Here is an 80,928-nt window from a genome sequence, read left to right as displayed (position 1 = left end):
TCCATCGTTACCATTTCCAGTTCGTATTGTTGCGGAGTCGGTTCTTGAAGCATATCGGAGTATCCATATTTCGATACCCCTATTAGATCAAAGGTCTAGCTCGAAAGCTAGACCTTTGTCAGCAGTCTGAGGCACCAGCATATGGTGCCTTTTTGTTTGCCTAGCATCGCGTTCGCCCTTATAGGGACAGACGTGATTACCCAGTAGTGAATTAGTCCTTTTATTCACCATCGCGAGCCCCCTCGCGATTCCGAAAGCTTGCGCTTTGGCGCGAGCGTTCCCGCATCTGGAGCATCGCGTTCGCCCTTATAGGGACAGACATGATTACCCGTTAGTGAATCAGTTCGTTTGATCGCTATCGCGAGTTTCCTCGCGATTCCGTAAGCTTGCGCTTTAGCGCTAGCGTTCCCGCATCTGGAGCATCGCGTTCGCCCTTATAGGGACAGGCACGATTGGCCGCTAGTGAATCAGTTCATTTGAGCGCTATTGCGAGCCCCCTCTCGATTCCACCTTCTTGTCTCTCGAAGTCCTCCATGACAGGGCGTTCTAAATTCTCAAGACTTACTTATGTTGTATGTCCCGCTTAAGACTTTGGCGTATTTCTCTACATTTGTACAAGCGGTCCAATTACTCTTTGCCTTGCCAAAGAGTAATCAGAAAGGCGTTTGATTTGCTGTTGTTGTCCGCACGGTTTTTACCCGTCCTACTTGAAGATGCTACGTCGTTGACTGGCACTCACAAACCTCATCACATAGTTATCTATGCTCAGAGGATTTGTTCGCTTGTCGCCTAGTAGAATCATCAAGTAGTTAGTCTAGCGGTGTTCCCGACACCGAAAACCTAAAAATCGTCCTGATTTTTTCCTAGGGAGTCGGTTCGTTCTAGTTGAAGCTCTAAGTTTTGGATTTGTTGATTAGTTTTGTTGATCGCCATTGCGATTCCGTGAGCTTACGCTTTGTTGCGAGTGTTCTCGGATCCGGATCATCGTGTTCGTGTATTCTGATTTGCCTTGTGTAATCCATTGGCTTACTATTGAAGTATGCATACAATCGTCGAGTTGCCTGAATACAAGAAACGAGTCGAGAAACTCCTTTCAGATGGCGAGAACAAACAAATCATCAGTTATCTTGCTGAGCATCCGAAAGCAGGTGTGTTAATGCAAGGAACTGGTGGTGTTCGTAAGCTTCGATGGGCGCGAGAGAGTAGTGGGAAAAGTAGTGGTGTGCGAGTTATTTACTACTATCACAATGAAGATATACCACTGTTTCTGCTGTCACTCTTTGGCAAAAATGAAAAAGCCAACTTATCAAAAGCAGAATGTAATGTGCTGAGCAAGCTAACCAAAATACTTGCAGACAGTTATAGGAGGTAATTATGACTGACGCATTTAAAAGCATCCAACAGGGGTTAATGGAAGCGATTGAGTTTGCAGAAGGGCAAACTCAATCAGCTATCGTTCATAAGTTCGATTCTGTTGATGTTAAAGCTCTTCGGAATAATGTGGGAATGACTCAAGCAGAATTTGCCGCAACATTTGGTATTAGCCTCGGTACATTACGCCATTGGGAACGTGGTGACAGAACCCCGAGAGGACCAGCACTCGTGTTGCTCAATGTTCTTGCTAAAGATCCGCAAGCAGTTATCCGAGCTCTGACATAATAAGCCTTAGTATTTCTAGGCTTGCTCGTATCCCGATTCCATCTTTTCATTTCTCGAAGCCCTGCTTGGTAGGGCGTTCTAAATTCTCAATACTTACTCATGTTGTATGTCCCGCTTAAGACTTTGGAGTATTTCTCTACATTTGTACAAGCGGTCCAATTACTCTTTGCCTTGCCAAAGAGTAATCAGAAAGGCGTTTGATTTGCTGTTGTTGTCCGCACGGTTTTTACCCGTCCTACTTGAAGAAGCTACGTCGTTGACTGGCACTAACAAACCTCATCACATAGTTATCTATGCTCAGAGGATTTGTTCGCTTGTCGCCTAGTAGAATCATCATGTAGTTAGGCTAGCGGTGTTCCCGACACCGAAAACCTAAAAAATCGTCCTGATTTTTTCCTAGGGAGTCGGTTCATTTAATTTCCCCCTTAAAGGGACAGACGCGATTACCCAGTAGTGAATCAGTTCGTTTGAGCACCATCGCGAGCACCCTCGCGATTTCGTGAGCTTGCGCTTTGGCGCGAGCGTTCCCGCATCCAGAAGCACCGCATTCTCCTTTAAAGGGACAGACACGATTACCCGTTAGTGAATCAGTTCATTTGATCGTTATCGCGAGCCCCCTCGCGATTCCGTAAGCTTGCGCTTTAGCGGGAGCGTTCCCGCATCCGTAGCGCAGCGTTCTATCCCTCCAATTCTCTTTAACACCTCTCAATCTTTGTTTACGAATGTAAAAAACGTAAATCCAAGATGACTTCGGTTTAAATCTAAATGATAATGCATTGCATTAGTAATTATGGAGTTAGGTATGAAAGCATCAGTTTTAGCGTTGATGACAGGCTTAGTTGCACTTTCTGCAAACGCAGAGATGATTGAAATTGAGCATCAAAAGGGAACGACAAAGGTAGAAACGAATCCTGAGCGAGTGGTTGTAATTGGTGTTGGTGCACTGGATGCAGCAGTCACTTTAGGTGTTGAGCCTGTGGCGATTTCAACGGTAAGCATGTTTCCTGATTACCTAGCGCAATACCGTGATTACAAGTTTGTTTCGGCAGGTAGCCTGTCTGAGCCAAACTTTGAAACGATTTATATGCAAAAACCTGATTTGATCATTGTCGGTTCGCGTGCGGCGAAGCAGTTTGATGAACTATCAAAAATTGCACCGACGATTGTTTTTGCCGCTGATGCACAAGAAGGTTACTGGAAGAGTACCCAACAGCAATGGCGCAATCTTGGTCAGGTATTTGAGAAGCAAGAATTTGTTGAGCAGAAGATCGCTCAGCTTGATAAAGAATTTAAAGCAATTAGTGACTACAACCAAACGAATAAAGTAGATGCACTAACGGTAATGAGTTCTGGCGGCAATATCACTGCATTTGGTGCTGACTCGCGTTTTTCAGCGATTTACCAAGATTTTGGATTCCAACAAACCGCGCGAAACGTTAAAGCGAAAACTCACGGTGACTTGGTGTCTTACGAGTTCATCCGCGAAACTAACCCTTCAACATTGTTAATTGTTGATAAAGATCAGTTGACCAACAAGGGCAGCAGCACAGTTAAACGCGATTTTGAAAATGATCTAGTAAAAGCGACTAAAGCGTACCAAAACAAGCAAATGGCTTATCTAGACATTAGCGCTTGGTACTTGGCTATCTCGGGCATTCAAGCGACCGAACAGATGATTAACGATGTTAAATCATCAATGGCGCAATAAAACTAAAATTTGAAGTGTTTGCCCAAGCAACGAAAGTTGTTTGGGCTTTTTGACGTTAGAGGCATGTTTTGAAAAAGTTACTTCCAATACTGTTTTTACTCAGTATCGGTTCTTTGTTTGTTGGTGTGAGCGATTTAGGCCCTATGGCGCTGCTCGCAGGGGATGCGAATAGTTGGCATCTATTGTTTACCAGTCGTATTCCACGTCTTGTTGCGGTGATTCTTGCCGGCGCAGGTTTGAGTATTGCTGGTCTTATCATGCAGCAAATCAGCCAAAACCGTTTTGCTGCGCCTTCTACGTCAGGCACTATAGAGTGTGCCATGCTTGGTTATATTTTGAGCTTGGTGCTGTTTGGTTCTCAGCAAATCTGGCTAATCTTTTTAATTTCTATTCTTGGTACTTTGCTGTTTGTCCAGTTTATCAATCGTATTCAATTCAAGAATGCTATTTTTGTCCCGCTGATCGGCATCATTTTTGGTAACGTGGTTGACTCACTGGCAACCTTCATTGCTTATAAATACGATGCACTACAGAACCTTTCTGGTTGGACAGTGGCGAACTTTGCGAACCTGCTGCAAGGTGATTATGAGCTACTTTATATTGCGATTCCGATTGCGATTTTCAGTTATCTATATGCTACGCGTATCTCGGCGGTGGGCTTAGGTAAGGACTTTGCGACTAACTTGGGTTTGAACTATCAGCAAGTGATTGTGATCGGCGTTATGTTGGTGTCGATTATGGCGGCGAGCGTAGTGATGATTGTGGGTCAGCTGCCTTTCCTTGGTCTAATCGTGCCAAACCTAGTGAGCAAGTTCTATGGGGATAACTTACGTCGCAATATTCCTTTGACCGCCGTTCTGGGCGCCTTGATTGTGCTCTGCTGTGACTTGGCTGGACGCTTAATTATTTTCCCTTATGAGATCCCAATTTCCATGATCATCAGTATTTTAGGTGGCAGTGTGTTCGTGTTCTTTATTCTGCGAGGTCAAAAAAATGCAGGATAGAACCAAACTCCTGATCCTAGGTGCGATTGCTGTCGTGTTTGCAGCGCTGTTTATCGGTCTAGGGTTAAATGCTGACAACTACCAATACTTTTTATCGCGCCGCGTGCCTAAGGTGCTAGCGATGATTTTAGCGGGTGTTGCGATTGGTCAGTCTGCGTTAGCATTCCAAACCATCACTAACAACCGCATTTTAACGCCGAGCATCATGGGCTTTGATGCTCTGTACATGTTTACCCAAGTTTTGGTTGTGGCGGTGTTTGGCGGCTTAAGTAGTTATGTGATGAATGACTATTTGAACTTCTCATTGTCAGTTACGGTGATGCTTGGCTTCTCTATGTTGCTGTTTACATTCTACTTTAAGAGCAATAAGCAGAACTTGATGGTATTGCTGCTACTTGGTGTGATCTTAGGTCAACTGTTTGGCAGTATTTCCTCATTTTTGACCATGCTGATGGACCCAAATGATTTTGCTGCGTTGCAAGAGAGCATGTTTGCAAGTTTCAACAACATTAAAGTTGAACTGGTATATATGTGTGCGCCGCTGCTTCTCATCATCAGCGTATTGCTATTTAGGTTGAACCGCGTACTGGATGTTTTCTGGTTAGACAAAGATAACGCGACTAGCTTAGGCATCGACGTAAAGCGTGTCACCATGCAAGTGCTCGTGCTTTCTGCGTGCTTGATTGCTATTTCGACCGCATTGATTGGTCCAATTATGTTCTTTGGTTTGCTGGTAACTAACTTGGCGCGTGAAATGCTGCGTAGCTACCAACATCGCGTGTTACTACTTGGTGTATCATTGCTTTCAGTCGCTTCGTTACTGGCAGGGCAGTGGATTGTTGAGAATCTGTTTGGTTTCTCCACCACGCTTAGTGTTGTAATTAACTTTATCGGCGGCATCTACTTCTTATCAATGCTGCTAAGAAACAAAATCGTTTAGGTTCACTATGATTAAATTAGAAAAACTAACCAAACTTTTCGGTCAAAATGCAGTAGTAAAACAAGCTAGTGCAGAGTTTGAGAAAGGCAAAGTTACCTCGATCATTGGACCTAATGGTGCCGGTAAAAGTACGTTGCTTTCCATGGCGAGTCGCTTAGTGAGTAAAGATGAAGGCCAAGTCTTTATTGATTGCAAAGAGATTGCTGAGTGGGATACCAAAGAGTTAGCGAAGCGCCTTGCTGTGCTGCGTCAAGCGAACTCGATTACGATGCGCTTTACTGTGCGTGAGATGATCGCTTTTGGTCGTTTTCCTTATAGCCAAGGTAAACTTACCGTAGAAGATCAGACGATCATCAACCAAGCGATTGAGTACCTAGATTTGGTTGCCATTCAACATAAGTATCTGGATGAATTAAGTGGCGGTCAGCGTCAACTTGCCTTCATTGCCATGGTAATTGCGCAAGACACAGACTACGTGTTCTTAGATGAACCACTTAACAACCTTGATATTAAACACTCATTGCAAATTATGCGTAATGTGGGTCGACTGGCTCGTGAGATGAACAAAGCGGTGGTGGTGGTGATTCATGATATCAACTTTGCTGCTTGTTACTCAGATAAGATTATCGCGCTTAAGAAAGGGCAGGTAGTCGCTCAGGGTGATGTCGAAGCCGTTATCCAAGCCGATGTTCTTGAGAGCATCTACGAGACGCCATTCAACATCATTGAGATGGATGGCAAACGTATGTGTACCTACTACTAGCGGCTGGTTATTCGCCTACAGAAAGCCTTTCCTGTGGAGAGGCTTTTGTACGAAAGGGGGTTACTTTGTTAGATCTTCAATGATCGGACAGCAACTACTTGAATCCCCTGGGCAGGCAGCAATCCACTGCTGCAATTGATGTTCTATCTCTTTGAGTTGACGGATTTTGAGTTCAACTTCTTGCAGTTTTTCTTGTGCTTTGGCTTTTACTTCACTGCTCTTACGTTCAGGGTTTCTCGCGAGTTGGACAAATTCTTTGCACTCTATCAAAGAGAATCCCGCATTTTTTGCACGCGAAACGAGGTTGAGTTCTTGCAGATGTTGTGCGGAATATTCTCGGTAGCCCGATTCACTGCGGTGGGGTGGGGTGATGATTCCTTTGTCTTCATACAGACGAATAGACTTACTTGACAGCCCCGTTAGCGTGGCAACTTCACCAATGTTCATTAGCTCAATCTCGATGTAAAACTTGCCTATATTCTAACTTCTAGAGCCCAATTTGCCTATGAAGAAGAGGTTGTGACAGACAAGCCAGTTCGTATGGACTAAAATTTTTTTAGAATCTAGCACGAAAAAGCCGGATTTTTGCAACAAATTAGGATATATAACGCCACAGATTTTGAAGTTTCAGTTAGCAAAATTGCTACAAGCTAGGTTTCATAAGGGATTTGGCGATAGCAACTATAGAATGTAAAACTAGCAAACTAATCTTCATTATCTTGATAGAGCTACCATTTTGATTAAATTCCGTCCGCGAAAAAAATCGAATATTGCTTTAGATCAACAAACAAACGTTTCTATTGGTCTAAAAATTAAAACAAAGTTGAAAGATTCAAAAAAAATTTGAATAATTAAACTCAATACACAATGGAGCGAAAGCTTCGATAATAAGTATGAAACAGGATACGTACCACATGTCTAATTCGTTTGTATTGGTGATTAACTCAGGCAGTTCTTCACTAAAATTTGCAGTAATCGATTCGCAAACTGGCGACGCGATTGTTAGCGGTTTAGGTGAGTGCTTTGGATTACCGGAAGCCGTCATTAGTTGGAAATACAATGGTGAGAAAACCGAAGAGGCGATCACTGCTGCCGACAATCATCACCAACATGCGATTAACCGCATTGTGGACCTAATTGAATCTCTTGGATTCACAAAAGATTTGGTTGCTGTGGGTCACCGTATCGTTCACGGCGGCGAGAAGTTTACTTCTACTGTTCGTATCGACGAGAAAGTACTGGCGGAAATCGAAAACCTTTCAGACCTGGCTCCGCTCCACAACCCTGCAGGCGCGAAAGGTATTCAAGCAGCTATGGTAGCTTTCCCAAGCTTGCCACAGTTTGCTGTTTTCGACACAGCATTCCACCAAACTATGCCTAAGAAAGCGTTCACTGGCGCTATCTCTAACGAGCTTTACACTGATTACGGCATTCGCCGTTACGGTTTCCACGGAACTAGCCACTACTATGTTAGCCGTGAAGCTGCGAAGATGGTTGGTAAACCAGTGGAAGAAGCAAGCTTCATCTCTGTTCACCTAGGTAACGGTGCATCTGTATGTGCAATCGAAAACGGTGAGTCAGTAGACACTTCAATGGGCTTTACTCCGCTATCTGGTCTAATGATGGGCACACGTTGTGGTGACCTTGACCCAGGTATCATCGAGTTCCTATTGAAGAAAGGCTGGAGCCAAGAGCAAGTATTTGAAGCACTGAACAAGAAATCAGGCTTCCTAGGTGTGTCTGGTCTAACTTCAGATGCACGTGGTGTACTAGATGCGATGGAAAGTGGTCACGAAGGTGCGAAACTAGCATTTGAAGTGTTCACTTACCGTGTAGCGAAATACATCGGTTCTTACTTGATTCCACTAAGCAAGCTTGACGCTGTGATCTTTACTGGTGGTATCGGTGAGAACTCTCTACCAATTCGTCGCGAAATCTTGAACAACCTTAAGCTGCTAGGTTTCGTTGAAGATGAAAAGGGCAACGAAGACGCTCGCTTTGGTAACGCAGGTGTAATTGCAAAATCTGACATGTTAAATGCCATTGCTGTAGTTATTCCGACTAACGAAGAGTTCGTTATCGCTCAGCAGTCAGTAGAACTGCTATAAAAATCTACTCATTTTTGGGAAATAAGTCGAAGCCCTTTCCGTATGGAAAGGGCTTTTCTTTTTGCTGGTGTAATTTTAGAGAGTAAAACTGGCATAAAAAGAAAATGTAACTTTTCTGTCTGTAAGTGGTTTACTTTGTAAGTTATTGGCTCTATATTGGTCCCGTAGACGTAATATATCACTAGGACATATCCATGCCTTCACTATTAGCACATCACACTGCCGCTTTTCGCCGAGCAACGCGTTGTGCATTGTCACGTCTAACATCAACTGTTTCAGTCGTCATTCTAGTCATTATTAACTAGGCTGGCGGCAATTTCCCGTCAGCCAGGCTGACGGAGAGATTCCACATCGTTAATACCCTTATTTTCCCCCCAGCCAGCTGACGGTCCATTACAAAAAAGATTAGAGTAATGTCTAATCGTACGAGGACTGTACATTGAAAAATCAAAGTTCGTTAGCGATAGGTTTGATGACATTTGCCATGTTTCTTGGCGCGGGGAACATCATTTTTCCACCTTTCTTAGGACTAGAAGCTGGTACGCAATATTTACCGGCGATGGCTGGTTTTCTGATCACTGCGGTGGGATTACCCGCGCTTACCTTAATTGTATTTGGCCGCTTGAGTGATAGCGCGCAGCTAACTCAAGCACTACCTAAGCCGATTGCGACCGGTTTCTGGGTGCTGCTGTTTACAGCTGTGGGCCCTGCCTTTGCGATGCCAAGAGCGGTAACCGTTGCCTACGAAATGGGTATCAAACCATTTGTTTCTGGTGACCATCTTGCGCTGTTTTCATTTATCTTTGTTGGTTTGACACTGGTATTGGCTTTGCAGCGAGGTAAACTGGTTGATTACATCGGCAAATTTATGACACCAATGTTGGTATTAATGCTGGCGGCGCTGGCTCTAGCGGCCTTAGTGATGCCTTTAGGGGAGCTGAGTACGCCGACAATGGATTATCAGCAACAAGCATTAACCAGTGGCTTAATTCAAGGCTATATGACCATGGATGCGATCGCTGCGGTTGGTTTTGGTTGGGTGATCATCAAAGCGATCACTGACAAAGGTCATGTGACTTCAAAATCGATTTTTAAAGTGACGTTAAAAGTAAGCTTGGTTTACGCACTATTGATGTCAGGTTGCTACCTTGCAATGGCTTACGTTGGTGCTACGTCGGCAAGCATTGCAGAGGGTGTGAATAATGGTGGTGAGCTTCTAACTCGTTACGCGGCAGAAGTATTTGGTACGTTTGGCTTAATATTACTTGCGGGCATCATCATCATGGCGTGTCTAACCACGACAGTGGGTCTGACCAACGCATGTGCTGAATATTATCAGCAAACCTTCAATTCACCGTTTTCTCTGACGGCGGTTATCGTCGTGGTGCTTACTGGCGTGATTGCAAATTTTGGTTTGAACCAGATCCTTACAGTGAGTTTGCCAGCGATCCTGATTTTGTGCCCAGTCGCTATCGCGCTGGTTTTAACGGCACTGGTCATCCCGACGGATCGAGCGAATTGGTTTGCGTATGTTGCGGTAGTGGCAATCAGTTTGCTGTTGGGTTCTATTGATGCGTTAAGTATTCTAGAGATGCTACCTGAATCGATGGCATCACTATTAAACCAATATTTGCCACTATTTAATGCTCATGCTAGTTGGTTTATGCCGGTAGCTGCCGTTATCGCAGCGTCGAAGTGGATATTGTCGCGTAAAAATGATGAGCCAGCTACTGAGTTAGACTTAGTCGTTAAGACAAACAGTTAAGTCGTTGGCATTGTAAGCACTTGGGACTTCCCCGACAGTCTTAGACTAGTAGGGGAAGTCATTTAAACCAAGAATTAATAGTTAGGAATTGGTTGGGCAAAAATCAGTTGGTCTTTTCCACTGCTTTTAGCCTCATAAAGTGCAGTATCGGCAGCTTGGATCAGCTCTATGTAGCTAATGTCTTGTAGTATTGGCGCGTGCACTGCGCCAATACTCAAGGTTAGAGAGTGAATATTCTGACTGTTTGGATTAGAGATCTTTAGTTCTCGCACTGCTGAAAGGATCTCTTTTGCGATCATTTTTAACTGCGCTTCATTTAATCCTACAAAAGCGAAAATAAACTCTTCACCACCATAACGAGCGAGAATGAAGTCCTGAGTTTGCACAATCGTTGTCAGTCGTTTGGCGATAGCGATTAAACATTGGTCACCTTCTAAGTGGCCATACTTATCGTTAATTGATTTGAAATTATCGATATCCAACATGAGAATTGACAAAGATGAGTAGTTGTTTCTCGGGTTAGTAAAAGTATCATCTAAATATCGTTGTAACGCTCGTCTGTTAGCGATCATCGTTAACGGGTCAATAAAGACAAGCTGCTCAAGTTTAGATGTTAAATATTCTAGCTCTTTGTTTTTTGATTCTAGTTCTTTATTTGCGATAATTAACTGATCTTGATACTTTCTTCGTACAATGTTTTGAGAAATGATAAAGCCAAGCATCTTCAGAATATTCACTTGAGAAGGTTTTAATGGACTTGCGGTAATTAAATTATCACATGCTATCCAGCCAATCGCTTCATTTCCGTCCCATAGGGTGACGTACCCGTTCCAACCAATACCAACATTCTTGAAATTATGTAATAAAGAGGTGTGTTGCTGAAAGCCGATAAAGGTACGATTACGAATCATTTCCGAAGCGAAAGTATGCTCATCAATGGATGATGTAAACCAACGTTCATCGACAACATTACCCTCAATATCAGTGCCATAGGTGCCTTGAACTTGGTTATCTCCAGTAATTAAAAAGATGGCTAATCGATCGATTGTCAGGTTTAAAATTGCATGTTCCACTGCGATTTTATACATCTCATCATTAGATTCTGCGCGGCCCAATAGATATGAAATGTCATGCAATATGTCTATTTCTTTATTGTATCGAGTTTGACGTGTACTCATAAAAGCTGACCTGGTTTTTATTATATATTTTATAAATTTTTTAAGCGTAACTATGACGTTTTTTATTCCCGTTACTAGCCATTAAAATAATATCAAATTTATTTAAAATCGTGATCTATTACGCAAAAGTGTGGGGTGCTTCAACTTTATTTGATTAATTAAACAAGCGCTCAGATCAAATTCGGAATTATATTTTTTGAAAAGCGCTATGATAACGATTGCAAAAATTTTATAAAAATTAAAGTGCCAATTGTTATTAATATTGCACCATTGCTAGACTCTTCACTCCCAGTGTTTCTATACGAAAACCCTCCTCTTGTTTTTGCAATCTCCACACCAACTGAATGAAGGTGCACTTAGCTTCAGTTGTTGCTTAGTTACCTTATTTTTGCCGCATTCTGGCGCATTTAGATTAGAGTTCAAACTAAAATTCATCATTTTTATGCGGCAGATGTCACATTAATGCCCCTTATTTGAGCAATAATTTGATTTTTAACCCTCTTTGGTGCGCATAATAAAAAGGAATTTTGATTAGAGCTCTAAGGAAAGTTTCTAACATGATTACAATGGAACCTTGGTTAGACTCGCAGGAGGCGAAAACTAAACCAAGTAAACAACTGATTTTTCGTGAACCTAACGTCACTGATGGAGATAGAATATTTAGTTTGATTGCGGCTTGCCCGCCGTTAGACACTAATTCTTCATACTGCAATTTTTTACAAGCTACGCACTTCAGTAACACCTGCATATTGGTCGAGCAAGACAACCGTGTTGGCGGTTTCATCTCTGCTTACCGCAAGCCAGATCAGCAAGATGTTCTTTTTGTCTGGCAAGTAGCTGTCTCTCCAGAATGTCGAGGCAAAGGTCTCGCATCCCGCATGTTAAACGCTCTGCTAGCCAGAGACGGTTTAGAGAATATTAAAGCGATAGAAACCACCATTACTAAGTCAAACAAGGCTTCTTGGGCGTTATTTGAAAAGTTTGATGCCAGCCAAGGCGGACGAGGAGATGTGTCGATCTTCTTAGATGAACAAGCCCACTTTAAAGGTAAGCACGACACGGAATACCTCTATCGCATTCCCACCAAATAACTTCAATTTTAACTAGGAAAGATACGGTCTTATTATGGACATTTTTAACAAGCAAGAATCTAAGGTTCGTTCGTACTCGAACAGTTTTCCCGTGGTTTTCACCAAAGCACAAGGTAGTTGGTTAGAGACGGAAAACGGCGAGCGTTACTTGGACTTTCTTGCCGGAGCAGGTTCTTTAAATTATGGTCACAACAATCCAGAGCTAAAACAAGCGCTAGTTGATTACATTTTGGCGGATGGCATCACTCATGGCTTGGATATGCACTCAGAAGCGAAAGCCAATTTCTTACAAGTGCTAAAAAACGTCATTCTTGAGCCAAGAAACCTAGATTACAAAGTGCAGTTTACTGGACCTACGGGTACTAACGCAGTCGAGGCAGCATTAAAGCTGGCTAAAAAAGCCAAAGGCCGCAGTAGCGTAGTTGCATTTACTAACGGCTTCCACGGCTGTACGGCAGGTGCGCTTGCCGCGACGGGTAACCAACACCACCGACAAGGCGCGCCGCAAGGTAGTTTGTCAGGTATTACGCGTATTCCTTATGAAGGTTATGCGGGGGTGGATGGGCTAGCGTTGTTTGAAACCATGCTTAACGATAATTCGGCGGGAATGGATAAGCCAGCGGCAGTACTTTTGGAAACAGTGCAAGGTGAGGGGGGGCTTAATGTCGCTTCTAACGCATGGCTTCAACGTTTAAGCAAGATCTGTAAAGCTAACGATATCTTGCTGATTGTCGATGATATTCAAGCGGGCTGTGGGCGTACTGGTACTTTCTTTAGTTTTGAACCGGCTGGCATTCAACCTGATATTGTCACCTTGTCAAAATCAATCGGGGGTTATGGTTTGCCAATGGCAGTTGTGCTGCTTAAACCTGAGTTAGATATTTGGAAACCAGGTGAACACAACGGTACTTTCCGTGGTAACAACCACGCCTTCGTAACAGCCGCAAAAGCATTAGAGCTATATTGGTCGGATGACGCGCTAGAAAAGCACATTGCTCGCAGCTCACAACAGGTTACTGAGGTTATTGAAAAGCAACTTAAGCGATTTCCTGAACTGTTTGTACAACAGAAAGGGCGCGGAATGATGATTGGCATTGAATGTCAAAATGGCGCTCTTGCTGGCGAGATTGCCAAAGCCTGTTTTGCTAACGGTATGATTATTGAAACCGCAGGTCCCAACGACGAAGTGGTGAAATTCTTCTGTCCTCTTACCATCAGCGAGTCTGAACTTGGTCAAGGTTTGGGTATTTTCGAGCAAGCCGTAGAATCAATCGCGCAGAAACATTTTAAAAAAGCATCGTAAGAAACAGGGAATTATCATGATTGTTAGAACGCTAGAGGAATGTCGTAATAGCGAACGTCGCGTAGCATCAGAAACGTGGGAAAGTGTTCGTATGTTACTTAAAGATGACAAGATGGGTTTCTCTTTCCATATCACGACTATTTTTGAGAATACCGAAACCCATATTCATTATCAAAACCATTTAGAGTCAGTTTACTGCATGAGTGGGGAAGGCGAGATTGAAGTGGTCGGTGGCGAAACGTATCCAATTAAGCCCGGCACATTGTATATCTTGGATAAGCATGATGAACACTATCTTCGTGCTTACAAAGATACGCCGATGGTGATGGCATGTGTATTTAATCCGCCAATCACAGGCGCAGAGACTCACGACGAAAATGGCGTATACCCATTGATTGATTAATCGTCGACTATGTTTTTCTGAAACGGTGAGGCGATGTAGCCTCACTGCTTTTATCCCCACTTTTGTTTTTAACTCAAGCGTTGAATCACTTAATCAATTTGCTTAAGCAGTTTAATTAAGTGATTCAATTTAATAATTCGACTAAGGACAGTCCATGACTTTTACCGTAGAAAAAATCGGCGGTACATCTATGTCTGCGTTTGACGCAGTGTTAGACAATATCATTCTTCGCCCCCAAGAACCGTATAACCGAGTGTTCGTGGTATCTGCTTATGGAGGTATGACCGATGTGCTTCTTGAGAACAAGAAAAACGGTAAGCCTGGTGTGTATCAACTGATTGCTAAGCGCGATGACTCTTGGGGTGAGTCTTTAGCACAAGTTGAAAGACAGATGTTGCTAGTGAACGAGAATATATTTGCTGACCCAATGAGTCGTATGCGCGCCGATAAATACATTCGCTCTCGCATTGCTGAAGCCAAAAACTGTATCAGTAATATTCTTGATACTTGTCGCTATGGTCAGTTTTCTCTTCGACATTACTTGCCACAGATTCGAGAATTTTTGTCGTCAATCGGCGAGGTGCATAGTGCGTACAACACTGCACTAAAGTTAAAGACCTTAGGCATCAATGCAACATTTGTTGATCTGTCTGGTTGGGATTGCCAAAAGCCGCTTACATTGGATGAAACCATCGCTGAAGCATTTGAGAAGATTGATATTACATCTGAGCTACCAATTGTGACCGGCTATGCCTACACCAAAGATGGTTTGATGAAAACCTATGATAGAGGCTATAGCGAAATGACCTTTAGCCGTATTGCATCGATCACTAACGCGGACCTTGCTGTCATCCACAAGGAGTACCATTTAAGCTCCGCTGATCCGCGCATTGTTGGAACCGACCAAGTGCTGCCGATTGGTAAAACCAATTTTGATGTGGCCGACCAACTAGCTAGTTTGGGGATGGAAGCGATTCACCCCAATGCGGCCGCTGGTCTACGTCAAAGTGGAATCCAACTGCAAATCAAAAACACTTTTGAGCCTGAGCATCCCGGCACGTTAATTTCCTCTGACTACAGCCCAGAAACCGACAAGATTGAAATCATTGCCGGTAAAGAGAAGGTTTTCGCGTTACATCTATTTGACCAAACCATGGTGGGGCAGGTGGATAACGTTAGCTATGATTTAATGCAGATCATCGCTGAGGCCCGTGTAAACCTGATTGGGAAAGAGATGAACGCAAACTCAATCACTTATTATTTAGGTGGTAATGAAGATGCGTTGAATAAGGTGCTCTATCGTGCTGAGAAGCGTTACCCTAACGCATCGATTAAAGGTCGTATGGTGGCGTTGATTTCTGTGATTGGTTCACAGATTGATACCAACAAAACCTTAACTAAGGGTGTGCTTTCTCTTATGGAGAACGATGTAACACCAATTGCGGTTCACTCATCAATGCGCAATGTTAACGTGCAATTTGTTGTAGCAGATAGTGAATACCAACAGACTATTTGCGCGTTGCATAAGGTATTTTGTCTACCGAAAAAAGAGCAGCAAGCGTTGATGGCATAAAGCCAGACAAGTCGACGATCAAAGAAAGTAAATCAAAGAGCTGGCTGGTCCGGCTCTTTGTCGTTCTTGCTTTATAGCGAGGAGAACGAAGAGGGAGACTGACACCATTTTTTGCCTTACATATTGCGATAGAGAGTGAAGTAATGGATTTGTTATTTGCGTTAATTATCCATAAAAATTATTAACTAATCCAAAACGATTAATGCTTAATATATCACCGTTTTATGCGTGCTTAATGAATTTATAGTCTGATATGTACTATTTTGTTGACTTTTTATTCTGTAGTTTGCGATATTTCACGCATCTGAAAACTAAGCGTGAAAAAGGTTATGTCTCACACTCATGCACAGCCAGCGGACTCGGCTGTAACGAAGAAATCTTGGCAGATGCCAGATACCCTAATTTTAATCTTCTTTGTTGGTATCTTTGCTGCGATTCTTACTTACTTAATCCCTGCGGGCTCTTTTGATAGCCAACAGGTGACATACATGGTCGATGGTGCTGAAAAGACACGTACAGTTATTGACCCTAACTCTTTTGCTTATGCGACTGATGAAGCTGGTGAACTGGTTTACAACACGGTAAGCCTATTTGCTTCAGGCGGTGGCATTGGTCTAATGAACTTCCCATTTGAAGGTCTAACTTCAGGCTCGAAATGGGGCAGTGCAATCGGCGTAATCATGTTTATGCTGGTGATCGGTGGTGCATTTGGTGTGGTAATGCGCACCGGTACTATCGACAACGGTATCCTACGTCTGATTGATAAAACCAAAGGTAATGAATCACTATTTATCCCTGTACTTTTCCTACTGTTCTCACTTGGTGGTGCAGTATTTGGTATGGGTGAAGAAGCGGTTGCCTTCGCTATTATCATCGCTCCACTAATGGTTCGTCTTGGTTATGACGGTATTACAACCGTAATGGTAACTTACATCGCAACACAAATTGGTTTTGCGACGTCTTGGATGAACCCGTTCTCAGTGGCGATTGCGCAAGGTATCGCGGGTATTCCAGTTCTTTCTGGTATGACCGTACGTATGGGTCTATGGGCTGGCTTTACGCTTATCGGTATCGCTTTCACTATGGCATACGCAGCGCGCATCAAAGCAAACCCAGAGCTATCATACAGCCGTCGCACTGACGCGTACTTCCACCAACAAGAAGCATCGGTTGCTGAATCTCGTTGGAACATTGGCGATACGCTAGTGCTTCTAACCGTAGTAGCTTCGACTGCATGGGTAGTATGGGGCGTAGTAATGCACGCTTGGTACATTCCAGAAATCGCATCGCAATTCTTCACTATGGGCTTTGTAGTAGCGATGATTGGTACGATTTTCCGCTTGAACGGCATGACATTAAACGAAGCTGCGGCAGCGTTTAAAGAAGGTGCCAGCATCATGCTAGCGCCAGCATTGCTGGTTGGTTGTGCGAAAGGTGTACTACTGCTGCTAGGTGGCGGTTCTTCAGAAGAGCCAAGTGTACTGAACTCAATCCTAAACGGTGCAGGTAGTATGTTAAGCGGTCTGCCAGCAGTGGCATCGGCATGGCTAATGTACGTGTTCCAGTCAGTGTTCAACTTCTTTGTAACCTCAGGTTCTGGTCAAGCAGCACTAACAATGCCACTACTATCGCCGTTGTCTGATATCGCAGGCGTGACTCGTCAAGTAGCGGTATTGGCATTCCAACTAGGTGACGGTTTCACTAACGTAATCGTACCAACTTCAGCGCCTCTAATGGCAACACTTGGTGTATGTCGTATCGATTGGGGTGACTGGGCGAAATTCTGCTGGCGCTTTATGCTACTATTGTTCGCAATTTCGAGCGTAGTGGTAGTAGTTGCTCAGCTAATGGGCTTCTCATAATAAACCCAAGCGAGTTTGATGATTCGATGGCGAGATATTTATCTCGCCATTTTTTATTGTCTGCCTAAGTTTATAGGCAAACAAAGATTTTGGAGAGACCATTTTAATGGCGACACAATACTTAGACGATGTGATTCAAGGTCACCGTGTTATTCATTCTTTAGATGTGGCCGATTTGGCTGCAGGTGAGCATAAGTTCATGTTCCGTATTGCCACGGATGCACTTTCTCAATGGCAACATTTGCCAGTAATGGTATTCAAGGGCGAAAAGCCGGGCAAAAAAATCATGATCACTGCGGGTGTTCATGGTGATGAATACAATGGCGTATTAGCCGCGCAAAAGACGGCGCGTGAATTGGTTGGTAAAGAACTTGCAGGTACGGTGACGATTGTGCCGATGATCAACCTGACGGGAATGCTAAACCATAGTCGTGATTTCTTCTCGGCAGATCCAGATGCGTCTCCTTGTAACTTAAACCGTTTCTTCCCGGGTGATGCAAACGGAAATGAGGCAAATCGTTTTATCCATGCATTGTGGCACAACTTGCTAAAATCGAATGCGGACTTGGCGATTGATCTGCATACCCAAACCAGTGGAACAGTATACCCATTGTATGTGTTTGCGGATTTCCGTTTAGAGCAGGCAATTGAGATGGCGCGTTTGATTAATCCAGACGCTATCTTAAATGATCCAGGCGACGCAGGTGTACTTGAGACAGTATGGAACACCAGTGGCATTCCAAGCATTACGATTGAAGTGGGTATGGGTCGTTACACTGAATTGGATCTGATTGAGCGTACCGTGAATGGTATCTTTAACGTGCTTAAACGTCATGAGTTGCTTCAAGGTGAAGTGGAAGCGGTTGTTCCGTGCCTAGAGGGACAGGATATCACGAGCATTCGTGCGGAAATTGGTGGTTTTGTTATCCCACAAGTTGCGATGATGGATAAAGTAGAGCAAGACCAATTGGTTGCGATCCAATACGATAATTTTGGTGATGAATTGAAGCGTTATTATGCACCAAGTGTAGGCACGGTACTGAGCCACAATATTGAGTCAATTCGCGCTCCGGGTTCTTTGGTTGTACGCTTGATCCACTAAGCTCTCGCTTCTCAGAACTCGACTCTAAATTCTCACGACTCTATTCTCAAAGGTCTAAGCCATGCTTAGACCTTTGCTCTATTTATCATGGTTTGATTTAACGTTCTCAGCTGTCTTTGCAAGTGTTGATAAGGTCTCAACTAAGTTCATCGGCATTGGAAAAACAATCGTTGAGGTCTTTTCGTTAGCGATTTCGGTGAGTGTTTGCATATAACGAAGTTGGAGCGCATTTGGCGCTTCGTTAAGCATTTCGGCCGCTTCTTTCAGTTTACTCGATGCTTCCAATTCACCCGTTGCATGAATCACTTTCGCGCGGCGATTTCGCTCGGCTTCTGCTTGTCTTGCTAGAGCTCTAACCATGCTATCGTTAAGATCAACATGCTTAACTTCAACGGTGGCAATCTTGATGCCCCAATCATCGGTTTGTTGATCTAAGATCGCTTGCAAATCTTTGTTGAGTCGCTCTCGCTCAGAAAGCAGTTCGTCGAGTTCGTGTTGTCCCAATACCGAGCGTAAAGTCGTTTGCGCCAATTGGCTGGTGGCATCGCTATAGTTTTCAATGTTGTTGATTGCCATTTGTGGGTCGACGACGCGGAAGTAGACCACCGCGTTGACTCTGACTGAGACATTGTCTCGGGTAATCAAGTCTTGAGTTGGCACATCAAGTACCACGGTACGAAGATCGACACGAACCATTTGTTGTATAAAGGGGATCAAGATAATAAGCCCCGGCCCTTTGACTTCTTGGAATCGTCCTAGAAAGAAAACGACGCCACGTTCATACTCACGTAAAACTTTGAACACTTGTGTCGCGAGTGCCAATAACAGTACAAGTACAACCGCTGTAGTATAGAGCATCATAAGCGCCTCCTAATTTTTAGCGTGTTGTTTTTTCACGGTTAAGGTTAAACCTTCAATTTGGGTGACTTCGACCTTATCGCCCGTTTGTAAGGGTTCTTGTCCCTCGTAGAGCGCACTCCAAAGTGCGCCGTTAAGCTGTACGCGACCTCTTCCTTCGATGAATGAATCGGTCACGATGGCGAGTTGACCAGTCATGGTTTCAACGCCCGTTGTGACGCCTTTTTTGCGTATTCTCAGTAGCAAGGCGATAGTTAAGAGAATGATAACCGCAGAAACGGCAGCGACGCCAAAAATCAGTGGTAGGGCAATTTGAAAGCCAGGTATGTCACTATCTATAAGAAAGATCGAGCCTAAAACAAATGCCACGATGCCACCAACCCCGAGAATGCCAAAGCTTGGGCTGAACCCTTCCGCAACCATTAACGCTATCCCAAGCAGCAACAATCCAAGCCCTGCATAGTTCACCGGCATCATTTGCAGTGCGTACATTGCCAGTAGCAAACAGATCCCGCCCAACACGCCGGGCAAACCAATTCCTGGGTTATAGAATTCTAGCAAAAGCCCATAAATACCAATCAGCATTAGGATATAAGCAACGTTTGGGTTGGTGATGACAGCCAGCAGCTCAGCGCGCCAGTCGGGTTGGCGAAGCTCGAAGCTGGGATTATCAAAATTTAGAGTAAGTTCTAAGCTATTAACCGTGACAGTGCGACCATTGGCAAGGTTAACCAGTTCTTTGGCTGAGGCGGCAATGTAATCAATTACGTTAAGCGCTAGTGCTTCTTCGGCATCTAAACTTGCCGCTTCACTTACTGACTTTTCTGCCCATTCTGCGTTACGGCCATGTAGCTTTGCTAATCCTTTGATGTAGGCTTTGGCATCATTAATGACTTTTTTCTCCATTGCAGTTTTGGCTGGTACCTTGTCTTGGTTTTCAACTGGAGAAGCGGAGTCTGACGTATCATCGTTGGAAGCGTCATCACTTGGTTTAGCGGGACTTGCGCCGCCGATCTGAACAGGTGTTGATGCGCCTAAATTGGTTGCTTTTGCCATTGATGCGATATGACTAGCCAGTAGAATGTAAGTCCCAGCGCTTGCTGCCCGAGCGCCGGAAGGACCAACCCAAGTTGCAACCGGAACACTGGAGGTTGTGATGGCGCGAATAATATCTCGCATCGCGCTGTCCAAACCGCCAGGAGTATCCATTTTTAAAATAACTAGACTAATACCGGAGGTTTGAGCCAGTTCGATTTCTCGACTGATGTAGTCACTTGTCGCGGGGCCTATTGCCCCCTTAACCGGAACAATCCAAACGGTTTGTGCGAACACTGTGCTCGACAGCAAGAAGGTTAGGAAGAATGTGCAAAATTTTTTCATACAACCTCCAGAAGTAAGGCACTCCATAGAAGAAGCCACTTGAGACTACTGGCGTACCATCGGTCACCACTGATGCTGTTTTTCTATTGTTTGTATAATTATAGCTACGTATTAATTACATATAAGGATTACCTCAAGAGCAGTACGAGAAGGAAAAGCATTAAAATAGCTGTCGTCAAACCAAAAAGGAGTATGATGGGGAGCAGTTGGCTTGCTTGCCCCTGACATGTTGGATCTCTGGCGTGTTAGACAAAGAGAAATGTTCTGTTACCGAATATAGTTTCTGGAAATTAGGGTTAACGCTATGCTTGTTATGGTTTTTATTGATTGGATTGTTCATGTTTATTGTTACGCGCCTAATTAAATTAGCATTGATTTCCGCTGTGTTTTTGACCATTTTTGACCTTATTGAACACGGTCATATCACTTGGGTATCACGTTTGCTAGGTATTCATTAATTTCTTTTATACTCAAGTAACCTCAAGGTGCGTGGTTCAGCGAGAATGACTTGGTTTGCAGACAAGGCAAAGATTTGAAGATCTAGTGGTTCTAAATCAAAAATCGTTAACGCAGTATGCAAACCAAGTAAACTCGCCCTTCGGGAGCGAGTCACTGGCCCGTTTGCTGCGTCAAACTACTTGGAAATAGCTCACTATTCCGCTTCGCAGTTTTCCTTGCATTCGAATCAGTGACAATGCTCTGAATCCGGCATCTTGAAGTCACTTGAGTATATTCCCGCGCTTGAAAGTAACCACCTCTAATTGTTTAACTTTTGAGCGCACACAATTCTTATTTTCCCCTCGCGTCTTGCTCAAAGTGACGTTACTGTGTGCCATTAACATTTATTTAACGGGTGGCGTATGTGGTTGAGCTCTCCGAAAATCGAGCTAGAGCAGTCGTTTTTGCAGTTTTATTTCGATTATGTCGCGCATGATCCAGTCAATGGAGAGTATTACTCGGAGTGTTTGCATGACTTCACTGGTTATGTCACTCGATTAAAGCAAGAGTCTCTCGGGATCAATTTGCGACCTGGTTATGTACCTTGCAGCCATTTTTGGTTGGTGAATCGCTGCGATGAGGTGATAGGGGTCATCCGTATTCGGCATAATATCGACAGCACTTTTCTCGCACAGGAGGCGGGACACATTGGTTACGACATTTGCCCATCGAAACGTGGACAGGGGTATGGACAAAAGATGTTGTCGTTAGCGTTAAGCGAGGTCGCCAAGTTAGGGATTAATAAGGCACTGGTTACCGCAAATAAACAAAACCAAGCTTCACGCAGAGTCATTGAGGTCAATGGTGGTCAGTTTGAAGGTTATGTGCAGAGCGAAATCTTTGATGAGTGCATAGCTCGCTATTGGATTGAAGTTACATAATTCATTTAATTGAGACTATACGGAGGTAGTCATGCATATTAAACCGGTTCATAGAGCGAGTTGCCACTGTGGTGCCGTCGAACTTAAATTAACCATGCCAAATGGTTTAGAAGATCCAAGACGATGTTCTTGCTCTATGTGTCGTAAACGAGGTGCCATCGCTGCATCTGTCTTATTAGAGAATCTCGAAGTCGTAAAAGGCGAGGATAATCTCACGCTATACCAGTTCAATACGATGACTGCAAAGCACTACTTTTGTAAAACTTGCGGTATCTACACCCATCACCAACGTCGGTCTAACCCGCATCAGTTTGCAATTAACGTTGCTTGCTTGGATGGTATTAATGCTTATGAGCTTGAACCGGTAAAAATATACGATGGTATCCACCATCCATCAGATAAATATTAGCTAGGATTGATAATGAACTTAGTCATAGGATGTGACTCGTTACTTATTGAACAATCGCATGCGATACGTCAGGAAGTGTTTGTCATCGAGCAAGATATTCCGCTCGAGCTTGATCGTGATGGCAAGGATTCTGTCTCTCAACATGCGATTCTTTATTTGAATTGTCAGCCCGTTGGTTGCGCACGCTTAACCATTTCACACCGCTGGGCAGTATTATCCCGAGTAGCGGTTCTTGATGCGTACCGAGGAGCGAAATTGGCAGATGTGTTGGTCAATGCTCTGTTGCGTTATGCTCGGCGTCAGCACGTGTATTATGTTAGCGTGCTCGTCCATCAATACCTTGCGGATTATTATAAAGAGCTGGGCTTTACCTTTGCCAAAGGTGGCGAGATGGTGGGTAAACATCAGCTAATTGAGTTAGCTATAAGCTTGGAAACACCTGCTAACGTTGTGACGGCTTAGTCCTGCATTAACATATTAAAATGCGCTAGCGAACCCTGATCTTTTCATTGGTGGTAGCCATTAGGTATATGTGTTCATAACCAATTGAAAAAGCGACATACACCAACAGCAGCGCCATGAGTTTGTTGAAGGTATTGAGTATCGAACTAGATTGCAGTTTCCTACCCAGTATTGAGCCTAAAGCGGCATAGCTTGTTGGTGCGCCTGTTGCCTAACAGTGACGATGGATAAGCTCAACCAATCGCTGCAAATCATCTTTGGCTTGTCCTTCAAGATCATGACCGATGTTAATCCTAATACAGTCATCATAAAGGTTGAGAGTTGAGAAGAGGTAACCAACGCGACAATCTAATTGCATCTGATGCGCTTCTTTCTCTAATAAATGTGTATTTAACTGAGGAATTTGAAGCCAAAGGACCAAACCACCTTGAGGATCGCTGATAGTGGCATTGCTCGGTAAGTGTTGCGCTAAGTACTCCATGTAGTCATGACGAATCTTAAGTAGCTCACTGCGCTTCTTTTTTACGTGTTTAGCGTAATGACCACTTTCAATAAAGTCGGAGAGGGCTAATTGCATTGGCGTAGGTACGCCGTAGCTACCCACCGAAAAGTGATTGAGAAACTCGGTTTGATAGCGCCCAGGTAAACACCAACCCACGCGGTAGCTTGGCGATAGACTCTTTGAAAATGAGCCACACCAGAGAATATAACCTTGGCGATCATATTGCTGCGCAGGGATGGGTTGATCTAAATAACCGAGCTCAATATAGACATCATCTTCAATAATAGGCGTCTGATAATGGTTCGCTAGCCACGCGAGTTGCTGTTTCTGTTCGGAGGACATGGTTATGCCATGTGGATTGGTGAATGAAGTACAAAACACCCCAGTTGCGATCGTTTTATCTTTGAGATGTTGTTCAAGTTGGACTAAATCGATGCCCTGATCTGTTGAAGGGATTTCAATCACCTTACGTTTCATATAGCCAAGCAATTGAATGATACCATTAAAGCAAGGGGAGCTTATCGCGACGGCATCACCTTCAACACTGCAGCACTCTATTGCTGCCTTAATCGCGGAAAGGCAGCCAGAGGTGATAACCATATCATCAGGATTAAACAAAATGCCCAGTTTTCTAAAGTGGTTGGCAAGGCTATTTCTAAGGGGGGCTTCGCCATTAATACTCGGGTAGAGATTTAGTCGATTACCCATCCGAAGAGATGCGCGCTTAAAGCTGCGTTGTAGCTCTTGAGCATCGGCAGGGTGGACTGAGGTACTGGCGACCCCCAGTGGTCCATTAAAGGGATTACGACTCGGAGGGTGTAATGTCGCCGTAGATACCTGGCTCTGAAACTTTGCCCATTTTGGTGTTGCTCTTGGATTTGACAGAGTAGAAACAAAGTAGCCGGATTTTGGGCGGGCATGAATCCAACCTTGTGAGTCGAGCTCTTGATAGCAACTGATTGCGGTTGAAAGACTGACATTATGCTGCTGTGCGAACTGTCGCAATGAAGGTAGCTTCACGCCAGCAGCGATTTTCCCTTGTTTGATGGTGGCAATTACATTATCTGCCAATTCCCTGTACTTACTCATATCCCTATCTGTACTCCTTATTTGTTAGAAAATTGTATCTGTAATGGTTTCTCTCCTCAAGGGATACTGAAGACAGACAAAAAACTCATGCAGAAAAAGGAGAGGGAGATGCAGAGCAGGGATCTATTTTTAGCGATAGTAGTCATGGTGATATGGGGGTTTAACTTTACGATGATTAAGCTGGGAGTGAGTGATGTCAATCCACTCATTGCCACAGCAGCAAGGTTTGCTCTAGCGGCAACTCCATTGGTGTTATTTATCTCAAAGCCAGACACTCACTGGCTCTATGTTGTGAGTTATGGAGTGGTATTTGGGGTTGGTGTTTGGGGTATGGCATCGTGGTCAATCGTTGCTGGTTTATCATCGGGTATGTCCTCAGTACTTTTGACGACAAATGTGATTTTGGGGATGCTAGTTGGAGTATTGGTCTTTAAAGAGTCTTTAACGCGAAGAAAGCTCATAGGTGGAGTGTTGGCGACAATAGCAGTTGGGCTATCTATCGTAACTACCAACGGAAATGTTACTTTGCTTGGGGGGTTGTTAATCATGATTTCAGCCCTAAGCTGGGTTGCCATGAGTATTATTATTAAGGTCTCGAAAACGCAAGAGCCTTTTGCTTTTAGTGTTTGGGGAATGTTGGTTGCACCGATACCACTAATTGCACTAGCCGTCAGTCTTTATAGTACCGATGTGATTTTTCAAGCTTGGCATAATTGGAGTTGGAGTACCAGTGCAGCAGTGATTTTTCAAGCCTATCCGACCTCGTTATTTGGTTATTGGGTATGGAATAAAATGCTACTTAAGTATCCGTTAAGTGTTATTTCACCGCTTCATTTACTCGTGCCATTAGCAGCGCTGATAAGTGGATATGTGGTTTATGATGAGAGTTTGAGCGTACCACAGTTGGTTTCATGCGCACTTTATCTCATTGGTATAAGCCTTATCGTCGTTGCTCCCAAGCCGTCGTCGCAACAGCCGAAAAAACAAGGGATATCTGAAGTCGTCAAACAGGCTTAGGCGAGACAATCTGTCTAAGCGACATTAACCAAGAATCCAGCGGATCAGTAGGCTAAAAAGGGCTAGCCCTAACACCGAGGCTAGCCAAATCCCCACAAACCAACTGAGTTGAACTTTGCGATTTTTCATTAGTGATACCCTTCACCATGCTTGAGCTTGCCGCGAAATACCCAATACGAGTAGGCGGTGTAGGCAATGATAAGTGGGAGCAAAAATACCGCACCGGCAAGCAAGAATTTAAGGCTGCTGTCAGGCGCAGCCGCTTGCTGATAGGTGAGTGCGAATGGAATGAGATATGGGAACGTACTAACGCCAAAACCAACCGCTGCAAGTACAAATATGCTCATGCTATAAAGGTAGGCAGCGACGGCTCTATGATCGATCAAGCTGGCAAACAGACGCCACACACATAAAGCAACAAGCGCTGGGATAACAAAATAGAGCAGCGAGGTTGGAAAACTGAACCAGCGTTCGGCAATCAACGGATTGGTCAGTGGCAGCCAGATACTCACGACGATCACGCAGCCAATCAACGCCAGCGCCCAACGCTTGGCGATGGTGTAATAACGACTGACCAAGTCAGATGGCATTTTGATAATCAGCCAGCAAGCACCAAGCAAAATATAAGCACACATTGTGGCGAGGGCACAAAATAGACTGAAAGGTGTGAGCCAATCAAACCAGCCGCCGGCATAAGCACGTCCTCCAATAGCGATTCCTTGTAGTAATGTGCCTAACATGATGCCTTGCATCAGAGTTGCAAGCAGCGACCCAAGGAAGAAAGCACTGTCCCAGAGAAACTTGCCGCGCTCGGTACGAAAGCGATACTCAAACGAGACACCACGTAAGATCAAGCCCAACAACATGAGGATCAGCGGTGCATACAGTGCGGGCATCACCACCGCGTAGGCAAGCGGAAAAACAGCAAACAGTCCTCCGCCTCCTAACACTAGCCAAGTTTCATTGCCGTCCCAGACTGGGGCGATACTGTTCATCATCAAATCGCGCTCGTTGTCACTGTGAGCACTGGGGAAAAGCACGCCAATTCCTAAATCAAAGCCATCGAGTACTACATAGATGAGCACCGCAAGTCCAATTAAGGCATACCAAATTAATGCGTAATCCATTGCCGCCTCCGGTTAAGTTAGGTGATTTGATTGAGATACAGGGGGCACTGGGGTGCCATCCGGTAGTCGACTTTCCAATGCTTCTTCATAACGGGTTGGCGACTTTCTCATTAATCGCAACAGGTAGAAGAAACCTGCGCCAAACACAATAAAGTACACGACGACAAAAGCGGTCAAAGATACGCTGACAGCTGCTGCATCAATTGGTGAGGCGGATTGCGCAGTCGTGAGTAATCCATATACAGTGTAAGGCTGACGACCGACTTCAGTCGTAATCCATCCGGCGAGCACGGCAACAAAGCCAGCGGGACCAAACAGCACACATAAGCGATGGAACCAATGGGCGTGATAGAGGGACTTTCGCTTACGAAGCAATAAGCTCGTTAAGCCCAGAGCTAACATGCCAAAACCGATAGCGACCATGACGCGGAAACTCCAGAATACAATCCCAACCGGTGGATGTTGATCATCTGGAAACGCATCGAGCCCTCTGACTTCGCCATCGAGAGAGTGGGTGAGGATTAAGCTGCCTAGTTTTGGAATTTCGATTTTATAGTCAACGGTTTTAGTTTCGTCATTAGGAATGCCAAACAGGATCAACGGTGCGCCTTTGTGGCTTTCATAATGACCTTCCATTGCTGCGACTTTGGCGGGTTGGTGTTCAAGGGTATTGAGACCATGCATGTCACCAGCGACAATTTGGAGTGGTGTCACAATTGCTGCCATCCACATCGCCATCGAAAACATGGTGCGCGCTAAAGGGTTCTGAGGCGATTTTAATAAGTGATAAGCGCCAACTGCGGCTACAACGAACGCCGTCGTCAGGTAAGCGGCTAACAGCATATGCACTAATCGATAAGGGAAAGAGGGATTGAACACCACTGCCCACCAATCCAGTGGGATGAATTGTCCAGCCTCGTTGAAGCCAAACCCTGCGGGCGTTTGCATCCAACTGTTGACTGATAAAATCCAGAAAGCAGAAAGAAACGTTCCGAATGCGACAATACAGGTGGCGGCAAAATGAAGTTTTTTGCCGACGCGATCCATACCGAACAACATGACCCCAAGAAAACCAGCTTCTAAGAAGAACGCGGTGAACACCTCATAACCCATCAAAGGACCGAGCACTGGACCTGTCTTGTCGGCAAAAACGCTCCAATTAGTGCCGAATTGATAGCTGAGCACAATGCCACTGACCACGCCCATACCAAAACTAATCGCAAAGATCTTTAACCAATATTTGTAGAGTTGCAGATATTTGGCGTCATTTGTTTTGAGCCAAAGCCCTTCAAGTACCGCCAGAAAGCTTGCAAGCCCAATAGTAAAGGCGGGAAAAATGATGTGAAAGGAGACAGTGAAAGCAAACTGAAACCGAGCTAGGTCGAGTGCAAGGGTGTCCATACGTTCCTCCAGCGCTGAATGAATCATTACATACGATTTACTAGGGAAAATGTTCAAAAATGTTTCAGGGTGTTAGTGCCCTTTTCGCACTTGGCGCTCGTATGCAGATGAGTATTAGAAGAGAAGCTAACCAACGAAGAAAACCAAAAGGAGAGTCCTATGAGTTTCCGAGATAGACTCGAAGCGATCGCACCGATATTCGAACCGGGGGGGAAGTACGAGAAGTTTTATCCTTTGTACGAGGCGGCAGCAACCATCTTTTACACTCCGGGGACAGTAAATCGCGGTCGCACTCATGTCCGCGACAGTATCGATTTGAAACGCATAATGATTATGGTGTGGTTTGCCACGTTTCCTGCAATGTTCTGGGGTATGTACAACATTGGTAACCAATCCGTTGGTGCACTGCTTGCGACCTATAGTGGGGCGGAACTGCAACAAGTGATCGACGCAAGTTGGCGTGTGTCATTCGTATTTGGTAGCGAGCAAGCCTTACAAACCAGTAGTTGGATCGGCAAGATGCTGCTTGGCGCTTGTTATTTTGTGCCAATTTATGCCACTGTCTTTGTTGTCGGTGGATTCTGGGAAGTGCTGTTTGCCATCGTTCGTAAGCATGAGGTTAACGAGGGGTTCTTTGTCAGTTCAGTCCTGTTTGCTTTGATTCTACCTCCAACACTACCGCTGTGGCAGGCGGCTTTGGGTATCACATTTGGTATTGTGGTTGCCAAAGAGATTTTCGGTGGCACAGGACGCAACTTTCTTAACCCCGCATTGGCTGGTCGAGCCTTTCTCTATTTCGCTTACCCAGCCAATATGTCGGGTGGTTTAGTTTGGGTTGCTGCCGACGGTTATTCAGGAGCGACACCGCTCAGTCAATGGTATGAGAGTGGGCTATCGGGCTTAGTCAATAATACGACAGGGCAGGCATTAGCGTGGAGCGACGCATTTCTTGGCAATTTACCCGGTTCAATGGGTGAAGGTTCCACACTATTCATCATGCTATCCGGTTTAATACTCATCGGAATGCGAATTGCCTCTTGGCGAATTGTTACAGGGGTAATTGTCGGCTTAGCAGCGACTTCAACGTTGCTTAATTTAGTCGGCTCTGATACTAACCCTATGTTCTCGATGCCGTTCTATTGGCACTTTGTGCTGGGCGGTGTGGCATTCGGTACCTTCTTCATGGCGACGGACCCCGTCTCTGCTGCGTTTACGAACAAAGGCAAATGGGCTTACGGTATATTAATCGGTGTGATGACGATTGGTATTCGAGTGCTCAATCCAGCCTATCCGGAAGGAATCATGTTGGCTATCTTGTTTGCTAACTTATTTGCTCCGCTGTTTGATTTTATGGTCAAAGAGGGCAACGCTAAACGTCGGAAGAAGCGTTTTGCGAGTTAAGAACAAGCGGGATTTACCCAGTAAATTATGCAGCGTATGTGGCAGACCGTTTGCTTGGCGTAAAAAATGGCAAGCTTGCTGGGAGGAGGTGAAATACTGCTCCCAGCGTTGTCGTCGGTCTCGGGTTAAATAGCGATTTTTAGGCAGCGTTTCGGCGCAGAGCGTTTGGATGGGACACTTTTCAGATAGTGATTACTCAAGAGGGTGTTACCAAATAATCGTACTGCCGTCGTAGGCGAGAAAACTGCCGGAATCGTCCTTTGGCGTGCTAGCGATTAAATCGATCAGCTTCTCGGCGACAAACTCAGCGCTGAAAAGCTTGCCTTGAGGTACATTGGTTTGAAAGGGCTCAGAGAGTGGGGTGTCTGTTGTTCCGGGATGGAGTGCGAGTACACACGCTTTAGGCAGGGTTCTACTCCACTCGACACTGATGCTTTTGACTACCATATTTAGGGCAGCCTTGGAGCTACGATAACTGTACCACCCCCCTAATTTATTGTCCGAAATACTACCGACACGGGCAGAGATGGCAGCCAGTTTTGGCGACATGCTGGGCTTGAGGTTGGCGCCAAAGTGTTTCGCGAGCAGCAGCGTGGGAAGGGTATTGGTTGCTAAGCTTGTCATGAACCAATCTGGCTCGATGGATTTTAAGTTCTTTTCAGGCTGGTGGTTAGCATCGTGTAGGATGCCGACGCAGTTAATTATCCAATCTAAACTGCCAATGGTTGCGCTCAATGACAAAAGCTGTGACTCATTAGTGACATCGAGTTGATGCCATTCAAGGTCGGGAGCTTGCCAGTCAGGATGATGATTATGGTAGGTGGCAACGATCTGATTATCTGTGTGTTGCGCCAGTCTTTTCACTATTGCCAACCCAATGCCACCGCTGCCGCCTAATATTAGTATTTTCATTGCTCACCTCGCTATATCCTATAAGCAACTTACGAAGTTATACTGCAATTAGCTCAAACAAAAAGAGCCCAATGTGATTGAGCTCTTTCTATTAGGTCTTTTGCGACAAGAGGTTTATTTGTCTAGTTTTTCACCTAGGACATCTTCAAGACGTGCTTTCCAAATTGCTAACGCAAGCGCAGGTGTGCGCAGTACTTGTGGAGTTGGGATCCACTTGTGTTTGATCTTCGAGAAAACATCAAAGCGCTCTGCATTGCCCGCCATTGCTTCAGCAACCACTTTACCAGCAATATTGGTTAGACCCACACCGTGACCAGTGTAGCCATGCGCGACGTAAACATCGTTTCCTAGGTGGTCAATTTGTGGCATGTATTCGCGGGTTACGGTGAACAGACCACCCCAGTGGTATTCCATTTTAACGTCATCAAGCTGTGGGAATACTTTCACCATGCGTTGACGTAGGCGTTCCATTGAATCTTTGTATTCAAGGTTAAATGGGTGGTTAACACCACCAAACAAGATGCGTCCGTCAGGCGTTGGGCGCATGTAGTCGAGACTGTTTTTAATGTCAGAGATAGCCATCATGTTAGTGATAGGTTGGCGGTCGCCAAGTTGTTCAGTCACGGCAATGTAGGAAGCGACAGGTAGCACGACACTCTGTGCTTTGCGGTTTAAACCATCAAGGTATGCATTACAAGCAAGTAGGATAAATTTCGATTTAACACGACCTTTCGGTGTAATTACCGTGTGTGGCTTACCTTTTTGCAGTTTAACTGCTGGGGTGTGCTCGAATACTTGCGCGCCAAGATCAATCGCCGCTTTCGCCAAGCCTAGCGTGTAGTTTAGAGGGTGCATATGTGCACTGTTGGTATCGTGTAAGCCGCCCAAGTAGCGCTCGGTATTGGCAACTTGGTTGATCTTCTCTTTATCCCACCATGACGCGCTTGGGTAATTGTAGTGACCTTGTTTTAGCTCATGCCATGATTTCAGCTCTTTTTCGTGTGCTTTGGTTAGCGCAACTTCGATATAACCTTGTTGGAAATCACAGTCGATATTGAACTCTTTTACGCGATCACGCGCAATGTCGATAGCCTCAACAGACAAGTCCCAAAGCTCTTTGCCCCACTTGTTACCGTAGGTTTCATCAACCTCACGTAGACCTAGGCAATAACCCACCAAACATTGACCGCCATTACGACCCGACCCCCCCCATGCAAGGCGCTTTGATTCTAGAACCGCGACAGTGTAGCCACGCTGACGAAGTTCAATCGCAGCGTTAAGACCTGTCATACCGCCGCCAACAATACACACGTCAACATCGATATCTTGTGTTAACTCTGGTTGCAGGGGCAGTGGATTAATCGTTGCTTGGTAGTAGCTATCGATATATTCGTTTTGAACCGACATTTAATAAACTCCGTAGGGTAATAGGATAATAGTTCACAAAACCAGTAAAAAACTGATGAAAAAAATATTTTCTCATGTTTCCATATGCGCGGCAAGTGACTGATTGTTCTGTAAAAACAGCAATTGTTCGTTTGTTAGTAGTGATGAGTTGATAAAGTTAATTCATCTTTAAGAAATTATTTTCATAGAGTTTTGTATAAAAATGAAAAAGCAACAGTTTATTACTGGTTTAATGATCGCTTCTTGCAGTGTTTCTGCGTTCAGTGTGACCGCGGGTGAGCGCATGCTGAACGTATACAACTGGGCTGAATATCTACCAGTGGACGTAATTAAAGCGTTTGAAAAAGAGTATGACGTGACCGTCAACTACTCAACTTTCGAAAACAATGAAGCCATGTACACCAAGTTAAAGCTACTCGATAGCAAAGGGTACGATGTAGCATTCGCCTCAACTTATATCATCGCAAAGATGGGTAGAGAGGGAATGTTGGCGGAAATCGATAAAGCTCAGCTTTCTCACCTTAAAGATGTGACTCCAAGTCTACTCAATCAATCATTTGATCCCAAAAACCAATACTCAGTCCCATACGTTTGGGGTGTGACGGGTATTGCCTATAATGGGGACTACTACCAAGCAAGCGACGTACAGAGCTGGAGCGACCTGTGGAACGAGGAGTTCCGTCAGCAAGTGATGCTATTAGATGATGTACGTGATGTATTTGGTATGGCGCTAAAATCTTTGGGCTATAGCATCAACTCCACTAACGAAAATGAAATCAAACGGGCGTACCAACGCTTGCGCGAACTAAAACCAAACGTAGTGGTGTATAACTCAGATGCGCCTCAAGTCCCTTTTGTGACTGGTGAAGTCACCGCGGGTATGCAGTGGAATGGTAATGCCTATTTAGGGCGTGAAGAACTGCCAGAACTGGGTTTCGTCTACCCACAAGAGGGGGCGATTTTATGGATGGACAACTTTGTGATTCCTAAAGGTTCTGCGCACAAAGAACTTGCCCATCAGTTCATCAACTTTATCCTGCGTCCAGAAAACCAAGCTGAAATCGTTAAAACGTTAGGCTATCAAGCGCCAAGCAAAGCGGCAAAACAACATCTACCAGTGGAAATGCAAAATGATCCGCTGATCTTCCCTGATGACGCTTTGATCTCGAATGGTGAATTTACCAATGATATCGGCACATTTGCCGAGGTTTACCAGAAGTACTGGCAAAAACTTAAGAGCTAATTTGCTACTTAAGAGTGAATCATTATTGAAGCCCCGCATTGTCGGGGCTTTTATGTGGTTGAAATAGAGCACCTGCTTATTCAAGTTGGCTAAATACATAGCATGCTGCGGATGCTCTGGTAACTTTGTTCGAGGCTAGAGAGCGAGCCTAGAGCCAAGACATCTAAAGGCTTGCGTCGGGCAAAAAACAGAGTATTACTGGTATGAGTCATAAAATATTGGCGCTTTTTTCTGTCGGGAAATAGCAACTGTAAACATTCGTCGATCGATTCAATCATACGTTGGCGTCGGTTTAACTCGAATGACTTGTCGTCTTCTGTATCCACACCACTTGCCAAAATGGCATCGATCTGTATTTGTGTAGCACCCCAACTTTTCAACGTTTCTACCGATTGGTTATATTTAACGTTCATATCGTACCTCTGTTTGACACGAAATATTTAGTATTGCCCGATGTGAATTGCCGGTTCAGAAAAAATATTTTTTAGTCGCTGCGCATAGATGTCTAGATCATTAATACGTTCTTGTTCGGTTTTTCTCGCTGGACCGTACACTGCATGCGGAGCAAGCACAGAAAAACCGTTGAACTCTAGAATACCTCTATGGATAGGGCGTAAGATGCCATTGAGATCACCGTTCCAACCATCTATGATATACGCTTCTTCGGGACCACCCATAGTAACGCTTAGCATGGCTTTTTTACCTTGGTAAACCCCATCTTGGTAGAATCGACCACCCCCATAAGTTCTGCCCATAGCGAACACGCGATCAACCCAGCCTTTTAACATTGCAGGCATCCCGAACCACCAAAGTGGGAATTGGAAAATGACTAAATCACACCATTCAAGTTTTTGGATTTCAGCTTCGATTTCTGGTGAAAAACCTTGGTGCTCTGTCGCATGCATTTCCTCTAATTGCTGTTTGAAAAAGTCAGCATCATTAGTGGTAGTAAAGTTGTGTCTGCCTGACACTGGATCAAATTGCATTTGATGTAGGTTAGAGGTTTTGACTTGATGACCTTCAGCTTCAAGGACTTCAACCGCTTTGCTAAACATTGCGCCATTAAAACTCTTTGGTTCTGGGTGCCAATATACGACAAGTACGTTCATGCTTTTCTCTCCGTGGGTGGCAAGGTTTGCCTTTTGGGTAATGTTTTCGATATCGCTAAGTATTGAATATATTTTTATTAACCTGTAGCTTGTTATTGGTTACTTTTAAGATGAGTAAAAGTTTATGAAATCACTTCCCAGCCAACTACCAATCTTTATTCAAGTTGCTAAACAGGGCAGTTTTGCCAAAGCAGCACGTATTCTTGGCATCTCAGCTCCAGCGGTAAGCAAAGCAATTACAAAATTGGAACATGAGTGGCAGGTGAAATTATTTTTTCGCTCATCGCATTCACTAAGCTTAACTCAAATAGGTCAGCAACTTTTTGATGAGTTGATGCCCTCGATGAGTGCAATTCAAAACACGATAGAACAGATATCCGATACTTCCGAGAGAGTAGCTGGTACAGTGAAAGTCAACCTCCCTGCCAGTTCTATTGGACGAGAGCATATTCTTCCGTTGATATTGGAGTTTATTGAGCGGTATCCGCAGATTAACTGCGACTTACACTTTGATGATAGAAACGTTGATTTAGTCGAAAACAGTTTTGACTTGGGCATTGGCACGGCGATTAACCAAGATTCCCGCTTGATAGCGCGTCCTTTGATAAAACAAAATATTGGTATCTATGCTGCTCCAAGCTATTTGACTCGATACGGTACTCCTCTATCACCAGAGGAGCTGATTCAACATCGTTGCATTCCAGTGCGCTCGTTAACCACGGGGCGGTTTCATCACTGGCGGCTTAAACAAGGTAATGTGGCGACACTGTATGAGCCGCAGGGACAACTTGTAGTCAATAATTTCGCGGCGGCGAAACAGGCGGCAGTGGCTGGTGCTGGCATTGTGATGTTAGGAAGTTGGATGTTTAAGCAAGAAGTCGAGCAGGGCACAATGACGCCTATATTAGAGCCATATTGGGGAGAGCCAGTCACTATTTGGGTCTATTATGCCTCAAGGGATTATTTACCGACTCGAGTGCGTCTACTTATCGATTATTTGGTCGAGAACATAGAGCGAGTTGCGGTTTAAATCGATTAATTTTACGCAGTCTACCACTTTTCGTTATGCCATCGAAAAGCTAGATAAGACGACTAAAATCCAATTAATGTCTTTGAGCTGATGTTGAAGCAGAACAATGGAACCAAGTTCTATTATTGAGGTTTATTTGTGATTTTTTGCCCAAATTTGTCGTAGTTAATAAGGTTTTTTATATTTAAAAACATTCATTAAATTAATTGGTTAGGAAAGAAGTTTTAATATTTTGAAATATAAATGTACAAAAATGTGACATTGAGCCATGGAATGATTTTTGCTTTCTCTATTGTCTCGAGTTATAAGTGCTTGAACAGTATATTCATCGGTAAATAGGTTGGTAGTTCGGTTTTAATCCTATTTGGCTGCGGTCTTAAGTGAGTTAATGCTGCATTTGACCGCTCTGTCGTAATACCGTTGATGAGTATCGCAATGATTAAAAAAGCCCTTTTAGCCAGCGCCATTGGTGCGTTGCTTCCTGTTCAGAGTGTGATGGCAGGAGAAGATATTCGCATCACCATGATGCAAGAGATGGCAAAAAAAATTGAAGCCCGTGTTAATCAGGTCAATCAGTTGGCGCAAAATCCTGATAATTGGGAAGAACGTAATGGTCGACGTTTTCTGCGTTTTGGTGAATACCTTTACCCTATGTCGCCTGACAATAACCCACTTTTTCTCCCTTTTGTTTTAGGCTCTTCTTATGAAGAAAACATCGCTTACGCAGACCGTTCTGCAGAAGCGATGTTTGACTTTGTAAAATCGCCTTGGCGCTTGGTGAATGAACAAGATGGTGTTTATGTCTACCACGATCAGTTTGGTCAGAACTATCTAGAATGGCTAGATAACGATAAGCGTTGCAGTGTTCGCTATCTTGCAGGTAGCGGTATGAAGCTCGCTAGCCAAGATTGTTTGCCTTTTGATCAAAAACATACTGAAGCGATTGGTTTCGTTGATGATTTGGATGTGACCAACCACCTAGCCGGCACTTTTTCCGCGCAGATTCGCTTTGTACAAAACCAAACTTCTGAGCCTTTTGGCAATGCAGATAAGTCGCAACAAAAACTGGTTACACATCGTGAAGCGCTTTTAGTTGTTACGCCTGAAAAAAATGTCGTTGATGAGAAAGGCGTTTGGTTGAGTATCTATAAAGATGGCGAACTACTAGAGAGACGAGTACTAAATAACCCGACTCAATTACTCAATGCAGACCGTACAGAAGAAGATGAACGCCCGGATATTCTGTTTTCTAAACGTTCTTACTCAACCGTTCTTCCTTGGCATTACATTGAAAAAGGTTTGAGCCTACGTTTTGAAACTTACGATATGCGCGAAGGGGAGTTGGCAGCCGACAGTATCGAGTTTGGCGCGCCAGTCCATGTCGAGATGCCAATGGTACGTATCGGTATGTTAACTGAGCCGCCAGCGGCGAAAGAGCTTGAGACCAAGATGGCAAACTATGGTGCAGAATTGTTCCAACGTTTCCCTATGGCTTCTATGACGATTAGCCCATACCTGCCAGTTAAACTAGATAAGGTCGTCACTGCCTATGGTGAAGTGGAAGAAGAGTACAGCCAATTCGATGCGCCGGACGTTTATTCTGGCGATATGCGTGAGAACATTACCAAATCACTGATCCAAACCGGTATTAACAACGCCAACTATGGTGTAACCAGTTCTGCGGGGACTCATCAATGGCAGCCGGGCTACTTCCCTAGTGTTGTGATCGGTCACTCTATCGGTCGTTACTTGGATAAGAAAGGCAATGTGGTTGATGTAACGCATGGGTTGTCTGGCGGTAATGGTATGGTGCTACTTACCGGTGCAAAGGGCAATGAGGTGACACATGAAATTGGTCATGCCTTTAGCTTATGGCACTGGCCAGGTGGCCCTGACGTTTATTACCACAGTACAACAAGTGGCTGGGGCTATGATGCATACCGCGGTCGTATGGCTGACAATATGGTGTGGTATAACCGTGGTTATGATGATCGCGACTTCAAAGGTTTAGTTGGTTATCAGAAAGATCCAATGGCAGGGGGTAACTTTGATTCAAGCGCAAGCAGCTACCCGTTATTTACCGGCTATACATCCAAAGTGATGCAAGATTACCTGACAGGCTTTGACTTGCTAGATATGGAAAGCAGCACTGGTTACGCTCATTGGGATGAAAGTTCTCAGACCATGCAAGCGGTAGATCAAACCAACAAACTAAAACCACGTTTGACCGATGTTGATGTTATGACCATGGTCGGATATTACGATCCAACTCAGCAAAACTTAAGCTACGTTTACCCAGCAATGTATGGAGCAGCCGGTAAAGTTTATGAGTTACCACAGCCAGAAGTGGGTCAGTGTTGGGCTGAAGTACGTTACGCTGATGGCAATGTCAAGAATATCGGTCTCGAGGGTCGTCGTTTAGATGGCAATATGAGTAATAAATTCCACATCAACTTGGCGCGCTCTGAGAATCCGCAAGGCATGAGTATTTTCTGTCCAGAACGTTTACTAGAAGATGTGGTTCGCGAAGCGATTTTGGTGGAAATTGGTCAAGAACGTTTCTACGATTGGGGTGAAAACAACCGTGTTGGTACACCGGGCGATGTATTCCATTACCACCGCAACGGTCGTATTGAACTGTTTGCAATGAAACGCACCAGCTACTGGTACTTCCCAGGAAGCGGCGACTCAAACAACGATTGGCAGTTTGTTGGCTACTTCGATGAAATGGTTGAAGATTACGTTGCAACCGAGCAACCAAACCATAACGAATTTGGTCAGGTTGAGCTGACTTCTCGTCAATTTGAGCAGAATAGTGAATACCCACAACGTGCGGTGACGTTTGGTAAAGACTCGGATGGTTATGCACGTGGTGTGGAAGATACGCTGACGTTTTCTGAAATTTCAGAGCTGCAGAATGTGGATTTCAGCAGCGTGCAAGAGTTTGAAACTAAGTTACTTTCACTAAGCCAATACAAATTGTTTGGTCAGAATCTCGCTATCCAGTCGGGTAAGGAGGTTAAACAACGTTTTGTCGGCGCTTTGTATGCGTTTAGCAATCCAGAAACAGGCACGCGCGATTACTTCATGATGAAGCAAGCAGCCGCCGCTGAGTTGCCAACAAATCAGACTTCGAATCAAGATTGGAAGTACTTAGGTAGTGTAGAGAGTTATGTAAACTTTGCGCTTAATCCAATGCGTATTGACCGTAAAGTGAAAGATCACGCAGCGCGATTGGTTGAGTACTATGGTGTCGAAAACATTTTGAGTGCTGATCAAGCAGGAACAACGACCCAAGCTTACTTGTTGTTCGAAACGCAGCTAAAAGATGGTCAGCAAGCATACTTCTTACAAAAACAAGAAGGTAATGATGTTGCGATGCCAACGGAAGCGTATTCAGATGCTCATTGGCACTTTGTCGGTAGCGAGCAAAGCTTGAATGAGCAGTTAACAGCATGGCGAGACCGAGATCAGTTTGAGCAAGATACAGCGAATTGGTACCAGCAAGATACAATCGGTGTATATGGTGATAAAGGTCGAGTAGGTGATGTGTTCATGTACGATTTTCATGATGGTAAGCGTCATTACTATCAACTGAAAACGGATGGATACGGTTACTTCCCATGGCCGGATAAACCAAACATGGATGATTGGAGCAACCATAACTGGCAATACTTAACGTCGTTTTAAGTAGTAGTTTGAAGCAAGCCCTCGCACTGAGCGAGGGCTGCTGATTAAAATCGCTGATAACGTCGTTACGGATTTTGTAATTAGAATAACTAGTTACGGCAATCCATGCCTAGTTCTCAGCGATTTTCCTTGCGCAATTTTCTGACCACTTACTTATCCCGATTGGTATTACAAATCGAATCGGTCGGCATTCATCACTTTGACCCATGCTGCGACAAAATCAGCAACGAATTTACCTTGGTTGTCATCTTGGGCGTAGAGCTCGGCATAAGAGCGCAATACCGAGTTTGAGCCGAAGATCAAATCAACCCGTGATGCTATCCATTTAGTACTGCCAGAGGCGCGCTCACGAATCTCATACAAACCGTTATCAGCAGGGTGCCATGTGTAGTTCATATCGGTTAAGTTGACGAAGAAGTCTTGGCTTAATGCGCCGACTCGATCGGTCAATACACCTGTCTGACTGCCACCATAGTTGGTGCCCAGTACGCGCATACCACCTACGAGCACCGTCATTTCAGCGGCAGTAAGCTGCATCAATTGGCTGCGTTCTAGTAGTAACTCTTCAGCCGTGACGGCGTAGTCATCTTTGAGCCAGTTTCTAAAACCATCGTGGATGGGTTCCAAAACATCAAATGAGTGCTCGTCAGTCATTTCCGGCGCGGCATCCCCGCGACCTTGAGCAAATGGCACGCTAACACTCAGTCCTGCATTAGACGCTGCTTTTTCTATCCCTACGCCGCCGCCAAGCACAATTAAATCAGCGAGGCTAATAGGTGAACCTAGGCTGGCTTTAATCGATTCGAGCTCAGCGAGCACATGAGCAAGTCTTTCAGGCTCATTGCCTTGCCAGTCTTTTTGCGGAGCTAGGCGAATGCGAGCACCGTTAGCGCCGCCTCGGCGGTCGGAACCACGATAAGTTCGGGCACTGTCCCATGCAGTTGTGACCAGATCGCTGATGGATAGGTTACTGTTGAGAATGGCGAGTTTAAGGCTGTCGATGTTTTCATCACTGAGATGATAGCTAACACTTGGCACCGGATCTTGCCAAATCAGATCTTCTGCTGGTACATCCGCACCAAGGTAACGTGATTTTGGACCCAGGTCGCGATGAGTGAGCTTGAACCATGCTCGGGCAAACACATCGGCAAAGTAGGCAGGATCATTACGGAAGCGCTCGGCTATCTTGCGATACTCAGGATCAAATTTAAGCGCCATATCAGCATCAGTCATCATCGGCTTACATTTGATGGTTGGGTCTTCTACATCGACGGGCATATCTTCTTCACTGATATTGACCGGTTCCCACTGCGCAGCGCCCGCTGGGCTTTTGGTTACCCACCAATCGTATTTAAATAGCAGTTCGAAGTAGCCGTTGTCCCATTGGGTTGGATTTGTCGTCCAAGCACCTTCAACGCCACTGGTGACGGTGTTGCGCCCAATCCCACGCGAGGTTTTATTTAGCCAGCCCAAACCTTGGTCTTCAATTTCTGCCCCTTCGGGCTCAGGACCTAAGACAGAGGCATCCCCGTTACCATGTGCTTTACCGACAGTATGTCCACCTGCGGTTAGAGCGACTGTCTCTTCATCATTCATCGCCATTCGAGCGAAGGTGACGCGCATATCGTGAGCCGTTTTGATTGGGTCTGGTTTGCCGTCTACACCCTCAGGATTGACATAGATTAAGCCCATCATCACCGCGGCGAGAGGGTTTTCTAAATCGCGCTCGCCAGAGTAGCGGTTATTTTCCCCACCACTGGGTTGTAGCCACTCTTTCTCTGCGCCCCAATAAATGTCTTTCTCGGGATGCCAGATATCTTCTCGACCACCGGCGAAGCCAAAGGTTTTAAAGCCCATTGACTCATACGCCATGTTGCCAGCAAGAATAATTAGATCCGCCCATGAAATTTTATTGCCGTATTTTTTCTTAATTGGCCAGAGTAGGCGTCTTGCTTTGTCGAGATTACCGTTATCTGGCCAACTATTGAGCGGGGCAAACCTCTGGTTGCCGCGACTAGCGCCGCCGCGTCCATCAGCAATACGATAAGTCCCCGCTGAGTGCCACGCCATGCGGATCATCAAGCCGCCATAGTGCCCCCAGTCGGCCGGCCACCAATCTTGGCTATCGGTCATAAAGGCTTTGAGATCTTTTTTCAGCTCCTCGAGATCGAGTGAGTTAAATGCCTCAGCATAGTCAAAGCTTGCGTCCATTGGGTCGGTTTTATTGTCGTGCTGGTGGAGTATGTCGAGATTCAAGGTTTTCGGCCACCAGTTAAACTCCGCAGCCTGCTGATTTGTGTTTGCGCCATGCATTACAGGGCACTTGGATTGGTTCGATTTATCACTCATTGCTTGCTCCCTGACTGGGTTGTTTTAACCAAGTTTAGTCAGCCAGCGAAGGTTTCGCGCAGATCTGTAAAGCAGAAATGAGTATAACCATTGGTTTGTTCTAGTAAGTGGAATTAATACACGTCGAGCAAGATATAAATCATCTCGACAAAAAGTGGGTTCACCGATTTATGAGGGCAATGTCGAGTTTCCTAAGTTCTACTCGAATAGTTTAGAGATAGGCTCTAAACCCGATTTGCCTATCTTTCTGTTTTATCGATTAATTGAGTTAATTATCAAAATCTAGATATGCAATAACTTTTAGGCAATAAGTTCACATCTTTCCTATGCTTATTAGCAGAAATGTAGGTAAAAAAATTAAACCAAAGTTAGCTTAGGGATGGTTATTATGAACGAGCAAACTGTTTCAGTACCGGGAACAATTCAAGATGTGGTGGGAACTCCGATTGTTGTACGACCGGGAGAAGCGGCGGTTGGAGCAAGCAAAGGATTTGAGCTAAAGCCTAACGATTTGTTGTTCACACCAGCGGGTAGTGAGCTAGTGGTAGCGATTAATAATGAGCTATTTTTGGTCGATGAAAACTGTGTTGGTTGTATCAATATCGCATCTAACCAACAACCACAATTAACGGTTGCTAATATTAATGGTGAATTAGTCACCATTGATGAACCTACTGATGAAGTGCTTGATGTAAATGCAATTCAAGAAGCAATTTTAGCCGGGGAAGACCCAACGGAGATACTTGAATCAACCGAGGCGGGTGAGTCGCCGGACGGTTCTGCAATTGGAACTTCGGCTACCGTACCACTCAATTTAGCACAAACTATCGCGGCAACTAAGTTCGAAACAGCGGGTCTCAATAATCAGCGCGAGCAGTTTGAGTATGAAGATGGTAATGATGTCGTTGCTGCCAAAGGTGGTTTGATCATTAATACCACGGTAACAGAAGGCAATTTGTCGGATGGGACTTATCCTCAGCAGACGATCACGCAAGCGACAGTAACGGCTGGTACTCTCAGCCTAGACCCAAGCTCTTTTGTTCCAGTAACCAGTAGTCTAAGCGCGTTACTCAACGAGCTAAATTCAGAGATCACGTCATCGGGCAAAGCCGTTGAGTTCATCTATGATTCAACGACCAACGCCATTATTGGCTCCCAAGGCGATGAAAAGGTACTGACCATAGATATTGATGCCCTGCAAAGTGGCAAAGATATTCTATTGCGCCTGACAACCACATTAGAGAAACCGATTGACCATGAGATTGAAAACGGTAGTCAAGGTTTAGTCCAATTTAGTGATAATTTATTGCAAGTCAGTTTGACCTTAACTGGCGCAGATACCAATGGCAATCCTCTTAAGCAGCCGCTATCCATTACGGTGTCGGTAGAAGATGGTGATGAGCAATTAGCGGTAGAGGTGGATGAAAGCTATACCGAAGCGGTAACGTTAAGTGAAGACAACCCTTATCAGACATCGGGCACTGTGTTTGAGCTTGGTGCCGATGAGTTGGAAGTAGTTCGATTTGATGCCAATGCTATTGATCAATTCGATGGTGTCTTGTCAGACAATCAGGAGACAGAAGCGACGCTTTCCGAAGATGGTAAAACGCTGACCTTAACGATTAAAGATGCACCAGATGCGGTCATATTAGCCATTGTTTTGTCAGAGGATGGCACTTATGCGATTACTCAGAACCTGCCGTTAGAGCAAAACAATGATCAAGATACGCTCAATTTCGCCATTCCAGTGACATCGATCGATTATGATGGTGACGTTGTCACTAATGTGATTAACTATCAAGTGGTAGATGGTGCTGCACCGACGGTTGAATTGCCTAATTCAATCGAACCCGTTTTAGAAAGCCAGTTGGATAGCGGTAACCCCGTGTTGTCTCAAGGCATGCTAGGTTATCAAGGTAGCGACGCGGTGCAACATTTTGAAATCGATGTTGAGGCGTTTAATAGCCAGTACCAAGGGTTGCTTCAAAGTGGTGAGCTCGATATTACCTTGGTCGACACGACACAAGATGACGGCTCGTTTATCCATTCATACGCAGGTAAAGATGAAGATGGTGGCACTGTCTTTACCATCACCCTACAACCGGATGGTAGTTACACATTTGAATTGCTAAAACCATTAGATCACAGTGGTCCAAATGACCCTAGCAGTGCCGACAATAATCTATACCATCTCGATTTTCCTATCTATGCCGTTGATAGCGATGAAGATAAATCAGACTCAGATAGCGCACTTGATGGTGCCCAAGCAACAACGCTAACTATTGCGGTGGTGGATGACGTGTCGACACTTAAGGAGTCGATACTGTTTGACCAAGTTGTTGAGCCTACCATTGGTGTTGATGGTATCGTCACGGCTACACAAAATATCTTCAGTGATGTGAGTCAAGATGGCGACCAGGTGACTCATTTTGTCTATAGCAACCAGAATTATAATCTCGATGACTACACACCAAATGCTCAAGGTGTGTATGCAGTTGCACTTAATCCTGTCGGTGATGATGATACCGGAATAGGGACTGTTTACATTACTCGAGATGGCGATATTTCGTTTCAACCTAACTCAGATATTCTGCATACCGATGACACCTCAATTAATGACATTCTCACCGCTAACCTCGAAGTGTTTACCAAAGACGGTGATGATGACGTTGATTCGGTTGATGTAACCCTCAAGATTAAAGATGGTGACAACATCAGTTTTGTCGGTGAGCTTGAGTTGAGCTTTACGGAAACGCAAAACCCTCAGACTTTCACCCTAGATAATGACGGACACCCGCTTGATATTGGTGTGCAAGTTGGTAGCGACAACATCGTCAGTTTGGATTTTGTTAGTGATGAAAATAGCGACTCGGTACTAAATTCTATTACGGTCGATGAAGCGCAGACTTATGTACATATTATTGATGATGGTCAGAGTATTGTCGTCTCACTTACTAATGATCCCAATGACCAAACTGGTTATGTACTGCAAGCCACGTTGAGTGAAGATGCGCAAGGCATTCGAAGTGGTGAATATACCGTCATACAACATCAAGCGTTTGATCAAGTGGATGATGTGTTAACGATAGAGTTTCCATTCGCAGCAGAAGATAGTGACGGAGATATAACTCGCGACACAATTGATGTCACCGTTAATGATGGCGCAGACATAACGGTTTGTAATCCAAATTGTTTTGTCAAACTTCGCGAAACCAAACGACTCGATGGTAGCGAAGAGAATGCGATCACTCGCTATGCTTCGGTAGAGTTAAAACAGGGCTCTGACGAAATCGACACCGTTGTATGGCAAGTTTCGGCGGAAATGGAAGCGGCACTGGCAGCGCTCACCACACAAGGACAGGATACGCAATATCAGATCACCGATGGATTGATCCGTGTATTTACTCAAGATGAGCATGGCAATCAGCAAGACGTGATTGCCTTTGAATTACAAGGGGATAAAAGCGGTGATTACACCGTGACGCAATATTTGCCAATCGACAACGACATGAGTGACAACAAAGACATCTTTGAGTTCTCGATTGTAGCCACCGATGCTGATGGCGATTCAGTGGTTGCCGACATCGACGTGATCTTAAAAGATGGTGCCAATACCAAGTTATCAGATAGTGCGCTTAGCTATACCGAGAAGGAACATAAGTTTGGTAATGCCAAGAATGGCAGCGTTCAGTTGAAAGCAGGTTCTGATGGCGTTTCTGAAGTATCAGTAACGCTAGATAACGAAGCTGAAGTCATGGATTGGACGAGCCAAGATCAAGCTTTGGACATTGTTAAGTCAGGTAACGATTACACGCTGGTGTATGAAAGCGATCCGGATAACAAAGTGCTGGAGTTCATCTTTGATAGTACGACGGGCAATTACCAAGTTATTCAACATAAGCCTATTGATCAAGATGTGAGTAATCTCAGCAAACTAGAGTTCACCGTGACTGCTACATCAACTGATGATGCCAATGTACAAGCGAGCATTGATGTCACGATTAAGGATGGGGTGGAAACCCGTCTAAGTAATAGTACAATTCAATATACTGAGAAGCAAACGGGTATCGATCCTGATGTCTCTTACGGTTTTAAAACGGGTAGCGTCAACATCAAAGCGGGTGTTGATGGTGTCAGTGAAGTTGAAGTTAGCATTGATGATAGCGACGCTTTATCCAGTTGGACTAGCCAAGGTAAACCTCTTGAACTGCTCGAAAATGGTAATGACTTCAAGCTTGTTTATGCAGACGATCTGAATCAGACTGTCATTGAGTTTAACTTTGACGACGAAACGGGTGACTATTCAGTCGAGCAGTTCTTACCTATCGATCAAATCGGCGCTGAGCAGAGCGTGATTAACTTAACTGTTGATGCTTTCTCTACCGATGATGAAAAATCTTCTGCGACGATTGCTATCACCATTAAAGATGGGGCGGAGACATCGCTGAAAAACCGTACGGTGACCTTGACAGAAAAAGATGATGGCGATAACCAATTCATCAAAGGTGAAGTGAGCGGTGATGTCAATCTCAAGCCGGGTGTTGACGGAGTTTCGGCAGTCGCCTTAACGCTTAGCCAAGCTCAAATCAACGATATCAATGCGAATTGGACTAGCCAAGGTAAGGCTCTTGCGGTAGTAGAAGATCTTGATAGCAATACTTACAGCGTGGTCTACAAAGATGACCCAACTGCGCAAGTCTTGAAAGTCGTGCTTGATGATGAAGGTAATTATAAGGTTGAGCAGTCACTGCCAATTGATCAACAAGGCAGCACTAGTAGCTTAGTGTTTGACGTCACTGCTTCATCAACTGACGACGCGAACATCAGCAAAACTTTAACGGTGAATATCAAAGACGGGGTAGACACATCACTGAAAAATGACCAAGTGACACTTGAAGAGAGTGTCGATGGTGATGGGGAGTTTGCTACTAAGTCTGTTAGTGGCGACGTCAAACTGAATCCAGGTCCTGATGGCGCGGAGTCGAGTATCTCGCTCAACAATCAAGATGATGTCTCAAAATGGACTAGCAATGGTAATCCGCTCAAGCTGGTGGCAACCGACGACACCATTACCTTGCTCGACGAAGACAATAACAAGGTATTGGAGCTAATTTATTACCCAGAAGCGGTCGGCAATAAAGTCGCGGGTAGTTATGATGTGATTCAGTATGCTGCGATAGATCAACCAAACAGCAACGTGAGTACGATGTTGGTCGACGTAACAGCAACCTCCACAGATGATAATCCGATCACTAAGCAAATTACCGTCAATATTAAAGATGGTGTGACACCATCGATTGACATCAATGGCAGTGCAAGCCTAACTGAAACCACCGACATGGATGTGGCGACGCCAGCTAAGAAGACTTTCACGCAGTTGCTGGATATTCACAGTGGCACGGATGATATCGATACTGTGTTGTTTACTCTAGCCGATAATAGTCCATTGAAACTGGACGACCTCACCAGTGAAGGGCGTGAGCTTGAAGTGAAAAGTGAAGATGGATCTTATTCACTGTTTATTAAGGGGAGCACAACGGAAGTACTCAACATTACGTTGGATAAACAAAGCGGTGATGTCACCGTTGAACAGTATCGCCCACTGGATAATCCGTCAGATAATCATATTGAATTGAAGATCGTCGCGACCGCTAAAGATACCGATGGCGACTCTGCAAGCAATAGCTTTAATCTCACCTTAGTGGATGGACAAGACCCACAAATAAAACCAGATTCGAGCGTAGAGGTCTATGAGAAAGGGCTGGGTGAAAGCGATGACCACACCGAATCAAACTCAGTTAGCGTCGAGTTTGAGGCAAGCTCAGATAATATCAAAACCATCGAAATTAAACCGACGGGTATCATCATTACCGATCAAAATGATGCGCCAGTCACTCTAACCGCTGATAAACAAGCTGTGCAGTTTGAGCAGACCAGTAACGGTTTAATTGGTTTTTTTGGTAGCGGTGATAGCAAGGAAACGGTGTTTGAAGCCACAGTTAATTCTGACTATACCAGTAATGATTTCGGCAAAGTGACGTTCACCTTACTTAAAGAGGTCGACCATCCAAATGCTGGCACTGATGCGCTGGTACTCAAACTGCCAGTTGTGGCGACAGATTTTGATGGCGACACCAGCCAGACAGGGGCTCAGCAAGCCTATGTTACTGTCAATCTGATTGATGATGTTTCTACTCTTAAAGCATCGATTCTATTCGATGATATCACTGAACCCACACTAGGCACTCAGGGCAGCACAACCGAGGTGAAAAACATCTTTGCTGATGTGAGTAAAGACGGCGATCAAGTGACTCATATCGTTTACGACAATAAGAGTTATGACTTGGATGACTACACGCCAGATGGTCAGGGTGTGTATGCGATTGCACTTGACGCCAAAGGTGCGGATGACAACGGTATCGGCACTGTGTACATCACTCGAGATGGCGATATCTCATTTAAGCCAAACTCCGATATTTTGCACACTGATGCGACTTCATCACTGGATGTTCTCACTGCCAAGCTAGAAGTACACACCAAAGATGGTGACAACGATGTCGATTCCGTTGATGTGACCTTGAAAATCAAAGACGGTAAGGATATTGGTTTTGCAGGAGAACTTGATGTTGCATGGACTGAAGTTAACGCAATTAAGACCATTACTACCGATAGTGAGGGTGAAATACTTAACGTTGGCTTAACCAGTGGCAGTGACCATCTGGCAAGTCTCAAATTTGTCGCCGACAGCGACAGTGGTTCGGTACTGAATAATATCACCGTCGATGAAGCTGAGACTTTTGTCCATATTATCAATGGTGGCGATAGTATTGTCGTCTCTACCAACCAAAACCAGCCACTTAATGTTGCTGACTATATTTTGCAAGCGACGCTGAGCAAAGATGCGCAAGGTAATGCCAACGGCGAGTACAGCATCACTCAATATAAACCGTTTGACCAAGCTCAGTTACCGATAGATGCTGCCGTCATACTGCTGCCACTAGTCGCAACAGATACTGATGGCGATCCAACCGCGGCAGAAATCAAGCTGACGGTTACAGATGGTCAAGATATCACTGTGGGTAACAGTACATCGTCAGTGCAACTTAATGAGACATTAACGCTTGATGGAACAGAAGGGAATGCGATCAGTCAACATGATAGCGTGAGTTTTGTCGCTGGCGTTGATGGTATTGACTCGGTTAAATGGCAAGATGATGCGGCATTGCGAACTTTGTTGGATGGTATTACGACCCAAGGCAAACAGACTAAGTACAGCGTGAGCGATGATACGCTACGCGTGTATCTAGAAGATGGTGCCCAGGGACAAGATGTGATCACCTTTGTGCTAGATAGTGGCGTCGGTGGTGGCTACACAGTCAAGCAGTACTTACCTATTGATAATGCTAACGATGACACGACCAATATCGACATACTTAATTTGGCAATTGTAGCGACGGATAAAGATGGTGACGATACGGTAGCTCCAATTAAAGTGAACCTCAAAGATGGCGTAGAGAGCACTATTCAAGACAGTACTGAAGCGCTAACTGAAACATTAGATGGCGATGGTAGCTTCACCAGTTCAAGCGTCAGTGGTGATACTCAATTAAAGCCTGGTTCTGATGGCGCACAAACCACGATAGCGCTTAAGAATTACGATGAAGTACACGGTACCGAAGCGAATCAATTTAAAGGTTGGAGCAGCAACGGCAACGATATTGAAGTGACAGAAGCGGATACTACGGTCACCTTAACGGATAAAGTCACCGGCGAGAAAGTGCTGGAGTTAACCTACTACCCAGAGGATGTGGGTGTCTTTGGCGATGCCAATTTTAAAGCGGCGGGTACTTATGATGTGACTCAGTTTAGAGCCATAGACCAACCAGAAGATAATATTAGCCAGTTGCAAGTGACGGTTACCAGCCGCTCAACCGATGATACGCCGAAAACGGCGCAAATAACCATCAACATTAGTGATGGCACTACCCCTACTATTATCGCAAATAACGATGCAAGTTTGACCGAAACGGTCGATATGGCTGCCAACACGCCAGCTAATGATTCCTTCACACAAATGTTGGATATTGATAGCGGCACTGATGCTGTTGATACCGTGATATTTGATTTAGCGGATAGCAGTGTTTATCAACTTGCGGATTTAACCAGTAGTGGTCAAGAGTTGGTGGTACAAAGCCAAGATAGCTCTTACTCGCTGTTTATTAAAGGCACGACAACCGAGGTGCTCAACATCGCGGTGAACAAGGCGAATGGTGATGTAACGGTTGAGCAATATCAGCCACTGGATAACCCGTTAAGCAACGATATTGTGCTGACGCTTAACGCGACAGTGACAGATACCGATGGCGACAGTGCCTCAGACTCGTTTGAGCTGACTCTAACTGATGGCATGGATCCGCGTATCGAAAACATTGGTTCGATTAAAGTCAACGAGTATGGGATTGGTCACAATAACCGAGGCGAATTTGGTTCAGCGACGATGACGCTTGAACCAAGCTCAGACAATATTGAAAAATTTGAGATAGATACCACTGCGATTAGCGTGGCGGATAAAGATGGTAACCCAGTCAGCCCGTTAACGTCGGGCAACAAGTTAGTGCAATATGAGGAGATCAGTGGCGGATACCGTGGCTTTATTGAAAATGGCAACAAGAAGCTAACGGTGTTTGAAGTGAAGATTGATTCTGATTACACCTCAGATGATCTTGGCAAGGTAGATTTCAAATTAGTGCGTGGAATAGATCATCCAGATGCAGGTACCGATTCGCTATTTTTAACGCTGCCTGTCATTGCATCTGACTTTGATGGTGATAGCAGCCCAGCACAAGATCTTAATGTCGAGATCAAAGACTACTTCTCAGATGCCAAAAATGTCACCATCAACTTAGTTGAAGGGAGCTCAACCTCGAATAACGGTTATACCGTTGTAAATTATAAGCAGGGCGACCGCTTAGACAACCTAGAGATCGAAGTCCCGGTTGCTCAGCAAGGTAACTTTGCTTTCGGTGATATCGACAGCCCAAGCAGTAAGTTTGATTTGGACACACTCGGCACTGGCAATGGTATTGCGGTATTAGCGAAAAACTCCAATGACCAATGGGCGGAAGTCGGTACGTTAACGCTGATCACCAAGGGCAGTAATGTTCGAGTTAAATTCAGCGCGGCAGATAGCGTCGATCACCTTGATGGTCCGCTTAGCACCACATTTACGATGACGGCGATTGATAACGATGGTGATAGAGACAGCTCAAACTTAAACCTAACCATTAAGGACAAAGCGGCGAAGCTTATTATTGACCCTGTTCGTGGTGATGAAGATACCGATATAGCAGTGACAATTGAAATTGATTTGCATGATGCCGATGGCGAAGAGATTCAATCGCTGCTGCTCGGCAATCCTCCGGGAGGCAGTTTCTTCTACATTGACCCAAATAGTGGTAATGAAATGGAAGTCAGTGGAAGATTATCGAAAGATAAACTCGATGTTTCGGGAACCGATGTTCTTTCGATTGATAACATTTTCTACCGACCAGACGACCACTATTCAACTGACTCAAATGGCTTTGAAGTCAATGCCCAAGTTAAGGTTGAACGAGAAGGGCACCCAGTAGAAACACGCAATGGCAAAATTGACATTGTGGTGGACGGTATTGCCGATAAACCGACTATGGCCGCTTCGTTTGAGCCTGAGGCGGACGGTGATGAAGATTCACTAATTAAACTCGATTTTGCCTTTGAGACAGTTGACCAGTCTGACGCAAGTGCAGAAACCATCACTTATGAGCTTAAGTTTAGTGATGTGAATATCGTGGCGGATCATAAGCTGGTTAAATCGAACGGCGATGAGATAACCCCGGATATAAATGGCGTCTATCACTTTACCAGCGCAGGAATCGATAACGTATATTTAGCAGCAAAAGGTGATTTCAGTGGTTCAGTGCTGGTGGATGTTAAAGCCACTTCCCATGAACCGTTTACTGACAGCACCAACTCTAGCGAAACCACGCTGACAGTCGATGTCGCGCCAATTGTTGATGACATTACTTACCAAGTTGAGCGTGTGCGCGTAAATGAAGATACGGAGTTTAAGCTTAAAGACCATATCCAAGTGAATGATCTAAAAGATAGTGATGGCTCAGAAAATCGTTTTGTTTACATCAAAGATTTACCTAATGGCACCATTATTACCCAGTTTAATGCTGATGGTGACAATGCCGTTATTCTTGATGGTGAGGCGCATTTGATAGTTGACCCTGATGATTACGCAACTGCCACTCTCATCATGTTGGATGATCCCGCAGGGGAGAGCGTCGCGGATGAGGTTGATCTTATTGTCGAGTATGCACTGATTGAATCAGGCACAACTGCCATCATTCCTCCTAAAGACAGCAATGCTGACTTTGATTTTAAGGTTGAAGTTAAAGTGGTCGACACTGCAACTTACGCAGATGGTGACGTGGCATATGACAGTCAATCCATGGGCGATGATCAAACCATCGCGGTTGATATTAAAGGTATTGCCGATGCGCCAATGATGGCTGCTGACAGCAACGATGTGTGGCAAGTTGTTACTGACAATCAAGGGGCGATCAGCGGTATTAAAACCACCACACCGATTGACGAAAACAGTTCCATCATGCTCGACTTCTCCGTGTTTAGTGGTGAGACTGGCTACGACAAATCTGGTCCTGATGGTTCAGAAACGGTCACGGTCGTGCTGTATGCGGAGAGTGGCAATCTAGCTGACTACAAAATAGAAGACACCGATGGCAATGAAATCAGCCTGACCTACACAGGAATGAAAAACGGTCAAGCGCAATATGAGGCGGATATCGGTCAAGCTGATATTAAGATCACGCCGAAAACGAACAATACCGAAGATATTCAACTTAAAGCTAAAATTATTGTCACCGAAAATGACGGTAATGAGTTGGTTACTGAAAAAGATATCTTTATTGAAGTTAATCCAGTTATTTCAGGCTTTAATGATAACTTTATTGTCAATAGTAACGATAATAACTACACGCCACTGGAAGATCAGGTTAATAACGTTAAGTGGTATCCGGGCAAACTCACTGATCGCGAATCTGGCGGTGATCATGAGTTTGTTAGCAAATTAGTTATTTCCGGCAATGAGGCAGAGAGTAACGCTGAACTTAGCGACATTGCGCTTACTATTGAGGCGAACAGTGCCATAGCGCAAGTCTTGATTGATGGTGTTGCAACAGATCTAGATGCAGGCAAGTACCGCTTTGATGCCACAAATGAAGTGACGATTATCGCCGCTGATGGTGCAGAACTGACAGCGGGTAATGTAGAAATTTCTGCATTGGTCACTCCTGAAGATTCGAGTGCAGACTTTGTGCTAAATAGCACGGTTTCTGTCACAGAAGTTGATGTGGATTCTGATTCGGGCTTTAGTAAAACCGTCGATTATAGCGGTAAACTTAACGTCGATATCCAGCCAGTTGTCGAAGATGACGGCGAGCTGAATATTATTGATGACGATGATGTAGGTATTGCGGCAACTCAAACCAATACCGCGGGCTCAGTGAGCTTTACCATCAATAAAGAGGCGCAAGGAGGCAGCTTTGTTGGTAGTAATGCTGATTATTCGGTTAACTTTATCGACCTTGACGCGGACTCTACTGGTGCGCCAAACCCTGAAACCAATCAAGATGAGCGAGTGAGTCAGGTTGTTATTGAGTTTGCTGGTGCAAGCCAAAGTGTGCTTGATCAACTTTATGTGCAGGGCGCTATTAATAATGGCGACGGCACTTGGACGGTCACCAACGAAGATTCGTTTATTGTATTTGCCCCCAATGGTGTCGATGAAACGGTAACGGTTAAAGTTCACGCTTTGGTAATAGATCGAGGTGAAGATGGCGAAGATAGTGTCAATGAAAGCGAAGTAAGTTACGCGGTTAGAGATTCGCAGTCGTTCCAAATTACCTTTGCTGACCCTGACCCAACTGGAACGGTCGGCGGAGAGGCGGCTTCTGCCAGCATAGATAACACGCAAGCCATCAAGGGAACAGAAGATACTAAAGTTCGATTGGATGATACCTTGCGCGAGAAGCTTATCTTCAGTGAGCTAGCGAATTTGGATGACAGCTCAACTAACGATCAAATCACCATCGTGTTTGATGTGTCCAATATCCCTGAGATTAAACGAGTCACATCCGGTACAGGTGAAGAAAACTTCGTTAACGGCAAGTATGCCTTCACCATTGATGCCGAGGATGTTAACGACGACGGCAGTCTAAAAGAGGGGGCTTTGGGTAATGCCGCCATTACTTTAATTGAAGATTTTGCTGGTGATTTCACTATCCCTATTTCAGTCGTGATTACTGACATGGACAGTGGCGATGAAAATGTGGTTACTCAGCAAGTCAACTTTGAGATTACGCCAGTTGTCGATGGGGTAACTAAAGATAATGGTGTGGTGGTGCAAACTGTTGAGGCTGCGGACTTTACCGCAGGTGAAGAGGCACCAAACTCAATTAAAGCGAATACTGCCTATGAAGATAGCCAAGTAACTCTCAATCTGAACCGATTTAGCTTTAAAGATGAAGACACCGACTTATCGCAAGGCGTCGAATCGTTTGCCGCTATAGAGATCAGTTCAACTGTTGGTGCTGTCACCGCTGGTACAGTGTATAGCGGTGTCGAGGAAAAACAGGATGGCACCCTTAGTATCACTGCGGCGCAATTACCAAATGGGGTCACGGTCGAGCAAGTGCTTGCTGAAGTGGTGTTCACGCCGAGCAAAGACTTTTCCGGCAAGGTAACGATTACTCTCGATGGCACCATCATTGATCAAACCGACAATGTTGGTTCGGTTACAGCACCGTTTAAACAAACATTTGATATCGACGTTAAATCGATAGTGGATGGTGTCACGACGCAATCATTGGGCGACAAGGTGATTGATGGCAGTGAAGATACGCCAATTTCATTGTCAGTACTTGATTTCACCCTTGATGATAGTGATGGTTCAGAAGAGTTTGTATCGTTTAAATTGACGGATGTACCCCAAGACTTCTTAGTTTCTTCCACTTCCAGTGATTTTGCAGTCAGCAATAATGGCAGTGGTGTATGGAGTATTAAAATTGCACAATCGGTCGGTGAAACGGTCGATTTGAGCGATATTCAAATTACGCCAGCCGAGAACTTTAGTGGCAGTGCCAATATTGGTTACGTGGTTTACACCCAAGAAGAAGCAGACAAACAGCCGAAACAGCAGGGAGGACGCATCACGCTTAATATTGCCCCAGAGGGCGACGAAATTGATACGCGAATTGATCAACAAGCAACCGGCGCGGAACATAGTGGGGCAGATACCGGGCTAGTGGATATTAAGATTGATGCTCGTATTTTGGATAAAGCTGATTCGATAAGCGCAGGGGCTCATAGCGAAAATAGTCCAGAAACGGTTTACATCAAGGTTGAAAACATCCCGGATGGAGTGTCGATTTTACTGCCCGAATATACCAAAGGGGCAGACCTAGCCAGCGGTGATTATATTGCCTATCAAGAGCTGGATAATGGCGTATATACCGGTAATTGGATTGTAGAAACCAACTTGCAGCAGGTAGAAAACATCCAGTTAGACTTAACGGGTACCGATTACAATAGTGATTCTTGGCGTGGTGATAACCCGCAAATCACCCTTAAAGTGAGCTCTAACGACAATGGTTCAATAGGTCCTGTTGCCGAGCAAATCGTATCTTTGGAAATTACACCAGATAACGATAAACCAGTCGTAGTTGCTCAAACATCATACTCTGTTGATGAAGATGTTCAGCTATCCATTACCAGCATTCAAATTGCTGATGCGGATGTGATTGATGATCCTGGTGCAAACATGACCGTTACTATTAGTCATACTACGGGCAACTTGTCGTTTGGTACCGAGTCGATTCAGTATGCCAATGACAACAACATTACGATTGGCAGTGATAGCGATGGCAATATAGTGCTCGACGGGACGATTGAGGCGATAAACAAACTACTCAGTGGCAGTGAGGTTACAACCGATAGAGGTCTGCTGTTTATTGGCGATGAAAATAGCCACGTTGATTCGCAGATCCAAGTGCAAGTAACTGATAACGGCAACAACGGGGATGTCAATGGTGACGGTACTATCGACATTAACGATGCATTAACCAGCGACCAGATCACCGTCGATGTTAAAGTGAATCCAATCAGTGATAAACCGACATTAGAGGCTGAGCGCAATCGCTACTTAGTGGCTGTCAATGATGCGCAACTGGCAGTGATACCATTGTTAGGCTTAATTCCAGCGCTAGCGGTGGCAGATGAGAAGCTATCTGTGCAGTTTGATAATGTACCTGCTGGCACCACCATTAAAGTGGGCGGCGTTACGGCAACGCTCAATGGTGATGGTCTGTTCCAAGCCGATGTACCGCAAGGTGGTGATACGGATATTACCATTGAGGTGCCAGCTGGAATTACCGTGTCAGAGACGGCTATCGAAATCAGAGCGGTCTCTACTGATGGAGATGCAGATCCTGCATTGTCGGACCCGGTCACTATTAACGTCACAGCTGATTCTAGCGAATCAATTTTGGGTACGGCAGGGAACGATTACCTATTTAATCTTGATGATAGCGATGGAATTACTCTATCTGGCGACGCTGGGGACGACATTATCATTGGCAGCGACAGGGCTGATATTCTCGAAGGTGGCGCGGGAGATGATCAAATCCTCGCAGGTGATGGCGATGATATAGTCCAAGGCGGCTTAGGCAGTGATATTCTGACCGGTGGTGGCGGGCAAGATATCTTTGTCTGGACAGCTGAAGATATTGATTTGGCTAATCCGCAAGTAGATAAAATTACCGACTTCAACGCGGATAAGTCCGTTGGGGCTGAGAAAGACATGATCGATCTATCTGAGGTATTCGAAAGTGATGACTCGATGGAAGATATTCTTAGCCGCTTAACCGCTGAGAAAGATGGTGACAAGATTAATATCGAAATTCTCGACCAAGAGGGTGGAGAGACAGTGCAAACCATTGTTTTGGAAAACCAAGCGGGCTATACACTCGATGGAGGCAGTGCAAGTCTAATGGATGATTTGATTAGTCATGAGTTTATCAGGTTAATTAACCAAGAATAATGGCGTCTAATGTAATTAGCCCATAAATTTCATCATGTAATTATGGGCTAATTACCTTTTCCAAGAATACAGCACACCTCTTCTTAGACATAGCGTAAAAGATAACACTTCAAGTCTCAATTTTATGATAAATGCAAAGTTTGATTTAAAAATAAGACAAAAATTTGTGCAATAATATGTAACAAAGTTTTATGTATGGTGATTCTCACCCTTAAACTGATTTAAAGTTTAATTATGACTTATCCAGTAATTCTCATCTGAATATTGCGATTTACATTAGATCTACATGCTAGTGTGATTTTAATCGAGCAAAAATAATCTGGGTATAAGTATATGTGTTAAATTTCTAAGACTTTTTAGCATATATGGAGTTGGGAGTTGATGGCCTGCATTTAACTGTCTAATTTGACTTAAAATACCCTATGAATATCATCTGCCCTGCAATGATGAACTGTTATGGTTCATAAATTTTAAAGGAAAAGACAGGGTTTAAAAATGTTAAATAATCTAATTGTAAAAGCGAAGGTTGCTGCAGATAACTTTATTCATGATCAGAAAGGTGTAACTGCGATTGAATATGCGATTGTTGGTGTCGCAGTATCTGCATTGGTGCTAGCTGTGTTCCTTAATGACAACGGTGGGCTACAAGGTGCACTAGAAAATGCGATTTCGAATATTACCAGTAATATTGCGCAAGCAAACGAAATTGGTGAATCGTCGTAATCGTTTTGTCTCAACTAGTTTGGCCTAGTTTGATGCACCTAGGTTGGTTATTGTTAACCAGCCTAGTTGTATTTATCACTTATAGTGACATCCGATATCGACTCATACCGAATGTCAGTGTGATTGTGGTTTTTACGATTTCTCTATTATTGAGTCAAATTGAGATAAATATTGCATGGGCAGTAAAATCACTGAGTTTGGCTTTGTTTTTTATCACATTGAGCATCCTGTCAATTTGGGGGGCTGGTGATGCTAAATTGAGTATTGTATTTATGCCGCTTATATCAGAAGAATTTTTATTACTATATTTGTTAGGCTTTATCTTTATAGGTGGATTTTTGGCAGTAGCCTATTTGATGGTAGGGCTGTTGACAAGCTTTGAAGGGATAAAAAAAAGAGGTTTGCCATACGGTGTTCCAATAGCTATGTCAGGCTTGTTTTTTTCTATTGCATCAGTATAAGGAATTGAAATGCAGTCCAGGATATTATTAGTTGTAGCTTTGATTGCTATATCGGTTGGTCTATTCGGTATATTTCTATCTCAGAAATCTGAGTCCGAAGCACCTGTTGCGAAAAAAGAAGTTTTGGAGAAATTTGTCAAGATCTACGTCATTGCCAAAGCTAACGTAGAGAAGGGACAAGTCGTTCAAAAGAGTGATTTTAAAATACTTAAACTCACGGAAAAGCAAGCAAATGATAAAGGTTTTGATAAAGACAGCTTGATAAGTTTTGAACAAGGCTCAGTCTACAGAAATAGAATGCGCCGAGATGATAGTGTCTACTCAGACAGTATTTCACAGCCTAATGACAGTGACTATATTGACCTTATCCTAGAAGAAAATCATATTCCTTATCCTATTGAAGTATCACCACTTTCCATCGTCGGCGGTGTGATCAATCCAGGATCTTATGTTGATGTTTTAGCTCTAGCGGGTGTAAAAGGTTCTCAGCGAGACCTTGTTAAATCCAAGCGAGAGCAAGTTTCAATTAGCCCAATCTTACTCAACATAAAAGTACTGAAAGCAAACCTCAAACGAGGGGATTCAGTCAAAAAAAGTAAGATAGAAGAAGAGAGTTTCCTGATTCTAGAACTAGATAGGCAGCAGGTTGCAATACTAAAAGTTGCCGAAAACATCTCGAAAATTGAAATTCATAAATCCCTTGGTAACTACCCTGCATCGAAGCTCAATGCTGATGCCGGCGACGTCTTACCAGACTTTAAGGCAATCAAAGAGTTGAGAGCCAGCAAGGTTGCGATAAATTAATTATTAAAGGTTGGGTAATATGCTTCGTTTTGCATTCAAATATTTGAGCGTTGTGGGTATTTCATGTCTATCGCTCAATTCTTTCGCCACTGAACTCATGATGCTAAAAGAAGGTGAGGCTAAACCAGTTATCACTTCAGTTGATGTCGATACGGTATTTATCTCTGATCCGTCGATAGCGGATTATCAAGTTATTGATAACCGGAAAATTGTGGTGTTCGGAAAAAAAATGGGCACAGCGTCGTTAATGCTTTTTGATGAGGAAGCCGAGACACTGTTCAATAAACAGTTGGTCGTTAATCGCAGTTTCACCGAGATCATTCAGCAAGTGAAACTTCATTATCCGTATGCAGAGGTCACTATCAGCAATGTGGGTGAGCAAGTTGTTCTAACCGGTTATGTGTCGAGTGAAGCTGAAAAAGACGGCATTAATGAACTGGTCGGTGAGATGCTTTCAAAAGATGTTGAAAAGACTAAATACACTTGGCAAAAGTTAGATTCTGAAGCAGAAGTGATTGATTTTATGACTAAGCGTGAGTATTCAGGCATTGTCAATCAATTGGAAGTGAAAACAACCAAACAGGTTAACGTGAAAATTTCCATTGCTGAAGTATCACAAAGCTTTATGGAAAGCTTAGGTATTCAATATGGTACGGATGCGGGAACGGGCGTTTTTGTTAATCCGATTCTCGATTTTAGTGCGGATGATATTCTCTCGGGCATTACCGCACTTGGTGATGATTCGATTGGTCAAGTTCTTGCCGAACCGAATCTTTCAGTAATCTCCGGTGAAAGTGCTTCTTTTTTGGTTGGTGGTGAGATTCCAGTGGTTACGATTGTCGATGGTGGTACCAATGTCACTTTTAAAGAGTTTGGTATTCGCTTGGATTTGGTAGCAAAAGTATTGAGAGACGACAAGATTAAGCTGTCGCTTCAGCCAGAAGTCAGCTCACTTGATACCCAGTATGCGGACGAACGCTTTAGCCTTCCAGCCTTGAAAACTCGCCGAGCGAAAACAACGATTGAACTTGCTAATGGTCAAAGCTTTGTCCTTGGTGGCCTTCTTAATTCAGAAGATGTTGAAACATTGAGGAAAATTCCTCTGATCGGTGATGTTCCAATTTTAGGCGCGCTATTTAGACACACGGAAACGTCGAGAAACAAAACTGAACTGGTCATTGTCGCGACAGTGAATTTGGTAGAGCCAGTATCTCCTCATGTTGTTCAGTTACCATCAATGAAGCGAACTTCAAACTTATCAAGACTTTTTGCCTTAGACGATGAGCAGAACTCCATAGTCAACAAGCGAGCTAATGACATATTGGCAACTGGGGGATTTAAGAAATGAGAAATGTACTAATTTTACTATCGCTTGGTGTCGCACTTTCGGGCTGTGCTCCTCACAGTGCTGAAAATAGTAGTATTGAAGTTGAAGTATTCCCAATTAACTATCAAATGGCTTTGGTGGTTGACAAGAAACATAAGGCAGAGACGCGTAGGGAATGGGACAAGTTTTATAGTAAGTATCAAACTGAGTTGCTGAATAAAAAAGTGAGCATGTTCTATTCCTCCTCAATTGGTAAACAAATTGCTAATCAATGGAAGAGTACGCTTGTTGACGATGGTGCAGTTAGAAACAATATCACAATCAAATCGAACCCTGATTTGGACAATTTTGATGTCAAAATTCAAATCTCTAAGCACAAAGTCGTGACCCCATTTTGTCAGCCACAAGAAGTGAGCAAATTTGGATATCAACCAATAGGCTGCGCTTCAAATAGTAATCTTTGGCAGTCAATTGTTTACCCAGAAGATGCCCTTTTACCCGCATCGTCAGATTAATGTCATCAGGAATTACAGTATGTTAGACATCTTGGACTCTTTAAATAAAGTTGAGCAGAAAAAGCGGGAGGCAGTTCGTTTTTCGTGTGTGGCTTTTACCCAAACGCGGGAATGTCGTGATCTGATTGAAGAAGCCTTTTGTTTTGAAGGGATCCCAACTCCAACATTTGCAAATAATAGCGATGAGACCATCAAATCTCACGTGAGACAGCAAGATGTCGAGGTGGCTTTAGTAGAACTGAGTAAGTCATCAGATGTGACGGCAGATATGCAGAGAATTAGCCACTTGTTGCCGAACGATTCGTCGGTGATTGTTATTGGTGGTGAAGATGCAATCTCAACGATCCGCAACTTAAAAGACATGGGATTCTACTATCTGTTTTGGCCTGCGACTAAATTAGAAGTGGTGGACTTTATTAAAAATGTCTACCGAAATCGCGAGCAAGAAAGTGGCTTAGGTAAAAAGAGGTCAGCGAAAAGCATCGCAGTTTGGGGATGCAGTGGCGGTGTTGGAACATCATTAATTGCAGCAGAATTGTCAAATAATTTGTCACGTAACCAAAATGCGAAATGTCTATTGGTTGATCATGATTACTATTCAGGCAACTTGGATATCATTTTAAAACTTGAAGATTTTGAAAAAAGGACATTGAGCATTGCAGCCGTCGATTCTGAATTTGATGACACTTATGCTGCGAGTATGACCAAAAAAGTTAATGACTTGCTGTCAATTCTATCCATAACTTCGGATAGTCACTCTAGCCTTGAGTTAAAAGAGTATACCCGAGTGATGGAAAGCTTATTGAGTGAACAGAATAATTTTATTATTTCTGATCTCTCAAAAGGAGGTCAGACGAATGTTGACTACCAATACCTCACAGAAACAGCTGACACTGTTGTACTGATTTTTACTCCTGCTATTTCAAGCTTACGTCAACTGAAGAAAGTTTCGGACAACTTATCTGCTCAAGCTCCTGATTTAAGGAAGATTATGGTGCTGAATCATGTACAGCCTTCAAAAGCGACAGTGCTTACAACCAAAGATGTGACTGACTTCCTTGAGCGTCCAGTAGACGTGGAAATTCAGTTTGAACCCGGCCTTTTGAAGCACATCGTCAACGGGGGCTATTTGTCTGAATCTCGCCTGTCTGTAGCGAGTTCTTTAAAAGAACTTACCGCGGTTATTTTAGGTGAGGGTGGTGCCTACAATCACAAACCAGTAAAGAAAAAGTGGTTTTCGTTTTAATTAGAGGTCGTAGTAGTCATGGCAACAACCCAAGCTCGAAGTATCTTTGTAGAACTACGTCAGCAGATCTATGATGCATTAGAAGCTGATATTGTAAATACTCTAAGTCGAGAGCAACTTACCGATCAGATCAGTAGTGCAATTGATGTTCTAATTAAGCACAACGACCACTCTGTGGCCGGTGTCGTTCGCAAAGAATACGTAAAGAACATTGTCGATGAATTACTTGGTTTGGGTCCGCTTCAACCTTTGATGGACGATGAATCAATTACTGATGTGATGGTGAATGGTTGTGATAATGTCTTCATTGAGCGCAATGGATTGGTTGAAAAATCAAATATTACCTTTCTTGATGAGAAGCAGCTGTTACAGATCGCCAAACGAATTGCAGCGCGTGTTGGGCGAAGGGTAGATGACTCGTCACCAACTTGTGATGCACGCCTTCCGGATGGTAGCCGTGTCAATATCGTCATACCACCAATTGCCATCGATGGCACTTCTATCTCAATACGTAAGTTTAAAAAGCAAAGCATAGACCTTGAAAAATTGGTCGAATTTGGCGCCATGAATTCAGATATGGCTAAAGTTCTGATGATTGCTGCGCGCTGTCGATTGAATATTCTTATCTCAGGTGGTACGGGTTCAGGTAAGACAACTATGCTGAATGCGCTAACTCAGTACGTCTCTGAGCAAGAGCGCATTGTCACAATTGAGGATGCTGCGGAACTTCGATTGCTTCAGCCTCATGTGGTGAGATTAGAAACACGTACAGCCGGTATAGAAGGCACGGGTGCATTAGCACAACGAGAACTGGTTATAAATTCACTCCGCATGCGACCAGATCGCATTATTGTTGGTGAGTGTCGTGGTGGTGAAGCGTTTGAAATGCTGCAAGCCATGAATACCGGACATGATGGGTCGATGTCTACCTTGCACGCGAACACGCCTCGAGATGCGCTTGCGCGTGTAGAGGCGATGGTAATGATGGCGAGTAATAACCTGCCTCTAGAGGCGATTCGCAGAACGATCGTCAGCGCAGTCGATATTGTGATCCAAATTAGCCGGTTACATGATGGTTCTCGTAAAGTTATGAGCATTTCTGAAGTGTGCGGTTTAGAAGGTCAGAATGTAGTTATGGAGGAGATCTTCCGTTTTGATACCCACTCGGTGGATAGTGATACGAGACGAGTAATCGGTGAGCATACCACAGCAGGACTAATGAAACGTTCGATTCTGGTGGAAAAAGCACGGTATTTTGGTTTGGAAAATAACCTAAATTCGATATTTGGTTTGAGAGGATAGCAGTGATGGCCTGGTTTAGCCTAGCAATTGGTGTATTGATATTCTACTGGCTGATACGTAAGCGTGACCAAGATAAAACATTACGTTATCTCAGAAGCTTAGATAAGAAATCAAATCAAGAGAGTGGTATCGAGCTTGGCAATGCGATCAACCTAACCAGTATTTACAAAGAGACCTTGCTGCAGAAATTGGAACGACAAGTCAGTAACACCAAGCGACAGCTTGGTGCAGGTGCTGGTTTAAAGTTAGTAATTTTTATTATCGTGCTGGCGTTTGCTTCTAAGTATATAAACGAGACGTTTATCAGAGGTAACCCATGGCTCGTGTTGACGATTATCGAATTTGCGGGGCTATATGCGCTGTACATGTGGTTACAAAAAAGAGAGCTTAGGGAATTTGAAGCCGCATTTCCGGATGCTCTCAACATGCTTACTAGTGCGGTAAGTTCTGGCGAAAGCCTTATGCATGCCATTATTTATGTGGGTAATACACTGGATAGTGAAGTGGGGGCTGAGTTTAAGTTAATGGGAGAGCGTCTTCAGATGGGAGAGGCTCCAGAGTCAGTTTTTAGGAAAGCATGTAAGAGGTTTCCTTATGCCTCATTTCAGTTCTTTGTAATCACCATGAATGCCAACCTGCAACGAGGGGGGCAATTAAAGAGTGTGATGACAAGGCTTAATCGTCTTTTGTTTGACACTCGAGCGATTGAAAAAAAGAAATTGGCATTAACATCGGAAGCAAGAGCATCGGCTAAAATAGTTGCAGCAATTCCATTTATCTTCCTTTGGATGCTGCAATACCTTAGTCCGGAAAACTATGAATATGTTATGACTGATCCATCAGGTAGATACATTTTGTATTACGTTTTGGCGAGCGAATTTATTGGTATCACAATAGTTTGGCGGCTAATGAAGGGAGTCGAAGCATAATGAATGTGACATTATTATTTTCGTCGATGGTTTTAGTGTTTGGTTCTGCGATTCTACTTTTTTATGTATTTAAGAATAAGAGTAAGCAGCAATTAGTTAAACACCTACATCAAACTAAAGAAAAAAACGCTCAAAAAGTCAAAGAAAAAGAGATGTTCAATGCCATCATCCCTAGTACGTTAGTGATGAGTGATAAAGATATTGAGGAGAAATTATTTAGCGCGGGATATTATTCATTCAAATATGCTCATTTCTATATGCCGCTTAAGTATCTACTTTTGATTGTTGGTTGCTTACTGATTGGCGGACTATATTATGATTCGTCCAGTAATTTAACACTGATAGCGCTTTTGGCTATTTGGGTCGTTGCCGTGTTAATTTTGCCTGATGCGATACTGACATCAAGAGTGAATGCATATCGCTTGCACATCAACCGGCAGTTGCCTTATATGATTGATTTGCTAGCTGTTTGTGTGCAAACAGGGATGACAATTGAAGCGTCTCTTGTTTATCTTGCACGAGAAATTAACGAGTTTAACCCGAAGTTTGGCATATTGCTAAGACGATTGAATGATAGAGCTCAGGTTGTGACTATTGAGCAAGCGTTAGACGAACTTTATGAACATATTCCGACATCAGAAATGAGAAGCTTTGTAATGACATTAAAACAAAGCCTTCAATATGGCTCATCTATTTATGATAATTTGACGCAGTTGTCTGCTGATATTAGACAAGTAACAATGCTAACCATTGAAGAAAAAATAGGAAAGCTAGCGGCTAAAATGTCTGTTCCCCTGATTCTATTTATTATGTTTCCGATTGTAATATTAATAACGGCTCCTGGTATAATGCGAATGATTGGTGGTGTATAACATGCGTTACAGTTTATTGATTATTGGATTGTTGTTTCTTGGTGGATGTAAATCTACTAGTGGTTTAGATAAAAGTAGCCATGTTAGTGAGCTAGAAAGCAAAGAAAAAATATTTAAAGCAACGAACAATAGTGAAAAGCTAATTGAATTCTATAAAAAAGAGTTGAAGCGTAATGATTCTGAATTGTATCGAATAAAACTCGCAAATTCTTACTTGAATATTCTCGATCCAGAATCGGCTCTATTTGTGATGGAACCTATACTAAAGCGTGATAACGTCAGCTTTGAAAGTGCAATTGTTTCAGCTAAAGCCTATTTGGACTTAGGTGATAATCAAAGCGCATTGCGAATCCTAAAAGATGCACGAAAAATAAATCCGGACGATGGTGAAGTGTACAACTTGCTTGGCATTATTTATGCGAATAAAGGTCAATGGCAAACATCGCGTCAGATGTTTGAGCAAGCGAGAGCGAACTTTTATGATGATATAAAAGTAAAAAATAATTTGGCTCTGCTTGATATGATCGAAGGTGATGACACCCAAGCTTTGAAACGAATATCTTCGCTGACTGCCGATCAGCTTGACGATGAAAAGATACATTCAAACTTATTGCTGATAATGGCGAAAAATGGCCACAAAGACTACGTTATGGAAGCATTGGGGCCGAGGTTGTCAACTAAACAGAAAAACCAAATATATCAAGCACTACGCAATAGTGACCATGCGGAAGAGGCCCTAAAACCTCTGCTGTCTGAGCCAGTGAGTAATAACGAAGCGACTTTGCCTGCGAGTCAGGTTAGTGTTGCAGCAAGTGAAGATGTATTTCCAGAGAACATATCGCATCAATCTGTACCTCTAGACTCCTCGTTAAATAACACCGACTTAGTTTCTGCACAGGGTACGCTGGGCTCTGAAATAACACAGTCTGACCTAATTTCTGAAGTTGAGTCTGTTGATGAGCAAGCGTCTGTCGTTGAGTCTGCTAAAGAACTAGCCACTGTTTCAGAGTCACAGATTCCAGATAAAGCCGTTAAATTTGAAGCAGAGAGTGAAATAAGTGCGGAAACACCGACAAGTTCGAGCGATTTGATAGTAGAAGAGGATCAGGAATTAGCATCAGATCACAGTGAACTTGTAGTAGAAAGCTCTCTAGACTCATCACCATTATCTGACAAGCAAACTGAATCGATCGACAAACTGAAGGAGTCAGAAGGCATTGTTACCGCTAACGACGTGAAAAATGAAGTCGAAATTGTCTTAGAGCCATCAAGTGATCAAGAGGTCAAGGAATCACTATGAGAATGTCTCAGCAAAAGATAAAGGGCGTGGTAACCGTTGAATTCGGCATGGGGTTTATGCTGTTTTGGTGGATTTGCATGGCTTGGGTTGAAATGAGTTACATGTCCTATGTATCCGCTATTTCTGATATGGCGGTGAGTGAAGCGTCAAGGATTGCCCGTTTAGAAGATGAGCAACCAACTGAGTGCACAAAGAACGAACAGGACGAAACGGTTTGCGTTAGAAGCTATAAAGAACGCTTTAGTCAAGCTTTGAGAAACAATGACTCTTTGTGGGCTAAACTCGTCGACCCACACAAGTTCACTTTTTCGATTAACTATATCGATGACTTGCAGTCACTTAAAGATCTGCCGAGTGACTATTGTGCGTTAACTGGTTCAGAAACAGAAAACGAGTGTGGTACAGCTGAGGATAGTTCCATCGCCATCTATAGGGTCAATTATCGCTACAGCCCAATTTTCAATTACTTTTTCAGTTCTGAGCAGTACTTTTCGCGTGAAGTGATCGTAATACAGGAGTATGAGCGTGATCAGTTTAACTTCTAAACAAAAAGGTATTTTCTCAATTGAATTCGCAATCGTTGGCGTGATATTTAGTTTATTGTTCGTTTTTTCAGGCGATGTTATTTCAAAATTATCCTTCAAAGGCAAGTTAGATAGATTGTCTTTCTCTATGGTTAATATCCTTAAAGAAAGAACTCAGCTTTATTCAGACGATTACGCGATTACCCAAGAACAAGTCGATTTATTGGTCGATATTAGTAGTCAATCTTTGGGACGAACTATTAGAAGCTTTGACAGCGCCTCTTTTGGTTATGTTTTTGAGTCAGTGACATTTGATAGTGATAATAACCCTACGTTGACCTCTTTCTCGCAATCTGGCAGTGGTATTTCATGTACTGTTGGTTCGTCGTTACTGTCCTACCAGAATTTATCAAAAGTAACGACATGGAATCGTCAAACTTCCCTATATCGTGTCACCTTTTGTTATAACACCGACAATTGGATAGGTGACCTTTTGGGGAGGGAATTTAGACGAGTTCAATCGGATGCAGTGATGATAGGGAGGTAAGATGAAAATTCACTTTTCTCGCCAGAAAGGCCATGCTGCAATTATGTTTGTCATGGTTGTCCCTGTATTGTTGGGAGTCTTTAATTTAGGGACTGAAGGCGCAAGGGCTATGCAACAAAAAGCGCGAATGAATGATGCACTTGAAGTTGCAGCATTAGCTATTTCGGCACATGATGACCCAAATCTTCAAAATGAAGATGACCCCGAGAATTATGGTAGTAGTGTTAACCGCCAAATAGCAGCCGACTTTATTTCAGTTTATTTTCCAAATGAAGAAATCAACGGCCCGGGCGATCTTCAACAGTTAACGATCAAAAGAAGCAAGTGTGATGATGGCCCGAAATGTGATTCTTCTGAAGGTACGTATTATCAGTATGATTTATCGGCGGCATTGGAATACGAAACCTGGTTTAAGGGCAACGGTGCCGTAACCGGGTTTGACGATACCATGGTTGTTGGGGCAAGCAGTACGGCGCTGAGATTGGATGCAGAACCTCTTGATATTATGTTCGTCGCTGATTTTTCGGGTTCAATGCAGAAGAAGCCTAAATCTGGCGGCAGTAAAAAGTACGTAGAGTTGATTAATATTATAAAAACGATTGCGAAAGAGCTTGACGAGCATAATGATAATCTAGCGCACAAAAATTTCACGATTGGTATAGTGCCTTATGATAGCAATACCTATCGAAAATCATCATCCGGCCTATGTAGTTCAACAGATCCGGGCGAAAGTTGTACGCAAAGAATCGAGCATTCAGTCTTTGAAAAAGAGTTAGATAGTGACGGGCAAGTCATCTTTAATCGAAGAGTCGATTTTGATGCGTCTCGACAGCAAGCGCTTATGGTTGATTATGATGCTGATCCTGCAGGTGAATTTAATATCGGTAATTACCACGGTTCGAATTTCTTCAACCTCGAATTGACGGCTGAGTTAGGTCAAGATGAGCATTTAATCAGTAATTTATCAAACTTCCTCCCTGCATCAGGTACGGCTTCGTTTCAAGGTGTAATAGAGGGCTTTAAGCTGGCCAAAAAAGGCGAAAATAAAAGAAGAGTAATAATCATTATTTCTGACGGTGTTGATGAGGACGAGAAAGGCCCATTGCCAGGTGAAGTAAATAAAAACTTAACTGATACTGACGGGCCTAAGCATCATTACCAACAAATTGCTGAGGAGTTAATGGCAACCCGAGAGCTATGTTTGAAAATGAAGGAAGAAATGAAACAAATTCAGGTTGATGGGGAAGAGGTTGAGTTGTCATTCTATTTAGTGGCTTTTGATTATAAGGAAGGTATAACTAACGATGGTTTGGACGCTTGCTCGGACACTACATATAAAGCTGATAGTACAGAAGAGTTACAAGAATATTTGTTCTCTATCTTGAATGAAGAAATCGGTCATTTAAAATAAATATGGATGATTTATGAATATTATATTGAAAAATACCATCGCATTGGGCGTTATATCGTTATTTACGTCCATGAATAGTATTGCGGATGATGATTTAATTAGCGTTTGTGGCAAGTCTGATTTTAGCGTTAAGAACCAAATTTCAGTTCAAGCCTCGCAGCGTGTTTCATTATTGCAGTCAGGGATGGTGCGTATCCAAACAGAAGGTGATTTACCGACAGAAGAATTGCTAATCTCTGAAATGAGTGGGATTGGAATTACGAAAGATTGCGCTGAATATTTTATTTCGCAAGGCGATAAGAGTGAAATGAATGGACGAGTGTATTTTAAGTTTAACCGTTCATCGTTAACTCCGGCTTCTGTCACCGTGCTTAACGCAATGCTGGAAAAAATTCGCAGTACGGGCAACAAAATCTTGTTGGAAGGGCATACTGACTCGATTGGTAGTGACGCCTATAACTTCACATTGGGGATGAAGCGAGCGCTGTCAGTTGAGAGTTTTATCAAAGATAACCAAGTGAATGATACGATTATTGAATCTGTTAGCTTTGGTGAAACACAACCAGTTGCGAGCAATGCCACTAGTGAAGGTCGACAACTGAACCGTCGTGTGGAAATCAAAGGTCTTTGAATTTGCATAATGCAGTTCGACAAGCCACTGATACCCAAGTGCCTTGAGGTGACTTGGGTATATACATTCGTTTTAGTCAGCGGCTTGTTGCTATAGATCGATAAAATTAGTCCCATCATTAGTCATCTTGAACTATAATCACCGGTCAAGTTTTTGGTAATGCCAAGTTTTTGCATTCCCCGGTCGTTTTTAGGAACAAGTAATGTCATTTGCATCACAAAATTTTTCACCAGAAGTCGTTAAGGCATTAACAGAATGCGGTTACGAGAAATTAACCCCTATTCAGCAAAAAGCGATTCCGCTGGCTCGTCGTGGTCATGACATTCTCGCGAATGCTCAAACAGGTACAGGTAAAACTGCTGCCTTCGCACTGCCGATTGTACAAAATATTTTGGACAAGCCTAAAAGTTCGAATCGCCACCAAACTCGTGCGGTGATTTTGGCTCCGACTCGCGAACTGGCAGCTCAAATTGCGCAGAATATTCAGGATTATACCAAGTACACCGATTTACAAACCGTTGCAGTTTACGGTGGTGCGAAAATGTCGTCGCAAGAGAAAGCACTTCAAGCTGGTGTCGATATCTTGGTTGCAACGCCAGGTCGCTTGATTGAGCACCTAGAAATGAACAATGTCTCGCTCGCGAATCTTGAGTTTTTAGTCTTTGATGAAGCAGACCGTATGCTTGATATGGGCTTCATTGCTGCGATTGAAAAGATCATGTCAGGTGTAACAACTAAACCACAAACAATGCTTTTCTCTGCGACCTTCTCTGCGCAAATGAATACATTGGCGGGCAAGATTCTTCGTCAACCTAAACGTATCGCTATCTCACGTGAGAATGTGACTGCCGATACTATTGCGCACGTGGTATACCCAGTAGAGCAAGAGCGTAAACGTGAGCTGCTTTCTGAACTGATTGGTCGTAAAAACTGGCAACAAGTGTTGGTTTTTGTGAACTATAAAGAGACCGCGAACGAGTTACTCAAAGAGCTTAAATTAGATGGCATCAAAGCAGTGTTATGTCACGGTGACAAAGCGCAAAGTGCACGCCGTCGCGCGCTAGATGAATTCAAGCAAGGCAAAGCTCGTGTGATGATTGCGACAGATGTAGCGGCACGTGGTCTAGATATTCAAAACCTACCTCATGTCGTAAACTTTGACATGCCATTCCTTGCAGAAGATTACGTTCACCGCATTGGTCGTACTGGTCGTGCGGGGCAAAAAGGCCACGCAGTTTCATTTGTTAACCGCGAAGAAGAGTTGACGTTGCAGCAGGTTGAGTCATTGATTGGTCAGCGTATTTATCGTAAAGAGCTAGAAGGTTATGAACCGAAAAACCGTGATGCGCTGTTAGATAAAATGCATTCAAAACCAGCGTTTAAAAACCGCCGCTCACGAATGAATAACCCAAGTGATTCAAACCAAGGTGACGCGGAGCGTCGCAGCCGTTTGTACCGTATGATTAAAGCGAAAAACGGTAAGTAACCCAAATAGTAGAAATTAATAAAAAAGAGCGAAGTAGTTTAAGCTTCGCTCTTTTATTATGCGGTAAAGCAATGGTTACCACATGAGGTCATCAGGAACGACAAAATCTGCGTATGGATCGTCTTCATCAACGATATCTGCTTGCTTGTCTTTCTGATCGATAATAGCGTTTTCATCGCGTTGTGTAATTTTGTTCGCGACAGCACTAGGGATAACGAGATAACTCTCGCCAGAGCGCGCAATGGCTAAGATGCCTTTGGCTAATTGGTCACGTACGATTTGCTCAACATAAATCGCTTTAACAAGTGTTCCATCAGTGAAGTTGTACTTAATATCACCATCACCCAAATCAATTTTGTTCATTTCAATCAACTGTTTGATTTGAAATTGAATCTCTTTGCTTAGGCGTTGCTCATTTAGTTGAGTGCTCAGTTCCTTATCGCGCTCTTGCTGAAGGCGTTTGTTTTCTTCTACAGCTGCTTTGACTTCACGAGCCTGAACGCGAGATTTTTTTGACCCTTTCTTGGCTTTCTTTAGTTTTTTTTCATTAACTAAGCCAGCTTTAAGCATTTGCTCTTGAAGTGTTAGTTTTGCCATCTTGTATCCGATAAAGTAGTCTTTTTTAATGCAAGTCGCTCGGATGAGCATCTTGAGTAATACCTTCCGCTATTTTACTGGGTCAAGCCGAGCAAATAAAGCCAATACTTAATCTAGATTCTCAGAGTGAAAATTGTGCAGCAGAAATTTAGCACGGGATGGATAACAATTCGCCGTTTATCAATGTCTACGCAAAATGATGAACATTTGCCTAATTGGATAGGGGCTGTGAGTATAGCTACTTTCTTTGAGTAGCTATACAACATTACAGGGTAAGTAACCCAAGCTTGGCGTTATTGTGTTTATTTGAGGTAAGAGTAAGACACGGTTATAGAAAACCATAGGGTTCTTTTATTGCTTTAAATTGTTTCATCTCGTACAGGTTTTCATCCGCTTCTTTGATGGCGAGCTCAAAATTATTGTCTTCACAAAGTGATGTGCCATAGCTGAATTGGATTTCCTCAACTTGACAGGCTTTGGTAAAGTGATTGATAAAACTTTCGGCTTTATCTAGATCAACAATAGCAATGAATTCATCACCGCCCACTCGTAAGGCATAGCCAATGTTATCGCAGCAGCGTATTAATCTTCTGGCAAATACAGTTAAAACTCGATCACCAATATTGTGTCCTTTGGTGTCGTTGATTGCTTTGAATTTGTCGAGATCGAAATAAAAAAGTTGATAGCTTGATTTTGGAATGACCTTCAATGCAGAACGCGTATAACACTTAGTTAAGTTATCGGTTAGCGATAACTTATTAACTTGGCTTAGGTGGTTGTATAAGCCTTTAATTATACATGCATAAGCGGCAATTAAGAGTGCCTCGTCCAGTAGTGCGTCAGCAAAAGGGAAGCGGTTACTCACGAGTTGCTCTAAAAATATTATTTCGGTTGCTGCATCATAGGTCCCGTTAAAAATGGCAAGGATAAGCCCAAAGCGAATGACTTTTGAGTTGGCGATACTTTCAGTCAGTGACGCCATAATTATCACGCAGTATAGACGAGTGATTTCTAATACATAGTCATATATAGATTCGAGTTCTATATGAAATGCGAAAACGGGTACTAAAGCAACAATAGGCACAATTGAAAATTTAACAGCATGGCTAACAAGGCCGTGAGTAAATTGGCTATCGCTAAAAAGAGTTCTCATCGTAAATACCTAAGAGGCAGCAAAGCTAAAGTGACTATAACATAATGCAACCAGTTGAATTGTATCATTGTTGAATATCTGGATTAATAATAGTTGTATCATTGTACCGAAAGAATCGTCGCTTTTCGTGAACGAAATATCTGACAAAAGAACGTGATTGAAGGAACAGAGTTGTGATGCATGCATAACGTGCTTCAATAACTCAGATGAAATCAGCTTCGAATTGAGCTTTAGTGTGGTTAACTTTGGTTTTTTACTCTACTGCCCAAGGTTAGTTAAGATCTGAAGGCCCAAATGGTAGGCGATATTGTGTGCAGTTAGATGCATTTAAGTAAGTTTTTCTAGCGGAAAAACTGGCTTAGGAATACAATTCTTTTTTTCACTTTGTAGTATTTTGTTACATGAATAGAGCAAATGTTGCAGGGACAATCGTAGCCTTAACGGGCTTTGCGGCGTTTCTATTTTTATTTGCATCGGGAACCCATGTTCCAGTGATGTATTGGCCAAACGAAGCGTTGCAGGGACTTGCATTTACCTTCGCTTGGGGGTTAGGTGTACCGAGTTATTTAGCCTATGCATTGTCGATTGGTTTGATGGTGGCAGTGTTTTATAGTTTCTTTCGTATCGGGAAACGCTTGACCCAACTATTACTCAAGTAATTCCGCTTAAGTAGCGATAATGATTAGAAAAGCCCAACTGAAAAGTTGGGCTTTTTGCTAGTTTTTAATCTCACTCGCCTTTTGAGCTTGCTTAACGAGAGCTTGGCGTTCAGCTTCCTTGCCTGAAATCATTTGATTGTCCTTCGTTTCCTCTGCCTCAATATGCTGAGGAGCAAATACATAGTATTTATTTACGATCATAAACAACCTCTTTAGTGGCTTATTGCATGTATAGCTGAGAACCGTACTAGTTCGTGCTGCTGAAGATAGGTTATGTTGGCGAACGCTACATCATCCTCATTACATAAATCTTAGGCTTAGATCACAGGTTTAGATAGGGTATTGGGGGGAGGAGTTTCGATTGAAATGAGTAATAAAAAAGGCTGATACTAAATATCAGCCTTTGAATCAGTAACTTAACGGTTATACATCGTAAGTTGTTGAAGCAGTGTTACCACCAGTACCAGTCCAGTTAGTGTGGAAGAATTCACCACGTGCACGGTCTGTACGCTCGTAAGTGTGAGCACCGAAGTAGTCACGTTGAGCTTGTAGTAGGTTAGCTGGTAGACGCGCCGTTGTGTAACCATCTAGGAAGGTTAGCGCAGAAGTCGTACATGGCATTGGGATGCCATTTTCTAGTGACTTAGCTGCTACTTTACGCCATGCGCTTAGGCTGCCCTGTAGGATGTTTTTGAAGTATTCATCTGAACCTAGGAATGCAAGTTCTGGGTTCGCTTCGTACGCATCACGGATGTTACCTAGGAATGCACTGCGGATGATACAGCCACCGCGCCACATTAGTGCTACGTTACCGTAGTTTAGGTCCCAACCATTTTCGTTTGAAGCTTCACGCATTAGCATAAAACCTTGTGCGTAAGAGATGATCTTAGACGCAAGTAGCGCTTGGCGTAGAGCGTCAACCCACTCTTGTTTATCACCTTCAACTGGCGCAATAGTCTTGCCGAATAGTTGCTCAGCCTCAACACGCTGGTTTTTCAGAGCCGATAGGCAACGTGCGAATACTGATTCAGAGATAAGTGTTAGTGGAATACCTAGGTCAAGTGCGTTGATGCCAGTCCATTTACCGGTACCTTTTTGTCCCGCTGTATCTAGGATCTTCTCAACTAGCGCTTCGCCATCTTCATCTTTGTAGCCAAGGATGTCAGCAGTGATTTCAACAAGGTAGCTGTTTAGCTCAGTTTGGTTCCATTCAGCAAACACAGCCTGCATTTCATCAGCAGACATACCCAGACCATCTTTCATGAACTGGTAAGCTTCAGTGATAAGCTGCATGTCGCCGTATTCGATACCGTTGTGTACCATTTTAACGAAGTGGCCTGCGCCATCGTTACCAACCCAGTCACAGCAAGGCTCGCCTGCGTCAGTTTTAGCTGAAATAGCTTGGAAGATAGGTTTAACCGCTTCCCAAGCTTCCGGTGCACCACCAGGCATGATAGAAGGACCAAAGCGAGCGCCTTCTTCACCACCAGATACGCCAGTACCGATAAAGTAGATACCTTTTTCACGTAGAGCTGCAACGCGGCGGTTTGTGTCAGGGTAGTTAGTGTTACCACCATCAATGATGATGTCGCCTTTGTCTAATAGTGGAGTTAGTGCGTCGATAAACGCATCAACCACTTCACCAGCACGAACCATTAGCATCACTTTACGTGGCGTTTCTAGCTTCTCTACTAGTTCTTCTAGCGAGTATGCGCCAACGATGTTGGTATCTTTCGCTGGACCTTCTAGAAACTCGTCTACTTTCGCAGCTGTACGGTTATGAGCAACCACTTTAAAGCCATGGTCGTTCATGTTTAGGATAAGGTTTTGACCCATAACTGCTAGGCCAATTACACCGATATCACCTTTCATTGTCTTTCTCCAATTGTGTCGTACGACGCTCGCCTTACGCGATTTTTGCTGCTGCGTCTGAATCTAAGTACCACTCGGTTTCACCAGTTTTAGACTGGATTTTCGCTGCGGGGTAAGGCAGCTCACTTGCCGGAGTAGTGTGAATTTCGTTTACGATGTCAACTTTGCCTGCGCCAAGCACGAGGTAGCTGATGCGCTTCGCCGCTTCTAAAACCTTCGCTGTTTTTGAAACGCGGATTTGACCAGATTCTGGATGAGAAGCCAGTACTGATAGATTCTCATCTTGGTAGTTAGTTACGCCAGGGAACAGTGATGCTGTATGACCATCTGCGCCAACACCAAGTAAAATCCAATCAAAGACAGGCGTACCGTTTTCACAAGGGATCACGTCCGCCATCTCTTGCGCAAAGCGCTCAGCTTCTACTTCAGGCTGCTCTTCACCGCGAATACGGTGAATGTTCGCTGCTGGAATAGCCACTTGGCTAAACAGTAGCGCATTAGCTTCGCCGTAGTTGCTTTCAGCGTCATCCGGCGCTACACAGCGCTCGTCACCCCACCAGAAGTGGAGGTTTTGCCACTGAATAGACTCAGCATATGGCTGGCTTGCAAGCAGCTTGAAGAGCATTTTAGGTGTGCTGCCACCTGATAGAGAAATATGCACAGGGCGGTTAAGCTCGCTGTATGCTTTCATATCGTTTGCTAGGCTTTCAACAACCTGCTCGGCAGTATCAAAGATCTTATGGTTGATCATAGTTCACAGTAATCCGTGTCTGTAAGGTTTTTACAAGGGTAGCGCCACGCGCGTCCATCTCTTTGTAGTAAATCGTCGGACTCTTTTGGTCCCCAAGTACCACAAGCGTAACCAAAGAGCGATTGTGGATCTTGTTTGAAATCGAGAATCGGCTGAACGTACTTCCAACAAGCTTCTACCGCGTCGCTACGTGCAAATAGAGTTGCATCACCGTTTAGTGCATCGAGCAACAGACGCTCGTACGCAGTCAGCATTTGCGTTTCTTGTAGATCCGCGTAGTGGAAGTTCATCTTCACTTCTTTCGCTTTGAAGCCCGCACCAGGTTGTTTGAGACCAAAGCTCATTTGAATGCCTTCATCTGGCTGAATACGGATGATGAGTTTGTTCTCAGGTGCATCCTGACCAAATACTGGGTGCGGCGTGTTCTTAAAGTGGATAACCACTTCAGTTACGCGAGTTGGTAAGCGTTTACCTGTGCGCACATAGAAAGGAACACCGTTCCAACGCCAGTTGTTGATATACGCTTTCAAGCCAACGTAAGTTTCAGTACGAGAGTCTTCAGCAACACCCGGCTCTTCACGGTAGCCGACTAGGTGTTGACCACGGACATCAGAGGCGGTGTATTGACCCAGTACAAGGTTGTTGCGTAGGTCGTGCTCATCTAACGGTTTTAGACATTGCAGCACTTTAACCACTTCATCACGCATTGAATCAGCGTTGATTTGTGCTGGCGGTTCCATACCGACCATTGCAAGTACTTGCAGTAGGTGGTTTTGGAACATGTCACGCATCGCGCCAGAGCCGTCGTAGTAACCACCACGCTCTTCAACGCCTAAGAATTCAGCGCCAGTGATTTCAACGTAATCAATAAAGTTACGGTTCCACAGTGGCTCAAACATCGCGTTAGAGAAACGGAAAACAAGCAGGTTTTGAACCGTTTCTTTACCTAGATAATGGTCGATGCGGTAAATTTGGTGCTCTTGGAAGTGTTCGTGGATATCTTTATCCAACTGACGAGCCGACTCTAAGTCATAGCCGAATGGTTTTTCGATGATGATGCGTTTCCAGCCATCTTCTTCGCTGTTTAGACCGTGTGCGGCTAGGCTTGCAGGAATAACGCTGTAAAGGCTCGGTGGTGTCGCAAGGTAGAACAAAGTATTGCGCTGCTCGAAAGCGTATTCGGTTGCAATCTCGTCTAGGCGAGCGGTTAGCTTGCTGTAATCAGCGCTATCCGAAGTGTTAATTGCTTGGTAATGAAGGTGATTAATAAAAGCGTCGAGTGTTGCAGGTTCGGTTTTTTCCATTTCCTGCAGAGAATGCTTTAGTTTGTCACGGTAAGACTCGTCGCTGTATTCAGTGCGGCTTACGCCTAAAATAGCGAAGTTGTCAGGAAGCTGCTTGTTCGCGTAGAGGTGGTATAAGGCTGGGATCAACTTACGGTATGTTAAGTCGCCCGAAGCACCAAAAATTACGATGCTACTGTTTTCTGGAATTACCATCATCTTTCCCTTAAAACGAGGTAGTAACTGCGTGCCTAAGATGGCTTTCTTATTCAAATTTCTAGGAAAGCAACCCTATCAACGACACCTCAAAATTGATAATCGATGATACCTATATGATTGATAGGTAAAACCGAATCGAATTGAGTCATCACTCAATCCGGCGCTGTATTGTCTACGACTATTTGACTTACATCAACTACCTAGCAACCAATTGGTCAATATATGACAGTTCTTTTTGCCTAGGTTTTTGATGGGCAAAAAATACCTTTTTATTATCAGTTAATTAGAACACATCCAACCTGTACAAACGATTGCTCATATTTTGTATAAAAGAGTAATCTGTTGGTTAGTATAGGTAGAGGTAGGGCAACTATCTGCTTTAGTTTGGTGATTAAAGCGCATAATAAATGGGGTTATTGCAGGAGGGCAGACCAATTTTGAAACAATTAGGTCGTCGCTTTGTGGTGCGGAATTGCCGTTATTTCCAGTAGAATTGTATCTAATACGTTAACAAACACACCAAGTTTTCGAACATAAGCCCTTTATACTCAAGTAACCCGGGAGCGAGTCACTGCCTCGATTGCTGCGTCAAACTACTTGGAAATAGTTCACTATTCCGCTTCGCAGTTATCCTTGCACTTGAGTCAGTGACAATGCTCTGAATCCTGCATCTTGAAGTCACTTGAGTATAAGCAAAGGAATATATAATTAAAGGAATACACAATGATAAGAAAAATCGTATTGCTCTCCGCGTTATTTACTAGCCAAGCATTTGCCGCCGATTATGATTTAAAGTCGGCAATGAAACAGATGAAGCTCGACTTTAAACAAGCGGCAGAGGCGCAAAGTGTTGAAGAGATGCAAACGGCTATCGACAGTTTTTCCCGTTTGATTACTCAATCTCAATCGGCTGTTTACCCACCAGAAAAGCAAAACTTATACATAGAGGGCTTTAATAAGCTTTCCTTATCAGTCGAGGCTATCAATCAAGAGTTACAACAGGGTGATTTAGAAGGCGCGAAGCAAGAGCTTAAGGTAATTGATGGGCTGCGCGAAGAGTACCACGATAAGCGCAGCCCAAGTATTTGGAGTAAGATTTTTGGCTAAATCGCCCATATTTCATAGATTTAACCTGCGATGATTGCTTTTAGGTGTAAGTAGAGAGACTATCACAAGCTAATCTCTCTACTTTTAGGTTATATCGTGGGTGAAATTGCAGCCTTTATGCTCGGCTTAAAGCAAGATAACTTGGGACGTTCGATCAGCGATCTGCAAAGTTATAATTACTTTTGGCTTGAGCACGATCATAAATTTATCCAAGTTCTTTTCCCAATCGATCAAGGACATAAGTTCAACCGCCATGCGCCGTTAGTTACAGATGAAGATATAGCAGAATTTGCTAGCAATCAAAATGCCAGAGAGGCCCATCTTGTCTCGCTCGATATGATGCTCGATTACTATGGCTTTGTAAGAGAGGGCGCGCAGGTTCGCGCTCGTGAAGAGTTAACTTTAGCTCGTCACGAATGGCCTAAGCCGAAAAACCATAATCAGCTGCGGATCACACGCATACTTCGTAGTTTGTATTTACTTGGCAACCAAGAGACGGCGCACTCTTTCTATCACGCTTTAGTTTCGGCGGCCAAGCAGTTTGACACCATTGACGATGTGGTTTTAGGGCATTGGTCTAGTGCGATTGAGCTAACCGAATAACCCAGAGCTATTTCGAGAAAGTTCTGAACAGAGAAAAACGCGATGAATTATCAAGAACAGACATTTCAAAATCACAGCTTCGCCAGCCAAGATTTAAGCCAATACACGTTTGTGAAATGCAAATTCTTCAATTGTGACTTTAGCCGAGCACAATTGGTTGAAACTCAGTTTGAGCAGTGTAGTTTCATTGAGTCAGGTGAAGTTGAAGGGTGTAATTTCCGTTATGCCAATTTACAAGAAGCGAGCTTCAAAAACTGCCAATTGGCGATGAGTGAATTCGTTGGTAGTAACTGTTTTGGTATCGAGTTTCGCCAGTGCGATTTAAAGGGAACTAACTTTTCACAGGCGCAGTTTGCTAATCAGATCAGCCATAATGTCTATTTTTGTTCTGCTTACATTACTGGCTGTAACTTGTCTTACGCTAACTTTGAGCGTGCTGTGCTTGAAAAATGTGACTTATTTGAAAACCGTTGGATAGAGACCAATTTACAAGGTGCTTCGCTGAGAGGTTCTGATTTAAGCAATGGTGAGTTCTCTAGTGAGCTTTGGGGAGATTTCATTGTGCAGGATTGCGACTTATCAGATTGTGATCTGACGGGTTTAAATCTAAAGGAAGTGAATTTAACTGGGGTTAAGATCGCAACTTGGCAGCAGTCGCAATTGCTAGAACAATTGGGAATCATTGTTTTGTAACATCAAAGTAAAGCCCAACGTAGAGTTGGGCTTCAGCTTGGTTGCAATAGTTATCCCTAGCTGAAAGGGTTATCCTTCAAAAAGGTAGAGGTACTCCTCGTAGCCTTCTTTGGTTAAATCTTCTTTAGCGATAAAGCGCATCGCGGCAGAGTTCATGCAGTAGCGTAATCCGGTTGGCTTCGGACCATCTTTAAATACATGCCCCAAGTGTGAATCACCAAAACGACTGCGTACTTCTGTTCTTGGATACACTAGCTTGTAATCGGTTTGAGTGACCACAAATGCATCGTTGATCGGTTTGGTAAAGCTTGGCCAGCCAGTGCCTGAGCGGTATTTGTCCGTCGATGAAAACAGGGGCTCACCGGTTACCACGTCGACATAGATACCTTCCGCTTTGTTGTCCCAATATTCGTTGTCAAACGCGCGCTCAGTACCGTCTTCTTGGGTGACATAATATTGTAATTCTGTGAGTGACTTACGCAGTTCTGCATCGCTAGGCTTAGTATAGATTTTGCCTTGCGTGAGTACTTTGTTGTCATCGATCATCTTGCGTAAGGTCACAGGGTTAGTATTGCGGTCAGAGCCAAAGATTTCATCGAGATAAGAATCACGACCTGACGAGTAACGGTAGTACTTATAACGCACTGAATTACGTTTGTAATAGTCTTGGTGATAATCTTCCGCAAGCCAGAAGGTTTGGAATGGGCGTAGTTCTGTTTTCAACGGCTTTTTAAATACACCCAGTGCTTCAATTTCCGCCATAAAGCTTTGAGCCACTTGTTGTTGCTCTGGGGTATGATAGAAAATCGCAGGGCGATACTGAGGCCCACGATCGACAAATGAGCCTTTATCATCCGTTGGGTCGATATGGCGGAAGAACTGATCCAACACTTGCTCATAGCTCACTTGCTCAGGATCAAACGTCACTTGGATGACTTCGATGTGATTGGTTTTTCCCGACGCAACCTGTTTGTAACTTGGGTTTTCAAGCGTTCCGCCTGAGTAGCCGGAGACCACATCTAGCACGCCTGGTAATTTCTCAAGATCAGATTCCGTGCACCAAAAACAACCGCCTGCGAGGGTGGCGACTTCCGTTTTTCCGCTTCCTTTCACGTCTGACATCTCACTGTCTGCTTGACCAAAAAACGATGCGGCAATGAGCAATATTGCCAGTAGGGGGAGTATTAGCGATAGTTTATGTCTCATACCAACCTCTATGTTTGTTCCTATCTGTCATATCAGAACGGTCTAGTCGGGAAAAAATTCCCACAACTTGTTAATTTATTGTTTATAGGGCGAGAGCAGTGGAAAGGATCTTAGAGAATTGAGAATTGAGAATTGAGAATTGAGAATTGAGAATTGAGAATTGAGAATTGAGAATTGAGAATTGAGAATGGTATGACCCCATAAAAGTAGACACATGGGGTTAATTCATTAGTTCAAAGTCAATGGGGCTCATACCACCTAGAGTCCCATGCCTTCTTACTGGATTGTAATACGTATCGATATAAAGTCGACTTTGCATC

General features: G+C 43.8%; 63 protein-coding genes. 43 read left to right on the top strand and 20 right to left on the bottom strand.

The genetic code is table 11. The annotated features are described in order from the left end of the window. Positions 1–1,039: 1,039 nt before the first annotated feature. From IRQ95_RS19285 to vctC, 6 genes are all read left to right on the top strand, one after another. Complete coding sequence (locus IRQ95_RS19285) at positions 1,040–1,372, top strand: type II toxin-antitoxin system RelE/ParE family toxin (RefSeq protein WP_194438981.1); 333 nt, start codon at positions 1,040–1,042, stop codon at positions 1,370–1,372. A 2-nt stretch (positions 1,373–1,374) separates the two neighbouring features. Next, positions 1,375–1,659: a NadS family protein gene (gene nadS, locus IRQ95_RS19280; protein ID WP_194438979.1), complete on the top strand. Its 285-nt coding sequence runs from the start codon at positions 1,375–1,377 to the stop codon at positions 1,657–1,659. A gap of 802 nt (positions 1,660–2,461) precedes the next feature. Beyond that, positions 2,462–3,367 carry a siderophore ABC transporter substrate-binding protein gene (locus tag IRQ95_RS19275; protein WP_194438977.1) on the top strand — a complete coding sequence of 302 codons (906 nt, stop codon included), beginning with the start codon at positions 2,462–2,464 and terminating at the stop codon, positions 3,365–3,367. Between the two features lie 68 nt (positions 3,368–3,435). Continuing rightward, positions 3,436–4,371, top strand: coding sequence for an iron chelate uptake ABC transporter permease subunit VctD (gene vctD, locus IRQ95_RS19270; RefSeq protein WP_194438974.1), 936 nt, complete (start codon positions 3,436–3,438; stop codon positions 4,369–4,371). Then, positions 4,361–5,311, top strand: coding sequence for an iron chelate uptake ABC transporter permease subunit VctG (gene vctG / locus IRQ95_RS19265; protein WP_194438972.1), 951 nt, complete (start codon positions 4,361–4,363; stop codon positions 5,309–5,311). The genes vctD and vctG overlap by 11 nt, the downstream gene beginning before the upstream one ends. Before the next feature lie 7 nt (positions 5,312–5,318). Beyond that, positions 5,319–6,074: an iron chelate ABC transporter ATP-binding protein VctC gene (gene vctC / locus IRQ95_RS19260; RefSeq protein ID WP_194438970.1), complete on the top strand. Its 756-nt coding sequence runs from the start codon at positions 5,319–5,321 to the stop codon at positions 6,072–6,074. A gap of 60 nt (positions 6,075–6,134) precedes the next feature. On the opposite strand, the gene cueR is transcribed toward vctC, so the two are convergent. Next, positions 6,135–6,521 (bottom strand): Cu(I)-responsive transcriptional regulator, encoded by a 387-nt coding sequence (cueR, locus tag IRQ95_RS19255; protein ID WP_194438967.1) that lies wholly within the window; start codon positions 6,519–6,521, stop codon positions 6,135–6,137. Between the two features lie 467 nt (positions 6,522–6,988). On the opposite strand from cueR, the gene IRQ95_RS19250 reads away from it, so the two are divergent. Next, complete coding sequence (locus tag IRQ95_RS19250) at positions 6,989–8,182, top strand: acetate/propionate family kinase (protein ID WP_194438965.1); 1,194 nt, start codon at positions 6,989–6,991, stop codon at positions 8,180–8,182. 439 nt (positions 8,183–8,621) lie between these two features. Further along, positions 8,622–9,947: a branched-chain amino acid transport system II carrier protein gene (brnQ, locus tag IRQ95_RS19245; protein WP_194438964.1), complete on the top strand. Its 1,326-nt coding sequence runs from the start codon at positions 8,622–8,624 to the stop codon at positions 9,945–9,947. Between the two features lie 74 nt (positions 9,948–10,021). On the opposite strand, the gene IRQ95_RS19240 is transcribed toward brnQ, so the two are convergent. Beyond that, positions 10,022–11,125: a GGDEF domain-containing protein gene (locus IRQ95_RS19240; RefSeq protein WP_194438962.1), complete on the bottom strand. Its 1,104-nt coding sequence runs from the start codon at positions 11,123–11,125 to the stop codon at positions 10,022–10,024. Between the two features lie 557 nt (positions 11,126–11,682). On the opposite strand from IRQ95_RS19240, the gene ectA reads away from it, so the two are divergent. The 6 genes from ectA to IRQ95_RS19210 all read left to right on the top strand — a co-directional run bounded on the left by ectA (position 11,683) and on the right by IRQ95_RS19210 (position 18,459). After that, positions 11,683–12,216, top strand: coding sequence for a diaminobutyrate acetyltransferase (gene ectA / locus IRQ95_RS19235; protein ID WP_194438960.1), 534 nt, complete (start codon positions 11,683–11,685; stop codon positions 12,214–12,216). Between the two features lie 34 nt (positions 12,217–12,250). After that, positions 12,251–13,519 (top strand): diaminobutyrate--2-oxoglutarate transaminase, encoded by a 1,269-nt coding sequence (gene ectB, locus IRQ95_RS19230; RefSeq protein ID WP_194438958.1) that lies wholly within the window; start codon positions 12,251–12,253, stop codon positions 13,517–13,519. 16 nt (positions 13,520–13,535) lie between these two features. Continuing rightward, positions 13,536–13,922, top strand: a complete 387-nt coding sequence (locus IRQ95_RS19225; protein ID WP_075652342.1) for an ectoine synthase — start codon at positions 13,536–13,538, stop codon at positions 13,920–13,922. Between the two features lie 154 nt (positions 13,923–14,076). Then, entirely contained in the window at positions 14,077–15,495 is a 1,419-nt protein-coding gene (locus IRQ95_RS19220; RefSeq protein ID WP_194438956.1) for an aspartate kinase, read from the top strand. Between the two features lie 329 nt (positions 15,496–15,824). After that, entirely contained in the window at positions 15,825–17,357 is a 1,533-nt protein-coding gene (yfcC, locus tag IRQ95_RS19215) for a putative basic amino acid antiporter YfcC (protein ID WP_194438954.1), read from the top strand. A 106-nt stretch (positions 17,358–17,463) separates the two neighbouring features. Next, entirely contained in the window at positions 17,464–18,459 is a 996-nt protein-coding gene (locus IRQ95_RS19210) for a succinylglutamate desuccinylase/aspartoacylase family protein (protein WP_194438952.1), read from the top strand. Positions 18,460–18,537: 78 nt separating this feature from the next. Here IRQ95_RS19210 and IRQ95_RS19205 read toward each other — a convergent pair whose 3' ends face one another. Together IRQ95_RS19205 and IRQ95_RS19200 are read right to left on the bottom strand one after the other, a co-directional pair. After that, a complete protein-coding gene (locus IRQ95_RS19205) occupies positions 18,538–19,320 on the bottom strand; it encodes a slipin family protein (protein ID WP_194438950.1) in 783 nt (260 codons plus the stop codon). Between the two features lie 9 nt (positions 19,321–19,329). Beyond that, positions 19,330–20,697, bottom strand: a complete 1,368-nt coding sequence (locus IRQ95_RS19200; protein ID WP_194438948.1) for an NfeD family protein — start codon at positions 20,695–20,697, stop codon at positions 19,330–19,332. An 860-nt stretch (positions 20,698–21,557) separates the two neighbouring features. On the opposite strand from IRQ95_RS19200, the gene IRQ95_RS19195 reads away from it, so the two are divergent. From IRQ95_RS19195 to IRQ95_RS19185, 3 genes are read left to right on the top strand one after another with little or no spacing between them, the layout of a single operon-like run. Next, positions 21,558–22,076, top strand: a complete 519-nt coding sequence (locus IRQ95_RS19195) for a GNAT family N-acetyltransferase (RefSeq protein ID WP_194438946.1) — start codon at positions 21,558–21,560, stop codon at positions 22,074–22,076. Between the two features lie 31 nt (positions 22,077–22,107). Continuing rightward, positions 22,108–22,485 carry a GFA family protein gene (locus tag IRQ95_RS19190; protein ID WP_194438944.1) on the top strand — a complete coding sequence of 126 codons (378 nt, stop codon included), beginning with the start codon at positions 22,108–22,110 and terminating at the stop codon, positions 22,483–22,485. A 12-nt stretch (positions 22,486–22,497) separates the two neighbouring features. Beyond that, entirely contained in the window at positions 22,498–22,947 is a 450-nt protein-coding gene (locus IRQ95_RS19185; RefSeq protein ID WP_194438941.1) for a GNAT family N-acetyltransferase, read from the top strand. A gap of 211 nt (positions 22,948–23,158) precedes the next feature. Here IRQ95_RS19185 and IRQ95_RS19180 read toward each other — a convergent pair whose 3' ends face one another. Then, entirely contained in the window at positions 23,159–24,538 is a 1,380-nt protein-coding gene (locus IRQ95_RS19180) for an aminotransferase-like domain-containing protein (protein ID WP_194438939.1), read from the bottom strand. A 108-nt stretch (positions 24,539–24,646) separates the two neighbouring features. Here IRQ95_RS19180 and IRQ95_RS19175 point away from each other — a divergent pair, with 108 nt between their 5' ends. After that, on the top strand, positions 24,647–25,555 hold the full coding sequence (locus IRQ95_RS19175) for a DMT family transporter (RefSeq protein WP_194438937.1): 909 nt from the start codon (positions 24,647–24,649) through the stop codon (positions 25,553–25,555). Positions 25,556–25,579: 24 nt separating this feature from the next. Here the strand turns inward: IRQ95_RS19175 and IRQ95_RS19170 are convergent, their stop codons facing one another. The 3 genes from IRQ95_RS19170 to IRQ95_RS19160 are packed head-to-tail and all read right to left on the bottom strand — an operon-like array spanning position 25,580 to position 28,083. Further along, entirely contained in the window at positions 25,580–25,684 is a 105-nt protein-coding gene (locus IRQ95_RS19170; RefSeq protein ID WP_075652328.1) for a DUF2474 family protein, read from the bottom strand. Continuing rightward, on the bottom strand, positions 25,684–26,682 hold the full coding sequence (cydB, locus tag IRQ95_RS19165; RefSeq protein ID WP_194438935.1) for a cytochrome d ubiquinol oxidase subunit II: 999 nt from the start codon (positions 26,680–26,682) through the stop codon (positions 25,684–25,686). Before cydB ends, IRQ95_RS19170 begins: the two co-directional genes overlap by 1 nt. Positions 26,683–26,694: 12 nt before the next feature. Beyond that, complete coding sequence (locus IRQ95_RS19160; RefSeq protein ID WP_194438933.1) at positions 26,695–28,083, bottom strand: cytochrome ubiquinol oxidase subunit I; 1,389 nt, start codon at positions 28,081–28,083, stop codon at positions 26,695–26,697. Positions 28,084–28,242: 159 nt separating this feature from the next. On the opposite strand from IRQ95_RS19160, the gene IRQ95_RS19155 reads away from it, so the two are divergent. Both IRQ95_RS19155 and IRQ95_RS19150 read left to right on the top strand, forming a co-directional pair. Then, positions 28,243–29,484 (top strand): NADH:ubiquinone reductase (Na(+)-transporting) subunit B, encoded by a 1,242-nt coding sequence (locus tag IRQ95_RS19155; RefSeq protein ID WP_194438931.1) that lies wholly within the window; start codon positions 28,243–28,245, stop codon positions 29,482–29,484. Then, positions 29,474–29,617, top strand: coding sequence for a DUF2256 domain-containing protein (locus tag IRQ95_RS19150; protein WP_075652324.1), 144 nt, complete (start codon positions 29,474–29,476; stop codon positions 29,615–29,617). The genes IRQ95_RS19155 and IRQ95_RS19150 overlap by 11 nt, the downstream gene beginning before the upstream one ends. A 74-nt stretch (positions 29,618–29,691) precedes the next feature. Here the strand turns inward: IRQ95_RS19150 and IRQ95_RS19145 are convergent, their stop codons facing one another. Together IRQ95_RS19145 and IRQ95_RS19140 are read right to left on the bottom strand one after the other, a co-directional pair. Further along, entirely contained in the window at positions 29,692–30,396 is a 705-nt protein-coding gene (locus IRQ95_RS19145) for an SDR family oxidoreductase (RefSeq protein WP_194438929.1), read from the bottom strand. A 114-nt stretch (positions 30,397–30,510) separates the two neighbouring features. After that, positions 30,511–31,803 (bottom strand): NAD(P)/FAD-dependent oxidoreductase, encoded by a 1,293-nt coding sequence (locus IRQ95_RS19140; RefSeq protein ID WP_194438927.1) that lies wholly within the window; start codon positions 31,801–31,803, stop codon positions 30,511–30,513. Between the two features lie 202 nt (positions 31,804–32,005). On the opposite strand from IRQ95_RS19140, the gene IRQ95_RS19135 reads away from it, so the two are divergent. Further along, entirely contained in the window at positions 32,006–33,046 is a 1,041-nt protein-coding gene (locus tag IRQ95_RS19135) for an ABC transporter substrate-binding protein (protein ID WP_194438925.1), read from the top strand. Positions 33,047–33,135: 89 nt separating this feature from the next. Here the strand turns inward: IRQ95_RS19135 and IRQ95_RS19130 are convergent, their stop codons facing one another. Together IRQ95_RS19130 and IRQ95_RS19125 are read right to left on the bottom strand one after the other, a co-directional pair. Next, on the bottom strand, positions 33,136–33,459 hold the full coding sequence (locus IRQ95_RS19130; RefSeq protein ID WP_194438923.1) for a hypothetical protein: 324 nt from the start codon (positions 33,457–33,459) through the stop codon (positions 33,136–33,138). Positions 33,460–33,486: 27 nt separating this feature from the next. Next, on the bottom strand, positions 33,487–34,155 hold the full coding sequence (locus IRQ95_RS19125; RefSeq protein ID WP_194438921.1) for an NAD(P)H-dependent oxidoreductase: 669 nt from the start codon (positions 34,153–34,155) through the stop codon (positions 33,487–33,489). A 124-nt stretch (positions 34,156–34,279) separates the two neighbouring features. Between IRQ95_RS19125 and IRQ95_RS19120 the strand changes: the two genes are divergently transcribed. After that, the gene (locus IRQ95_RS19120) at positions 34,280–35,185 is read left to right on the top strand and encodes a LysR family transcriptional regulator (protein WP_194438919.1); all 906 of its coding nucleotides are present in this window, start codon (positions 34,280–34,282) and stop codon (positions 35,183–35,185) included. A gap of 435 nt (positions 35,186–35,620) precedes the next feature. Further along, the gene (locus tag IRQ95_RS19115; protein WP_194438917.1) at positions 35,621–38,875 is read left to right on the top strand and encodes a M66 family metalloprotease; all 3,255 of its coding nucleotides are present in this window, start codon (positions 35,621–35,623) and stop codon (positions 38,873–38,875) included. 168 nt (positions 38,876–39,043) lie between these two features. On the opposite strand, the gene katG is transcribed toward IRQ95_RS19115, so the two are convergent. Beyond that, on the bottom strand, positions 39,044–41,224 hold the full coding sequence (gene katG / locus IRQ95_RS19110) for a catalase/peroxidase HPI (RefSeq protein ID WP_194438915.1): 2,181 nt from the start codon (positions 41,222–41,224) through the stop codon (positions 39,044–39,046). Positions 41,225–41,612: 388 nt separating this feature from the next. Between katG and IRQ95_RS19105 the strand changes: the two genes are divergently transcribed. From IRQ95_RS19105 to IRQ95_RS19030, 16 genes are all read left to right on the top strand, one after another. Beyond that, positions 41,613–56,387, top strand: coding sequence for a retention module-containing protein (locus IRQ95_RS19105; RefSeq protein WP_194438910.1), 14,775 nt, complete (start codon positions 41,613–41,615; stop codon positions 56,385–56,387). 495 nt (positions 56,388–56,882) lie between these two features. After that, entirely contained in the window at positions 56,883–57,110 is a 228-nt protein-coding gene (locus IRQ95_RS19100) for a Flp family type IVb pilin (protein WP_194438905.1), read from the top strand. A gap of 32 nt (positions 57,111–57,142) precedes the next feature. Next, a complete protein-coding gene (locus IRQ95_RS19095; protein WP_228481503.1) occupies positions 57,143–57,571 on the top strand; it encodes a prepilin peptidase in 429 nt (142 codons plus the stop codon). A gap of 9 nt (positions 57,572–57,580) precedes the next feature. Continuing rightward, a complete protein-coding gene (gene cpaB, locus IRQ95_RS19090) occupies positions 57,581–58,375 on the top strand; it encodes a Flp pilus assembly protein CpaB (protein ID WP_194438901.1) in 795 nt (264 codons plus the stop codon). A gap of 19 nt (positions 58,376–58,394) precedes the next feature. Further along, positions 58,395–59,723, top strand: coding sequence for a type II and III secretion system protein family protein (locus IRQ95_RS19085; RefSeq protein WP_194438899.1), 1,329 nt, complete (start codon positions 58,395–58,397; stop codon positions 59,721–59,723). Then, entirely contained in the window at positions 59,720–60,217 is a 498-nt protein-coding gene (locus tag IRQ95_RS19080; RefSeq protein ID WP_194438898.1) for a hypothetical protein, read from the top strand. Before IRQ95_RS19085 ends, IRQ95_RS19080 begins: the two co-directional genes overlap by 4 nt. A 19-nt stretch (positions 60,218–60,236) precedes the next feature. After that, complete coding sequence (locus IRQ95_RS19075; RefSeq protein WP_194438896.1) at positions 60,237–61,463, top strand: CpaE/TadZ family protein; 1,227 nt, start codon at positions 60,237–60,239, stop codon at positions 61,461–61,463. Between the two features lie 18 nt (positions 61,464–61,481). After that, entirely contained in the window at positions 61,482–62,765 is a 1,284-nt protein-coding gene (locus IRQ95_RS19070; RefSeq protein ID WP_194438894.1) for a TadA family conjugal transfer-associated ATPase, read from the top strand. Positions 62,766–62,770: 5 nt separating this feature from the next. Further along, positions 62,771–63,694 (top strand): type II secretion system F family protein, encoded by a 924-nt coding sequence (locus tag IRQ95_RS19065; RefSeq protein ID WP_194438892.1) that lies wholly within the window; start codon positions 62,771–62,773, stop codon positions 63,692–63,694. Next, positions 63,694–64,566, top strand: a complete 873-nt coding sequence (locus tag IRQ95_RS19060; RefSeq protein WP_228481501.1) for a type II secretion system F family protein — start codon at positions 63,694–63,696, stop codon at positions 64,564–64,566. The genes IRQ95_RS19065 and IRQ95_RS19060 overlap by 1 nt, the downstream gene beginning before the upstream one ends. Before the next feature lies 1 nt (position 64,567). Further along, positions 64,568–65,866, top strand: coding sequence for a tetratricopeptide repeat protein (locus tag IRQ95_RS19055; RefSeq protein ID WP_194438885.1), 1,299 nt, complete (start codon positions 64,568–64,570; stop codon positions 65,864–65,866). Further along, a complete protein-coding gene (locus IRQ95_RS19050) occupies positions 65,863–66,411 on the top strand; it encodes a TadE/TadG family type IV pilus assembly protein (protein ID WP_348541633.1) in 549 nt (182 codons plus the stop codon). Before IRQ95_RS19055 ends, IRQ95_RS19050 begins: the two co-directional genes overlap by 4 nt. Further along, entirely contained in the window at positions 66,386–66,937 is a 552-nt protein-coding gene (gene tadF / locus IRQ95_RS19045; protein WP_194438883.1) for a tight adherence pilus pseudopilin TadF, read from the top strand. Before IRQ95_RS19050 ends, tadF begins: the two co-directional genes overlap by 26 nt. Before the next feature lies 1 nt (position 66,938). After that, entirely contained in the window at positions 66,939–68,348 is a 1,410-nt protein-coding gene (locus IRQ95_RS19040) for a TadE/TadG family type IV pilus assembly protein (protein ID WP_194438881.1), read from the top strand. Between the two features lie 13 nt (positions 68,349–68,361). Beyond that, positions 68,362–68,979, top strand: coding sequence for an OmpA family protein (locus tag IRQ95_RS19035; RefSeq protein WP_194438879.1), 618 nt, complete (start codon positions 68,362–68,364; stop codon positions 68,977–68,979). Positions 68,980–69,181: 202 nt separating this feature from the next. Beyond that, a complete protein-coding gene (locus tag IRQ95_RS19030) occupies positions 69,182–70,465 on the top strand; it encodes a DEAD/DEAH box helicase (protein WP_194438877.1) in 1,284 nt (427 codons plus the stop codon). Positions 70,466–70,540: 75 nt separating this feature from the next. Here IRQ95_RS19030 and IRQ95_RS19025 read toward each other — a convergent pair whose 3' ends face one another. Together IRQ95_RS19025 and IRQ95_RS19020 are read right to left on the bottom strand one after the other, a co-directional pair. Then, the gene (locus tag IRQ95_RS19025; RefSeq protein WP_194438875.1) at positions 70,541–71,062 is read right to left on the bottom strand and encodes a DUF2058 domain-containing protein; all 522 of its coding nucleotides are present in this window, start codon (positions 71,060–71,062) and stop codon (positions 70,541–70,543) included. Positions 71,063–71,390: 328 nt separating this feature from the next. Next, positions 71,391–72,215, bottom strand: coding sequence for a GGDEF domain-containing protein (locus tag IRQ95_RS19020; RefSeq protein ID WP_194438874.1), 825 nt, complete (start codon positions 72,213–72,215; stop codon positions 71,391–71,393). Positions 72,216–72,616: 401 nt separating this feature from the next. On the opposite strand from IRQ95_RS19020, the gene IRQ95_RS19015 reads away from it, so the two are divergent. Beyond that, positions 72,617–72,874 carry a hypothetical protein gene (locus IRQ95_RS19015; RefSeq protein ID WP_123783805.1) on the top strand — a complete coding sequence of 86 codons (258 nt, stop codon included), beginning with the start codon at positions 72,617–72,619 and terminating at the stop codon, positions 72,872–72,874. 57 nt (positions 72,875–72,931) lie between these two features. Here the strand turns inward: IRQ95_RS19015 and IRQ95_RS19010 are convergent, their stop codons facing one another. From IRQ95_RS19010 to zwf, 4 genes are all read right to left on the bottom strand, one after another. Further along, complete coding sequence (locus tag IRQ95_RS19010; protein WP_167521320.1) at positions 72,932–73,075, bottom strand: hypothetical protein; 144 nt, start codon at positions 73,073–73,075, stop codon at positions 72,932–72,934. Between the two features lie 222 nt (positions 73,076–73,297). Further along, positions 73,298–74,746: a decarboxylating NADP(+)-dependent phosphogluconate dehydrogenase gene (gene gnd, locus IRQ95_RS19005; RefSeq protein ID WP_194438871.1), complete on the bottom strand. Its 1,449-nt coding sequence runs from the start codon at positions 74,744–74,746 to the stop codon at positions 73,298–73,300. Between the two features lie 34 nt (positions 74,747–74,780). Further along, on the bottom strand, positions 74,781–75,497 hold the full coding sequence (gene pgl / locus IRQ95_RS19000; RefSeq protein ID WP_194438869.1) for a 6-phosphogluconolactonase: 717 nt from the start codon (positions 75,495–75,497) through the stop codon (positions 74,781–74,783). Beyond that, complete coding sequence (gene zwf / locus IRQ95_RS18995; RefSeq protein ID WP_194438984.1) at positions 75,494–76,996, bottom strand: glucose-6-phosphate dehydrogenase; 1,503 nt, start codon at positions 76,994–76,996, stop codon at positions 75,494–75,496. The genes pgl and zwf overlap by 4 nt, the downstream gene beginning before the upstream one ends. Positions 76,997–77,722: 726 nt before the next feature. On the opposite strand from zwf, the gene IRQ95_RS18990 reads away from it, so the two are divergent. From IRQ95_RS18990 to IRQ95_RS18980, 3 genes are all read left to right on the top strand, one after another. Beyond that, positions 77,723–78,106, top strand: a complete 384-nt coding sequence (locus IRQ95_RS18990) for a cytochrome b562 (protein WP_228481500.1) — start codon at positions 77,723–77,725, stop codon at positions 78,104–78,106. A 96-nt stretch (positions 78,107–78,202) separates the two neighbouring features. After that, a complete protein-coding gene (locus tag IRQ95_RS18985) occupies positions 78,203–78,709 on the top strand; it encodes an opioid growth factor receptor-related protein (protein ID WP_194438867.1) in 507 nt (168 codons plus the stop codon). A gap of 42 nt (positions 78,710–78,751) precedes the next feature. Then, positions 78,752–79,402, top strand: a complete 651-nt coding sequence (locus IRQ95_RS18980; RefSeq protein ID WP_194438865.1) for a Qnr family pentapeptide repeat protein — start codon at positions 78,752–78,754, stop codon at positions 79,400–79,402. Positions 79,403–79,471: 69 nt separating this feature from the next. Here IRQ95_RS18980 and msrB read toward each other — a convergent pair whose 3' ends face one another. Then, on the bottom strand, positions 79,472–80,608 hold the full coding sequence (gene msrB / locus IRQ95_RS18975) for a peptide-methionine (R)-S-oxide reductase MsrB (protein WP_194438863.1): 1,137 nt from the start codon (positions 80,606–80,608) through the stop codon (positions 79,472–79,474). Positions 80,609–80,928: the final 320 nt, after the last annotated feature.

It is taken from the genome of Vibrio fluminensis (genome assembly GCF_015278125.1).
GTDB classification, from domain to species: domain Bacteria; phylum Pseudomonadota; class Gammaproteobacteria; order Enterobacterales; family Vibrionaceae; genus Vibrio; species Vibrio fluminensis.
Note: the sequence above shows the minus strand (reverse complement) of the source record. Positions and strands in the feature narration are given on the sequence as shown.

What these genes read in the sequence shown, in the direction of transcription:
- IRQ95_RS19285 (WP_194438981.1), top strand. Translation starts at nt 1,040, where the DNA reads ATGCATACAATCGTCGAGTTGCCTGAATACAAGAAACGAGTCGAGAAA.
- nadS (WP_194438979.1), top strand. Translation starts at nt 1,375, where the DNA reads ATGACTGACGCATTTAAAAGCATCCAACAGGGGTTAATGGAAGCGATT.
- IRQ95_RS19275 (WP_194438977.1), top strand. Translation starts at nt 2,462, where the DNA reads ATGAAAGCATCAGTTTTAGCGTTGATGACAGGCTTAGTTGCACTTTCT.
- vctG (WP_194438972.1), top strand. Translation starts at nt 4,361, where the DNA reads ATGCAGGATAGAACCAAACTCCTGATCCTAGGTGCGATTGCTGTCGTG.
- vctC (WP_194438970.1), top strand. Translation starts at nt 5,319, where the DNA reads ATGATTAAATTAGAAAAACTAACCAAACTTTTCGGTCAAAATGCAGTA.
- cueR (WP_194438967.1), bottom strand. Translation starts at nt 6,521, where the DNA reads ATGAACATTGGTGAAGTTGCCACGCTAACGGGGCTGTCAAGTAAGTCT.
- IRQ95_RS19250 (WP_194438965.1), top strand. Translation starts at nt 6,989, where the DNA reads ATGTCTAATTCGTTTGTATTGGTGATTAACTCAGGCAGTTCTTCACTA.
- IRQ95_RS19240 (WP_194438962.1), bottom strand. Translation starts at nt 11,125, where the DNA reads ATGAGTACACGTCAAACTCGATACAATAAAGAAATAGACATATTGCAT.
- ectA (WP_194438960.1), top strand. Translation starts at nt 11,683, where the DNA reads ATGATTACAATGGAACCTTGGTTAGACTCGCAGGAGGCGAAAACTAAA.
- ectB (WP_194438958.1), top strand. Translation starts at nt 12,251, where the DNA reads ATGGACATTTTTAACAAGCAAGAATCTAAGGTTCGTTCGTACTCGAAC.
- IRQ95_RS19225 (WP_075652342.1), top strand. Translation starts at nt 13,536, where the DNA reads ATGATTGTTAGAACGCTAGAGGAATGTCGTAATAGCGAACGTCGCGTA.
- IRQ95_RS19220 (WP_194438956.1), top strand. Translation starts at nt 14,077, where the DNA reads ATGACTTTTACCGTAGAAAAAATCGGCGGTACATCTATGTCTGCGTTT.
- yfcC (WP_194438954.1), top strand. Translation starts at nt 15,825, where the DNA reads ATGTCTCACACTCATGCACAGCCAGCGGACTCGGCTGTAACGAAGAAA.
- IRQ95_RS19210 (WP_194438952.1), top strand. Translation starts at nt 17,464, where the DNA reads ATGGCGACACAATACTTAGACGATGTGATTCAAGGTCACCGTGTTATT.
- IRQ95_RS19205 (WP_194438950.1), bottom strand. Translation starts at nt 19,320, where the DNA reads ATGATGCTCTATACTACAGCGGTTGTACTTGTACTGTTATTGGCACTC.
- IRQ95_RS19200 (WP_194438948.1), bottom strand. Translation starts at nt 20,697, where the DNA reads ATGAAAAAATTTTGCACATTCTTCCTAACCTTCTTGCTGTCGAGCACA.
- IRQ95_RS19195 (WP_194438946.1), top strand. Translation starts at nt 21,558, where the DNA reads ATGTGGTTGAGCTCTCCGAAAATCGAGCTAGAGCAGTCGTTTTTGCAG.
- IRQ95_RS19190 (WP_194438944.1), top strand. Translation starts at nt 22,108, where the DNA reads ATGCATATTAAACCGGTTCATAGAGCGAGTTGCCACTGTGGTGCCGTC.
- IRQ95_RS19185 (WP_194438941.1), top strand. Translation starts at nt 22,498, where the DNA reads ATGAACTTAGTCATAGGATGTGACTCGTTACTTATTGAACAATCGCAT.
- IRQ95_RS19180 (WP_194438939.1), bottom strand. Translation starts at nt 24,538, where the DNA reads ATGAGTAAGTACAGGGAATTGGCAGATAATGTAATTGCCACCATCAAA.
- IRQ95_RS19175 (WP_194438937.1), top strand. Translation starts at nt 24,647, where the DNA reads ATGCAGAGCAGGGATCTATTTTTAGCGATAGTAGTCATGGTGATATGG.
- IRQ95_RS19170 (WP_075652328.1), bottom strand. Translation starts at nt 25,684, where the DNA reads ATGAAAAATCGCAAAGTTCAACTCAGTTGGTTTGTGGGGATTTGGCTA.
- cydB (WP_194438935.1), bottom strand. Translation starts at nt 26,682, where the DNA reads ATGGATTACGCATTAATTTGGTATGCCTTAATTGGACTTGCGGTGCTC.
- IRQ95_RS19160 (WP_194438933.1), bottom strand. Translation starts at nt 28,083, where the DNA reads ATGGACACCCTTGCACTCGACCTAGCTCGGTTTCAGTTTGCTTTCACT.
- IRQ95_RS19155 (WP_194438931.1), top strand. Translation starts at nt 28,243, where the DNA reads ATGAGTTTCCGAGATAGACTCGAAGCGATCGCACCGATATTCGAACCG.
- IRQ95_RS19145 (WP_194438929.1), bottom strand. Translation starts at nt 30,396, where the DNA reads ATGAAAATACTAATATTAGGCGGCAGCGGTGGCATTGGGTTGGCAATA.
- IRQ95_RS19140 (WP_194438927.1), bottom strand. Translation starts at nt 31,803, where the DNA reads ATGTCGGTTCAAAACGAATATATCGATAGCTACTACCAAGCAACGATT.
- IRQ95_RS19135 (WP_194438925.1), top strand. Translation starts at nt 32,006, where the DNA reads ATGAAAAAGCAACAGTTTATTACTGGTTTAATGATCGCTTCTTGCAGT.
- IRQ95_RS19130 (WP_194438923.1), bottom strand. Translation starts at nt 33,459, where the DNA reads ATGAACGTTAAATATAACCAATCGGTAGAAACGTTGAAAAGTTGGGGT.
- IRQ95_RS19125 (WP_194438921.1), bottom strand. Translation starts at nt 34,155, where the DNA reads ATGAACGTACTTGTCGTATATTGGCACCCAGAACCAAAGAGTTTTAAT.
- IRQ95_RS19120 (WP_194438919.1), top strand. Translation starts at nt 34,280, where the DNA reads ATGAAATCACTTCCCAGCCAACTACCAATCTTTATTCAAGTTGCTAAA.
- IRQ95_RS19115 (WP_194438917.1), top strand. Translation starts at nt 35,621, where the DNA reads ATGATTAAAAAAGCCCTTTTAGCCAGCGCCATTGGTGCGTTGCTTCCT.
- katG (WP_194438915.1), bottom strand. Translation starts at nt 41,224, where the DNA reads ATGAGTGATAAATCGAACCAATCCAAGTGCCCTGTAATGCATGGCGCA.
- IRQ95_RS19105 (WP_194438910.1), top strand. Translation starts at nt 41,613, where the DNA reads ATGAACGAGCAAACTGTTTCAGTACCGGGAACAATTCAAGATGTGGTG.
- IRQ95_RS19100 (WP_194438905.1), top strand. Translation starts at nt 56,883, where the DNA reads ATGTTAAATAATCTAATTGTAAAAGCGAAGGTTGCTGCAGATAACTTT.
- IRQ95_RS19095 (WP_228481503.1), top strand. Translation starts at nt 57,143, where the DNA reads ATGCACCTAGGTTGGTTATTGTTAACCAGCCTAGTTGTATTTATCACT.
- cpaB (WP_194438901.1), top strand. Translation starts at nt 57,581, where the DNA reads ATGCAGTCCAGGATATTATTAGTTGTAGCTTTGATTGCTATATCGGTT.
- IRQ95_RS19085 (WP_194438899.1), top strand. Translation starts at nt 58,395, where the DNA reads ATGCTTCGTTTTGCATTCAAATATTTGAGCGTTGTGGGTATTTCATGT.
- IRQ95_RS19080 (WP_194438898.1), top strand. Translation starts at nt 59,720, where the DNA reads ATGAGAAATGTACTAATTTTACTATCGCTTGGTGTCGCACTTTCGGGC.
- IRQ95_RS19075 (WP_194438896.1), top strand. Translation starts at nt 60,237, where the DNA reads ATGTTAGACATCTTGGACTCTTTAAATAAAGTTGAGCAGAAAAAGCGG.
- IRQ95_RS19070 (WP_194438894.1), top strand. Translation starts at nt 61,482, where the DNA reads ATGGCAACAACCCAAGCTCGAAGTATCTTTGTAGAACTACGTCAGCAG.
- IRQ95_RS19065 (WP_194438892.1), top strand. Translation starts at nt 62,771, where the DNA reads ATGGCCTGGTTTAGCCTAGCAATTGGTGTATTGATATTCTACTGGCTG.
- IRQ95_RS19060 (WP_228481501.1), top strand. Translation starts at nt 63,694, where the DNA reads ATGAATGTGACATTATTATTTTCGTCGATGGTTTTAGTGTTTGGTTCT.
- IRQ95_RS19055 (WP_194438885.1), top strand. Translation starts at nt 64,568, where the DNA reads ATGCGTTACAGTTTATTGATTATTGGATTGTTGTTTCTTGGTGGATGT.
- IRQ95_RS19050 (WP_348541633.1), top strand. Translation starts at nt 65,863, where the DNA reads ATGAGAATGTCTCAGCAAAAGATAAAGGGCGTGGTAACCGTTGAATTC.
- tadF (WP_194438883.1), top strand. Translation starts at nt 66,386, where the DNA reads ATGAGCGTGATCAGTTTAACTTCTAAACAAAAAGGTATTTTCTCAATT.
- IRQ95_RS19040 (WP_194438881.1), top strand. Translation starts at nt 66,939, where the DNA reads ATGAAAATTCACTTTTCTCGCCAGAAAGGCCATGCTGCAATTATGTTT.
- IRQ95_RS19035 (WP_194438879.1), top strand. Translation starts at nt 68,362, where the DNA reads ATGAATATTATATTGAAAAATACCATCGCATTGGGCGTTATATCGTTA.
- IRQ95_RS19030 (WP_194438877.1), top strand. Translation starts at nt 69,182, where the DNA reads ATGTCATTTGCATCACAAAATTTTTCACCAGAAGTCGTTAAGGCATTA.
- IRQ95_RS19025 (WP_194438875.1), bottom strand. Translation starts at nt 71,062, where the DNA reads ATGGCAAAACTAACACTTCAAGAGCAAATGCTTAAAGCTGGCTTAGTT.
- IRQ95_RS19020 (WP_194438874.1), bottom strand. Translation starts at nt 72,215, where the DNA reads ATGAGAACTCTTTTTAGCGATAGCCAATTTACTCACGGCCTTGTTAGC.
- IRQ95_RS19015 (WP_123783805.1), top strand. Translation starts at nt 72,617, where the DNA reads ATGAATAGAGCAAATGTTGCAGGGACAATCGTAGCCTTAACGGGCTTT.
- IRQ95_RS19010 (WP_167521320.1), bottom strand. Translation starts at nt 73,075, where the DNA reads ATGATCGTAAATAAATACTATGTATTTGCTCCTCAGCATATTGAGGCA.
- gnd (WP_194438871.1), bottom strand. Translation starts at nt 74,746, where the DNA reads ATGAAAGGTGATATCGGTGTAATTGGCCTAGCAGTTATGGGTCAAAAC.
- pgl (WP_194438869.1), bottom strand. Translation starts at nt 75,497, where the DNA reads ATGATCAACCATAAGATCTTTGATACTGCCGAGCAGGTTGTTGAAAGC.
- zwf (WP_194438984.1), bottom strand. Translation starts at nt 76,996, where the DNA reads ATGGTAATTCCAGAAAACAGTAGCATCGTAATTTTTGGTGCTTCGGGC.
- IRQ95_RS18990 (WP_228481500.1), top strand. Translation starts at nt 77,723, where the DNA reads ATGATAAGAAAAATCGTATTGCTCTCCGCGTTATTTACTAGCCAAGCA.
- IRQ95_RS18980 (WP_194438865.1), top strand. Translation starts at nt 78,752, where the DNA reads ATGAATTATCAAGAACAGACATTTCAAAATCACAGCTTCGCCAGCCAA.
- msrB (WP_194438863.1), bottom strand. Translation starts at nt 80,608, where the DNA reads ATGAGACATAAACTATCGCTAATACTCCCCCTACTGGCAATATTGCTC.